Origin of the sequence: Acinetobacter sp. FDAARGOS_558 (genome assembly GCF_003937785.1) — a bacterium.
In the GTDB taxonomy this organism is placed as follows: Bacteria; Pseudomonadota; Gammaproteobacteria; order Pseudomonadales; family Moraxellaceae; genus Acinetobacter; species Acinetobacter baumannii.
This window is the reverse complement of sequence record NZ_RKJH01000001.1, coordinates 2883577-2998919: the sequence shown is the minus strand read 5'-3', so window position 1 is coordinate 2998919 and position 115343 is coordinate 2883577. Positions and strand designations below refer to the sequence as shown.

The window sequence follows — 115343 nt, the reverse complement described above, 5'->3', positions numbered from 1 at the left end:
GTCAGCTCAGGAAGCGAGTTCCATCACCAACAACAGCGTACCTTCTCCCGAAGTTACGGTACCATTTTGCCTAGTTCCTTCAGCAGAGTTCTCTCAAGCGCCTTGGTCTACTCGACCTGACCACCTGTGTCGGTTTCGGGTACGATTCCTGTGTAACTGAAGCTTAGAGACTTTTCCTGGAAGCATGGCATCAACCACTTCGCTGTACAAGTACAGCTTGCTATCAGATCTCAGCATAGAGTACCCCGGATTTGCCTAAGATACATGCCTACATCCTTTCACCTGGACAACCAACGCCAGGCTGATTTAGCCTTCTCCGTCCTCTCATCGCATTACACAGAAGTAATGGAATATTAACCATTTCCCATCGACTACGCCTTTCGGCCTCGCCTTAGGGGTCGACTCACCCAGCCCCGATTAACGTTGGACTGGAACCCTTGGTCTTTCGGCGAACGGGTTTTTCACCCGTTTTGTCGTTACTCACGTCAGCATTCGCACTTCTGATACCTCCAGCATGCTTCTCAACACACCTTCATCGGCTTACAGAACGCTCCCCTACCACGTATACAAAGTATACATCCGCAGCTTCGGCACATAGTTTTAGCCCCGTTACATCTTCCGCGCAGGCCGACTCGACTAGTGAGCTATTACGCTTTCTTTAAAGGGTGGCTGCTTCTAAGCCAACCTCCTAGCTGTCTATGCCTTCCCACATCGTTTCCCACTTAACTATGATTTTGGGGCCTTAGCTGGCGGTCTGGATTGTTTTCCTCTTGACTACGGACGTTAGCACCCGCAGTCTGTCTCCCGGATAGTACTCATAGGTATTCGGAGTTTGCATCGGTTTGGTAAGTCGGGATGACCCCTAGCCGAAACAGTGCTCTACCCCTATGGTATTCGTCCGAGGCGCTACCTAAATAGCTTTCGGGGAGAACCAGCTATCACCAGGCTTGATTAGCCTTTCACCCCTATCCACAAGTCATCCCCTGGCTTTTCAACGACAGTGGGTTCGGTCCTCCAGTTAGTGTTACCCAACCTTCAACCTGCTCATGGATAGATCGCCTGGTTTCGGGTCTATACCCAGCAACTAAACGCCCTATTAAGACTCGATTTCTCTACGGCTCCCCTATACGGTTAACCTCGCTACTGAATATAAGTCGCTGACCCATTATACAAAAGGTACGCAGTCACACCACGAAGGTGCTCCCACTGCTTGTATGCATGCGGTTTCAGGATCTATTTCACTCCCTCACAGGGGTTCTTTTCGCCTTTCCCTCACGGTACTGGTTCACTATCGGTCAGTCAGGAGTATTTAGCCTTGGAGGATGGTCCCCCATATTCAGACAAGGTTTCACGTGCCTCGCCCTACTCGTCATCATTATGTGTGCCCTTTCGTGTACGGGAATATCACCCTCTACGTTCGCACTTCCCAGAGCGTTCCACTAAAACACACATAACTTAATGGGCTGATCCCCGTTCGCTCGCCGCTACTGAGGGAATCTCAATTGATTTCTTTTCCTAAGGGTACTGAGATGTTTCACTTCCCCTCGTTCGCCTTGCAACACTATGTATTCATGTTGCAATACCTACCTTAAAGTAGGTGGGTTCCCCATTCAGACATCTCCGGATCAAAGGATATTTGCCGCCTCCCCGGAGCTTTTCGCAGGCTATCACGTCTTTCATCGCCTCTGACTGCCAAGGCATCCACCACATGCACTTAATTACTTGACTATACAACCCCAAACAGTCGATGTTACCTACAAGTTAGTAACTTCAACATTTCAGTTTAGAGCACTGTGCACTTAAGCACCGTACAGCTTCAATCTAAATTCACATACCAAAACGCTTGATTCAGTTAATTTGCTAGTTCTCAATTCATCTAGATTAATTGCTTAACCTAAACTCTTGAGTGAACAATTTATTTCAGACTCAATTTTGCCAATCTGTTAATGAGTTAATGTGTCTTCGTCAGATCACACTAATTACCGTGATAATGAAATCACAGAAGTTAATAAACCAAGATCTCAATCTTTATTTACTAATTTCTGTAATCCGAACTTATCTTAAGTTCTGGTGGAGACTAGGAGAGTCGAACTCCTGACCTCCTGCGTGCAAAGCAGGCGCTCTACCAACTAAGCTAAGTCCCCAGCTTACATCATCAATCATGTATCTTTTATCTATAACTTCAACCAGTCAAAGTCATGGTGGGTCTGACAAGACTTGAACTTGTGACCCCACGCTTATCAAGCGTGTGCTCTAACCAACTGAGCTACAGACCCTCAGATACATCTATGAAGAACAACTTGTTGTGGATTCTTACCAATCGTCAATCTTTCGTTAAGGAGGTGATCCAGCCGCAGGTTCCCCTACGGCTACCTTGTTACGACTTCACCCCAGTCATCGGCCACACCGTGGTAACCGCCCTCTTTGCAGTTAGGCTAGCTACTTCTGGTGCAACAAACTCCCATGGTGTGACGGGCGGTGTGTACAAGGCCCGGGAACGTATTCACCGCGGCATTCTGATCCGCGATTACTAGCGATTCCGACTTCATGGAGTCGAGTTGCAGACTCCAATCCGGACTACGATCGGCTTTTTGAGATTAGCATCACATCGCTGTGTAGCAACCCTTTGTACCGACCATTGTAGCACGTGTGTAGCCCTGGCCGTAAGGGCCATGATGACTTGACGTCGTCCCCGCCTTCCTCCAGTTTGTCACTGGCAGTATCCTTAAAGTTCCCATCCGAAATGCTGGCAAGTAAGGAAAAGGGTTGCGCTCGTTGCGGGACTTAACCCAACATCTCACGACACGAGCTGACGACAGCCATGCAGCACCTGTATCTAGATTCCCGAAGGCACCAATCCATCTCTGGAAAGTTTCTAGTATGTCAAGGCCAGGTAAGGTTCTTCGCGTTGCATCGAATTAAACCACATGCTCCACCGCTTGTGCGGGCCCCGTCAATTCATTTGAGTTTTAGTCTTGCGACCGTACTCCCCAGGCGGTCTACTTATCGCGTTAGCTGCGCCACTAAAGCCTCAAAGGCCCCAACGGCTAGTAGACATCGTTTACGGCATGGACTACCAGGGTATCTAATCCTGTTTGCTCCCCATGCTTTCGTACCTCAGCGTCAGTATTAGGCCAGATGGCTGCCTTCGCCATCGGTATTCCTCCAGATCTCTACGCATTTCACCGCTACACCTGGAATTCTACCATCCTCTCCCATACTCTAGCTCACCAGTATCGAATGCAATTCCCAAGTTAAGCTCGGGGATTTCACATCCGACTTAATAAGCCGCCTACGCACGCTTTACGCCCAGTAAATCCGATTAACGCTCGCACCCTCTGTATTACCGCGGCTGCTGGCACAGAGTTAGCCGGTGCTTATTCTGCGAGTAACGTCCACTATCTCTAGGTATTAACTAAAGTAGCCTCCTCCTCGCTTAAAGTGCTTTACAACCATAAGGCCTTCTTCACACACGCGGCATGGCTGGATCAGGGTTCCCCCCATTGTCCAATATTCCCCACTGCTGCCTCCCGTAGGAGTCTGGGCCGTGTCTCAGTCCCAGTGTGGCGGATCATCCTCTCAGACCCGCTACAGATCGTCGCCTTGGTAGGCCTTTACCCCACCAACTAGCTAATCCGACTTAGGCTCATCTATTAGCGCAAGGTCCGAAGATCCCCTGCTTTCTCCCGTAGGACGTATGCGGTATTAGCATCCCTTTCGAGATGTTGTCCCCCACTAATAGGCAGATTCCTAAGCATTACTCACCCGTCCGCCGCTAGGTCCAGTAGCAAGCTACCTTCCCCCGCTCGACTTGCATGTGTTAAGCCTGCCGCCAGCGTTCAATCTGAGCCATGATCAAACTCTTCAGTTAAAATCATTTTGCACCTTATTTATAGACAAGGTGCCAATTCTGGCTCATCAATTACTGACTTAAATTTCGCTCAAATAAACTTCGAGTAATTTAAACCAATCAATCAATGAAAATTATTTCGATTAATCAATCAGTAAAAATCCACACAAGTTGTTCTTCAATTCTCTTAATGATCTTCTTACTAGTTCGTCACCAGCAAGCTAGGTCGGCTATATTACTCTTAATCTCTTAAAAGTCAACAGGTAATTTCGATATTTTTAAAACTTATTCTCCAAACCAACTTACCATCAAATTCATCACTTAAAGCAATCAATCTAATCACAAGTAACTGTTTTTCAACAAGTTTCTATCTGCATCACCGCCGATGGATGTGCATTATAGACCATCTCATTCCCTTTGCAACCCCTTTTTCTAGCAATTCATACCAAGCGTACATTTTTTAGGCTTTTTGGCTATATTTCTATATAATTTGATCAATTTTACATTGATAATAGCTTATCGCTTCTGTATTAAAATATATCTCTACCCAACTGCATATTGAATATAGCCTGGCTAGCGGTTAAGGAATTATATGAATTATTCTAATTTACTTTTGTCGAGCTTATTAACTGTAGGTCTTTACACCTCAGCCCATGCTCAAGAAAATCTTACTGAAGAATCTGCCGCTAGTTCGGAAGATGTTACTTCAACCCAGACTCAGCATAGCCGACCTCACTTACAAATTATTAAAGATTTGAAAGGCATAAAAGTTAAAGATTTAAAGATCAACGCAAATGCTGCCCAACCGGATACAGTAAAAGATCCATTACAGTCACTGAACCGTCCAATTTATTCTTTTAACGATATGTTAGACCGCCATGTTTTGCGTCCCGTTGCTGTTGAATATAGAGAAAAGACGCCAGAAGATGTACGTGGTTCTTACCGACAATTTCGTAAAAACCTTGGCGAACCATGGAATGCTGTTAACCAGCTAATTCAAGGACGTCCTGGCCGCGCAGCAAAAACTTTAGGTCGTTTTACTATTAATACGTTAACAACTTTAGGTTTAGCCGATCCAGCGAGCCGCTTAGGCTTACCTCCTGAAGAAGAAAGCTTTGGTGTAACTCTCGGTTACTATGGCGTTCCTTCTGGACCATTTCTTATGCTGCCTTTCTTTGGACCAAGTACTTTACGTGATGGCGTTGGCTTGGCTGTAGATGCTCAGGCCCGTCCACAAAAATACATTATGGATGATCAAGATGGCCTGTATTGGTCGACTAATCTATTACAAGCCGTTGATACACGCGCTCAATATCTAGATTTAGACCAAACTATACAAGGTGATCAATATGCGATGATTCGTGATTTATATCTCCAACGTAAAGCATTCCAGATTGCCGAGAAAAAAGGTGATTCGGCAGATGTGTCTTTTATTGATGATGACGAATCTGAAGATGTACCAGAAGATAACACTGATAAAACCGAAAAATAATTAAAGGACAAATCAAGGTATTGCATTTTTCTTATAGAAAGGCAATACCTTGATTTTGGTCATACATCCTCTATGATGGATAAAGTGATCTTGAAAAAGGACTACCATATCTTCTATGTATTTTATTAAACCGACACGCTCTATCCCTTTCGTAGAGCAAGCTCTGGAAGCATTACCAGACTTACAAGTCATTCACATAGATGATCTCGATTTATACGACCCAACAATTATCGCAATTGCTGATGTACAAGATTTCCTAACTTATAAATGGCGTTTACCTACAATCGTGATTGCTTTTGAGCATGAAGGTAGTGCTTTAGCTCAAGCATGGGAAGCGGGTGCTCTTGCAGGATGGGTATGGAACCAATTACCTAAAGATCTAAATAAAGCTTTAACAAGAATTGATGCACAATATAAACGTAATCAGGATAGCCGTGATTTACCTTCGGCAGCAGAATTACAAAAACGTTTATTGCCAAATCCTATTGATTTATTAAATTATGAGGTTGAAACTTTTTTCCAACCTTCTGCCTATTTATCAGGCGACTGGTACGACTACTGGAAGCTCAATGATAAAGAGGTTTTATTTTATCTCGCCGATGTATCGGGGCATGGTGTAACAAGTAGCTTATTAACTTCTTGGATGGCAGCCTTTCATGGTCGCTCCAAAACACCACGACAGTTAATCAAAAAGTTAAATGGGATGCTGGTTCAAGAGAATATTGAAAAACATATTACAATTGTGGTCGGTATTCTAAATCTTGAAACTCATAGTCTTCGCTGGTCTAGTGCAGGTCATTACCCTCCTCCAATTATTTTTGAACCTAATCAACCTCCAAAAATTTTAACCACCAGCAGCTTTCCCTTAGGGTTAACTGATGAGTTAGAAGTTGAAGAACATGTATGTACATTAAATCGTCATGCACGTTTCATTATTTGCTCAGATGGAGCACTAGAACCATTTGATGGCGGCTTGAATGATCAGTTTCAACAATTAGTCCAACATTTGCAAAATCAATCATTCCAAGCCCCTGATCACGTTGCTGATGACATTGCCATCTTTAGCCTTTGTCGAATGAATTAATTTAAGAATCAATTAATTACATAATATACGACTTAAGGACTCTTGAGTCTGAGATGGCACTATGTGATAATTTTTCTATCCTTCTCTGAAAATGGCATTTATATGTCAACAGGTCATGTTGAATATGCAAGTTTAAATGGAACGCATATTTTCAAGCTTATTGGTGAAGTGCGAGCCCATTCTTGTATAAGTCTAGACAAACTTTTAAACAGAATTGAACAGCAAGAAAATGTTGTTGGTGCAATCGTTGATTTAACCCAAACAACATTTATTGATAGTACTGTATTAGGTATCCTAGCTAAGCTAGGTTTAAAACTGAAACAGACTCATCATATTCAAGCTGTGATGCTATCTACCAATCCAGATATCACAACCTTAGCCAACAGCATGGGGCTAGGGCAGGTTTTTGTCATCCTGAATTATTGTGGCGATCCTAACGTTTGTACTTTAACGTTAACTGACGAGCACATTACTCATAATGCGATGCTAAGAACCGTTCTGGACGCACACAAGACATTGATGAAACTCAATGCAAATAATCAGAACATGTTTGAGCCGCTTGTTAAGCAATTGCAAAAAGAACAAGACACGCTTGAACAAGTATCTGATAAGCAAAATGCCTAAACTTTATTGCTAATCTGGATGTGTATATGACTCTTGTTTCAGTTGTTCAAATGAATTCTCAAGATGACATTGAAAGCAACTTTCAAGTGATTGAGTCATTGATTCAGCAAAGCAAGGCTCAAAATGCCAGCTTAATTGTTTTTCCCGAAAACTTTGTTTGTTTTGCGGCTGGCAAACAGCGTGAAACAGCAGAGCAATTTGAGTCGATTCAACAAAGACTTGAGAAACTTGCGCATCAGTATCAAATCTGGATTGTTGCAGGCACTCTACCGTGCCCATTTCGTCCGGATGGTTCCATCATACAAGATGGTCGAGTGCGTACAGTGAGTTTATGCATCAGTCCTGAACGTACCGAAGCACGTTATGACAAAATACATTTATTTGATGTACAAGTTGGCGATGCTGTGGGTGGATATCAGGAATCTCGTTTCTTTGAACCAGGAACAGACGTTGTAGTCACATCTACCCCTTTTGGCAATATTGGCCTAATGGTATGTTATGACTTGCGTTTTCCTGAGTTAGCTTTAACCCTTAGACAGCAAGGTGCTCATCTATTAACTGCTCCTGCTGCATTTACCTATACAACAGGTCAGATGCATTGGCAGCTTTTGCTGCAAGCACGTGCAATGGATAGCCAATGCTATGTTTTAGGGGCTGCGCAACAAGGTTGGCATGGGGAAAAACGCCAAACTTGGGGGCATGCAGGAGCAACTGATAGTCGTGGTCAAGTTTTAAGTATGATTGGTTATGAAGGGAATGGTTTAATTACGGTACCTTTTGATTTAGCTGCTCAAGAACTTGTGCGTACATCAATGCCTTTAATGATGCATCGTAAATTAATTCACTATTAAAAGCTTAATTATTCATGTGGAAATACTTATTTAGCATTTTTTGCTTAGGGGCAAATATTCACTGTTATGCGACTGATTTCGGGACAACGAATAATTTTGTCTCTCCAAATTTGCAGCTTAAACAAAATGTACTACCTCCTACTCCAAAAAATATTCCTCTGCCTGCTTTTGGCCAGCGGATTATTGGTTGGGGGACAGGTGCAGAAGGTGCCAGACAGCGTTTAGAGAATATTCAGCCTGCCGATGTTTCTATGATTAAAAAACAAGGAACAACTTTAGAAATGATCACGGCCTGGCAAGATTTTTATGAACAAGAGCAACAACGTAATGAAAATAACCCAACTGCAAAATATCGTGCTCGTTTAATGAAAAAAATTGCCGACCTTTGGTAACCATTTTAAATTAGTATTTTTAAGTGATGGAGTAGTGTTTAGATTACTCCATTTTTTTACGTTATCTTATTTTTATCAATAGCTCTAAATTATGAGCATTTAAGAAATTAAACATAAAGCGATATACTAGAAAAGCACCAATTAGTTTTCTGAGGAATATATGGACCAAGACTGTCAAAATCTAAAGCTTGAGAATCAATTATGTTTCCTCATTTACTCAACAAATTTAGCCCTTAATCAACTTTATCGCAAACTTTTAACTCCATTAGGGATTACTTATCCTCAATATTTGGTGATGTTAGTGTTGTGGGAAAAAGATGAGATTACTGTTTCAGAAATTGGCAGTAAGTTATTTTTAGAATCTTCAACTTTAACTCCAATTTTAAAAAAGTTAGAAGCATTGCAGCTTCTTAATCGTACTCGTTCAAAAGAAGATGAAAGACAAGTCATTATCACGCTTAGCGAAAAGGGGAAAAAACTTAAAGAACAGGCCGTAAATATTCCAACGCATATCTTAGAGGCCAGTTCTTGTGATACGGCTACCCTTCTCGGTCTCAAAGATCAATTAACACAACTCCGTACAAATATAGCTAAATAATCACCAATTTTTTACAAAATTGACTTGTTAAAATAATTAAGTCGTGTACGATATATTTGCATTCAATTTAATTTGGGAATAAAAAGATGTCATTAGAAAAAGTTGTGTATCGTGCAAAAGCCAAAGCAACAGGTGGCCGTGATGGTCGTGCAACTTCATCAGACGGTGTATTAGACGTACAACTTGGTGTACCTAAAGAAATGGGTGGCGCTGGTGGTGCTGTAACTAACCCAGAACAATTATTTGCAGCTGGTTATTCAGCATGCTTTTTAGGTGCTTTAAAATTTGTTGCAAATCGCGATAAATTCAATATTAGCAAAGATGCGTATGTTGAAGGTGAAGTCGGTATTGGTCCAATTCCAACAGGTTTTAGTATTGAAGTTACTTTAAATGTTTATTTAATCGGTATGGACCGTGAAGAAGCTGAAAAGTTAGTTGCAGCAGCTCATATCGTTTGTCCATATTCAAATGCAACTCGTAACAATATTGATGTGACGTTTAATATTGTGACTGAATAAGTTTTAATATAAAAAATGCCCGAATCATATCGGGCATTTTTTATATCTTACAAATTATGCTTCACTTGCTTCATTGGTTACACGAAGCACTTCTTCAAGTGTAGTTTTACCTGAGAGCACCTTACGTAAACCATCATCGCGAATAGAACCAGAATACTGACGAGCATGATTTTCTAATTCAAATTCAGCTGCATTACCATGAATGAGACGGCGCATAGGTTCATCAATAGGTACAATTTCATAAATCGCTGTACGGCCATTAAACCCTAAATGAGAACACTGATCACACCCTTGAGCCTCTGGTAACTTTAAACTTGGTTCATGGGAAATATGCTGAAAAACTTGCTTCTCAAAAGTATCGGCTTCACGCCATGTCATACAATGTGGACATAAAGTACGAACCAAACGCTGCGCAACCACCCCAATTAAAGAACTTGATAATAAGAAGGGTTCAATCCCCATATCTTTAAGACGAGTCACTGCACCAATAGCAGTATTGGTATGTAGCGTCGATAAAACCAAATGACCTGTTAAGGATGCCTGCACCGCAATTTCAGCAGTTTCTAGATCACGAATCTCCCCCACCATGACCACATCTGGATCTTGACGTAACATTGCCTTTAAAGCACGAGCAAATGTCATATCCACTTTGGTATTCACTTGAGTTTGGCCAATACCTTCAAGCTGATACTCAATTGGATCTTCGGCAGTTAAGATGTTACGAGTATTGTCATTTAGATCAGATAAGGCAGCATATAAAGTCGTCGTTTTCCCCGAACCAGTAGGCCCTGTGACCAAAATAATACCGTGCGGACGATGTACTAACTGAGTTAAACGTTCATAGTCATTTGCCATTAAACCTAGGTGAGTCATATTAAGGCGACCCGCTTGTTTATCGAGTAAACGCATGACCACCCTTTCACCATGAGAAGAAGGCAAAGTTGAAACACGGACATCGACTTCACGACCAGCAAGACGTAAAGAAATACGCCCATCTTGCGGTACACGCTTTTCGGCAATATCGAGTTTCGCCATAACTTTAATACGCGAAACAAGTAACGGGGCTAGTTCACGGCGCGGTTGTACAATTTCACGTAATTGACCATCTACCCGTAAACGAACTGATAGCTTTTTTTCAAAAGCTTCAATATGGATATCTGAAGCACCAACACGAATTGCCTCAGAGAGAAGAGCATTGATTAGACGAACAATAGGCGCGTCATCCTCTTGATCCATTAAGTCTTCTGTTTCAGGCACTTGATCTGCAAGGCTTAATAAATCCGGATGGTCTTCTAAGCCCGCAGCTACTTGTTGAGACTCACCTGTATCCCCTGCATAACTGGTACTTAATAGGCTATTGAATTCTTGTTCAGTGCATAATTGATAGTGTGCAGGTTTCCCCAAAATTCGTCTTGCTTCCTGCAATGCAATTTTTTCTGTATTTTGACGTCTAACAATAAAAACTTGATCACCGTCATAACGAAATAAAACACCATGACGCTTGGCAAAACTATATGGAACTTGTATTTGTTTCAATATTTGCATCACAATTTATAATGATGAGTAAGATGATTTTGAGTGTACTCTAAGCAGATTACAGCGTGAAGTCTGTTTAACAACTCGGTAGAGGAATTTTACGTCTTGTTTGAAAATAATGAATATCAGCCTCACCCCCAGAATTCTTTAAAATGGTGGGGTGAACAGCACTTTGAAATTAACCAGTCCAAAGCATGGCAATTCGGTTCAATGCTCTTTCGTTTAACACGCGGCATAAAAGAATGGCGTATCGAATATTATCGCCCGACTCTCCAAGATGATAATGAGCAAGATTGGCACATCATAACGGATTCAAATTTTGGTTTTCCACATTCTGTACAAGTCGAACGTTATATGTTTCGGAAAACTAATCCGAAGTTTCTACTCATGCCACGTTTGGCGGACCGATCAGTGGTAATTAAACCAGTTGATCCAATCTACATTCCAGCGGGTCAACGTGGGACACTATATATTAGTACCCCCCTATGGATTGCCGGTTTAGTTGAAAGTCAGCATGAACCTTTATTTGAGATTCCTGTAATTCAACCCAAAGATACATGGTTTGGTCCCAATGCCCAGCAAGGTGAAATTTGTTATGCAACCTCTGTTGATGGTCGTACCGATTTAAATCTATTAACCCCACGTGCTTTTCGTGCAGTTACGCCGATTGATTTCCATAATACCAGTAATCATCAATTACGCTTTGATCGTATGAATGTACCGGTTACCGCCCTACCGCTATTTTATAGTGAAAGTACGGGACGCTTATGGACATCACAAATCAAAGTCTATTATGAAGGCTCTGACCGCCCAGCCCGTATTCGTATTGAAAACCGTACTCCCCCTCTGGCAGGTGAAGTGACTTATGTTCACCCACCACGTTCACCGGGTGGTGCGCTATTTAATATGTTTGATTCATTCTTTTAAGGGGGTTTTATGGCCGATTCAAGTATTCCAAAAGATATCGCTGATAGCCTCAAAAGCATATTTACCAATATCAATACCGAACGAATTAGTGAAATTTTAGTCGGTGTTGTGCTTTGTTTTATTGGTTTTGTCCTTGCCCGTATTATTTCAAATACATTTATTAGAACCGTTGGCTCACGTTTTAATGCTCATCAGCGTCTGGTATGGCGCCGCGGTATTTTCTATTTTATTTTCTTACTCTTCATTATGACGAGTTTAAAAGAAGCCGGGTTCAAACTTAGTGTATTTCTGGGGGCAGCGGGGATCTTAACAGTAGCACTCGGTTTCGCATCACAAACATCTGCCAGTAACTTGATTAGTGGTTTATTTTTGATTGGTGAAGGTTCATTTGAGGTCGGTGATACGATTCAAATTACACTTATTCGCGGGAATACAATCGAAGGTGAAGTTATCTCAATTGATTTGCTTTCGGTAAAGTTACTTACACTCGACAACGTCTATATTCGTTTACCAAACGAACAACTCATTCGTGCTCCTGTACACAACTTATCAAAATATCCAATACGGCGTATTCCAATTACTTTGGCAATTAACTTTCATGAAGACATTATTAAAGTCCGTGAGGTTCTACTTAACGTCGCAGCGAATTATCCACTCGTGTTAGATGATCCAAAACCTGCTGTTACAGTTACTGCTTTTAGGGAGTCATCGATTGAGCTTTTATTTGCAATGTGGTGTCGTCAAGAAAACTCTTTAAAAGTTCGAGATGAAATGCAAGAACGTATCCGAAATGGTTTTTTAGATAACCAAATTGAGATTCCTGTTCCGAAAATGGGCTTAATTGATCGACCAACTACTGCTTTTGCAGAAGATGATATCGATCAATACAGCAATCAAAAAGAGTTAAAACGAGAGCCTAAAGCTTAGGCTCTTGATTCTTCTGTACAGAAGATGACGGTGGTAATGGCGCAAGATAAGCAATAATCAACATTACCCCACCTGCTCCAATAAAAGAAATGACCCGAGTTAATGTCGCGCTTTGTGATAGATCAAGCAAAATTAGTTTTAATACAACAATCCCTAAAAGTGCAGCACCTACGAACCAGAGTTGACGAATCATTTTTCGACTAGAGTATGTAGTCAAAATAAATGCCAATATAACCCAAAGTAACGTCAAACTTAGCTGTACTACACCATTTGTCCAAATTGAAGCACTCCATAGCGGTGTTGCCCAGTAATAGTGCAAGCCTCTGACGACTACACTACTAAATACCAGCAAGGCCACTAAAATTGTTGTAATTTTAAAAGTCCATTCCAGCGATTTATCTTGATCAAAAGCATGCTGATAAATAATAAAGAGTAAGCCAGCAAATACCAAAATTGAAAAGAAGTCAGTTAAGTTAATTAAAGGAACAAAGTAAAGATATTCAGCAGAATGAACATCAACACTCACTACAAGCAACCAAATGAGGCTTAAACACCACACCGGAATTTGGTGCAATAGTGTCGTTTTATGAGTTTTATAAGCCCAAAGCGAATAAATCACAGGAACAAAAGCCAAAGCGACTATTGGCATTTTTGGGAAAATGGCTACGCCAACTATCGCTAACGCTAACCAGCTTAAACCCGCCCATACCTTGACGTAGCCCAAATGACTTGACTGCGGTTGAGCCATAATAAATAAGCCACTAAGAATAATGGTAGAGACTAGGAAAGTAGTTTGTTGTAATGAGTCTACCCATTTAAACAAAGTAAATACTTGACTCGCAAAGGCCTCACCCAAAACTAATAACAGTAACAGGCTAATTAAAATTAACTGCAAACTTTGCCATTGCACACGAAGTTTATAGTGAATAGTCGCACTAAATATTGCTATTAGAGCGATAGCAAACATCAAATATGGACTTAAAGCATGATGATGCCATGCCATTATTTCTACACCTGCTACGGCGCCCGCATACATGCCTAAACATAAGAAAATACCGCTAAACATGCTTGCGCTAAAATAGCGTTGTTCTTTGCTGTTGTATTGCAATAAATAAAAGGCTGAAATGAATTGGGCAATTGCATAAATGCTAGTGCTTAGCGTTGGAAACTCTTCATTTGCCCAAACCTGATAAAACAGTGCAAGTGAGCTGAGTAAAACTAAAATTACACCGATATATCGGCTTAAACGGTAGCGTTCAGTTACTCCCCAAACGATTAAAGCCGTTCCTTGTGCAACCCAGCCAATAGCAGTCCAGTGCGCCCCTTTTGCGAGTGGAAAAATTAAGGCAAAAAAAGCAACCGCGAGAATGAAAAAACTTTTTGCCAGGACTGAAAGCTGGGGATGAGTTTTTTTAATCCAGAACGTTAACACCGCATAAGTGCCTGCTAAAACAACAGCACCAATTGTTAAAGCTTGGGTCGACTCATGAACTAAATAAGCATGAAGGGTAAAGCCCAGTACTGGCACACTAAAAATAAGGCCAACATCTAAGAGCGGAGGTAAACGACTCCCCTCTTGTTTTTCATGTTCTGAAACCCGAGAGATATTTTGGCTATAACGAACACTTAACCAAATAAATAGCGCTATATGGAGCCATAAAATCCAGTCTAATGTGTCAAATTTTGCTGGCTCTGCATAAAATGCGATTGCACTACCGCCAATAAACATTGTGGCAAAGAAAGCGATCTGATTTAGGATTTTCCAAGGCTGAATAAAATTAACCGCAGCGACTGCTAAGTTAATTACTAAGTAGTAGCTAAATAGGAAGGTTACATCAGGGCGATATTGCGGAATAACTAAAGGAGCCGCATAAGCCATACCCAGTGCGAGTATTGCCAAATAAATAGCTTGTTGTTTTAAACTCAGGAATACTGTAATTGCTAATAAAATCGTAAATAGAATACTTGCTGTAGTTAGGCTGGTGATTACACCAAAATGATGTGAGAACACAAGCGTTAGAAAGACAACAGCTAACCCTACACCTTGCAATGCCACAGCAAATAGCTGGTTTTTCTTTTGCAAGGTATATCCAAATGCTGTTAATACACCTCCTGCAATCGCAATAAAACCAAGTTTCACACCTAAGCTCAACTGCCAGTGCTCACTTGCAAAACGCAGTAAGAGCACTACCCCAACCATAAGCACAGCAACAGCAACCCTTAAAATTGGATTACCATGAATCATCCAATCGACTGCTGGTTGCCACCATGCGATAGTCTGTGTACGAACTGTTTGTTTTTCTTGATTTAATGCTATTGTTTCAGGTAAAGCTGGCTCGGTAATATTGTTTGGATCAACTTGCTCTAATACAGGCGTTATCACTTCTGTATGTATAGATTCATTTACATTTACTGTTTGCTTGGCTGTCTCGAGGAACAATAAACGAGTATGAAATGCACTGATGGTTTGAATCAAACATAACAGTAAAACCAATAATGCCCCACCAGCAATCCACATCCAATGATTGATATAAGCAATTAATGCAACCAAAGCGGCGGTATAAATTACCGTTCTTTGCATATGAATAGAATAAAGTGGCGTTTTCTGCTGAGAAAACTGTTGTTCTAAATAAGTTAAACGTTGATGCAGACTTGATAATGACTGAACCAGTATGACAGTGAGTGCAATAGATAAAGCAACAACGGCACTCTGAAATTTAAAACCAATTGAAATGGCTAAAAACAAAGTCAAAGCGATCAAAACGATGACCATTCCCTGTTTGTCTTTTTTATACATGGGCTTAGCAATATGACACCTTCATTACAGGCCATCTTACTTCAAGCCAATACATGCGTATATTTATACATACAAAATACTGCAAAAATCATAAACCTGCATTCATAGCCGTTTTCACGTAAAATACCCATAATTCAGTTTAAGGAATTGTTCAATGCCACCATTTGTCTTGGTTGATGGGTCCTATTTTTTATTTCGTGCATATCATGCATTACCACCATTGACGACCTCTACAGGGTTACATACCAATGCAATACGTGGAGCAATTTCTGCCATTCAAAAATTGATGCGTCGTATGCAACCGACACATATGGCTGTCATTTTTGATACGCCTGAGCCAACGTTCCGTCATAAGCTTTCACCTATTTATAAAGGTGACCGCCCGACTATGCCGGAAGAATTGTCTCAACAGATTCCATATTTACATGCATTGATTAAGGCTCAAGGGATTCCTTTATATAGTCTTCCGGGTGCAGAAGCCGATGACATTATCGGGACTCTCGCTAAACGCGCCGTAAAAGAAGGTCATCATGTGCTTATCTCAACCGGAGATAAAGACATGGCCCAGCTGGTTAATGACTATGTAAAACTTGAAGATAGCTTTAAAGATCGAGTACTAGACACCGACGGCGTATTTGAAAAATTTGGTGTTTGGCCAAACCAGATTATCGATTACTTAACCCTTATGGGTGATGCATCTGACGGCATTATGGGTGTACCTGGCGTAGGCGCAAAGACGGCTGCCAAATTACTGACTGAATATGGGACATTGGATAATATCATTGCCAATGTAGACCAACTTAAAGGCAAACTGAGCCAAAATATTAAAGATAATTTAGACAATATTAAGCTTGATCACCAGTTGGCAAGCATTGTCTGTGATCTTCCTTTAGAACTCGACTGGCATGAATTAAAACTTACTGATCCAAATGTAGATGCCTTACGCAATCTCTATACGGAGCTTGAATTTAGAAACCAGTTACAGTCTCTCGATCATCCAAATAATCCAAATAGCTCAAGCTATAAGCAGCAAGCTTCACAAACTATTGTCCAAAATGAAGTTAAACCTGCTCAAACGATTGAAACAGAAGATCAAGCAAGCTTGACTAGTCAAGATGACCAGCTTGGAACTGCAAACTATCATACTGTTTTAACACAAGAAGCATGGGATCAGCTCTGGCAACGCATGAAGAATGCCGATCATTTTGCTATTGATACAGAGACCACAAGTCTTGATTACCGTATTGCCGAGATGGTTGGTTTTTCAATCGCATTTGATGCGAAAGATGCCTACTATGTTCCTTTAGCACATAATTACGAAAATGCGCCACAACAACTGGACCGTGAACAAGTTTTAGCGCAAATCAAGCCTGTACTTGAAAATGAAGCAATTAAAAAAATCGGTCATCATCTTAAATATGATGCGCACATTTTTGCTAATCACGGTATTGAACTTAAAGGTTGGTATTTCGATAGTATGCTGGCATCTTATGTACTGAATGCAGCAGCTACTCGTCATGGCATGGATGATGTTGCTCGTGTTTACCTAAGCCATTTGACCACTACTTTTGAGCAAATTGCTGGCAAAGGTGCAAAACAGAAGACTTTTAATCAAATTGAGATTGAAGTTGCAGCTCATTATGCAGCAGAAGATGCACATGTGACCTATCGTTTATATGAAGTACTTTCAAATAAACTTAAAGCACATCCTGAATTAGAAAATATTTTATATAACATTGAGATGCCAGTTGCCCGAATTTTATCGGGTATGGAAGAAGATGGAATCCGTTTAGATCATGCTTTCTTAGATAAATTAAGTGTTGAATTTGCGAAAACTATGGAAGACCTTGAAAATCAGGCCATGGAAATTGCAGGTGAAACTTTTAATATTGCTTCGCCTAAACAGGTAGGTGAAATTCTATTTGATAAGTTAGGCATTAAAGGGGGTAAAAAAACTGCAACTGGACAATACAGCACCAGTGAAAGTGTTCTTGAAAAAATTGAGCATCCTTTAACGGAAATTATTTTAGAACACCGTGGATTAGCAAAATTAAAGAGCACCTATACTGACCGTTTAATTGAGCAGTCGCATAATGACACCCATCGTGTACATACCAGCTATCATCAAGCACTAACGGCAACAGGTCGCCTATCCTCTTCTGACCCTAACTTACAAAACATTCCAATTCGTAGACAGATTGGCCGTCAAATCCGTAAAGCATTTATTGCACCGGAAGGACGAGTTTTGTTAGCAGCCGATTACTCGCAAATTGAACTTCGTTTAATGGCTCATTTTTCTCAAGATGATGCCTTAGTTCATGCATTCCAACATGGTCAAGATGTACACCGTAGAACAGCGGCAGAAGTGTTAGGTATTGCAATTGAAGATGTGACCAATGATCAGCGCCGTCAGGCTAAAGCTGTGAATTTCGGTCTACTTTACGGTATGTCCGAGTTTGGTTTAATTCGTCAACTTGGCTTTACTCGTGAAGAATCGCAAAACTATATCAAACAATATTTCCAGCGCTATCCTGGCATTTACGAATACATGCAACGTACTCGCCAAGTAGCATCGGAACAAGGGTTTGTTGAAACTATCTTAGGTCGCCGTCTTTATACACCGGATATTGACGCTCGAAATGTGATGGTACGTAAAGCTGCTGAACGTGCTGCAATTAATGCACCTTTACAAGGTAGTGCTGCTGATATTATTAAGTTAGCAATGATTGAAGTAGATAAAATCCTGCCAAAAGATCAAGCAAAACTATTACTTCAAGTTCACGATGAATTGGTGTTTGAAGTTGATTCAAACATTGCAGATGAACTTTCAAAACAAATTGCGGATGTCATGCAATCTGTTCTGGAAATTTCTGTACCGTTAGTCGTAGAAGTAGGCCAAGGTAAAAACTGGGATGATGCCCATTAATTTATCGATAAACCAATAAAAAAAGGGCTGTAATACAGCCCTTTTTTTAATCTTACAAAATTAAAGTCCAGTTAATAAAACTTTAGCGACTTCATTCATTAAGATCTCGGCAATATAGAGTGCCAAAAATGCTAGAATTGGAGATAAGTCAATCATCCCCATATTAGGTAATAAACGACGGAATGGGGCGAGTAACGGTTCAGCTAAATCTTGAATCACCTCAATATAAGGTGAACGAGATTGAGTAAACATAACGACCCAACTCAAAATGATTGTTGCAAAAATTAAGTAACGGCAGAAACGAATCAAATCCTGAATCATGGTCACAAAAGTCAGAATCACTAAATGAACCGGACTATTTGGCATGGAACCCGAAAGATACATTACACCGAAAATTTTCAGTAAATATAAAATAATTAAAAGAACCAACGCTGCCAGATTGAATCGGCCTTTTGCGACCGTTGGAAAAATTCGGCCAAAAATATCAACAATCTTAGTCGCCTTTACTGTCGATAAAACCACAGGATTATAAGGACTTACTGCCGCCAATTGCATTAAAAAACGGAAAAAGACCAATAAAATCGCGACGTTAATTAAAATTCCAAAAATTAGCGCAGAATTTGCACCCATAGTTGTCTTATCCTATTAAAGCTATTTTGCACTGTCACTCAGTTCTTGAGCCAATTCTTGGCTACGTTTCTGTGCAGCAGCTAATGCAGATTGAATATTTTGAGAGATTTGTGCACGATCAAAAACTTCAAGTGCAGCTTGGGTTGTACCATTCGGTGACGTCACATTTTTACGCAGCTCAGACGGAGTATTTGAACTCGTAATTGCCATTTGAGCTGCACCTAATGCTGTTTGAAGAGTTAAAGCAGTTGCAACTTTTTCATCCAAACCTAAATTTTTACCTGCACGAATCATACTTTCCATGAGGTAGAAGAAATAAGCTGGGCCTGAACCTGAAACTGCCGTTACCGCATCAATTTGAGCTTCGGAGTTTACCCAAATTGTTAAACCAGTTGCTGCTAAAATCTGACTCGTTAATTCACGGTCCGAGGCACCAACCACATCAGTCGCGTAAATACCATGAGCACCAGTTTGAACTAATGCAGGTGTATTTGGCATAACTCGCACAATACGTTCACTATCAATCAAATTTGATATTGTCTTAATTTCCGCACCGGCAATAATCGAAATAACCAATTTATCCGATAATAAACCTTTTAACGGACGTAGAACATTTGCCAGCACTTGTGGTTTTACAGCAAGAACAACTACATCGGCATTCTGGATAGCAGCCGTATTATCTTGAGTTACATGAACTTCTTTTTCTTGCAATAGTTGACGAATTTGTTCGACAGGATCTGAAACGGTAATACGTGTTGGTGGTAATCCTCTTGAAATGAGCCCGCCAATTAATGCTTGGGCCATATTACCACCACCAATAAAACAGATATTACAATTCACTGCTGTTGCCATAACTATATTCGCCATTTACCAGATTACAAGAATGAGAAATTAAATCTGGTTGCCACCCTCCTTCCTCACAATATGGAGACTGAGCCAACCAAAATCCTTTCGGTGTAAAAACCCCAAGCATAACATTATCTAAGACTAATATTTGAATTGTATGACGAAGCCAAGGCAAAATATGTGCTTCTTGAATTGCTTTTTTTAAAGGCCATTGCCCAACACGACCATATAGGTGAATCTTTTCCCCACCTTGACGTCGAATGATTTTTAATTTTTTATTCAATAAAGAATGACTTAAACCAATTTTTTTACACTCAACATGGAATAGTCCAGCTGCGCCCTGCCATCTTTCTTCTAATTTAAATGAATGCTCTAGTTCAGCATCAACCGGATTTAAAGTTTCAGCGAAATAAATCTGTTTACTCAACCTATAGAGTATATTTTGATAACGGACATAGTAAAACTGGTTCCAATGTAAAGCGGCTTGAGCATCTGACTTAGACTCAATAACTTCTGCTCTTAGCCGTTCGACCATTTCAAATGCAGGTCGATATTGCCCTTGGCCTTTCATCCACGCAGAAAGTAACTGGCGCTGCCGCGCAAAAGATAACTCGGATAATTTCGTTAAATCTAAATAGTCAGCTGAACCAGAATATTGCCAATCATCTTTAAGAACTTCTTCTAAAATTTCAGAAGCATCTTGCATCAGATAACTGGTTCGGCTCAAAGCTTGCTGCATTTTTGGAAAACGGCTTGTTAAAAATGGCCACAGTGCTTCACGACACCACACCCTATCGTAATGGTTGTCATAGTTCATTGGATCGTCAATATATTTAACTTCAAGCTGAGCAGTCCATAAGGCGATTTGCTCACGTGTTAAATCCAAAAAGGGGCGCCAAATTGTCATATCTTTACGGTAATCAATAGCCTGCATCGCAGCAAGTCCATCTACTCCCGCACCTGACAATAATCGCAAAATAACTGTTTCTGCCTGATCTTGTTGATGATGAGCAAGCAACAGAATTTCATTTTCTTGTAAATGTTGCTGATATGCTTGATAACGTGCTTGACGTGCTTGAGCTTCCAGATTGCCGTTTGCGATCTGAACTTTTTGAATAATATAAGGAATATTTAATATTGTTGCCTGTGTGGCAACCACTTCCGCCCACTCTGCACTTTGATCTTGCAGTTGATGATCAATATAAATTGCTCGGATCTTTTGAGGGAAAATTTGAGCCATTAAATGTAGCAGTAGCATTGAATCCATGCCACCACTACATCCAATAAGAAAAGAACTTTTTTCAGAGAACTCTTGAGCTTGCTTTAAGACGCCACGCCTAAATTTTCGCTGCCAAACTTCATTAAACGTTGATAACGTGCTTCGCATCGTTCATTTGCATCCATTGGTAGCAATTCATCCAAAGCCTGCTTTAAAACTACTTTTAAGTTTTGCATCACACGCTCAGGATCTAAATGCGCACCTTCACCTTCATCTACTACATATTCAACAATACCTAGCGATTGTAGTTTATCTGCTGTTAAACCTAAAGCTTCACTCGCTTGAGCTGCTTTCTCAGCAGTTTTCCACAAAATAGATGCACAGCCTTCAGGCGAAATCACAGAATAAATACTATGTGACAACATAATTACTCTGTCAGCAACACCAATACCTAAAGCACCACCAGAACCGCCTTCACCAAGTACTGTTGCGATTACAGGCACTTTTAGACTTGAAAGTTGAGCAAGGCTAGTAGCAATTGCTTCTGCCTGACCACGTTCTTCAGCACCAACACCCGGATATGCACCCATAGTATCAATAAAGGTAAAAACTGGTAGATTGAAACGCTCAGCCATATCTAAAAGACGCTGAGATTTACGGTAACCTTCTGGGTTACACATACCAAAGTTGTGCTTTAATTTTTCACGGGTACTACGACCACGGTGTTGTCCAATGACCATCACAGGTTGACCGTCAAAACGAGCAAGACCACCTACCATCGCGCCATCGTCACCAAACAAACGATCACCATGCAATGCATCAAACTCTGTAAAGATTTCACCGACATAATCTAGAAACTGCGGACGTTCAGGATGACGTGCAATTTGAACCGTTGTCCACGCTTTGGACTGAGTAGCTTTTTTCATAGGTCGAATATTATCCCTTTAATCGATAAATTTTTCCGACTGAATATTCAATTCAATGTCCCAATGCTTAAACTGCTCTTGCTCATCATGCAAGTCGGCAACTAACAATGGCCATTGTTTGGCATCACCAGAAACACTAAGTTGCCATTGTTGATCATTTATGATGGTCAATTCAATGGCAGGAAGCATCTGATCACTGCGGCTATGGTTGAGTAAAACTGCTAGGCGAAGTAACAAACTTAAATAAACTAATTTATGACCACCAGCCTTTAAAACTTCATTTTTTACATCATTTCGCAATTTACGGCGGTGATGAGCAACCAAATGTGAAAGATGATTTTGGTCAATTTGTGAGAAACCAGGAATATCGGAATGTTGCAATAAATAAGCACCATGACGATGATAGCCACCATGACTAATCGCTAAACCAATTTCATGCAAATATGCTGCACGACGCAGTAAGTCACTGTCTTCACTCGTTAAATTAAGCGGTTTAGCGACACTGTCAAATAAGTGTTGAGCCGTATTTACAACTCGTTCTGCCTGTTTCGGATCGGCGTTATAACGTCCCATTAACGCTTGTACACTACGGTCGCGGATATCCTCATGCTTAAAACGGCCTAACAGGTCATACATGACTCCTTCACGTAATGCACCATCAGAATATGCCAAACGTTCAATTTCTAAAACTTCAAAAACAGCGTACAAAATTGCCAATCCGGCTGGCAAAACTGCTCGTCGGTCTTCTCGAAGTCCTTCAAAATCAATTTCAGAAATATTTTTGAACTTAAGTAACTTATCTTTAAGTTTATGGAGACCTTCACGTGTGACATTTTCTTGCTCGTCACTTAGCCCCATATTCACCATAATCTGGCGGCAAGCTTTAATGGTCCCACTTGAACCTACAACAGTATCCCACCCTTCCATCTTATAAGTGGTGGCGATTGCTGAAAGCTCTTTACGCGCAGCAACAACTGCTTTATCAAATGCTTTTTGTGTGATTTCACCATCGGCAAAATAGGCTTTTGTATAGGCTACACAACCCATTTGTAATGATTCAGTATAAATTGGCTCAAATTCTTCGCCAATAATAAACTCGGTAGATCCACCACCAATGTCAACCACTAAGCGGCGTCCACCATTGGCCATCGTATGTGATACACCAAGATAAATCAGGCGTGCTTCTTCACGGCCTGCAATAATCTCAATAGGTTTGGGTAAAATTTCAGCAGCTTTTTGAATGAACTCATGACCATTTTTAGCCTGACGCAAAGCGTTCGTCGCCACAATTCTTAAACGGTTAGGCTGAACTGAGCCTAAACGCCCAACAAAACGAGCCAAACAGGCTAAACCACGTTGCTGTGCTGCTTCTGTTAAGTTTTTATTTTCATCAAGACCAGCTGCAAGCTGTACTTTTTCTGACATTGAAGCCACTTTTTTAACTTCGCCGTGATCTACCCGTGCAATGGCAAGGTGAAAACTGTTCGACCCCATATCTATGGCAGCAAGTAATTCTTCATCAATCAGAAAGTCAGACATTATTGAACTAAACCCATAACAATTCACGCCTAGAGTAATTCACAAGAATGCAATTGAAAAGCCATTTTCATCAACAATTAATAGCCTTTGATATTTTTCTATTTGTTAAACGATTGTACAAGCCGATGATGAATATCGTGAGCATCCATTAGACAAATTTACTTAAGCCTTGAATAATAGCATCAAACCCTTACATTGAACTAAGTAGCTATGTAATACTGATAGAGATTATCTCCTCCTATAGTGATAGCACTTTTTTCTAAAAATTGGAGCCGTACCATGTCTGCGACTATTGTAAATACAACTGATGATAACTTCCAAGCAGATGTTCTAGATGCTGAAACACCTGTACTTGTTGACTTTTGGGCAGGTTGGTGTGCACCTTGTAAAGCAATTGCACCTGTTCTTGAAGATTTATCAAGTGAATATGCGGGTAAAGTAAAAATCGTTAAAGTTGACGTGACTTCTTGTGAAGAGACGGCAGTGAAATACAATATCCGTAATATTCCTGCTCTATTACTTTTCAAAAATGGTGAAGTAGTAGCTCAGCAAATCGGCGCTGTGCCTCGTTCTAAACTCGTTAGCTTCATTGACGAAAACGTTTAAGACGTAACGTTACAGATGAAAATACGCTATACCTTTATAGCGTATTTTTTTCGGCTATAAATTGACAAATTAGCTGATCTCACTTATATTGCATGCTCAAGAGGCACTGAAGGGAATCGTCTTCTGTCCGGCTTCTTACAAGACACAAACATAAAGATCGCCACTCGGCAACAGAAATTGTTTTTTCACATTTCTCTTCGAAACAGTTAATCAGACTTCTGAATTGTTATTGTGTAAATACAATTGCGATACTCTTTTTTGTATGCGAGCGATTTTTCTTCTTTTTAAACCACACTCTACTCTTTCCTAATTCTGACCCTTATGAACTTAACTGAACTCAAGAAAAAACCAATCGGCGAACTAATTAAAATTGCTGAATTTATGGGCCTTGAAGGTATGGCTCGTAACCGAAAGCAAGATATTATCTTTGCCATCTTGAAACGCCATGCGATGAATGGCGAAGAAATTTTTGGTGACGGCGTTCTTGAAATTCTCTCTGATGGTTTTGGTTTTTTGCGCTCTGCCGCAGGTTCGTATTTAGCTGGTCCGGATGATATTTATGTGAGTCCTTCACAAATCCGACGCTTTAACTTGCGTACAGGTGACACCATCACAGGTACCATTCGTCCACCAAAAGAAGGTGAGCGTTATTTTGCTTTGCTCAAAGTTAATCAAATTAACTATGACACGCCAGAAAATTCACGTAATAAAATCTTATTTGAAAACTTAACTCCACTTTTCCCGACCGAACAACTGGTTATGGAACTTGGTAATGGTACAACAGAAGACTTGACCGCGCGTGTAGTCGATTTAGTTGCACCAATCGGTAAAGGTCAACGTTCTATTATTGTCGCTCCGCCAAAAGCGGGTAAAACAATGTTACTTCAAAACATTGCTCAATCTATTGTGAGAAACAATCCGGAAGTTTTCCTTATTGTTTTATTAATTGATGAGCGCCCAGAAGAAGTAACTGAGATGGAGCGTACCGTACGCGGTGAAGTCGTTGCTTCAACATTTGATGAAGCACCAGCACGTCACGTACAAGTTGCAGAAATGGTCATTGAAAAAGCAAAACGTCTTGTTGAGCACAAAAAGGACGTCGTGATTTTACTTGACTCTATTACACGTTTAGCCCGTGCATACAACACAGTAATTCCTTCATCAGGTAAAGTATTAACTGGTGGTGTGGATGCACATGCTTTAGAACGTCCAAAACGTTTCTTCGGTGCTGCTCGTAATATCGAAGAAGGCGGTTCTTTAACAATCATCTCTACTGCTCTTATTGAGACTGGCAGTAAAATGGATGATGTCATTTACGAAGAGTTTAAAGGTACAGGTAACCAAGAAATTACACTTGATCGCCGTATTGCTGAAAAACGCGTCTTCCCTGCCATGAATATTAAGAAATCTGGCACACGTCGTGAAGAACGTTTAATGGATGAAGATAAATTACGTAAAGTTTGGATTCTCCGCAAACTTCTTCACCCTATGGATGAGTTGGCAGCTATGGAGTTCTTACTTGATCGTATGAAAGAAACCAAAACAAATGATGATTTCTTTGATCAGATGAAACGTAAAGCTTCAACATAATCATATTATTTATTCTAGAAAGGCCGCTCTATTGAGTGGCCTTTTTTTATTTGGTTGACAAGCTTTACACAAAAATACATTTTGCTGATTTTTATGTAAAATTATTTATAAGTTTTTGAAAACAAATATTTTTAATATAAAAAAACCATGTTTTTTAGTAGCTTACTTATACCTTTTCCAATATATCTCAGCTGATTAATTGTTTTTTTCTGTTAAAAAACAGGCTTTTTTCACTCTTTTCCCGATCTTTTTTGACAGCCAACAGTAGTATTTCAACATTTGCAGTGATAGCATAGCGGCAGACCAGTTAGACTGCTCCATGCGTTGTTACCTAGCTACGTTTTAGGAATAATAAAAGCAAAACAGTCCAACTTAGGTTTTTTTAATCTCAAATCTTTTTTGTGAGAGTGATGCCATGTTATTCAAAAAATTCGCTGTTGCTGCTGCTGTTGCTGCTACTTTAGCTTTCGTTGGTTGTTCTAAGAAAGAAGAAGCACCTGCTGCTGCTGCTGCATCTGAAGCTGTAACTGCTGCTTCTGAAGCTACTGCTGCTGCTTCTGAAGCTGCTGTAGCTGTTGACGCTGCTGCTTCTGAAACTGCTGCTGCTGCTTCTGACGTTGCTGCTGCTGCTTCTGACGTTGCTGCTTCTGCTGCACACTAATCTATACTCTAGATTAGCGAAAAAAGAGGACATTTTGTCCTCTTTTTTGATGCCTAAATTTTATATTTACGCATCAAAATAGATTTGATGTATTAATGGCTAAGTATACTTTTCTAATATTAAGAAAAATTTATTCTAGATTTATTTAAAGTCATAAATAAAAAAGCAGATCAATCGATCTGCTCATTTCCAACGCGTTGTCTAAATTTCTGACCCGCTCTGAAGGTAACTACACGGCGTGCAGAAATCGGAATTTCTTCGCCAGTTTTCGGATTACGTCCTGGACGCTCGCGTTTATCTCTAAGCTCGAAATTACCGAAACCAGAAAGCTTAACCTGCTCGCCCGCAATAAGCGCTTGGCTAATTTCGTCAAAGAACAACTCGACCATTTGTTTTGCTTCACGGCGATTTAAGCTGGTTAACTCACTTAAATGATCAGCCATGTCTGCTTTAGTTAATGCTGTCATGAGGCCCTCAATGTCGCTTGATAAGTGTTTTCCAACACTTGGATTATATTGTCCATACCAGATTTAATTTCAGCATCTTCAAGCGTACGTGAAGGATGTTGCCATAATAACGCAAACGCTAATGAGCGTTTACCTTCTTCGACACCCTGCCCCGTATACACATCGAATAACCAAGTAGAGTCTAAAAGCTCTCCACCAGTTTTTTCGATTAACTGCTGAATATCTCTAACATTTATATTATCAGAGATTAAAAGCGCAATATCACGTCTAACCGAAGGAAAACGTGATAATTCTGTAAAATTAGATACATAAGATTGCAAAACGGCAGCCTGATCAAGCTCGGCAACCCAAGTTGTGCTCAAATCTAGTTCGTTTTCTAAAGATGGATGCAAGCGGCCTAGGTAACCAATTGATTGGCCATCAACTAAGATTTCAGCAGATTGCCCTGGATGCAACCATGGACGCTCTGAACGTACATACTCAACTTTGACACGTCCAGCAGCTAAAATCTCTTCTACTTCACCTTTAAAATCGAAGAAATCCATTGGCTGTGGCTTAGCATGCCATGATTCAGGTTCACGAGAACCTACGGCAACTAAAGCCAATGTAGGAATTTGCTTCAGATCCTGAATAGAATTAGCATTTTGATAATCAAAACGCAAACCTAGTTCAAAGAAACGTACACGGCTTTGCTGACGGTTTAAATTATATTGTACACAAGGGATTAAACTCGAAAGCAATGTGCTGCGCATTGCAGCCAAATCACTAGAGATTGGATTTGCCAACATTAACGGACTTACTTGCGGGTTCAATTGCTTTTCAAGTTTTGCATCAGCAAAGCTAAAGCTAATCGCTTCTTGATACCCTAAAGTGACTACCGTTTGACGTAACTGCGCGATTTCAAAACGATCTTGGTACTTAGCAAGTTGAACATCCATACTTGGTAAGCTGATCTGAATATTGTCATAACCATCAATACGTGCAACTTCTTCAATCAAATCTTGATAAATTGCCATATCGTAGCGATGTGATGGTGGAACTATGCTCCATTCACCATCCGCTTGAACAGTGACTTCACAACCTAATCGAGTTAATGCATCTGTAATGAACTCTGCCGCTACTTTGTAACCCAACAACTGGTCTACTTGAGCTTGCTTAAGTTCAATCGCTTCACGTTTCGGAAGTAAATCAGATTTTTCAGCTACAGTAATTGGGCCGAACTCACCACCCGCCAACTCTTGAATAAGCTGAGAAGCACGGTTCATCGCAATTAACGGCAATTCAAAATCTACACCGCGTTCATAACGTTGTGAAGAATCTGTATGTAAGCCAAAGCAGCGAGCACGTCCAGCAATCGCAAGCGGAGCAAAAAATGCACTTTCCAAGAAGATATCAGTCGTATCATCAGTTACGCTTGATGCTAGACCACCCATGATACCAGCGATTGCTAGTGCTTTCTGGTCATCAGCAATAACCATCACATCTTCTTGCAACTCAACTTCTTGATCATTCAAAAGCTGTAACTTTTCTTTCGGCTTAGCTTGGCGAACATGTACAGTCCCTTCGATTTTAGCTAAATCGAAAGCATGCATTGGCTGACCCAATTCCATGAGGACGTAATTCGTTACATCAACTAAAATACTATGAGTACGAATTCCTGAACGTGCTAAAGCCTGTTCCATCCATTCAGGGGTCGCAGCTTTAACATTTACATTTTTAATGACACGTCCTAAGTAGCGTGGAGCACCATCAGTGCTGATGACTACTTTTTTCTCATCAGTGATTGTAGCATCAACCGATTTAATTTCAGGCTCATTCATTTGCAGTTGGTTAATCACTGCAACTTCACGTGCGATACCACGAATACTAAAGCAGTCACCACGGTTTGGTGTAATACTAATATCGATGACATTATCATCAAGTTTTAAGTATTCACGGATGTTTACCCCTACTGGAGCATCATCAGGTAACTCAAGCAAACCATCGATTTTATCTTCAAGATCAATTTCAGAAGCACCGCACAACATGCCTTGTGACTCGACACCACGAAGCTTACCTTTTTTGATTTTAAAATCACCCGGTAATACTGCACCAATAGTTGCCACAGGGGCTTTCATTCCAGCACGAACGTTAGGAGCACCACATACAATTTGTAAAGGCTCACCTGAACCAATATTCACTGTTGTTACACGCAGACGGTCTGCATCAGGGTGCTGCTCAACTGTTAGGACTTCACCAACTACAACGCCAGTAAATGGCTTAGCAACAGGTGCCAGCTCATCTACTTCAAGACCAAGCATAGTCAACTGATCAGATAATGTATCGCTATCAATTGCTGGGTTAACCCATGTGCGTAACCAATTTTCGCTAATCTTCATCTTTATAAAACCTTATTTAATCCTGAAAAATGTTAGGCAAATTGGCGTAAGAAACGCACATCATTTTGATAGAACATACGCAAGTCATTAATGCCATAACGCAACATTGCAAAACGTTCTACCCCTAAACCAAAAGCGAAGCCTTTGTATTTATCAGGATCAATCCCCGCAGCACGCAATACATTTGGATGTACCATGCCACAGCCTAATACTTCTAACCAACGTCCACGCTCATCCATGATATCCACTTCCGCACTAGGCTCTGTGAATGGGAAATATGATGGACGGAAACGTACTTTTAAATCTTTCTCAAAAAATTCATTCAGTAGGTTAATCAATAAACCTTTTAATTCAGCAAAGCTGGTGTTCTCAGCAACGTACAAACCTTCAATTTGATGGAACATTGGCGAATGCGTTTGGTCTGAGTCGCAGCGGTATACACGGCCCGGACATACAATACGAATTGGCGGCTGGCTTGTTTCCATGGTACGAATTTGCACACCAGAAGTATGCGTACGCAACAAATGGTTTGCATCGAAATAGAAAGTATCATGCATAGCACGTGCAGGATGGTGCCCAGGAATATTTAATGCTTCGAAGTTATGATAGTCATCTTCAACTTCTGGTCCTGTAGCAACCGTAAAGCCAGCTTTAGTAAAGAACTGGCAAATACGTTCTTGCACTTGAGTAACAGGATGAACTGTACCAATGCGCTGTCCACGGCCTGGCAAAGTAATATCAATGGTTTCACTTGCTAATTTTTGCGCCAGTGCAGCTTGTTGTAATGCTGTTTGACGTTCAGTTAAAGCGTTATTAATTGTTTCTCGAACAGCATGAATCGCAGCACCTTGTACTTTACGTTCTTCAGGGTCCATTTTCCCTAATGCTTTCGATTGTTCTGCAAGCTGGCTTTTTTTCCCTGTAAATTGCACACGCACCTGATCAAGTGCAACAAGGTCTTGAGCTGCTGCAATGGCAGCAAGCGCTTCTGTGGTCAGGGCTTCCAGTGACATAGTAACTCTCAAAGCAACAAATTTAAAAATATAATAAAACACTGCATTCTAACAGTTTTTCACCGTATTGATGAAGTTTATCCATCATGAAAAATGTATTAGGCAACAAAAAGATAAAACGTATAAAATAATAGCATCGTCAATGAGATCAATTATTATGGCGCTTAATCAGATTTGGAAACAACAACTTACACTTGTGACCTATGGTAACGAATACCTACGTCAGAATTTAAGTTTTAGCCAATGGCGACAACATCATATTTTTGACCAACATAGTTTTCAATTTCGTGACTTAATTTCACAACATTTACTTGCTCAACATTTCCAAGTTTGGTTAGAAGCACTCAAAAAACAAGGGACGACTCAAATCTCTCTTCATCTATCTACTATTTTAAATGAAGAGCAAAACCCGAATAGTAATGTCGAACTTTTACCTTATGCTCATTTTATTGTAAGTCATCAAAACAATAAGAAAATCGCATGGATTTTTGGACATGAGCTTGCCGAATGGTACAGCAGCGATAACGAGTTTGAGCCGCCTCTGACTCAACGCAGCGATTTACGCTTAGAGACTTTCTGGCGTTTTGAATTGAATGAAAAATTATCTAAAAAAGTTGAAGCTGACTTAAAAGCACCTCAATGGGATGAAATTGCAGACTTTATGGAGACTGAGTTATTTCGAAGTAAGTATGCAGCAGGTTTTGAAGAAGCAGAATTTCAGAAAAAATATTTTGATGGGTCAACACATCAAATTTCGTTAGAGCATCAACCAACTCTTGCTCTTATTCCTGAAAGCTACCCAGCAGATTGTGCACATCAACTCCTCTACCGCACTCAGGCCTTATCAGATTATTTAGAGCAGAAAAAACGCACCGCAAATGATCCTTTAGGGGAAGACTTAGACCAAGAACAAATTATTAACTTAAGAAACTTTACCCACAAAACTGACGACCTATTTGCAAAACTTATTGTGAAAGCAGCAAATCACTATCAAACAGCTCAATTAAAACCTGTTGAGAAACCTTCTCCTTTTGATGCAACGAATGAGTCCGCAGCTCATTTAAAAGCGCCTCATCATAAGGCTGGAGGAACAGGTGTAATCAAGCTTATTGTTCTGACAATAATTATTTGTGCTATAGCCTATTATTTTGGTCTTTAACCATTGGAATATATAAAAATGATATATAAAAGATTAGTACTAATATTTATCGCATTATGTTCCATTGCCACATATGCACAACAAGATATTGCAAACCAAGAAAAAAGTTCCGTTAATTTCCCTGTAATAGAATTTACCCTGAGTCAGATTCAACAAGAATTAAAACAATTACAGTCCATTGAAAATCAAGAGCATCCCAAGTATTCAGCCTTAGCTCAACAATGGTCTGAAACTAACTCCATGATTAACGATTTTATATTTTCACCGCTTAATAATAAAACACAATTAATAAAAGAAAATTTTGAATTATTACAAAAGCAATTGAATAAAACAAAAAAGCTTAAACAAGAACTTAATGAAATGCGAATTAGTTTATTAAAAGAAGATAATATAAATCTAGCGCAGTTAGACATTAAAACAGAACAAGGCCTATCATTAAAGAAACTTTATTTAGAACGCAATCAAATATGTATGCAATATTTTCAGAACGAATTAACAAATACTGCTTTAAATACCACCAATATGGACTTAAAACAACAATGCATACAAGCTAATTCTAGAGTACAAGAGCTGTCTACAACACTATCTGAAAAATATAATATTCCTGATAATAAAAAAGACCGCTAAAAAGCGGTCTTTTTTTGAATCTCTAAGCTTATGCAGCTAATGCGCCTTTAGCTTTTTCAGCTAAAGCAGCAAATGCTACTGCATCATGCATAGCGATGTCAGCTAATACGCGACGGTCGATGATCACTTGAGCTTTTTTCAAGCCATCGATCATACGGCTGTAAGACAAACCGTTTTGACGAGCACCAGCGTTGATACGCGCAATCCATAGAGCACGGAATTGACGTTTCTTCTGACGACGGTCACGGTAAGCGTATTGACCAGCTTTGATTACCGCTTGGAACGCTACGCGGTAAACGCGTGAACGAGCACCGTAGTAACCTTTAGCGCGAGCAAGAATTTTTTTGTGACGGCGATGAGCCACTACACCACGTTTTACACGAGCCATTTATAATCTCCTTAGATGTATGGGCACATACGACGAACTGAAGCAACGTCACTTACGTGAACCATTACACAGCCGCGCAATTGACGGATACGCTTAGCAGATTTTTTGGTCAAAATGTGGCGCTTGAATGCTTGTTTGCGCTTAAAACCGTTTGCAGTCGCTTTGAAGCGTTTAGCTGCACCACGGCGAGTTTTTAACTTAGCCATAGTAACCTCTTTTGGGCACCTGTTCGGCACGATTGCACCATTGCAAAATCGACCTGCAGGTAAGGAAGCGCGTATTTTATAGTATGCTGACTAAAATTAAAACTATTCCTAGAATTTTTTTAAATTAACCTCTTTAGAAATGAGAGAAACCTATCTCTTTTTTAGATGAATATAATCGGCAATAATTTCAGCATCGCTGCTTATTTACCCCTATAATATGGGCAAATTATCAACATACGATATTTCAAATGCAGAAACATGATGCATTCGCTGCCCTGCGCTATAGAGATTTCTCAATTGTCACCATTAATCAATTTTGCTTAACATTAGCAATTTTGATTCAAGAAATTATTGTTGCCTATTCACTTTATCAAATTACCAAAGACCCTCTAACTTTAGGTTTAATTGGACTAGCAGAAGCCATTCCATTTATTGCCCTATCGCTTTGGGGTGGTTATTTTGCTGATAAATTTAATAAACAGGTCATCATGAAAATCTGTTTATTTTTCTCAGTACCTCTTCCTTTAGTTTTATGGTTACTGTTCCATCTGCATGGGTTGGGTCATATCAGTGTAAATTTCCTTTCTTGGGGTATTTATGCGGTTATTTTTGGTTTGGGCACCATACGTGGTTTTTATAACCCTTCTGCTACGTCCCTAAAACCATTTTTAATTCCACGTGAGCTTTATGCAAATGGTGCAACATGGACAACTATTGGTTGGCAGAGTGGTGTAATTATTGGGCCTATGCTCGGTGGGTTCATGCTCGCTTATTTAGGCAGAGAAACCAGTCTTTTTAGTGTTGCCGGTCTACTTAGTATCTGCTTTATTCTCATTAATTTATTACATAAACGTAGCTTTCCTAAAATTGAAACTGCCAATGTTATAGAAAGCTTAGGCGATGGCTTTCGCTTTATTTGGAAAACCAAAATAGTTCTTTGGGCGATTTCTTTAGACCTTGCCTCTGTTTTATTTGGTGGTGTAATCGCTCTACTCCCTATTTTTGCCGAAGATATTTTAAAAGTCGGTCCTGAAGGCTTGGGTTACTTGCGTGCGGCTCCTTCTATTGGTGCGCTCATTACTATGATTGCTTTAACTCGTTTTCCGCCAACTCAGCACGCATGGCGTAATATGCTACTTGCAGTTGCAGGGTTTGGTGTATTTACAATCCTTTTCGCGTTCTCGAACAACATGTGGTTATCACTATTTGCGTTGGCGATGACGGGTGCTTGCGACAGTATTTCGGTGGTAGTTAGACAAACCATTTTGCAAATATTCCCACCAGAAAATATGCGTGGTCGCGTAGCGGCTGTAAATGGAATGTTTGTCTCATCAAGTAATGAGCTGGGTGCATTTGAATCAGGCTTGGCTGCCAAATATTTGGGAACTATTGCAGCGACTATTTTTGGTGGTTGTATGACTCTTGCAGTAGTAACCTTCTGTTGGCTAAAAACCAATGATCTTTTTAAAGTCGATATTACTAAAAGCTCAGAAGATTAGTTAAATCATTTTAATAAAGCATCTTCGGATGCTTTTATTTTAAATAAAACCTGTAATTACCCAATAAATGAAGATATAACGCCCAGCCTTAGCGATAAGGACCATAAATAAAAAGCGCCAAAAATTTTCTTTGAATAAGCCAGCAACCAAAGTAATAGGGTCACCAATCACAGGTGTCCAACTTAAAAGCAGCGAATAAAAGCCATATTTATGATAAAAGCGTTGGGCTTGTTCTAAACGTTTTTCAGAAACGGGGAACCATTTTTTATGTTTAAACTGTTCTATTTTTAAACCTAACCACCAGTTTATACATGAGCCCAATACATTTCCGAAAGTAGCAATCAGAATGAGAAGAAAAGCTGAATGTTGATTTTTTAATAATAAAGCAGCAAGTACAGCTTCTGATTGTAGCGGTAATAAGGTAGCCGCCCCAAAAGCACTCAGAAAAAGTAAAAAGTAACTTAGCATATTAAATTAGACCAAATCACCTTTCACCTTATTCATTATCCTACCAATAAAGTTAGATGACTTTAATAGATAACGCTTTTTGTACTGCAGGACGTGCCGTTAAGCGAACAATGTATTCTTGTACATACGGGTAATCCTCTAATTGAATCCCCTGCCATTCATAGCGCAAGATCCAAGGTAAAATTGCCATATCAGCAATTGAGTATTCCCCTGCAACAAACTTCTGACCTATGAGCTGTTTATTCAACACACCATATAAACGCTTAGTCTCATTTACATAGCGGTCTATAGCATAGGGAATTTTCTCTGGCGCAAAGCGGTTAAAATGATGATTTTGTCCCAACATAGGACCTAAGCCACCCATTTGCCACATAAGCCATTGTTCCACTTCAACTCGGTCTTGCTCGTCTGTTGGGTAGAACAATCCAGTTTTTCGCCCTAAATACTGTAAGATCGCGCCTGATTCAAATACTGAAATTGGCTCACCACGTGGACCATCTTGGTCAACAATGGCAGGAATTTTATTATTCGGAGAAATTTTCAGAAAGTCTGGTTGAAATTGATCATTTTCTAAAATATTAATTGGGTAAAGGGTGTAATCCAGTCCCATTTCTTCTAAGGCAATTGTGATTTTATGTCCATTGGGTGTGCCCCAATAATATAGATCAATCATTCTATTTTCCTATTCATCGTTATCATGACTGCGTCTTGCGTTATATCATGTTTTGGGTAATACAATGATATTTCCAACACCAAAAAACACATAAAATTTGAGAATAACTTTGGATTAAAACGATATTAAACGTCAGTTTAAGAAAATAGGGCTAAAAGATGAGAGGTATAAAAAAGCACTGCTTTTGCAGTGCTTTTTTTTGAGTGTTACTTTTTCTTTTTCGGTCCAAGTAACATACCCATTTGTCGACCTTCCATTTTCGGTGCTTGCTCTACAACCCCTAACTCAGCTACGTCTGCTTCAATTTTTTGCAATTGAGCTAAACCAAGTTGTTGGTGAGCCATTTCACGACCACGGAAACGTAAGGTGATCTTAACTTTGTTGCCTTCTTCAAGGAACTTCAGAATAGCACGAAGCTTAACTTGATAATCACCTACATCAGTTGCTGGGCGTAGTTTGATTTCCTTCACTTGCACTTGATGCTGTTTTTTCTTGGCATCTTTTTGCTTCTGTTTCAGGTCAAACAAGTGCTTGTTGTAATCCATGATTTTACAAACAGGCGGCTCAGCGTTTGCGACAATCTCAACAAGGTCAAGATCTGCATCCTCAGCAGCACGCAGTGCTTCATTTAATGAAACAATTCCTTTTTGCTCACCATCAGCACCGACAAGGCGTACTTCTTTTGCACGGATCTCATCGTTAATTGCTGGACGGTTACTCTTTGCACCTTGTTGTTGGTTACGGTCAGGCTGTTTAATCTTTCTTACTCCACAATATACCGGCCACGTTCGGCGACGGCAGATTTCACTAAGTCAATGAAAGCATCCACTGACATAGTACCTAAATTTTTTCCTGAGCGAGTACGTACATTCACTGTACCTTCTTCAACTTCTCGATCACCAAGAACTAACAGGTAAGGAATGCGCTCTAGAGTACGCTCACGAATCTTAAATCCGATTTTTTCATTTCTCAAGTCAGAAATAGCACGAAGACCATTTTCCTTGAGTTTTGCCACAACTTGCTTACTTGCTTCAGCTTGAGAATCAGTAATATTCATGACACATGCTTGTACAGGTGATAGCCAAGGCGGCATAAAACCAGCGTAGTGTTCAATTAGTATACCAATAAAACGCTCAAAACTACCAAGAATTGCACGGTGCAACATGACAGGTTGATCACGCTCGTTTTCTTCAGTTACATAAGAAGCATCTAAACGAACTGGCAAGTTGAAGTCACACTGAATGGTACCACATTGCCATACACGACCAAGACAGTCTTTTAAAGAGAACTCAATCTTTGGACCATAGAATGCGCCTTCACCCGGCTGCAATTCCCATTCAAGACCAGCTGCATCTAAAGCATCTGCCAAAGATTTTTCAGCTAAATCCCAAAGTGCATCATCCCCTACACGCTTTTCTGGGCGAGTAGATAATTTCATTTGAACTTCTTCAAAGCCAAAGTCTTTATAAACATCTAAAGTGAGTTTAATAAAGTCTGCAACTTCTTTACCGATCTGTTCTTTAGTACAGAAGATATGCGCATCATCTTGAGTAAAACCACGAACACGCATAATACCGTGTAAAGAACCAGACGGCTCATTACGGTGACAAGAACCAAACTCAGCTAAACGAATTGGTAAATCACGGTAAGACTTTAATCCTTGGTTAAACACTTGAACGTGACAAGGACAGTTCATTGGTTTTACAGCATAGTTACGACTTTCAGAATGAGTCGTAAACATGTTTTCTGCATAGTTTGCCGCATGACCAGATTTCTCCCAAAGCGTAAAATCTACGATTTGCGGAGTTTTGATTTCTTGGTAACCATTGTCTTGCTGAACTTTACGCATGTACTGCTCTAGTACTTGATAAATAGTCCAGCCATTTGCATGCCAGAACACCATACCCGGTGCTTCTTCTTGCATATGGAACAAGTCTAATGCTTTACCAATTTTACGGTGATCACGCTTTTCAGCTTCTTCAATACGCTTGATGTAAGCTGCTAACTGTTTTTTATCAGCCCAGGCAGTACCATAGATACGTTGAAGCTGTTCATTCTTCGCATCACCGCGCCAGTAAGCACCAGAGATTTTAGTAAGCTTGAATGATTTTAAGAATTTTGTGTTCGGTACGTGCGGACCACGACACATATCTACATATTCTTGGTGGTAGTACAAGCCCATTGCTTTTTCTTCAGGCATGTCTTCCACAAGACGTAATTTATATTCTTCGCCGCGGTCAGTGAATACTTTAATGACTTCATCACGCGGTGTCATTTTTTTGATAACGTCATAATCTTGATCGATGAGCTTTTTCATACGCTCTTCAATCGCAGCCATATCATCTAGTGTAAAAGGACGTGGCATCCAGATATCGTAATAGAAACCTTCTTCGATGACCGGACCAATCACCATTTTTGCTTCAGGGAAAAGCTGTTTTACTGCGTGCCCTACAAGGTGTGCACAAGAGTGGCGAATGATCTCAAGACCTTCTTCATCTTTTGGAGTGATAATTTGTAAGGTCGAGTCTTCGGTAATTAAGTCACATGCATCAACTAAGCGATCATTTACTCGTCCAGCAACGGTATTTTTTGCTAAACCAGGCCCAATACTTTGAGCGACTTCCATAACAGATACAGGGTGATCAAAACTCTTTTGATCGCCATTTGGCAATGTGATAATTGGCATAAAAAAATCCTTAAGGAGTGATGCCCTATACGAAGGAGCATTTCACCGCGAGATTATGATCGAGGCAAGCCTCAAAATATAAAAACGGTGTAAATCAAAATTAAAAAACCTGAAAGATTTTACACTTGTTCAAGCCAAGTGAAAACCTTTGTACTCATAAAATCATAAATACATTTTGCTTATACGGTAAACAGCAATAAATGACTTTAATAAAGACCTAGCTAAATTTTCAGAAATACATAAATAGGATAATTATTCATCAGAACTGATTTAAGATGTTGAAAATAGCATTTCTGCTCATTTTCTGACTGGGAGGTATTTCTCTTTAAGACTAAAGCATTAATGCTTTGATTACTATTAAGCCATATTTTCAAAGAATGAATTAAAAAATAGAACATGGAGTTGTTTCACATGGTTAGTGCCTATAACGAATTACCACGCACACCCGCAAACTTTGTTGCATTATCCCCTCTGCGCTATTTAGAGCGCGCAGCTTATATCTACCCAGACCAAGCTTCTATTATTCATGGCAACCGTCAGATTTCATGGAAACAAACTTATCAGCGCTGCCGTCAATTTGCATCTCAGCTTCAACAATTAGGCATAGTTAAAAATGATACGGTTTCAGTTTTACTGCCAAATGTACCAGCAATGATTGAAGCACATTTTGCTGTACCAATGGCGGGTGCTGTTCTTAATACCCTAAATACCCGTTTAGACGCTAAAACCATCGCTTTTATGCTAGAGCATGCTGAAACTAAAGTGCTTTTAGTTGACCCCGAGTTTGTTAATTTAGCAAGAGAAGCTTTATCACTCATTCCTAACCAACATATTATTGTGATTGATGTTGCTGATGAAGAGTATGAAGGCGAAAACCAATTCCTTGGTTCTTTCGAATATGAGGAATGGTTAGCTCAAGGCGATGCCAATTTTGAATGGCAATTACCTGAAGATGAGTGGGATGCAATTAGTTTAAATTACACCTCTGGAACCACTGGAAATCCTAAAGGAGTGGTTTATCACCACCGAGGTGCATATTTAAATGCAGCAAGCAATATTTTAGCCTGCGGTATGAAACCTCGAGCCGTTTATTTATGGACACTTCCTCTGTTTCATTGTAATGGTTGGTGCTTTGCATGGAGTATTGCAGCAAGTGGCGGAACCAATATTTGTCTACGTAAAGTTGACCCAGAACTGGTGATGCAGCTTATTGCAAAACATAAGTTTGATTACTTCTGTGGTGCTCCTATTGTCCTATCCATGATTATTAACCTACCGAAAGAAAAACAGCCAAGCATAGAACATCATGTTGAAGTTATGGTGGCAGGTGCTGCACCACCTGTCGCTGTCATTGAAGGTATGCGAAATATTGGGATTAATGTCAACCATGTGTATGGTTTAACCGAAACCTATGGACCATCTGCGCTTTGTGCTTCTCAAGCGGGATGGAGCGACCTCTCCATTACCGAGCAAGCGCAACTACACTCTCGTCAGGGTGTACCTTATCCTTTACAAGATAGTATGCGGGTGTTAGATCCTGAAACGATGCAGCCAGTTCCAAATGACGGTGAAACCATGGGAGAAATCATGTTCCGTGGCAATATTGTCATGAAAGGATATTTAAAAAATCCAAAGGCAACTGAGGAAGCTTTTGCAGGTGGCTGGTTCCACACTGGAGACTTAGCGGTTTGCCACCCAGATGGTTATGCAAAAATTACTGACCGCTCTAAAGATATTATTATTTCAGGTGGAGAAAATATTTCATCTTTAGAAGTCGAAGACGTTTTATATAAACATCCAGCAGTTTTAACAGCCGCTGTTGTGGCAAAACCTGACGAACGTTGGCAAGAAGTACCATGCGCATTTATTGAATTAAAAACTGGGGCTAGTGTCACGCCTGAAGAAATTATTGAGCATTGTCAAAAAGAACTTGCGCGCTTTAAAGTTCCTAAAGATGTGGTGATTACTGAAATTCCAAAAACCTCAACAGGTAAATTGCAAAAATTCATCTTGCGCGAATGGGCAAAAGAACGTGCTTAACCTGAACTCTATAAAATTAAAAAAGCGGCGTATCTAACGCCACTTTTTATTTAAAACTGTATTAACCTTGATCTGACAATAGAGCAACCTGTTGTACATAGTTAATAAATTTCATTTTAGTTGCTTCAAGATCTGCTTCTGCAACTTGCTGGGTTTTATCACGATTAATTCTTAACACATGCTGACGTAAAGTATGTCGCTCGGATGCATTATAGATTTTGCTAAATTCATTGATTGCAGGGTCGCCCTGCTCGATCATACGATCTACCCAACGCATGAGTTGAGCTTGTTTTTTCGCGCCTTGCTGAGGAGTTAAATAAGATAAAATGACTGTCTCATCTTCATTGCGCAAGAGTTTACCAACACGCTGAAACTGACGACGGCGCGCTTCGAATGAACTAATATTCTGAACTTCCAAAAGAGCATCAATTAAACGCTCATCAACAGGAAGTTTTTGAATTTGTTTGATAGAAAGTTGTGCTAACTGCTCACCTAAAGCAGCCATACGTTGAACTGCTTTTTTCTGTTCGGTTTTACTTGCACGTCCTTCTAAAGAATCAAAATCTTCTTCAGTATAACGCTTGGGACGACGTGCCACGATTAATCTGCCTCATAAAATTTTGCGGCGAATAACGCCTGTACTTCATTTAATGCCTGTTCTTCGTCAGTGCCATCAATGACTAAACGTAAAGTAGTCCCTTTACCTGCACCTAACATCAGTAACGACATAATATTCTTTGCATCTACTAAATGATCGCCCTTACCAATTTGAATTGACGAACGAAACTTTGTAGTGACTTCTATCAGTTTTCCTGATGCACGTGCATGTAAACCGAGTTTATTAATTACATCAACAGTTGTGTCTATCATGACCAGTGCTTCATTTCTCTGTGTAAGACCTGAACAGACCATTCTGCCTCAAGTGCTTGTTTTAGTCTATCTACCATATAAACTGAACGATGCTGGCCGCCTGTGCAACCTATTGAAATCGTCATATAGTGACGATGCCCTTCAGCAAATGCCGGCAGCCATTTTTTTAAGAAGTGGAGAATGTCCTCAAACATTTCATTTGCTTGTGGACTTGCTTCTAAAAATTGTTTAACTGGCTCGTCTAAACCAGAAAAGCGGCGTAATTCTAAATCCCAATGCGGATTTGGTAAATGCCGTACGTCAAAAACATAGTCAGCATCTAAAGGAATGCCATGTTTATAACCAAATGACTGCAATATAACAATCAGATTATCTGATTGTCCTAATTTTGATAGCAAGATATGTTTTAAATCGTGAACACTTTTATCTGTGGTATCAATGTGAACAGTGGCACGAAACTGAATTGGAATCAGCAACTGCTTTTCTTCATGAATACACTGTAAAAGGCTTTTGAAACGATTTGCTAACGGATGTGGACGACGTGAAGCACTAAATCGTGCAATCAAATCTTGATCTTGTGTCGTCAGATAAATCACATCAACCGTACCATGTTTTTGTAATTGCTCAAAAACATGGTCGAACTCTTGCATATCTGCCCGAGTACTTCGTACATCCACCCCTAAAGCAAGCTGCTCAAGATTATTTTCATGATCTAGCTTTGCCACAATTTCAGGCAGCAATGCCAAAGGTAAATTATCAATACAGTAGTAGCCCAAATCTTCTAATACTTGAAGAGCTGAAGATTTTCCTGAACCAGACTGTCCTGTCACGATAAGTATACGCTTCATGGCATGGCTGTCCTTTTATATATTATTGAGGTGTAAAGGCAACTTGTAGATTATCAATTAAACGCGTTCCACCTAATTTTGCCGCGACAAACAACACAATATCACGATCAAATTGAGAAGCAGCTAACAAATTAGGTTGACGAGCCTCCACATAATCCACAACAAAACCATTGTCTGTCAACAGTGTTTTCAAATCTGCCAAGACTTGTTGTAAATCTTTACCTTGGTGTAATTGCTCTTCGGCTTGTTTTAAACCTTGATAAATGACTGGTGCAACCTGACGCTGTTCAGGAGTCAAGTAACCATTTCTTGAACTCAGTGCCAAACCGTCTTCTGCACGAACAATTGGTACGCCAATAACTTCTAATGGAATATTCAAATCCTGTACAAATTGGCGAATCACTGCTAATTGCTGGTAGTCTTTTTGACCAAAGAAAGCATAATTCGGTTGCACAATATTAAAGAGTTTGGTGACAACCAGTGCTACGCCATCAAAGTGCCCCGGACGTGAGCTTCCACATAAATCATCAGTAATTTGACTGACGCTAATGTTAGTTAAGCGAGGTTGTGTACCGTACATTTGCTCAACTGATGGTGCAAAAATAATGTCACAGCCAACATCTGCAAGTAGACGGCTATCCTGCTCTAACGTACGCGGATAATTATCAAAATCTTCGCCCGGACCAAACTGTGTTGGGTTCACGAAGATACTCACAACCACAACATCACATAACTTTTTCGCTTCACGAACAAGAGTGAGGTGGCCTTCATGTAGATTTCCCATCGTTGGGACAAAACCAATGATTTTACGTGCAGCTCTAGCAGGATTTAAAGAAGCAGCTAAGCCTTGTATAGTGGTTTCTGTTTTCATGAATTACAGCTCAACTTGGAAAGTGTGTTCTTTAGCTGGGAACGACTGATCTTGTACAGCAGCATGAAAAGCTTTAAAAGCATCTAAAATCGCTGTTTCACCAGATTGCTCTTTCATAAAGTTACGTACAAAACGCGCAACTCGACCAAACGTTAGTCCTAACATGTCTTGTACAACCAATACCTGACCATCAGTCGCATTACCTGCCCCAATACCGATCACAGGAGTATTTGGGAACAATTCGGCAATTTCTTGACCTAATTGTGCCGGAACGCATTCAAGTAATAAAACTGCCGCGCCCGCTTCAACCACCGCCGTACAATCGGCAATAAGCTGATCGGCTGCTTCACGCGTTCTAGCTTGTAACTTGTAGCCACCAAATACATGTACAGACTGAGGAGTTAAACCTAAATGTACACATACAGGCACACCATTACGTGTTAACACTTGGACAGTTTCACTTAGCCATGCACCACCTTCGATTTTGATCATTTGGGCACCAGCTTGCATAACTGTTTTCGCATTCTGCAAAGCATCGTTTAAAGTGGCATAACTCATAAATGGTAAGTCAGTCATAATTAAAGCATGCTGATTACCGCGACGGACTGCCGCTGTATGATAGGCCATGTCTTCAACAGTTACAGGTAAAGTTGAGTCACGCCCCTGAATTGCCATTCCAAGAGAATCACCAATTAAGATCGTATCAATTTCAGCAAGTTCCATTGCTTTTGCCATACTTGCATCGTAACAAGTTAGGCAAGAGAACTTACGTCCTTCGGCTTTAAATTTTCTTAAGTCACTTAGACTAATCATGATGGTATCCTCTACAGGAGTTTGCAGAACGTAATAAGTCCGGCTTTAAGCCCAAGACTCATCAGCAAGTACAGTCAGCGTTGGCTGCTGTATGAGTTCTAAATTTTTAAGTGGCTGATCATTAATATGTAGATCAGCATCTAAATCTAATAAAGGAATCACAACAAAATCTCGTTGTAATATTCCTACATGCGGCACCGTTAAGCGCTCATTTTGTATTTTTTCATTGCCATAAATCAGTAGATCAAGATCTAAAGTTCGCTCCCCCCAATGGCGGAGTCTCACCCGCCCAGCTTCCTGCTCAAAACGCTGTAACTGGTCAAGTAAGTCCAGCGGAAGTAATTCGGTTTTTAGCTGAGCGACTGCATTTAGATAATTCGGCTGATCTTGGGGACCCATAGGGGGACTTTGGTAAAGTTTAGATACTTTCACTTCACCAAGAGATTTAAGTTTGGCTATCGCTTCAGACAGAATCTGGCGTGAGTCACCTAGGTTACTTCCTAAGCCAATATATGTGGTTACTGTCATTGTGTCGGCCCAAAAATAACTTGGCTCAAATCACGTTGTACCCGCTTGCGCTTTAAAATTGGATGATCACTCATCACATTCGTTTGTGCTGCGGAAGATTTTTCAATAAAACGGTCAATAGACTGCTCTTGTCGTGCACGCTCTTTTTTACCACGACGGCTTCGAGGCTCTGGAACATCAACCAAAGGCTCAATTTCCGTATCAACTTTATTGCTTTCAACAGGCTCAGCAGCAACCTTACGACGACTTTTCGCCTTCTGACGATTATATTGGCTAATCGCAGCTTCTTTTTCGTCGTTTGACATTTCTTGGTAAGCTTCCCACCAGCTTCCCATTCCCTGTGTTGTGTCATCACCTGACTTTTCACGAAGTAATAAGAAATCAAATCCAGCGCGGAAACGAGCATGGCTTGCCAATGCTTCAATTTGCTGTGGTTTTGGATTAAGCAAACGGGTTTGCATTTCCCAAACTTCACGAATAAAAGTTTCGGCAAAACGAGGAATAACTGTGCGTGTTGCTTGACGTTTTAAAACATCCAAACCTGCTTGAGCACGTGCTTCGGCCGGAACAACGCCTTTTGATAAATAAAAATCACAACGCTCTAAAAATGGCTGCCACAATAAAACCGCATAGAAAAATGCCGGATTAATCGTTTTACCCACTTGAATACGTTGGTCAGTATTTTTTGCTGCACGTTGAATAAATGGAGTGAGATCCGGACGAATATCAGCAAAAAGCTGTTTCCACACGCCAAAGTCAATCAACATTGGTAATACGCGTGCCAAATGCCCCATTGTGAAAAGCTTTTGAGACTCATCGTATAAACGGTGTGGTGAAACATCACGAAGTAATTGCGTCATCTCAACATCAAAAATGTCGAGAATTGCCGGATCAATTTTAAAGTTGAGCTTAGCTGCAAAACGTAATGTCCGAAGCATACGCACAGGATCTTCTTCAAAACGTTGCACAGGATCGCCCAATAAACGTAAAGTCTTACTTTTGACATCATCAATTGCTTTACAGAAATCGAGCACAATACCCTTACGCGGCTGGTAGTACAGAGTATTGATAGAAAAATCGCGTCGAGCAAAGTCCTGTTCGATGGTTCCCCAGTTGTTGTCACGTAAAATCATGCCCGAAGCACTGGTCACCGCTTTTTTAGGAGGAGCACGGAAAGTGGCAACTTCGATTAGCTCACGTCCTGAATAGACATGTGCCAATTCAAATCGACGGCCAATAATTCGGCATCGACGGCCAAAAACTTCTTTAATTTGAGAAGGTGTTGCATTAGTGACTGCATCGAAATCTTTAGGATTGAGTCCTAGCATTAAATCACGGACACCACCCCCAACAATATAAGCTTCATAGCCTGCTTTAGTCAGACTATCGATCACATCTAAAATCGAAGAAGGAAGTTGGGCTGTGGACAAACCACATTTTGACGCTCGCAAGGTTTGCAAAAGACGCTGTCTCCTACGTCAGGACGTAAATAACAAGTTGTCGCTAATCATAGCTCTAACACACACAAAGGGCAATTTGATTCTCTTAGATTGCGCAGGAAATGATAATTGACGAATAGAACTTTTATAAGGCTAAACGCGATTTATTTTTTTCAAAAATAGCTGGTCCAATTCCTTTAACGTTTTTAATTTCGTCAATATTTTTAAAGCTACCGTTCTTTTGTCTGTATTCTACAATCGCTTGAGCCTTTTTCTCACCTATACCTTTTAACTGCTGAAACTCATTTACATTCGCCTGATTCAAATGAATTTGCCCTGTAGAGTCATTAAAATTTTTAGTTTGAGAAATTTTAGAACCATTAGAATGAGAAGACTTAGTGATGTTTAACTTTTGGTCATACATCTGCTGTTTAGCCTTCCATTCTTGAAAGTTTTGATCAAAAGATTGTGCGTAAACCGAAGGTGAAATTACTCCCAAGCACAAAATTATTAAAACAAAATACTTATTTTTCCAAAATCTCATGCTGTATTGCATGTGGTTTTTCCCCTGATTTTAATTGTCGTTTTGCCTGATTCCACAATTCATCCATTTCGGACAAGGTCATGTCTTCCAATGTTCTTTGCTGTTTTATGGCTTGCTCTTCAATAAAAGCAAAACGACTTCTAAATTTATGTATGGTTGATAAAAGCGAACTTTCACTTGAAATGCCAAGTTTACGTCCTACATTGACTAATGAAAACAGGCAGTCTCCAAATTCATCTTGAATTTCTTCACTATTTTGATTTTCAAGTGCCTGTTTAAACTCATCTAATTCTTCTTCTAATTTTGTATAAGCATCTTCTACCGTTTCAAAATCGAACCCAACTTTTGCAACATTTTTTTGAATTTCCTGCGCCTGAGATAGTGCTGGTCCATGTTTAATTTCATCTAATCTTGATTGTGGTTTTCCTTGCTTTTCTTGTTGTTTAATTTGTTTCCATAACTCACTTACTTGTTCTGGTGTTAAGTTGTTAAATTGGTCTGCTTGAAAAACGTGCGGATGGCGTCGTACTAATTTTTCGCTAATTGCCTCAACCACATCTTGAAAATTGAACGCCCCCTGCTCGCTAAACATTTGCGATTGAAATACCACTTGTAATAACAGATCACCCAATTCATTCCGAATTTCATTAATGTCACCTTGACGAATGGCAGCCTCGACTTCATATGCCTCTTCAATCGCATATTTAGTCAGTGACATTGGAGTTTGCTCTTGGTCCCACGGACATTTTTCACGTAGCTCTTGCATAATTTTAAGCAATTTATCCATGTAACCCTCAAGTTCAAAAAATTGGTCAGTAACTTTAAAATCTTAATTTGCTATGATCAAAATTAAAGCGGCAAATCATTCGTCATATTGTAACGATAAAGAGAAAAAAAGATGAAACATAGCATTCTGATTAGTGGCGCAGCTCAAGGTATTGGAGCAGAAATTGCACGGGTATTTTATCAGCGGGGTTATAAAGTCGGCATTTATGACATTAATGAGTCGCTTGCTCAAAATTTAGCGCAGGAATTAGGACCAAATGCATGCGCAGGCTATCTAGAGGTCAGTGACTACAGTCAGTGGCAACATATATTAAAAGAATTTACCGACTGGGCTGGCGAGCTTAATATTTTGGTGAATAACGCAGGGATTTTATATTCCGGAGCCTTTGAAAATATCGATATCAAGTCACACCAAAGAACAATCAATATTAATGTAAACGGCGTAATCAATGGTTGCCATGCTGCACTCCCTTATTTAAAGCAAGCTTCTTTTGCACGAGTCATTAATCTCTCTTCAGCTTCTGCAATTTACGGGCAAGCTGACCTCATTTCTTATTCGGCCAGTAAATTTGCAGTGAGAGGAATTACCGAAGGTTTAGATGTGGAATGGAAAAAATACGGTATTCGTGTTTTAGATGTGATGCCTTTATTTGTACAAACCGCAATGGTCAACAATATGGATGCAGGTTCTATTCAAAACATGGGAGTCGATTTAACGCCTAATGATATTGCTCAACAGGTGCTTTCACTTGTAGAGAAAAAAGCTCATTTCTGGACACCTACTCACACTCCAGTTGGTATAAAAACCAAATTGCTTTATCAACTCTCAACAATAAGCCCCCAGTTTTTAAATCGTTTAACTAATATTTATCTATCAAGAAAGTAGCTTATAAAAAAGGCCGTCAATTGACGGCCTTTTTCTCAATTTAGTTAAACACCTTGAATCATGCGTCGTGCGCTAATAATTCCAGGTTGTTGCTCTAAACGAGCTAACAAACGTGAAAGCTGAGCCAAGCCTTTCACCTCAATGAGCAACTTCATATTGGCAATACCATCTGCCTCAGAAATTGTATTCACCTGACGGATATTAATCTGGTCAGAGAAAATCACTTGAGTTAAGTCTTTGAGTAAGCCACGACGATCATAAGCTTCAACTACAATTTGAACACTTTGACCACGAGTTGGCTGCATTTCCCAATCGGCTTCAACAGCACGTTCTGGCTCTTGCTTGATCATGCGTTGATAATCAGAACACAAGACTTTATGAATACTTACCCCACGGTTTAACGTGATATAACCGGCAATTGATTCACCATGAACTGGTTGGCAACACTGCGCAATATGTAGCTCAACATTGTCTAAACCATCAATTAAGATGCCATGCGCAGACAGAGTATGACTAGCACGTGGGTTTAATGTTGGTTTAAGTACCAGTTCAGGCTCATCCTGATCCAGATGCATTTGACGATTAATCTGATTAATCAGAGCATGCAAACTAATATCGCCGCTGACCAGACTAACCAAAATATCATCCCCTGTTTTCACATTAAAATGTGACGAGTAATCGTTGAGATCGATACTCTTAGGGTGAATCGCCAATCGAGACAATTCTTTGTTGAGTAACTCACGACCAACTTCAAGATTCTTACTACGGTCTTGCTGTCTGAACCAATGACGTAATTTGTCACGAGCACGAGCTGTCTTGATATAACCTAAAGAGTTCACCAACCAGTCACGGTTAGGCTCACGATCTTTTTTGGTTAAAATCTCAACCTGCTCACCTGTTTTTAGTGTATAGGTTAATGGTACATAGCGCTGGTTAACACGTGCTGCATAACACTTGTTTCCTACCTCTGTATGCACATGGTAAGCAAAGTCTAAAACTGTTGAGCCACGTGGTAGTTCTTTAATATCACCATCACGACTAAAGACATAAATCTTTTCAAAACCTTCAAAGTCTTGAAGTTGATCAAAACCTTCCGTCTCATCTTCATTTTGATGTACTGTTGTTTCATTACGTTCTTGGTAATGTTCCAAAACAGCACGAAGCGAATGCAAACGGTGGTTAAAAGAGTGGTCGGTATTCTTTGAACCTTCTTTATAGTTAAAGTGCGAACATACCCCTAACTCTGCTTCGTCATGCATCTCATGAGTACGGATTTGTACCTCTAAAGATTTATTCTCAGCAATAACAGCAGTATGTAATGAGCGATAACCATTGGCTTTCGGGTTAGTAATATAGTCATCGAACTGATGTGGGATATGACGCCAAATCTGATGAACAATACCTAATGAGTGATAACACTCAGGTACGCTATTCACCAATACACGTAAAGCACGAATATCATAAAGCTGATCGAAACTTAGGTTTTTGCTTTTCATTTTTCGATAAATCGAATAAATGTGTTTTGCTCGACCTGTAATTTCAGCTTCAATACCATGCGCCGCCAATTCACTTTTTAAACGGTCTATCACGAACTGGATATAATGTTCACGCTCAAGACGTTTTTCATTGAGTAATGAAGCAATCTCTTTATAACGGTCTGGCGCCAAATAACGAAACGCTAAGTCTTCGAGTTCCCACTTCAGCTGTGCAATACCAAGGCGATGCGCTAATGGCGAATAAATAGTTAAAATTTCACGCGCCACACGCTCTTGACGTTCACGTGATGAGTTTGCCAACTCACGTAAAGAGTAAGTACGTTCAGCTAACTTAATTAAAACGACACGAACATCTTCGGTCACTGAAATCAGCATTTTATAAATGCCGCTTAAATGTTCCCGTTGGTTGTTATTAAAATGGTCTTCTAGTCGTTTATTTTTTTCAATAAGCTCTGAAAGCTTACCCATTGCCAAAGTACCTTTGACAAGGTTATAAACTTGCTCACCGAACTTTCGCTTTACTTCTTCTATATCAGTAATGTCCTCACGAACACTACGATAAAGCATTGCAGCAGATAAAGTATCTTCATCTACATGTAAATGCGCCAGAATATCAGCCATTCCAACACCAGTAGCAAATGTATTGGAACGATGATTAACCGTTGAATCTAACTCTTTTTGTAGGGTTAAATGCGCAACCTCTTCGAGTTGTTTAAGCTCTGCCCCATCTAATATTTCACGAACCCGATCCAACCATGAGGCTAAACCGACTTGTGTTTCGGCGGCATGCTCTACAGTCGTTTCCTCTGACAACTCAGTTAGTTGTTCAGGTAACTGTTCACGTACTGTGACCATACCATTCTCCTGGATATGTAACTCATGTTTTTAATCGTTTATCTCTTGAATTTTCTCAAATAAAGCAATCGATTCAACATGTTCTGTGTGCGTAAACATGTCCATAACCGCTGCTTTTTTTAACTGGTAACCATGTTGAACCAAAACACCCGCATCCCTTGCTAATGTTGCTGGATTACATGATACATAAACGATTCTTTTTGCTCCAAAGTTCGGTACATACTGCATAATTTCATATGCACCAGCACGAGGAGGATCAATCAATAATGCATCAAATCCTTGATTTGCCCAAGAATGATGCGAAAAATCTTTTGTTAAATCTTGTGAAAAGAAGCTTGCTTGCACCAGATTATTACGCTTTGCATTATCTGTTGCCCGCTGCACCATTTCTTCACTTGCTTCCACACCTACAACCTGACCCTTTGCACCAACACATCGTGCAAGTGGAAGCGAAAAATTACCTAACCCACAAAACAGATCTAGTACTCTTTCACCCTGTTGCAATTGAAGCAATTCACATGCCAATTGCACCATTTGTTCATTTACTGTGGCATTGACCTGCGTAAAATCCAATGGCGAAAAAGCAAAAGTTACATCAAATGCATTTAAAGCATAATGTAATCGCATAGCTCCTTGTTCTTCATCAATACGACGAAGACTTTCGGGTCCTTTAGGTTGCAAATACAACTGCCAGCCTTTGTGTAACGCAAATTGTCTTAATTGGTTGACATCAGCATTGTTTAGTTTTTCGATATGACGAACTAATAAAGATGTTTCATGATCACCTTTTGCTAATTCTACATGACCAATATGCGCTTTGCCTTTTAGACTTTGGAGTAAATTACGCAATTCCGGCAGACTATCTGATAACTTTTTATCCAAAACGCTACAAGTATGGATAGATGTTAAACGATTACTATGATGCTCACGGAAACCTAGAATCAAACGGTCCTGTTTTGGCAAATAGCGCACACCTATTCGAGCACGACGGCGATAATCACTTTGCAAAGAACGAATTGGCTCTAACCATTGTTCAGGCTGAATACCAGCAAAGTGTTGCAAGTGTGATTGGAGGACATTTTGCTTTAAACGGATCTGCTCATCAGGGTGGATGTGCTGCATGCTACACCCCCCGCAAATACCATAATGAGGACAAACTGCCTCTACACGATTTGCTGAAGGTGCCGCTAAAAGCGCTACCATTTCAGCTTCTTCAAGCCGCTTAGCCTCATGCGTAATTTGGGCTTTTACTGTTTCTCCAGGCAACGCATAACGAATAAACACTTTTTTACCATGCTTATCTGCCGGATGGTCTGGATGAGAACCATAATGCGCAATTCCCCGCCCCTCATGAGAAAGAGTTTCAACCTGAAAAATATATTCGGGTTGTTGAGGTTTACGAGATTTGGCTTGCTGTTTCAAAGAATGAACCTAAAAATTTAAAGGATTAAAATAGTGGGACGTAAATTCGGTATGTTTCGATGTACGTTGCCACACCTCAAGAAAATCGGCTTGCTGAGGCATAGTCTGTAAATACTCAATACTCGAACTAATCCAGTGGTTATGCTCATCTACATTCATTTGGCCTTTGAGCAATAGCCAACGCAAATAAATAAACCATGTATTGAGCACATCACCTTCACAATAACTGGTTAACTTTAACCATTGTTCTGTACGTACATATTCAGGCACATGATAACCCGACTCACCACGTTTACCAGGTAAACCTAAAATACAGGCTACATCATCGAGTTTCTGGAAATTACGGCCATTAAACATTGCCATAACATCCATTAAATCAATATGACGGTGGTGATAACGGTTTTGGTAATTATTAAAACGCTTCTGACTATCAAGCTCGCCTTGATCAAATAACCCGGGTGCCGAAAGACCATGATACATGGTACGGAACAAAATGACGGGCAAATCAAATTGCGAGCCATTCCAGCTCACTAAAGTTGGATGGCGCTTATCAAAAATGGATAGAAATTTCTGTAAAATTTCAGCTTCCGAATAGTGTTCCCGACTAAAAGAAAATAATCTGAAACCTGATTCATCAATCCACAAACCAGAAATACAAACGATTTCATGTAAAGGCAAACGCTGAAAATCCATGCCGGATTCTTGGCGGCGGATTTTTGTGAGTGCCTGTTCAACATCTGCCTCTGGCAAATCAAGATGATATAAATGCGCTCCCGCTTTTAAATCAGTTAAAGTTTCAATATCAAAAACTAAAGTAGGAAAACGCATTTTTTCTCTCAATTATGAGTCATCAGTCCTGTACTGAGAACAGGCCTGTAGACAAGTAGCGATCACCACGGTCACAGATAATGCAAACAATCACAGCATCCGGATTTTCTTCTGCAATTTTTACTGAAGCCCATACCGCCCCCCCAGAAGATGTACCTGCACTAATTCCTTCTTCACGTGCTAAACGGCGAGCTGTTTTTTCCGCTTCAATTTGCGGAATATCCATAATTTGATCAACACGCTTTGGTTCGAAAATTGTAGGTAAATATTCTTGTGGCCAACGGCGAATACCGGCAATATTTGAACCTTCAGAAGGTTGTAAACCAATAATTTGAATATCTGGATTTTGTTCTTTTAAATACTTAGAAACACCCATAATGGTACCGGTTGTACCCATTGAACTTACAAAATGGGTAATCTTTCCACCTGTTTGTTTCCAAATTTCAGGGCCAGTCGTAAGGTAATGAGCTTCCACATTATCTGGATTACCAAACTGATTGAGGACTAAACCTAGGCCTTCAGCTTGCATTTGCAAAGCCATATCTCGTGCAGCTTCCATATTCGGCGCTTCAATCAATTCTGCGCCATAAGCACGCATGGCGTCCTTACGCTCCTGACTTGAATTCCCTGGCATAATAAGTTTCATTTTATAGCCGCGCATCGCCGCAACCATAGCTAAAGCAATACCGGTATTACCACTGGTAGCTTCAACCAATGTATCACCTGGTTTAATTTGACCACGCTTTTCAGCCTGCATAATCATGTTATATGCAGGACGATCTTTTACAGAACCTGCTGGATTATTACCTTCCAATTTTGCTAAAACCGTTGCCTGCGTATGACAAGCCAAGCGCTGCAAACGGACCAGAGGTGTTTTACCTACATAGTGATCTAACAAAAATTCGTCGGCTAAAAAATCAGGTTGTGTATTACTCATGATCAACACCTAAATCGGGGTGGCACTATTGTATGAAAAAATGATCGGTACTGCATCCATTTCACTATGCTTTTTAATGAAAGTGATTAAAGCCCAGTCAGTTATAAAATGCCGTCTGTTTTAAAATAAAGCGTGATAATATGCCCTACAGAGAGATCAATCTGATGTAGCTATGTCTAATTTCAATAAAACCTTATCGAAACGCTTACGTCTGAATCATGCATATGGGCAATTAATTGCTCTTATTTTTGTGCCCATTATGATTTTAACGTGTGTTGGGGCTTTTCTGGTTTTAACTGAAACATCACGTTCTGCAAAGCAACAACAATTGCATCATGCCTCAGCGATTTTGGCACGCTACAATCAAATTGCTAAAGATCTATACACATTAGTAGAACTACAACCAGACGAATATGATCATGCTCAACATATTATGCAAAGTATGTTTAGCGAGAAAAATCTAAAGCGTGCTGCTTTAATTGATAGTAATGGCCAGACTTATTTAAGTATCGGTTATCGAGATAATCGTTACTGGCCTAACTTCACACAAAACAATAACTTTTTTGGTCCGATCTCTTATAACCATAATAATATCTATGGAGTCCGTATCATTGATACCGCAGGGAAGCCCCCTGTCTGGCTCTTGATTGAAATGGATAATCAACCACTTGAATTAGCGCGTTATCGCATTTTGATTGCTTTAGTCATTACCGGTCTGATGACTTTATTATTACTTTTGCTCTGTCTTAACTTTTATTCTCGCCGCTGGATTGCACCCATGTATGAAATACGTATGCAATTACAGCGTCTCAATGCAGACACTTTAGACCAACACATCGTGATTAACAGTTCCGGTGAGTTAAGATTACTCCAGCGCGATATCGCAAACGTGGTGAAACGCTTACACTTTAGTTTTTTAGAGTTAAAAGAACATACCGAGCAAACAGAAGAAGACTTACGCAGAACTTTAGATACTTTAGAAGTTCAAAACATTACTTACCGTCAAGCACGTGACCAAGCCATTTCATCTAATCAGGCAAAATCGGTTTTCCTTGCCAATATCAGTCATGAACTTCGTACACCGCTTAATAGTATTGATGGCTTTATTCATTTATTACTTCGCCAACAAAATTTAAGTAACGAACAGAACCTTTATTTACAAACTATTCGCAAGTCCTCCGCCCATTTATTAGCATTAATTAATGATGTATTAGATTTCTCAAAAATTGATGCAGGTAAACTGGAACTTGAAACAGCACCTTTTGACTTAGAAGAAGCTGTATTTGATGTCATGGATATGTTGTCACCTTTGGCTGCACAAAAGCATATTGCCATGGCTTTTTATTATGCAGATAACATTCCTCAACAAGTGATTGGTGATGCTTTACGCTTTAAGCAAATTTTGACCAATTTGATTTCCAATGCCATCAAGTTCACGCCAGACGGTGAAATTATTGTTCGTGTACGTATGGAACATGATGACATCGGTCAGTGCTTGCTTCATTTTAGTGTTCAGGACAGTGGTATTGGTTTAAGTGGTACAGACCGTAAAAAATTATTTGAGTCGTTTTCGCAAGGCGATGCATCTGTTACCCGCCAATTTGGTGGTACAGGCTTAGGTCTGGCAATTTCTAAACAATTGGTTCATCTCATGCATGGCCAAATTGGCTTTGAAGATAACCAAGAACGTGCTCCAACAGAAAAAGGTTCAACATTCTGGTTTACTGCACAGTTTGCTGTAGATGAAGAACATGAGATTGAACATCCTCACTTCGAACATTTACAAGTGGTGTCTTATTTAGCTCACCCTGCAACAGCCAGTGTTTTGCGCTACTATCTTGAAAATTATCAAGTACCACATATCGAAACTCAATCGATTCTGGACTTGTTTAGCCGCTTAAAACATCTCGACCAGAAAGACAATACATGGCTCATTGTTGACCATAGTGGTGATACTGAAGCTCTACTCAAAGAAATTCGTAGCCGCTATCAAGGTAACTTAGCAGTTTACGGCTATCAAATGACGCTTGAGCCAAACATGCTCACCGAATATCGCGCTCGCCCACTTTATCAACCATTAAGCCGCAGTGGCCTCATTCAATTATTAAGTGACCAACCTATCTTTGAAGAGGAACAACAAGACTTTAATGGACAGGGTTTACATATTTTGGCGGTCGATGACCATTTACCTAACTTAATTGTTTTAGAAGCATTATTAGGTGAGTTAAATGTCAAAACTACTAAGGCTTTAAGTGGACAAGAAGCGCTGAATATTATTCAAGAAAGAATTGATCAGAAGCTTAAACCATTTGATTTGGTATTTATGGACATTCAAATGCCGGTTATGTCGGGCATTGATACCACACGTGCGATCCGATCTTTAGAATCCACTTTAGATGGGGAAATGCAACTTCCAATTATCGCTCTAACAGCCCACGCGCTTGCAGATGAAAAGCAAAAGCTTCTTAAAGTTGGTATGAATGACTATGTCACCAAACCAATTCAAATGGAGCAGATCATTCAAATTTTAACGCAATGGACGAAAAACAACTTCACTGCGCAAAATCTAGCTAAAGATCATCATGTGGTTGCAGAAGCGTTAGATCCAGAAATTTTAAATTGGCAGCAAAGTTTACAACTGGCAGCAAACAAAGAAGATTTAGCTCAAGATCTTCTCAAAATGTTGGTAGATAGCTTCCCAACCGAGCTAGAAGAAATGCAACAACTCATTGAGCTTGAAGACTTTCCTCAGCTTGAGCATGTACTACACCGTCTCTATGGCGCAACACGCTATGTAGGCACACCAAAACTTCAACAAGTGACGGGTGACTTTGAACAATTTATTTCTACGCTACGCAAAGAACGCCGTAGAGCTGACGATGGCTTCATTGAAGAAGTCATGAGACGTTTCGATGAATTAGGTCTCGTCATTAAAGAAGTTGAGAGTGCAGCTCATCAAATTTTAGTCATACCAGATTAAATAACAGTTGCTAAATAGGCATGACTGACCTGTCATGTTTCCAATTTCCAGCCATGCTATGCTCCGCTTATCGATAAAAAAATAAGCGGGAATTTCATGGCACTTTTACGTATTGAAAAAAATAATAGCATTGCAACAGTTTATCTAAACCGTCCTGATAAACGTAACGCTATGAGTTTTGCTCTACTCAAAGAACTTGTAACAACGGCTAAAGCTATACAAAAAGACCGAGATATCCGCTGTGTAATTTTGACGGGTGAAGCACAAGTGTTTAGTGCTGGTATTGATTTATCTGACTTAAACAATCCTAAGAACTCTGCATTTGCTATTTGGGAACTTGTTAAACCAGGACAAAGCCTTTTCCAAAAAGCCTTTCTTATTTGGCAAAATTTGCCCGTCCCTGTTATTGCCGCTCTTGAAGGTTATTGTTTTGGGGCAGGTATGCAACTTGCACTAGCTGCCGATATCCGCATTGCCCACCCAGACACTAAAATGTCGATTATGGAAAGCCGCTGGGGCTTAGTACCCGATATGGGACTTACCCGTTCGCTCAAAGGCTTGATTGGAGTTGACCTTGCAAAAGAGCTGACTTTAACTGCCCGTGTTTTTGACGGAAATTATGCAAAAGATATTGGACTTGTGACTCACTTAAGTGGGAACCCATTAGAAAAAGCAAATGCGATCGCTTCGGAAATGTTACAGCGCTCACCTGATGCATTGACTGCTGCAAAACGTGTACTAGATGCAATGGAACATCAACCAGAAAAATCATTGCGCTTAGAAAAAATCTGGCAACTTAAATTATTACTTGGTAAAAATAGCAAACTTGCTCGTAAAAAAGACAAACATCCGGAAGTTAAATTTTTACCACGCCAATATAGATAAGAGCTTTATTATGAATTTTGATCGTAATACTCCTATTGCTTTTTTAGGCATAGGACTTATGGGAAGCCGTATGGCAAGCCGTCTTATACAAGCCGGCTTTCAGGTCGCAGTATGGAATCGAACAGCATCTGCTTGTGAAGAACTTATTGATATTGGCGCACATGCACTCGATCTTTCCAACATCGGACAGTACCCAATCATTTTAACTTGCCTAGCCGACGATAAAGCTGTGCAAGCAGTATTTGATCAAATTCAAACAAACTTAAAAGCGGGTCAGGTCATTGTCGACTTCTCAAGTCTCTCTGTTGCTGCGACAAAAGCACTTGCTCAGGCTGCTGCTTCACAAGATGTGATATGGATTGACTCCCCTGTTTCAGGCGGTACAGCTGGGGCAGAACAAGGCACGCTAGTCATTTTTGCAGGTGGCGATGCTCAAACTATTGAAGCTTTAAGTCCTGTTTATAATGTTCTTTCCCAACGTGTCACAAGAATGGGAGATACAGGCACAGGACAAGCAACTAAAATTTGCAATCAACTCATTGTGGCAGCAAACAGCGCCCTGATTGCCGAAGCAGTTGCACTGGCAGATCGGGCGGGCGTAGATACCACTTTACTCGCTCCTGCCCTAGCTGGCGGATTTGCCGACTCAAAACCTTTTCAAATACTGGCACCACGTATGGCGACTCATACTTTCGAACCTGTTCAGTGGAAAGTTCAAACATTATCGAAAGACCTTAACAACGCAGTAACATTGGCTAACAATGTTAATTTAGACATCCCCGTTGCACAAAAAGCTCTATTACAGCTACAAACTCACCAAAAAAATGGCTTTGCTGAGAAAGATTTAGCTACTATGATTCAAGTAGTAGAGCAATAATAAACGGAGTTTGTGTATGGGTCGTCTTGCCGTTAACTTATCCATGATTTTTACCGAAGTTCCTTTAATTGAACGCTTTGCATTAGCCCATGCAGAGGGCTTTGAACATGTAGAAATTCAATTCCCATACGAGCTTGCCATTTCTGATATTCAAGACCAACTTGAACGTTACAACCTAAATTTATGTTTAATTAACGTTCCTGCTGGTGACCTTATGCAAGGTGGAAATGGCTTAGCAGGTATACCGGGTCAAGAGGCAGCATTTCGTGAGGCATTACAGTTAGCGATTCGCTATGCCACAGCATTAAAAGTACCACGTGTTAACATTTTGGCAGGCAAGCAACCTCAAGACTCTGACTTACTTCCTTGCCTTAAGACACTTGCAAGCAACTTAAAATTAGCCTGTGATTTACTGACAGAACACGATATTGAACCTGTATTTGAAATGATTAATGGCACAGATATGCCACGCTTTTTGGTACAGAACATTGCCCAAGCCCAAGAAATGCTAGAAGCAGTCAATCATCCTGCATTAAAAATGCAATACGACTGTTACCATATGGCAATGATGGGTGAAGATGTACTTGAAGGTTTACAAGAAAATATTCACCAGATTGGCCATATTCAGTTTGCAGATTGCCCGGGACGCCATGAACCCGATACGGCTCAAATACCGTATGAGCAAATTTTTTCATGGATTAAGCAAAGCGCTTATGAGGGCTATATTGCGGCAGAATATAAACCTAAAAATGGCTCAAATCAGTCATTTACATGGAAAAAGAAATATTTTTCCGATGATGTAAATATATAAACTGTTACTAGTTTTGTTTGAAATTCTGAGTGAAAACCACTATATTAGATAGTGAGTAATTGTCAGGAAAATATACCCTATATGAATTTAGAACCATCGCCCAGCGTGTCTAATTCTCACGATTTCGCAATGAACACCTCAAATAAAGACGTACAAGCTTGTCTTAAAGTCGTCCATGACGCTTTAGTTGATGTAAAAGCAAAAGATATTCTACAGTTAGATGTTAGTTCTATTAGCAATGTTGCTGATGCTATTGTCATCGCGAGTGGTACTTCTACTCGTCACGTCAAAGCACTTGCTGACAATGTTGCAGAAGAAGCTCGAAAAGCTGGTTTCCGCCCGATTGGCGTTGAAGGCGAACGAGATGCCGAATGGATCTTAATTGATCTTGGCTTTGTTGTAGTACATGTGATGCTACCAACTGCCCGCAAATTCTATGATTTAGAAAGCTTATGGCGTACTGCTCCAGAGTCGGTCGCATAAAATTTTGCTTTTAAAAAAGCGGCTCTTTTGAGCCGCTTTTTGTTTATATACTTAGTCAAACTTTTATTATTTAAACAGCCACCTTTACCCTCACTTCCTATGAAAAGCTGTTAACTCAACAAAAATTTAGTAACACTAACAAGCAAGTCATCACTCTTATTTAAAATTGACATGACAAATTGTCAGAATTCCAGCACTATAACTACTCTTATAGTCTCATCAATAAATAACATAACTGGAGCACTAAAAAGTGAAGATACTCATTACTGGCGCCAATACAGGTATTGGTTTTGCCACAGCAGAACAACTTGCAAAACAAGGGCAACATGTGATCTTGGCGTGCCGAAATCCTCAAAAAGCACAACAGGCACAAAACAAACTACGCTCACTCGACCAAGGACAAGTCGATGTCGTTTCTCTCGACTTAAACAGCCTTGAATTAACTCGAAAAGCTGCCGAAGAAATTGCAGATAAATATGGCAGCCTTGATGTACTTATTAATAATGCCGGTCTATTTTCAAAAACAAAGCAATTCACCGTAGATGGGTTTGAACAGCAATTTGGCGTTAACTATTTAGGTCACTTTTTATTAACTCAAAAACTACTTCCCGTTTTAAAGCAGTCTCCTCAAGCACGCATTATTCATCTGGCGTCTATTGCTCATTGGGTTGGTTCAATTAAGCCTAATAAATTTCGTGCGAAAGGTTTTTACAATCCCCTGTTCTATTATGGACAATCCAAGCTTGCAAACTTATTGTTCAGCAATGCATTAGCTGAACAACTAGCAGACAGTTCAATTACCAATAATGCATTACACCCTGGTGGTGTTGCTTCCGATATTTATCGTGATTTACCAAAACCCGTTTATGCAGCCATGAAAGTAGGTTTAGTTCCAACATCGGTTCCTGCAAAGCTCATTACAGAAATGGCGACTGGCGACACATGGCAAAACCGCAATGGTGAATATGTCAGTGCGCATATGCCTGACTGGAAATCTCCTCATGCCAAAAACCAGCAATTAGCGCGTGATCTCTACCAACAATCAATGGATCTAGTGGAAAAGTTCCTCTAACCCTAAAAAAAATAAAAAACCACCCGAAGGTGGTTTTTTATATCAAAGCAACTTAGTGGCCTGTACCGTTAATTGCTTTCGTCATATCTTCAACAACTTTCTTAGCATCACCAAAGATCATCATTGTTTTTTCGTTATAGAACAAGTCATTATCAAGACCAGCATAACCTGTCGCCATAGAACGCTTAATCACCATGATTGTACGTGCTTTATGTGCTTCAAGAATCGGCATACCATAAATTGGTGAACCTGGGTCATCTTTTGCAGCAGGGTTCACAACGTCGTTTGCACCAATAACAAGTACTACGTCAGTTGCCGGGAAGTCCGAGTTAATCTCATCCATTTCCAAGATGTCTTCATATGCTACGTCTGCTTCAGCAAGCAATACGTTCATGTGACCAGGCATACGACCTGCAACCGGGTGAATTGCGAAACGGACGCGAACACCTTGCTCTTTTAGAATTTCACATAACTCTTTTACAGCATTTTGTGCACGACCTTGCGCCATACCATAACCCGGTACAATCACAACGCTGTCTGCATTTGACATTAAGAAGCCAGCATCATCAGCAGAACCTGAACGGTAGTTACGCTGAACTTGTTCACCTTTAGCAGCTGTAGAAACTGCTGCACCACCCATTGCACCACCAAACAATACGTTGATGATTGAACGGTTCATTGCTTTACACATGATGTATGACAGAATCGCACCAGATGAACCCACAAGTGAGCCCGCAACGATCAACATGTTGTTTTCAAGGGTAAAACCAATACCTGCTGCTGCCCAACCAGAGAACGAGTTAAGAAGCGATACCACTACAGGCATGTCACCACCACCTACTGGTGCAATCCATACCCAGCCAAATGCAAGTGCAAGTGCGGTCATTGCCCAGAAAGCAGTCATGTTGCCAGTTGTGAAGAAGTAGAAACCACAAGCCAACATTGCAACAAAGATAAGTGCTTGAACAGGTTTAACCCATGCACCAGAGATTGTTTTAGCCCATTTTTTCGCAGCCAATTTACCGTAAGCAAACACAGATGCTGTAAAGGTAATCGCACCAACGAAACAACCAACAAACAATTCAAATAGGTGAACCTTGCTCATGTGTGCATGTTGCACGCCAGCCGCTGTTAATGCTGCCTCATTTTGAGCAAACAATGCTGTAAGCTGGTTGTTATGCAAAATTGCTGCAACTGCAATCAAAACCGCAGCCAAACCTACCAATGAGTGCATAAGTGCAACAGTTTCAGGCATTTGAGTCATTGGTACAGTACGTGCACGTGCAATACCCACAATCGCACCAAGCACCATTGCACCACCAATCATCCAAATAACTGGGTTATTGGCAACAAAGAAAGTTGTTACAACTGCAATCGCCATTGCGATCATACCGTAACGGTTACCTTGAATTGCTGTTTTAGGACCAGATAGGCCGCGAAGCGTCAAGATAAAGAGAATTGCGCCTACAAGGTATAACCAGTTTGCATTTGCTTGAATAAATTCCATGTCAAAGCCCTCTTATTTCTTTTGCTTAGGCTTGAACATTTCCAACATGCGTGCAGTTACTGCGAAGCCGCCGAAAATATTAATGCTTGCTAAAAATACTGCAATCGCACCAAGTACGCTCACAACATTCACACTTTGAAATGCAACATTTGCATCTACACCAAGTACAGGCAGGCCAACTGTTTGTAACATCGCACCAACAACAATAATCGATGACAATGCGTTGGTTACCGCCATAAGTGGCGTGTGCAAAGCTGGTGTAACACCCCAAACCACGTAATAACCTACGAAGATGGCAAGGACGAAAATTGTAATAGTTTCAACCATGAGAAATCTCCTTAACCACGCTTAAGCAGCACTTGACCGCCATGAGTGACCAATAGGGCTTTTTGGATTTCGTCTTCTTGATTAATCGCAAAGTTTTTCTCTTTGTCGAATAAAGTCTCTACGAAATTAAAAACGTTACGTGCATATAATGCAGAAGCTTCTGTCGCAACAGTGGCTGGAATATTTGGAATACCCAAAATTTTTACACCATTTTCAGTGACAACAGTTTCGCCAACTTTAGAACCTTCAACGTTACCGCCTGTTTCAACTGCCATATCTAAAATGACAGAGCCTGGTTTCATTTTGGCAACAGTTTCAGCTTTGATCAGACGCGGTGCATCACGGCCTGGCAACAATGCTGTTGTAATCACGATATCGGCATTCGATACAGCTTTATCTACAATCGCAGCTTGGTCTTTGATGTATTGCTCACCCGGCATCCAGCCATAACCATTTTTTGCTGCATCTGCTGCACGTTGCTGTTCTTCTTCAGACATTGGTACGTCTAACCACTTACCGCCTAAAGACTCAACCTGATCTTTTGCCGTTGGACGCAAGTCAGTTGCTTCAACAATTGCACCCAAACGTTTTGCAGTAGCAATCGCTTGAAGGCCTGCCACCCCAACACCCATAATCACAACACGTGCAGGCTTTACAGTACCAGCAGCAGTCATAAGCATTGGGAACATGCGTTGATATTCAGCAGCTGCAAGCAAAACTGATTTATAACCAGCTAAGTTTGCTTGAGAAGACAACACATCCATGTTTTGTGCACGAGAAAGCGTACGAGGAAGCAATTCCAGAGCAAAAGCAGACACTTGCTGATTCGCAAATTGGTCTAGCTCGGTATTACGATAAGGATCAAACATTGCTACAACAGTTGTATTTGCTGCAAGTTTTTGAATTTCCCCGCCTTGTGGCGCACGAACTTTCAAAATAATTTGACTACCCGTATAGGCATCATCCGTAATGGTTGCACCGACCTGTTCATAAGCACTGTCAATGTACGCAGCCTTTACACCAGCACCACGTTCAATCACAACGCTATGACCAGCGCTAATCAACTTCTTTACTGTCTCTGGCGTAGCAGCTACACGATTTTCACCGACGACAGTTTCGGTTGGGATTCCGATCTGCATGAGCGTTCCTCAAGCTAATTTCTCATTGTCAAAAACATTGCAACCCGCAATGTTTCCCCCATGTGTATTCTTTGTACAGAATTTGGATTCTAATTGAACTTTTTGAAAATACCACCCACTATTTATTTAATAAATACCTATATTTTGAACTGATGATTCACGATATTTAACATGAGGTGTAATATAGGAGGATTTTTCTTTTTTTTGCAGACAATAGTCTCTCTTATACAGTCCTGTATATGAAAATTTCTTTATCTTCGTTTCAAATTGGGTCTTTTTTTGCGCTTTGCTCTGCTTTTCTATTCAGCACAAAAGCGATTTTTATTAAACAAACTTATGCCCTTTCTCCATTAGTAGACGGTACAGTCCTGATGGCTTTACGGATGTTAAGTGCTTTACCGTTTTTTCTATTAATTTGCTGGTTCAATAGGCATCATAATCAGGGCATACAAAAGAAGGATTGGCTAATTTTAATTTTTGCCGGTCTATTAGGCTACTACTTTGCCAGCTGGCTCGATTTTATGGGCCTCATGTTTATTAGCGCTTCTTTAGAGCGAATCATCCTATTTTTATATCCCACACTTACCGTGATCGCTTCAAGTCTGCTCTACAAACAAAAATTAGATGTAAAAAGTTTATTCGCCATTTTTCTTAGTTATGGTGGAACCGTGTTAGTGATGCTGCAAGAGCACAACAATGCACCAATTCAGGGCAACTTTTGGCTCGGAACCAGTTTTGTATTTGCTAGCGCTGTAGCTTTTGCCGGTTATTTACTGCTGACTCCACCATTAATTAAAAAATTTGGTTCTTGGAATTTCACAGGCTTAGCTTTAACAGTTGCCTGTATAGGTACATTAACCCATTACACTTTAAGTACCCCTCACCCGTTTCAACTCCTATTACAACTTCCCTCAAGTGTAATTTGGTACGGGATTGGCTTAGGTTTTTTAGTCACTGTCTTACCTACCGTTATGCTTATGCAAAGCATTGAGCGACTCGGAGCATCCCAATCTGCGATGATTGCTTCGATTGGACCCGTTTTAACTATTTTGCTAGCTGTTGTTTTCCTAAATGAACATCTCAATATGTGGCAATGGGTCGGTTGTTTCCTCAATATAGTCGGTGTAATGATGATTACTTTAAGAAAGAAAAGACTAAAACACTAAATGCTCTTGACCTCAACTTAAGTTGAGGTTGGATACTCATCTAAATTTTATTAAACGGTTGAGTTCCATGAACAAAGAAATTTTTAAAATCATAAATCCTTCTACTTTATATGACCCAACACCTAACGCTTACAGTCATATCGCTGTAGTAAGTAATTTTAACAATATTATTCATATTGCAGGTCAAGGTGGCGAAGACCAACAAGGTCAATTAAGTTCTCATTTCAGTGAACAAGTCCTACAAGCATTTGAAAATATTAACTATGCATTAGTAGCTGCCAATGCAGAACTTACGGATATCGCTGTTTTAAGAATTTTAGTTGTTGACCATTCGGTAGAAAAACATGAGATTTTGATTAAAATTATGAAGGATTTATGGAAAAATCATCCTTTTCCAGCCTGCACACTCATTCCTGTGCCGCGTCTTGCACTAGAACATATGCTCATTGAAGTCGAAGCAACGGCATACACTTAATAAAATCGAGAGAACATCATGTCTACCCCTGAAGATATCAGTCAAAATAAACCTTTACTTTGGTTGATGGCAGCAGCATGTGGCCTATGTGCAGGTGTGAATTACTATTGCCAACCCCTTATTCACTCTATTCAGCAAGATTTTGCTGTAACACAAGCACAAGCTGCTTTAACAGTAACATTTGCTCAGGTGTCTTATGCCCTCGGTTTACTCTTTATTGTTCCGATGGGTGATATTGTCAATAAAGCCAAAGCTATTCCGTTTTTGATGATGCTTTGTGCAATTGGCCTATTTACCTCTGCTTTTGCTGTTAACTTACCTATGCTCTGGATCGGTACAATTTTAGCGGGTTTGTTTTCAGTTGCAGCTCAAGTGCTTATTCCTCTTGCAACAATGACGGTTAAACCTGAAAAAACTGGTGAGATTATTGGCTTCTTAATGAGTGGCTTATTGGTCGGGATTTTACTCTCTACCAGTCTGGCTGGCTTATTTTCCAACCTTTTCCACTGGAAAGTCGTTTATGCCATAAGTGGTATATTAATGCTTTTGTTGGCCTATACCTTAAAAAGCCGCCTACCTTATGTCATGCGTATGAAACTGAACTATGGACAAATTTTTGTTTCCATGGCTCAGCTTTTAAAGCAGGAAAAGCGACTTTTATTAAGAGCGCTTACAGGTGCATTCGCTTTTGCGTCAGTGAGTATTTTGTATTCAACAATCGCGTTACTACTGACCTCGGCACATCATTTACCCGATCTATTTATTGGACTGGTACCTTTAGTCGGTATCTTTGGTGCGTTATCAACACGTTATATTGGCAAATATGCCGACCAAGGCTACACACGTTTACTCACCTGGATGGGTTGCGGGCTATTTTTGGTAAGCTGGATTTGTTTCTATTTCGGACAAATTCTACTTTCAGCTTATGTTATTGGTTTTGCTTTAATTCAATTGGCACTTGCCCTTGTCCACACCAGCAACCAAAGTATTATTTTCCGTTTACGTCCCGATGCTAAATCTCGTATTAATGCTATTTATATGACTACTTATTTTATTGGTGGTGCGGCCGGTTCGGCATTAGGGATTTTTGCATGGAATCGTGGTGGATGGACCATGACTTGCCTTGCAGGTGTAGGGCTCGTTGTATTTTGTATTTTATTTAGCATGATTGATGCTTTCTTACAAAAAAAGCAAATGGCTTAGCTATAAGGTAATTTGTTAAAAATCATCTTTCTATATTTAACATAAGGGCGGTTATAAATTACGCAGTTAAATGCCACTGTCGATTCAGGGCTAAACCCCGTATAATGCTGCCCTTTCATTAATTTAGCGACTTTTGGGTCTATCGGTTATGCAATCACTTCAATCGTTACAACCTCGTATTTCAGTAGCCCCTATGATGGACTGGACTACAAAGGACTACCGATTCTTTGCACGGTTGTTTAACCCAAACGTTGTGCTTTATACAGAAATGGTGACTACGGGCGCGATTCTATTTGGTGATGCGAAACGCCATTTGGACTATAACGCTCAAGAACACCCAATCGTATTGCAGCTTGGCGGCTCAAACCCACAAGAACTTGCCACTTGCACAAAAATGGCTGAAGACTGGGGTTATGACGAAGTCAACTTGAATGTAGGCTGCCCAAGTGACCGTGTACAGAACAATAAAATCGGTGCATGTTTAATGGCAGAGCCAGACTTGGTCGCTGAATGTATTCACAGCATGCAAAAAGCGGTGAATATTCCGGTAACGGTTAAGCACCGTATCGGTATTGATGACATGCAGTCTTACGAAGAAATGCTGCACTTTGTAGATACTGTAGCAGCAACAGGTTGTACTCACTTTGTTGTACATGCCCGTATTGCGATATTGAAAGGTTTGTCTCCGAAAGAAAACCGAGAAGTACCACCGCTACGCTATGAAGATGTTTACCGTTTAAAGCAAGAACGCCCGCATCTGACTATTGAAATTAATGGTGGTATTAAAACTTTTGCCGAAACTCAAGCTCATTTACAGCACGTTGACGGCGTCATGATTGGCCGTGAAGCCTATCACAACCCTTACTTACTTGCTGAGCTCGGCCAACTTTGGAACCTAGAAGCACCGGATCGTTTCGATATTATGGAACAAATGCTACCGTATATTGAACAACGTCTAGCTGAAGGTGCACCACTCTCTATCATTACGCGTCATATTTTAGGTTTATTCCAAAATTTACCGGGCGCTCGCAAATGGCGACAAGCCCTAAGTGGTGGAAATGCAAAAACTTTAACTGATGTCGAGAATGCAATTCATAATATGCAAGCTGCCATTATCCGTACTGAAGAGTATTTAAAGGAACACCAATTTTAAGCCAGCCCATGTTTCTAAAATTGTAAGAAAATGTGGCATTTTAAATCAGAGACTTAGATTTTGAGTATATTCGCAAATGTTGGCTCGAAATATTCAAAATTAAGCTCTGATTAATTATTTATATTCAATAATATCAAAAACTTAATTTGTATGATTTCAAAAGCTCTTTTAATTAGCCCTTTTTTCCATAGCCAGAAATAAAAACTGGTAAAAAGATACATTATTACATAACATAAACAAAACTTTTAAGTTTGGGCCATTAGTATCTCTGAACGCCACAGGTAGGTGGTGATTTTCTAAATACGGATATAGGTAGTACGGGTAGAGATTTCACGATGATTATTTATGACGGACAAGTAGCTGATAACTATATGTATCAGGATTCAAATCAGGCAGCCATTGTTGTATCCCACAGCACACCAAGCCTCCCTTATCCATTCACCATGAAACCCAATAATCACTCCACTGAAACCAACACTCCTCCAGCCATTGATATAGAAAAATTCGTAGCTAAATTAGAAAGTATTACCTCTAGACGCAGTAAAGCGCGTTGTGCACGTAGCATCCGTATTGCGCTTGAGTCTGCTGGTGCCGATGTTGAAAACCATCCGATTGCAGCATCTGATTGGGGCGATACCCTCAAGAAAATTGGCTATAAAGAAATAAATCCAGCCTTTGATGAGCCACAAGAAGGCGACATTTATATCATTCACAGAACCCGCAACCATATTTACGGTCATATCGCTGGTTACACAGGAAGCGAATGGGTGTCGGACTTTAAACAAAGTAGTTATGACGTCTATAAAGATGATAACGTCACCTATACTTACTATAGATTAGGCTAATTCACTTCTAAGATAGAAACATTTGATGAATTTGCTCGGCGCAGTGCTGAATGATTACATCATGGTCCTTTCTATAGACCAGCAAAACTTCCGAAAGAGATAGGGAATCTTCCAAAGGTATTAGTTTTACATTGGCGGGTAAGATTTGTTGAAACTCCGCAGGAACAATAGCTACCCCTAAATTTGCCGCCACGAGCTGTAACTGTGAAATCTTACGCGACTGAATGGAGGCTTTTTGTGGGGTAAATCCTGCGGCTAAACACAGATTTGCGACCAAATAACTTAAGCCTCCTCTTTCAGCATGAGGTGTTGATACAAAACACTCATCTTTTAAGTCTTTTAAATAAACCTTTTCTGATTTAGCAAACTTGGCATGATCAATATGCACAGCCACCATTAAAGGCTCTTCATATAACTTAAGAGTATTTATACCATCTAAAGTATGCCGAACTGGCGGGCGGATCAAACCGATATCAATTTCACCATTTAATAACGCTAAGATTTGCTGCTCGGATGATAAGGTATTAATCTCAAAGCTCAACTGCTGCGTTAAGCTAACTTCTTTTAATATCTGAACCTTTGTATTATCCACGACAATACTGCTGGAATGAGCAATTTTAACCTGTCGATTTTTCCCTTCCGAAACACTTTTAGACAGATCAATAATTTCATTTAAATAAAGCAGGTTATCTTTTATTTTCTTATAGAAGACCTCTCCTGCTGGCGTGAGTCTTGCTCTTTTGTCCGTACGATCAAACAACTGAAAATCAATTTCTTCTTCTAATAGCTTCATTTGTCGACTTAAAGCAGACTGGGCAATAAATAGCTTTTCGGAAGCAGCGGTAAAACTCCCTTCTTCAACAATTTTTATGAAATATTGGAATTGTTTTAATGTGAGCATTATCATCTCAAAATTAGATCATTTGGTCTATTTTCTATATTAGATTAGATAGATTCCCTTCGCTAGAATTTTAATCAAGACCATTCACTTGATTGAATTCTTCATGAAGTATTTAAAAGGTTTCGCAATATGCACCATCGTTATTTTAATTTTATGGTGTTTTAAATTTTATGATCAGCAATTACCCACACAGCCCAAACAAGACAATATAGAGCTATATGATTAAATAGTTTTTCCCAAAAAAAAGCATGCCCCCACCTAAGCGCATGCCTTTTCCATATTTAAATTAGGCTTTCTTTAAATCGAGCTTTTTCAAAACTTCGGCTACAGCAATCATGGCAAAGCTTGAAGTCACCACCACCGCTGAACCATAGCCCCCACAGCGCAACCCAGCCGATGGGCAGACATCTGCGCTTGAAAATGGATTGTCGATTGAGTAAATACAGGTAATGCCAAATTTCTCTTTTGGCTTTTTACAGATGCCGCGAGCGCGAAGCTGACTACGTAGCTTTGCTAACATTGGGTCTTGTTCTGTTTTTGATAGATCGGCCACACGAATTTTAAGTGGATCGAGCTTACCACCAGCTCCACCCGACACAATTAAAGGAATTTTATTAAAACGACAATGGAGCATTAAAGCCAGTTTTGCTTTAACGTCATCAATGCAGTCCAAAACAATATCCGGTACAGGGTTTAAAAGCTCTGCAACATTTTCAGGTGTTAAGAAGTCATCAATAATATTGACTTTAATGCGTGGGTTAATTTGGCGACAACGCTCCGCCATAATTTCAACTTTTTCACAGCCCAGAGTTGAGGTCATTGCAGGTAGCTGACGATTCACATTTGATGCTGCAACTACATCCATATCGACTAATGTAATCTCACCAATACCTGTACGCGCTAAAGCTTCTACTGCCCAACTGCCGACCCCGCCAATACCAATCACCATCACATGACTTTTTTCATAGTGCTGGAACGATGAATCACCATAAATTTTGGCTACACCTGCAAAACGGCGGTCATATTCATCATTTTGTGGTAAATCGGACATGGAAATGGCTTTCTCTAAAAAATCAAACCATATATTTTACTGTTTTTTACGTAGTGCGTCTTGCCGCTCTTACAAATAAAAATACCCAGTAAAATTGAAATAATTGAATTCCACCAACTTACTTTTATTTCAAAGCAAAAATGAAGTTGATTTCAACAGATGCATTTTTTGGAAGTTGGTACACGCTGACCGATGTACGTGTATGCCGTCCCGTATCTAAACCCAAAATTTCATAAAGTATTTCAGATGCTCCATCAGCAACTTCGCTTTGCTGTATAAAAGATGACGTTGAATGAACAAATACATTCATTTGTAAAACTTTTCCAATAACATCTAAAGTCCCATAGTGCTGTTTTAAAATTGCTAAAGCTCTCATGGTGCTAATACTTGCAGCAAGCTGTGCATCTGATAAATCAACATCTAATCCAACTTTTCCACAAATCTGTACCGTATCTCCCACTCTTGGAATTTGACCACTAATAAATACAAGTCCAGCGTGTTCAATTAATGAGGTATATTTACCTCCTATTTTTATATCCCCTGAAAAATCATATCCCAATCGAGATTCAACTTTTAAAAATACTGTATCTCTACCCATAATTGCTTCTTCTTATAACAAAAATTATTTTATTTATATTTAGCTTATCCATTAAATAAAGACAATAAAAAAGCCTCATGAATATAAGGCTTTTTTATATAGCTTTTGAAAAATAGACATTTATGAAGCAATCAAATTCCGAAGTACATAATGCAAAATACCACCTGCCTTAAAGTACTCAACCTCATTTAACGTATCAATTCGACATAACACATTAAAATGACTAGCTACTCCATTTGGCCCTTTCACATCAACCTCAAGAATTTCATGAGGCTGAATACCATCCGATAAACCACGAATCGAAATGACTTCATGACCCGTTAAGTTGAGGGACTGCCTGGTTTGGCCATCAACAAACTGGAGTGGCAACACGCCCATACCCACCAAGTTTGAACGGTGAATACGTTCAAAACTTTCAGCAATGACAGCTTTTACACCTAACAAGTTCGTTCCTTTGGCAGCCCAGTCACGTGAAGAACCTGTTCCGTATTCTTTACCAGCAATAATCACAAGCGGTGTATGTTCTTGTTGGTAACGCATTGCCGCATCATAAATAGCAAGCTTCTCACCACTTGGCACATGTATGGTATTACCGCCTTCTTCGCCGCCGAGCATTTCGTTCTTAATACGAATGTTAGCAAAGGTGCCTCGCATCATGACTTCATGGTTACCACGTCGTGAACCATAAGAGTTGAAGTCTTTTGGCTCAACACCTTGCTCTTGTAAATAGCGGCCAGCTGGACTGTCTTTTTTAATATTACCCGCTGGTGAAATATGGTCAGTGGTTACCGAGTCACCAAGCACTGCCAAAATACGTGCTTGTTCAATATTCTTGATTGGTTTTGGTGGCTCACCAATACCCTCAAAGAACGGCGGATGACGAATATAGGTCGAGTCATCAGCCCATTCGTAAGTTTTACTTTTTGGAATCTGAATCGCTTGCCAGCTTTCATCACCATCAAACACCGCAGCATATTCTTTGTGGAACATGTCGGTATTTACTTTTTGTAAGACGGCATCAATTTCTGCCTGACTTGGCCAGATATCTTTTAAGTAAACAGGTTGCCCATCTTTACCTTGCCCGATTGGTTGAGTCGTTAAGTCTGTACGGATATTCCCAACTAAACCATAGGCCACCACAAGTGGTGGTGAGGCAAGCCAGTTGGTTTTAACTAATGGATGCACACGCCCTTCAAAGTTACGGTTACCCGAAAGTACAGATGCCACGTTTAAATCATGACACTGAATTGCATCTTCAATTGGTTCAGGTAAAGGACCTGAGTTACCAATACACGTTGTACAACCATATCCGACCAAGTTATAGCCCAACTCATCTAAATACGGCGTAAGCCCAGCCGCCAATAAATAGTCGGTCACGACTTTAGAACCGGGCGCAAGTGAACTTTTTACCCACGGTTTACGCTGCAAGCCTTTTTCAATGGCTTTTTTAGCAAGTAAACCGGCTGCCAACATGACACTTGGGTTAGAAGTATTGGTACATGAAGTAATTGCTGAGATGACGACATCACCATGATTCAACGGATATTCTTGCCCTTCAATCACACAAGATGGGCTTTCATGCTGAATATTGGCTTTGGTCGCTTCTACAGCCGTACCGCCACCGCCTTCATTTTCTAAACGTTCTTTCGCTTCTTTGGCTGGCTTAAGGGTTAATTCCATGAGCGCATTAAACGTTTTAGGTACTTCCGATAAAAGCACACGGTCTTGAGGGCGTTTTGGACCTGCCAAACTTGCCTGAACCGTACTCATATCTAAACTTAACGTATCTGTAAATACAGGTTCATCACCCGCATTACGCCATAAACCTTGCGCCTTGCTATATGCTTCCACCAATGCAATACGGTCACTTTGACGACCTGTTAATTTCAAATAACCCAAAGTCACTTCGTCAATTGGGAAGAAACCACAAGTTGCACCATATTCAGGCGCCATATTGGCAATGGTTGCACGGTCAGCAAGTGGTAAATCGGCTAGACCATCGCCATAGAACTCGACAAATTTACCTACCACTCCTTTTTGGCGAAGCATTTGAGTAATGGTGAGCACCAAGTCAGTTGCCGTAATCCCTTCTTGTAATTTGCCGGTTAGTTTAAAACCGATCACCTCAGGAATGAGCATAGAAATAGGTTGGCCTAACATGGCAGCTTCTGCTTCAATACCCCCAACTCCCCAACCTAATACCCCTAGACCATTAATCATGGTGGTATGTGAATCTGTACCCACTAAGGTGTCAGGGAAAGCAAAGGTCTGTCCGTTGTCTTCACCTAACCACACTGCTTGAGCCAAATACTCTAAATTGACCTGATGGCAAATACCAGTACCCGGTGGCACGACACTAAAGTTATTAAATGCAGATTGTCCCCAACGCAAAAATTGATATCGCTCGCCATTTCGCTGCATTTCAATTTGAACGTTTTCTTCAAAAGCCTGATCATCGGCAAAATGGTCTACCATCACAGAGTGGTCAATAACCAGATCTACAGGTGATAACGGATTAATTTTTTCAGGGTCGCCCCCCGCTTCGGCCATTGCAGCACGCATTGCGGCTAAGTCAACGACTGCCGGAACGCCAGTAAAATCTTGCATTAAAACCCGTGCAGGTCGATATTGAATTTCTTGATCTGAGGTACGGGTTTTTAGCCACTCAGCTAAAGCATAAATGTGTTCTGTTTTAACACTGTGCTGATCTTCAAACCGTAATAAGTTTTCCAACAGTACTTTTAATGATTTCGGCAGTTTGGCAATGTCACCTAGCTTTTTCTCGGCTTGGGTTAAGCTAAAAATCTGATAATTGCTGGAACCTACTGTTAGCGTCTGTAAAGCATTAAAACTATTGATATTGCTATACTTAGCCATTGGGTTATCCTCCCATGTCTGGCAATGTTATTTTTCACGTTTTTACATGTTGTTTTCTTACTTTAAGCTTCTTTTTTAATCGCTGTGTTTTGTTTTAGTTACTATTTCTAATCTTTGATTTTTATTACGATAATTTCAAAGCAGATAAAGAGTTTTTCCACAGCAAATCTGCTAATTCTGGCTCTGCCATATTTAAATTTTCAGCCAAACTTTTTAGTACATAAGGTAAATTCACAGGCGTATTTCGAGTACGCTGCTCAGTTGAAGTTTGACAGCAAAGTGGCGTCATATCAGGACAGTCTGTTTCAATCACTAAATGCTCGGCACCTATAGTCTGCACAACCGTATGAAGCTTTTTCGCATTGGGATTCGTGATTTGTCCCGTCACACCAATTTTAAAACCAAGTTTAATCAGGCCTTTTGCCTCCTCTACTCCGCCACTAAAGGCATGAGCAATGCCACCGAGTTTAAACTTATGCGCTTTTAATAGAGCGAGCACATCACCATGTGCTTTTCGTATATGAAGCAACACCGGTTTTTGGTATTGAGTTGCCAGATCTAACTGATCAGCAAAATACTGTTTTTGCTTGGCATATATATCGGGCTGCTTGTGTTCCTTTAAGAAGGTATCTAAGCCGATTTCTCCTACTGCGACGCAGTCTTCTTGCTGCAAAATCTGTTCAAGATGAGAAAGATGCTCTGGTTTGTGCTGCTCAATATAAAACGGATGCAACCCCGGTGCTAAATAAGAAGCAGGTACATTCTCCCACTGCTTGAGCTGATGATGGGTTTGTACCAACTCATCAAAACGTGACTGTAAAAAGCCTATTAACACCAGAGCATCCACACCCACTTTTTTAGCTTCAAGTGCTAATTGCTGCCGATCTTCATCAAAATCGGCAACATCAAAATGGGTGTGAGTATCAAACAGATGCATTAGCTGGTACTTTTTACGGCAGGTGTCGAAGCTGGTTTAGCTTTAGGCTGCGGCAAATATTCTTCTTTCAATACATCTTGTAATTGGTCATATGGAATGACTAAACGAGGTAGTCCGACCACATAAGGTCCAATTTCATATTCGCCATATTGAAGAATCAAACCTTGGTCACCTAACAGGAAATTTTCTGTGAGTTTAAACGGCCAAGCTTGCTCATATTCACTCACACTATTTGCAAGTTTTGAGTCTGTCACCCAAGCTTTAAATGCTTCATGTGATAATTTTTCTAAAGCCGCTTTTTTCTCTGGACGTAATAAGTCTTCAAGCTTGACCTGCTTTTCTTTCTTTAAGTCAAAATTATAATATTGCTGCGCTGCCGAGCCATGTGCCCCGCCTAAATAGCTACTACTATTTACAACAACAGTTACGACTTTACCTTGAGACTGTATGATTTTAGGTTTCACCAACAGATTAATCTGGTGATTACTACTTAGAGCCTTTAACTCATTGTCCAAATCAATAAATGAATTTGCATAGCGCTGAACCTGAGCATCGAAACTATCTTGTTGCTCTGTAGCGGCAGCTGTTGAAGCTTCTGTCTTCTTATCAGCTTGTGCTGCTTTTGCATCTGGTTCTGCAATTTCAAGAATCTGTCCGAGTGCTTTTAAAACTTGTTGATCAATAATCTTATCAATAAAAGGGAAATTACTTTGTAGGCGTTCTACCGTAAATTCGGGACAAGTTTTACCATCACAATCCGGTAAAGTCACTTTACTTGGAACTGTTTCCCCTTTCAAAGTCAGTTCTACAGGCTTTTGTTCAACCACAGCCGGTTTTTGCTGATCTTCCGACTCTTTAGGATCACTTTTAGGCTGACATGCCACCAAAAATATCGCAGAAGCAAGTAGCGTTAAACGTAGCGAAGCCTTAGAAGTTAACATCATATTTTGCCTTTATTCTGAGAAGATTATGCATAACTCATATGAAGTTAGCGCATCTACAAGTAGGTTGCAAATTCTGCTACCAACTTAAAACATTTGTTCATAAACCTGAGGTTGCAATATTTTTTTCGTTTGTTCTGTTGTTAAATAAATATCAAGTTGAGGCGCATCTTTCGTAATCTGATTTGCCTGATAGTGCAAACCTACCCCTTCACCATCAAAGAACCAGTCAGCTTGTCCCCAATATAAAGTTTTTGGGGCTTGTTTTTTGACATCGGCAGTTTGCTTTTTCAACCAGTCCTGATACGCGGTTTGAACAATTTGATGTACTGTCGGTTGCTGGTCTTTTTTAAGCACATCAAGCAACGTTAAGTTTTTATGCAGTTTACGATCCGCCACGAAAAAATAATAACGGTCTTTTATAGTGATCTCTTCTTGTTTACTGTCTAAAGCCAATTGCAATAACACATACTGATTACGCTGCGAGGCAATGCGTGTACGAATGTGTAATTCATAAGCACGATTTTTAGAATACTTATCTTGCCATTCATCCGACTTTTTCACGTAAGCATTAATCGCTTGTTGAAGGCTTAAATCTTTTTTCAAATTAATTTGAGCCTGAATAACTTTCGCCTGATTTTTTTCAATCCAGCTATTTAACCACGCATCTTGGGTTTTTATGGTTTGAATATCGACATCAATACAATTTTTCTTTTCACAAAACGGCACTGCATAATTTGCTTTGGTTTCGGTCAAATTTAAATAAGGTAAAACCTCTGCTTTCTCAACCGGATGGTCTTGAGTAGAAGCTGAATTTTCTTGAGAAGATGATGAAGACTGAGGCTTTTTCCAGACAAATACACAAATAGCCAAAATTAGAGCTATGGCTGCAACCACAAGCGCAATAATTGTCTTTTTACTCAAGTTCATTTCATCATCCTTTCTTATTTTTCAAAACAAAACAGCTTCTATTCGAAGCTGTTTGTCACATTTACATGATTAGTGTTCACGTGTGCTACGGAACTCAATATCAGGCCAACGCTCTTGCATAATCTGCAAGTTCACTCGGCTTGGCGCAAGATACGTTAAGTGTCCGCCACCATCAATAGAAAGTTGGTCATGTGCCTTTTTCTTAAACTCATTAAGAATCTTTTCATCATCACAATGAATCCAGCGCACTGTATTTACACTTACTGGCTCATAAACACAGTCAACTTTATATTCTTCTTTCAAGCGGTAAGCAACAACGTCGAACTGAAGTACACCCACAGCTCCCACGATCAAATCATTGCTAATTTGTGGCATAAATACCTGAGTTGCACCTTCTTCAGACAACTCTTTCAAACCTTTTTGCAACTGTTTTGACTTTAATGGGTCTTTCAAACGTACACGGCGGAACATTTCCGGCGCGAAGTGAGGAATACCTGTGAAGTGCAAGTTTTCACCGCTAGTGAAAGTATCACCAATCTGGATTGTACCGTGGTTGTGTAAACCAATAATATCGCCCGGCCATGCTTCTTCTAAGTGCTCACGCTCGCCTGCAAGGAAAGTCAACGCATCACTAATACGAACTTCTTTACCAATACGTACGTGATTCATTTTCAGGCCTTTCTCGTATTTACCTGAACAAATACGCATGAAGGCAATACGGTCACGGTGTTTAGGGTCCATGTTGGCTTGAATTTTAAATACAAAGCCAGAGAAACCTTCTTCTTTTGCTTCAACCATACGCTCTTGCGTTGGATGTGCTTTAGGTTCAGGTGCCCAGTTCATAAATGCATCGAGAACGTGGTCAACACCAAAGTTACCTAATGCTGTACCAAATAAAACCGGAGTTTGTTTACCTTGTAAGAAAAGTTCACGATCTAATGGCTCATTTGCCATTTGTACAAGCTCAAGTGACTCTTCAAAAGAAGCCCAAGCTAACTCACCAACTTTTTCACGAATATCGGCGTGATTATAGCCATCACGTACTTCAATATCGGTAATGGTTGAACCAAAACCTGCTTTGTAGACATACAATTTATCTTCAAGAATATTGTATACACCAGCAAAGTCACGACCCATACCAAGTGGCCATGTAATTGGTACACAGCGAATGTTTAAGACATTTTCAATTTCATCTAACAACTCAAGTGGCTCACGAATTTCACGGTCCATTTTGTTGACGAATGAAATAATTGGTGTGTCACGCATACGACACACTTCCATCAATTTGATGGTACGTTCTTCGACACCTTTTGCACCGTCAATCACCATCAGTGCAGAGTCAACAGCAGTAAGGGTACGATAAGTATCTTCCGAGAAGTCTTCGTGCCCCGGTGTATCGAGTAAGTTAATCGTGTGACCTTTATATGGGAACTGCATAACAGACGTGGTGATTGAAATACCACGTTCTTTTTCCATTTCCATCCAGTCAGATGTAGCTGCACGATCAGATTTACGGCTTTTTACCATCCCTGCAACCTGAATCGCTTTACCCCATAACAACAGTTTTTCTGTCATGGTGGTTTTACCGGCATCGGGGTGGGAAATAATAGCAAATGTGCGTCGTTGAGCGACCTGTGCCGCTAACTCATCTTTAAAACTCATGAAATACACCTACTGCGGAGATTGCAGTGCCAAAGATCTAAAGTCGATCAAAATAAAAATTGGCGTAATTGTAGCAGATTTATAGGTCCTGTTTAGAGATTGTTGAGTTGTCTATCCGTGTTTTCATATTTGGAATATTTTTAATTGAGCCATTAAAAAAGCCTGTTCAATATAAACAGGCTTTTACGAATGAACTGAACAGCTTATGCCAATTTCTTTTCTTCAATAAATTGGACATCGGCAATTTGTGCATCCCAAAACTCAGTCCACAGTGTACAATAATCAAGACATAGTTGAGTCAAGCTTTCATAATCATCTTTGGTAATGGCTTGAGCCAACGCAAACCAAAGGTCATCTTGATGGTCATCATCAGCAGCTTCAGCTGTTTCATCTGTTGAAACGCCATGTACATGGTAATAACCACCACCCTCAACATCGATATTTACAAACTTGGTTGCTTGTCGCAATGGTGGGCTAAAAAGAATAACTTCTTCTTCTGCCACCGCCAATAATGCCACCACATTAATATAACGATCGTAAGAAGCTTCTAAAAATGTTCTCACCTGATCTGCAATTTTTGAAGGTTTATAATTACGGCGGTCAGCCTCAGTCAAACCATAGTCATTTAGCAAATCTTCATATAATGGATAATGTGCATATTCAGGGTTGCCTAAATAATAATTATCTTTATCTAAACCCGGTCGAAAACCAAATTCATCTAATATATTTAAGCTCAACAACACCCGTGGAAACATTTTAGCGCCCGAGTGAAGCTTTGGCTCCAATTGTTTTGTCAGAAACTGCGCCTTTAATAAAGCATCGGTAAAAATCTGAACAATGGCATGACGATATTCTAAATGAATACGAGTCAGGGTTTGTTTATCAAGATAACCGTTATTTAATATTTCAATTGCAGGGTGTTTACTTACTGGCAATTGCGCAATTTTATTCCTTAATTGTTTGAGAAATTGTAAGTTTTCTTCCCATTGTGAAGCGGGAATACTATCTTTCATCCCCTGCAATGCTTTTTCTCTTGGATTATTAAAGTCTTCAAATTTTTTTGACATAATCATTCTCAATAAAAAGTTTTTCTTATAGTTAAGCTAAAGGCTATCCCTCTATTTCCATTACGTATTCGAACGTAAAAAGGATAAATTCCGTATACCCATACTTAACGAATTGATATTATGTTTATTATCTCAACAAATCAATGGATTAATTAATATTATTTAAAAAAGTAAACTATTGCCAATAAAATATTTATTTCTTTATTTATCAAGGCAAACCAAGCTATTGAATAAATATAATTTTTTAAATATCATTAAATAAGTTTTATTTAAGCTTTCATACTTTACAATAGCAAAGTTAATCAAAAAATATCTATGACGGGGCAACCAATGTCAAAAAGAGAAACGATTATAACAACAGCAATGACCCTTTTTAATCAGAAAAGTTATACCTCTATTGGGGTAGACAAAATTATTGCTGAATCTAAAGTTGCAAAAATGACTTTTTATAAGTACTTCTCTTCTAAAGAAGTTTTAATTGAAGAGTGTCTTCGCCGAAGAATTTTAGAAGTCCAAACTTCTTTATTAGATAAGGTTAATAGTGCAGATGACCCATTAAATAAACTGAAAAGTATTTTTAATTGGTATATCGACTGGATTAACACTGAAGATTTTAGTGGTTGTTTATTTAAAAAAGCAACGATAGAAGTCCTGCAGCTCTATCCTTCTATTAAAAAACAAGTAAATAAATACCGTGAATGGATTTACAGTTTAGTTTTATCTATATTTTTAGAGTTAGAAATTGAAGATCCAAAAGTATTAAGCAGTCTTTTTCTTAACATTATAGATGGGCTTATTATTGACGGGACTATTAACAAACCAGAAATTAACTCTGAAGAAACATGGTCTTATATAAATAAACTCATTGAACTTGAAACAAAACAAAAATATGAAGCCGCTTAAAAAAATTTAATTATTACGGCCCTTTACCATATTATAAGTTTTATTTTGAAGATGAGAGGATCTGTAATACATGCTCTATCAGGTGATCAGATCTGTTTTTTTATCTGGTTCAATATAATGTTCAGGTTGATATGTTTTAAAAGCATAACCACCTGAACTTTATATAAATTTAGTTATCCCTAATATATTAATTAATAAACATATAGATTTTAATAAGTTAATCTTTAAGAAAAATACCCTTTAAAATATAAGCGAATAACAGTTCTCTCGTATCACCCCTAGTTTCATCTAGCAGCTGAATAATCGCACCATCTAACGTAAATAAAAACATATCACTATCGCTTTTCGTGGCATCTTTCTTCACGGTTAAAAGCAGTTTATAAACTTCAGTAGTTAACCAATGCCGATACTGTATAACCACTTGATAGGCTGCGGGATAGAGTTTCTCAATTTCAAAAATAGCCCTAAATAGCAAGTGGTAATAACCATCCAGATTAGTATGTAAAAAGAAAATCTTTTTGAGTTTTTCTCGCAAGATTAAATCTTTTTGTATGTAAATGATTGAGCGTACTTGTTCTTTTAAGACGTCTTTTTGAAAGTTTAGGCACATTTCAATAAGCCGTTCTTTAGAGTGGAAATAGTTATAAAACGAAGCTTTTGGCACCTCTGCTTCTCGCACAATGCGGTCTACTCCTACGTTATGAAAACCATGTTTATTAAAAAGATATCGAGACTTATGGAGCACGCTTAACGCGCGAAATGAGAGATCTGAATATGGCATATAGTTACCGTTATAAAATAATTTCTTGTTGTGTTTAAAAGAGATAAAACGACTGCAACTTTTGCTCTAAGCAAAAAAAGCATGCAAAGGCCCCAAAGACTGCCCTAACGCATCTCAAGTTTTATTGTTGATATGATTTTTAGTCGTGAAGAACTGACGCCTGAAAACCTAAAGGTGATCAAACTGCATTAAAGACTAACTGGGAGGTGTAAAAATAGTATGCACAGCCAACTCCTTATTTTGGGAGTTCTGCCAAAGCATTAATAAAAGATTATGGTGGCAGAACGAGCAAGGGTTCGCAGACTGATAGTAAAGAATCAGCACACCCAAAGGTGTCCCTCACTCGTCCTACCGCAACGAGCGAGGGACGATTGTACACACAAGACTACTCCTCAGAGGGAATAATCTGATGCCTTTACTAATCGGTCTGCGACAACCGGCTGGCAATGTAGGCCAGCAGGCAAAGGATAATCTGAGAGTTTAGAAGTGTCAATGTGGAATTTATGACAAGTTTTAAAAATTCTTATTATTTTTCATTAGATTAACTAAATTATTATTTTAGATATTATATTAAGTGGTATTTTATAAATTTAACCAAATATCTAGGTTAAACAAAATGAGCACCTTGCGACTGAATCAGTTGCCCTACATTTACAGGCATACCCAACAAATAACCTTGGAACTGCTGACAGCCCAAGCGTGTTAAAATCTCAACTTGTTGCTGTGTTTCCACCCCTTCGGCTGTTACGGTTAAACCTAACTTTTTCGCCAAATGAATAATACTTTCTAAAATGACTTCTTCTTTTGAGCCCGGTTTTAAATCGACAATAAATCCACGGTCAATTTTAAGTTCATCAACTGGTAAATCTTTTAAATATAAGAAGCTTGAGTGCCCTGTTCCAAAGTCATCAATTGCCACCCGAATACCCATATCGCGCAGTCGCTCACAAGCACGGATGCTTAAGTCGATATGCCGCATTGCGGTTGATTCGGTAATTTCAATAATGAGGTGATGAGGCTGAATTTGGTATTTTTTTAATAAGCCTTCGAGAGTACTAAAGAGCTTTTTATTTTCGAACTGCAAGGCCGATAAATTGACTGCGATAGGATAAAACTGCGTATTGCTACGTTCCCATTCCTGAATTTGTTGGCAAGCTTGCTCAAGCGCCCAATATCCCATTGGAATAATTAAACCTGTTTTTTCCGCGCCACCAATAAACATATGCGGTGTCAGCATACCTAAAGACGGATGGTTCCAGCGAATGAGTGCTTCTACTCCACAAATCTCAAGATTGGTATTAAATTTTGGCTGGTAATAGAGAACAAATTGTTTTTCTTCGACTGCTTTGTATAAATCATTGATCAGTTTTGACTGACTTCTTGTTTCTTGTTGATGGGTAGAATAACTAAAGACGGTATAAGTATTGCGGCCCTGCTCTTTAGACATCAGCATGGCAGCATCGGCATTCATCAGCAGGTCTTGAACATTTTGCCCATGTTCAGGGAACAGTGCGATACCTAGACTTGCTGAAATATTAATTTCTTTACCGGAAATTTGGTAACTGTCTTGAATAAGATGTAATACTTTTTCAGCAAGTTGCATTGCCTCTTCAGTATCAGTGTTTTCAGCAATTAGTAAAAACTCATCCCCACCAATTCTAAGCAATTTACATTTTTCATTGAGTTGCCAATGTAACCGATTGGCCATTTGTATAAGCAGTTGATCACCAATGTGGTGTCCAAACGCATCATTTACCGATTTAAAACGGTCTAAATCTATATAGAGAAAAGCAATTTTTTGGTCTTTATAACGGTGATCTGACAGGAGAACTTCGGCGTAATCCACTAAATAAAGTCGGTTTGGTAATTTAGTTAAGTTATCTTGAATAGAGAGGTTGGCTAATTCTTTATTGGCTTTGCGCAGTTCTAGATTTCGCTGGTTCAGTCGTTGTTCCAGCACGGCAACAATAAAACTCGCGACCAGCACCAAACAGGTAACCAAAATAATTGTAAATAACAGCAAGTCATGTTCAGCCTGATATTGGCTTACAAACTTATCGGTAATATTTGTCGAAATAAGTGCCGTATAGTGCATCCCCATAATACTTAGGGTCATCATCACTGCAAAGGCTAATTTTAAACTTATACGGTGACGTTCACTTTCTTTTAATTTATAGGCCAGCAAGAAAGCTAGTCCCGACCCGCTCATGGCAATTAAGACAGAAAATAAAATAAGAAAAGAGGTATAGTCTTTCTTATAAATATCAATATTCCAGCCTAACATACTCACATAATAAGAAGCAGAAATTCCAATTCCCATAATGACTGAGCTTAAAATGAGTCTAAATATAGGAAGTGTAAAACGAGAAGTCAGCCAAATTGCGACACTTGAAAGTACAGCACTAATTCCAAAAGCCAGTGTAATTAAAGGGACGTTCGAGGAAGCTGCTTCAAATAAATGGTAAGCATGCATGCCGACAATATGGACAATACTAATCGCTGCTGCGAGTAATAATCCATTGAGTAATAGAATAAACGGCTCAATCTTTTTATAAGTTTGCTTAAATATTAACTGCTCCATGGAAATCACAATATAGCAAATAGCGCCAGCCGCAATAAAAGAGCCGACGATCAATGTGCTATCGTAATCAACATGACCCATATTGGACTTCCATGATTATTCAATACTTTTTTTTATTTTGTTCAACTCATTGCACAAAATACAATTAAACACGTTAAAGAAAAATTAGTAAATTCGACTTTTTTAGTCAGTTATAAACAATAACATTATCTAACATTTGGTCAAGTATTTTTTACTTTAGAAATCAATAAAGTAAACAAAAATTAAGCATCCAATTATATGAAAAATATAGGATTTCTTAAGTCTAGGTCAATTGACCTTAATGATGTTTTTTTAAACTTGTTTTAGGGGCTAATAAAATAAAAAACCCTGCATTTAGCAGGGTTCTTTTAAAAACAATAGAAAAGAGAATTAGTTTTTCTCTTTGTCTACAATCTTGTTCGCTTGAATCCAAGGCATCATCGCACGTAATTTAGCACCAGTTTGTTCAATACCGTGTGCAGCATTTTGACGACGACGAGCTGTCATAGATGGGTAGTTCAACGCACCTTCTTGGATGAACATCTTCGCGTATTCACCAGATTGAATACGTTTTAATGCATTACGCATTGCTTCACGAGACTGTTCATTGATTACTTCAGGACCAGTTACGTATTCACCGTACTCAGCATTGTTAGAAACTGAGTAGTTCATGTCAGCGATACCGCCTTCGAACATCAAGTCAACGATTAACTTAAGTTCGTGTAAGCATTCGAAGTAAGCCATTTCTGGTGCATAACCAGCTTCAACCAAAGTTTCGAAGCCCATTTTCACTAGTTCAACTGCACCACCACAAAGAACTGCTTGCTCACCGAATAAGTCAGTTTCAGTTTCTTCACGGAATGAAGTTTCGATAATACCTGTACGGCCACCACCTACGCCAGAAGCGTAAGAAAGCGCAACGTTACGTGCATTACCAGAAGCGTCTTGGTGAATTGCGATTAGGTCAGGAACACCTGAACCACGTTGGAATTCTGAACGTACAGTGTGACCAGGAGCTTTAGGCGCAACCATGATTACGTCTAAGTCTTTACGTGGAACAACTTGGTTATATAGAACAGAGAAACCATGAGCAAATGCTAAAGTCGCGCCTTCTTTGATGTTTGGCTCAATCACGTCACGGTAAAGTTGTGATTGGAATTCATCTGGAGTCAAAATCATTACGAGGTCAGCTTGCTTAACTGCTGCTGGGACTTCAGCAACTTTAAGACCAGCGTTTTCAGCTTTCTTCCAAGAAGCTGAACCAGCACGTAAACCTACAGTTACGTCTACACCTGAGTCTTTAAGGTTAAGTGCATGAGCATGACCTTGAGAACCGTAACCAATAATCGCAACTTTCTTGCTTTGGATGATTGATAAGTCACAGTCTTTATCGTAAAAAATTTGCATTTGTGTTCTCCGCTAAAATACTTTTTAAAAAATTAAATGGCTAAAACTTTTTCGCCACGGGCGATACCTGATACACCTGAACGAACGACTTCAAGAATGGTGTTTTCTGCAAGCGCATCGATAAAACCATCTAATTTTTCAGTTGTCCCTGCTATTTGAATGGTATAGGTCGTTGGTGTCACGTCTACAATTTGCGCACGGAAAATATCCGCAGTGCGTTTAATTTCAGCACGTGAAGCACCTAATGCTTTTACTTTGATTAGCATGAGTTCACGCTCAATGTGTGAACCTTCTGATAAATCAACTACTTTTACCACCTCAACAAGCTTGTTGAGCTGTTTCGTAATTTGTTCGATCTTATGGTCATCGCCATAAGTCGTTAACGTCAAACGCGATAATGTCGGATCTTCGGTTGGTGCAACATTAAGTGTTTCAATGTTGTAGTTACGTTGACTGAATAAGCCCACCAAACGAGAAAGCGCACCAGCTTCGTTTTCAACGAGTACAGAAATAATGTGTCTCATTAAATGCGCTCCCCTTTAGAAATCCACATATCACGCATAGATTGACCTGCAACCTGCATTGGATAAACGTGTTCGCTACGGTCAACCATAACGTTGATAAATACGCATTTATCATTGATTGCCATTGCTTCTGCAAGCTTAGATTCAAGTTCATCGGCATGATTAATTTGAATGCCTACATGACCATAAGCTTCCATTAACTTGGCAAAGTCAGGTAATGACTCAACATAAGAACTTGAATGACGACCTTCATAGTTCATATCTTGCCATTGTTTCACCATACCTAATGCACGGTTGTTCAAGCACAAGATTTTTACATTCAAGCCATATTGTTTACAGGTTGAAAGTTCCTGAATACACATCTGAATTGAAGCTTCACCCGTAATACAAACAACTTGTTGGTCTGGGAAAGCAAGCTTCGCAGCCATTGCATAAGGTAAACCAACACCCATGGTGCCAAGACCACCTGAGTTGATCCATTGGCGAGGACGTTTGTACTTATAATAAAGTGCACCAAACATCTGATGTTGACCTACGTCAGAAGTAATAATGGCATCGCCATTGGTCACTTTATATAAAGTTTCAACAACCTGCTGTGGCTTCATAGTGCCATCAGATGGATTTTCATATTTCAAACCATGAACTTTGCGCCATTCATTGATTTGAGACCACCAAGCCGCAATTGCTTCAGGATTTGGTTTAGACACATTTAATTGTTTTAACTGTGCCAACATTTCTTGAAGAACTGGCTCTACTGCACCAACGATCGGAATATGCGCCATAATCGTTTTTGAAATGGTTGCAGGGTCGATATCGACATGAATCACTTTTGAGTTCGGGCAGAATTTGGCTGGATTGTTTGTTACGCGGTCATCAAAACGCGCACCAATCGCCAAAATTACGTCTGCATGGTGCATTGCCATATTGGCTTCATATGTACCGTGCATACCCAACATGCCAATAAACTGTGGGTCATCGCCCGGGAATCCGCCTAACCCCATAAGTGTGTTAGTTACCGGATAACCAAGTAAATGCGCAAGTTCGGTTAATAACGCAGAAGCATTCCCTTGTACGACACCACCGCCTGTATAAATAACAGGACGTTTTGCAGTTAGTAATTCATCAATTGCTTTACGAATTTGACCAGAGTGGCCGCGTGAAGGTGGTTGATATGAACGCATCTTCACTTTTTCAGGATATTCGTATGCAAACTTTTCTGCAGGGTTAGTCGCATCTTTAGGAATATCGACTACAACTGGACCAGGGCGCCCACTTGATGCGATATAGAATGCTTTTTTAATAATTGCAGGGATTTCACTTGCGTGGCGGACCTGAAAGCTGTGTTTCACGATAGGACGTGAAATACCAACCATGTCAGTTTCCTGGAAAGCGTCTTCACCAATCAGATGTGATGCAACCTGGCCAGACAAAACCACCATTGGGATTGAGTCCATATAAGCTGTTGCAATTGGAGTTACTGTATTGGTTGCGCCTGGACCAGAAGTGACCAGTACTACGCCTGTCTTACCTGTAGCACGCGAGTAGGCATCTGCCATATGACCAGCAGCTTGCTCATGGCGCACGAGGTAATGATTGATTTTGTCTTGTTGAAATAGCGCATCATAAATATGTAATACTGCGCCGCCTGGATAACCAAAAACATGTTCAACGCCTTCGTCCGCAAGAGCGCGAACGAGCATTTCACCACCAGATAAAAGTTCCAACGTGATTCACCCTAAAATCTTATATCACTATTTTATGGAAGGCATAAATAGTGTTTCATTCATTGAATTGTCTGCACTGTTATAGCACACATATTGTCTAGTTTTCGTTGCAATAGAAAAATTTCTGTTTTTCAGCCGTATAAGCTGTTTTAACATTAATAAAGCATGTCTGGATATACATACTTTAGTAAAATCAATCTCTCGGCTAGAGAGAATGTCTATTACAAAACATGACAGTTATTCGAAGGGTGATCGAGTAAATGCATATAAAACTAGAGAAAGCATTTTTGTTGTTTCTATATACAAAGTCAAGAATAAAGAAAAGGTTTTTCCATAAAAAAATTTAGCTGCTGCTTTTTTAATCTAATATTAAATCGTGAATTTACTCTTCTTAGCTCATTATTTATTAAAAATTCATTATTTTTATATAAAACGATCCATTCTAAATTGCTTATTTATAAAGTTTATTTAAATATAATCAGTTTACATTGGGGAAGAACTGATATGAATTTATCTTATTTAAAAACAAGCCTGTATACAGCCGCTACAACAGCGATTTTACTTTGCTCAAGTCAAAGTCAGGCACAGCAATATTATAAATGGATGGATCAAAGTGGCTCGACACATTACACCACGACGCCACCACCTAAAGGAGCGAAACATTTGAACAAAGTTTCGACTTACGGCAGTCAACCATTGTTGAAAAATCCAACATCAAACTTAGAACAACCATCTCAGGATAAAGTCGTGCAAGAAGTAACTAACGTAGCAGTGGAAAAAGGTGCACCTGCTGTCCCGGCCCCACCTGCCCCGTCTGTATCGGCACCAAGATAATTAAAATGAGAGTGGTGAATATTTTTACCACTCTTCGATTATTTAAAATAAACAAGAATAGATTGGGAAATTTTATAGCGCAGATTAAAAGATAAAATCCTGCTCTAAAAACTGACATTTTCCTCTATTTTGCGCTATGCTGTGCAGCAATCTTTCATTTCAATTTTCGTTGTATAGCTTACGTCTATGACTATTTCTCACATTGACCCAGAATATCAAGCAAACACGATTGAACCATCAGTCCAACAAGATTGGGAAAATCGTAAAGTCTTTAAAGTTGCCGACACTGTCGAAGGTAAACATCGCTACATCCTGTCAATGTTCCCTTACCCAAGTGGCAAACTGCACATGGGTCATGTGCGTAACTATACCATTGGCGATGTAATTAGCCGTTTTTACCGTTTAAAAGGCGAAACCGTATTACAACCTATGGGTTGGGATGCATTTGGTTTACCAGCAGAAAACGCTGCAATTGCCCATAAAGTTGCTCCGGCAAAATGGACATTTGAAAACATCGCTTACATGCGTGACCAATTAAAAAAATTAGGTCTATCTGTAGATTGGGACCGTGAATTTGCAACGTGTACACCAGAGTACTATCACTGGGAACAATGGTTGTTCGTTCAGCTTTATAAAAAAGGTTTAATCTACCGTAAACTTTCAACAGTAAACTGGGACCCGGTTGACCAAACAGTTTTGGCAAACGAACAAGTTGAAAATGGTCGTGGCTGGCGTTCAGGTGCATTGGTTGAAAAACGCGATATTCCAATGTACTACTTCCGTATTACGGACTATGCACAAGAATTATTAGACGACCTAGACACTCTACAAGACGGCTGGCCTCAACAAGTGTTGACCATGCAGCGTAACTGGATTGGTCGTTCTACAGGTATGGAAATTACCTTCCCATCTGCCAATACTGAAATTTATGCTGACGGCTTAACTGTTTATACAACACGTGCCGACACACTTATGGGTGTGACGTACGTTGCCGTTGCAGCAGAACACCCTCTTGCGCTTAAAGCTGCTGAAAATAACCCTGAATTGGCTGCATTTATTGAAGAATGCCGCATGGGTTCAGTTGCAGAAGCTGACTTGGCTACAGCCGAGAAGAAAGGTATGGCAACAGGTTTATTTGTAAAACACCCTGTAACTGGCGAAGAGCTCCCTGTCTGGATTGCGAACTACGTATTAATGTCTTACGGTTCTGGCGCAGTGATGGCTGTACCAGCACATGACGAACGTGACTTCGAATTTGCTAACAAGTTCAACTTGCCAATTAAGCAAGTCATTGATGCCAAAGGTGCTGACGATGCAGACTACTCTGCTACCGAGTGGCAAGAATGGTACGGTTCTAAAGAAGGTAAACTTGTTAACTCTGGCGAGTTTGACGGTCTAGAATTCCAAGCTGCATTTGATGCATTCCTTGCGAAATTAGAACCACAAGGTTTAGCAAATTCTAAAGTTCAATTCCGTTTACGTGACTGGGGTGTTTCTCGTCAACGTTACTGGGGTTGCCCAATTCCAATGATTAACTGTGATACTTGTGGTCAAGTCACAGTTCCTGAAGATCAACTTCCAGTTGTATTACCAACTGACGTTGTTCCAGATGGTTCAGGTAATCCACTAAATAAAATGCCTGAATTCTATGAAACGAAATGTCCTTGCTGTGGTGGCGATGCACGTCGTGAAACAGATACATTGGACACATTTGTAGAATCATCTTGGTACTACGCACGCTATGCATCTCCAGACTTTACTGGCGGTATGGTAAAACCTGAAGCAGCTAAAAACTGGCTTCCTGTAAACCAATATATTGGTGGTGTTGAACACGCGATTCTTCACTTACTTTATGCACGCTTCTTCCACAAATTAATGCGTGATGAAGGTGTTGTACAAGGTAATGAGCCATTTACCAACTTGTTAACTCAAGGCATGGTGCTTGCAGATACTTTCTATCGTGAAGCAGAAAATGGTAAGAAAACTTGGTTTAACCCTGCTGACATCGAATTAGAACGTGATGAGAAAGGCCGCATCATTTCTGCAAAATATTCAGGTGATGGTCAAGAAGTGATTATCGGCGGACAAGAAAAAATGTCTAAGTCGAAAAATAACGGTATTGACCCACAAGCCATTATTGATCAATACGGCGCAGATACAGCTCGTGTATTTATGATGTTTGCTGCACCACCAGATCAATCTTTAGAATGGTCTGATGCAGGTGTTGAAGGTGCAAACCGTTTCTTGAAACGTGTATGGCGTCTGGCAGCAAGCTTCCTTGAAAAAGGAAACTCTGCAACAGCAATTGATAAAGCAAACTTGTCTAAAGATGCTCAAGATTTACGTCGTAAGACACACGAAACCATTCAAAAAGTAAGTGATGATATTGAGCGTCGTCATGCGTTCAATACTGCAATTGCTGCATTGATGGAATTGTTAAATGCAAGCAATAAGTTTGAAGCAAAAGATGACAATGACGTTGCTGTAGAACGTGAAGTAATCACCACATTGTTAACGTTACTTGCTCCATTTGCTCCGCATTTAAGCCAGACTTTATTGGCTCAGTTTGGTACGGACTTAACAGAAGCAACTTTCCCTGAAGTTGATGCTTCTGCATTAACCCGCAATACTCAAACGATTGTTGTACAAGTAAATGGTAAACTTCGCGGTAAACTTGAAGTTTCTGTTGATATTTCTAAAGATGAGTTATTAGCTCAAGCGAAAGCATTACCAGAAGTTCAGCAGTTCTTAACAGGACCAACCAAAAAAGAGATTGTGGTTCCAAACAAATTGGTTAACCTCGTGGTTTAATTACAGGTATTAATGAGAGGATCAAGCATGCACTTAGCCCAACGTTTAGCCGCTGTTGTTTTAACCTTAGGCCTTAGTGCAGGCTTAGTCGGGTGTGGTTTCCATTTAAAAGGAACCAACCCGACTGCGACTCCACTTGTTTATAAAAAATTAAGCCTTGAGTTACCGGCAAAAACCGATGACCTTGAAACACAATTAAAAGTGTATTTAACGGCAAATGGTGTTCAACTCAGCAATGACAACGACGCCTATGTTCTTCGTGTTTTAGAATACACGCCTCGTCGTCAGCTTCTAAATGGTAAACTTACAGAAGTATTATTACGCTTGACTGTAACTTTCCAAATCGAAGACCGTCAAGGTAATAAAATTACAGAGCCGCGTACTTTAACCGCAGCTCGTAGTTATCAATATGATTTGGCAACGGTCAACACTGAGAACCAGCAAGAGAGTTACTTGCAACGTATTGTAATTGATGACCTTGCACAGCAAATTACTCGTCAAATTTCAGCCAATCGCTTACCAAAAGCTCAACCATAGACATATCTTTTCTTAAGTAATGAAACTTGACTATTTACAAGCCCTCAAACGCATTCCGGAAGCTCGGGGTGCGTGGATCCTGCATGGACAGGAACCTTTATTAGAACAAAATTTACTCGACACTTTTCGCAAAAGCTGGCAGCAACAAGACATTGAAAGACAGCGCTACGATATTAGTAGTGTAAGTGACTGGAAAAATGTCTTTAATGCACTGAACAGCCTATCTTTATTTTCTCAGCAACTTGCTATTGAAGTTCACGGCAATATCAAGCCCGATGCCAATGGTTTAAAACAGCTAAAAAGTTATATCCAGCATAATGAAACTAACCTGCTGTTAATTGTTTTACCCAAACAAGACAGTAGCAGCTTAAAATCTGCTTTTTTCCAAGTTGTTGAAGCGAACGGTGTGGTGGTTGCTCTTACTGCTAACTATCCGCAAGATCGTCAACGAATATTAGCCGCTGAGGCTGTGAAGTTAGAAATTCAACTCGACAATGATGCTTGGCAGTGGCTCATGCAGCATCATGAGCATAATCTGCTCGCTGCTAAAAATAGCTTGATGCGGGTAAGAGATACTTTTCCAGACCAGAAACTGATTCAAATTGAACAGTTATATGCGTGTCTACAAGATCAGTCTCGTTACACCACTTACGATTTAAGCGATGCGTTATTAGAAGGTAACCTTGCTCAGTCCATTAAGATCTTTCAATATTTAATCGGTTCCGGTGAACCGGAAAGCTTGATCTTATGGACATTAAGTAAAGAAATGCGTTTATTAATGCAGTTGTTTGAACAACCACATAATGCATTACAACTAGGTATATGGAAAACAAAAGTTAGCTTATATCAACAAGCATTAAGAAGACTCAATCCACAGCAATTTTTGGGATGGTCTGCCCTGCTTTTACAAATTGATGCCGCAATCAAAGGCATGTCAAATGAGAATGCCCAACATTTAATGCAACAAGCCATTGCCGAGCTGTGTGGAAAAACATTATTTATACATTAAGGCAGCCAAATCATTTGCCTGCTTTATTGAAATATCATAAAAATTCACGTTTTATCCTCATTTGACTCTTATACTAAGTTAAATTTTAGACTTTTCGACCTCTCGCCATGCCAAAAATAAAGCCAATTAAACTCGTAATTATTGTCGTCTGTATCGCCATTATTGCTGTCTTAGCTTGGAAATTCTTAAAGCCTAAACAACAGCAGCCTCAATATATTACAGCAGAGGTAACTCGCGGGGATATTGAGAATAATGTACTTGCAACCGGTACGCTTGATGCAACCAAGCTCATTAGTGTGGGTGCTCAGGTATCTGGTCAGGTTAAAAAGATGTATGTGCAGCTTGGTGATCAAGTAAAACAAGGTCAACTTATTGCACAAATTGACTCGACCACCCAAGAAAACAGTTTAAAAACATCTGATGCTAATATTAAAAATCTAGAAGCACAGCGTCTTCAGCAAATCGCTTCTTTAAACGAGAAACAACTCGAATATCGTCGTCAACAACAAATGTATGCTCAAGATGCAACGCCTCGTGCAGATTTAGAGTCGGCTGAAGCTGCTTATAAAACAGCTCAGGCACAAGTTAAAGCATTAGATGCACAAATTGAGTCTGCAAAAATAACGCGTTCAACAGCACAAACCAATATTGGCTATACACGTATTGTTGCGCCAACTGATGGTACGGTTGTTGCGATTGTGACTGAAGAAGGTCAAACGGTAAACGCAAACCAAAGTGCTCCAACTATCGTCAAAATTGCAAAACTTCAAAATATGACGATTAAAGCACAGGTGAGTGAAGCCGATATTATGAAAGTGGAAAAAGGTCAGCAGGTCTATTTCACGACCTTAGGTGATGAAACCAAGCGCTATGCAACCTTACGTCAAATTGAACCTGCTCCAGATTCGATCTCTAGTGAATCAAACAGTACCACAAGTTCAACAACCAGCTCAGCTGTTTACTACAACGCTTTATTTGATGTTCCAAATACGGACGGCAAATTGCGTATTGATATGACTGCACAAGTTTATATCGTATTAAATTCAGCAAAAAATGCCTTACTGGTTCCATCTTCTGCGTTAAGTAGCAAACAATTTTCTGGCCAAAGAAAACAGGGTCAATCAGCAGATAAAGCGAGTTCTACTCCAAGTGCAGAACGCAAGCATCAAGGTAATGGGGTTCGTTTAGAACGCTTAAATTTAACTCCTGAACAAAAACAACTTATTGAACAAGGCAAAGCAACACTAAGTGTAGTTCGCGTTTTACAAGCAGATGGTACGACTAAACCAACACAAATTTTGGTAGGTATTAATAACCGTGTAAATGCGCAAGTACTTGCCGGATTAAAACAAGGTGACCAAGTTGTAATTGCCGATAGTTCAGAAAACTCTGCAGCTTCTGCAAACAGTGGTAATAACCGCCGCCGTGGCCCAATGGGAATGTAAGCATGACAAAACAAGCTTTGCTTGAAGTCAGCAATCTGGTCCGGGAATTCCCTGCTGGCGAAAGCACGATTCAAATTTTAAAAGGCATTGACCTGACCATTTATGAGGGTGAGCTGGTTGCTATTGTCGGCCAGTCCGGCTCTGGTAAATCAACACTCATGAATATTTTGGGCTGTCTGGACCGTCCAACTAGTGGTAGTTATAAGGTTAATGGTCAAGAAACCGGTAAACTTGAGCCAGACCAGTTAGCGCAGTTACGCCGTGAATATTTTGGTTTTATTTTCCAGCGCTATCATTTACTGGGTGACTTATCAGCTGAAGGTAACGTTGAGGTTCCAGCTGTTTATGCTGGTGTTACTCCAGCAGACCGTAAACAGCGAGCTACTGCCCTGCTCACGGAGTTAGGTTTAGGTACTAAAACGCAAAACCGACCAAGCCAGCTTTCAGGTGGTCAACAGCAACGTGTGTCGATTGCACGTGCCTTAATGAATGGCGGCGATGTGATCTTGGCCGACGAACCAACAGGGGCACTCGATTCACATAGCGGCGTTGAAGTGATGCGAATTTTGCGTGAACTCAACGCGGCTGGCCATACGATTATTTTGGTAACGCACGATATGCAAGTTGCAAAGAATGCAACGCGCATTATCGAAATTAGTGACGGGGAAATTATTAGTGACCGTCCTAATATTCCAGACCAGTCATTAGAAGAAGTTAAATCTGATCCAGATGCAGCACCTGCTTTACAAAATAAGCAGAAAAAAGGCAAAAGTATTTCGGCTTGGCGTTCAACCCTAGATCGATTATCCGAAGCCTTTCAAATGGCTTTACTGTCCATGAATGCCCACCGCATGCGTACTTTCTTAACCATGTTGGGGATCATTATTGGTATTGCTTCGGTCGTAACGGTAGTTGCGCTAGGTAATGGCTCTCAACAACAGATTTTGAGCAACATTAGCAGTTTAGGCACCAACACAATTACGGTATTCCAAGGTCGTGGTTTTGGTGATAACTCCAAGACAGCCAATTTTAAAACGCTGGTTCCTGCCGATGCCGATGCATTAATGACACAGCCTTATGTCAGTGCAGTCAGCCCGATGGTCAGTACATCCAAGACCATGCGTTATCAACAAAATGAAGCAAACGCGACTATTAATGGCGTAAGTAACGATTATTTTGATGTAAAAGGTCTAGTCTTTAAAGACGGCCAAACCTTTGATCAACGAAGTGTCCGCGACCGATCACAAGATGTAGTCATTGATACCAATACGCAAAAACAATTCTTTAGCGATGGTACTAACCCAATCGGGCAAGTCGTGTTACTGGGTAGCGTGCCAGCTCGTATTATCGGCATTGTAGAACCTCAGACCAGCGGAATGGGTTCGGATGACACGCTGAATGTATATATGCCTTATACCACAGTCATGAGCCGTATGTTAGGGCAAGCGCATGTCCGTAATATTGTCGTACGTATTAATGATAAATACTCGACCAGTGCTGCTGAAAACGCCATCGTTAACTTATTAACCCAACGCCACGGTGCCCAAGATATTTTCACCATGAACAGTGACAGTATCCGACAAACCATTGAGAAAACCACAAGTACTATGACTCTCTTAGTATCAGCAATTGCTGTAATTTCTCTGGTAGTTGGTGGTATCGGGGTAATGAATATTATGCTGGTTTCGGTGACTGAACGTACGCAAGAAATTGGTGTGCGTATGGCTGTGGGTGCTCGACAAAGTGATATTTTGCAGCAGTTCCTGATTGAAGCAATTTTAGTATGTTTGATTGGTGGTGTACTTGGCGTACTGCTATCACTTGGCTTAGGACAACTGATTAATAAGTTTGCCGGTGGCAACTTTGCTGTCGCCTATTCAACCACATCAATTGTTGCTGCGTTTGTGTGTTCAACATTGATCGGTGTCGTATTCGGCTTCTTACCTGCCAAGAATGCAGCAAAACTTGACCCTGTTGCAGCACTATCACGAGAATAAGGAAAATTGCATGTCTTTTTCTATGACTAAACTTAGCGCAGCACTTCTCCTCACTAGTTCTCTTGTGGGATGTGCCGCTGTAGTAAAAACACCTTACCAAGCACCAGCTGTACAAGTTCCGGGCAGTTTTCAGTACGATAAGGCTAAAGCTAAAACAGCATCGGTTGAGCAATATTCTGACCGTTGGTGGACATTGTTTGGAGATACACAGCTCAACCAACTCGTAACTAATGTTTTAGAGCGCAATAGTGATTTGGCTGTTGCGGGAATCACACTCCAGCAAGCACGCTTGCAAGCTGATTTAACCGCGAATAAACAAGGCTTACGGACCAGCTCTAGTGTTTCTACAGGGCATTCTTTCGACTTAAATTCGGGAGATGACAGTGCGAAAGGTTTATCAATGAGTGCTGGGGTGAGCTATGAACTTGATTTGTTTGGCAAGCTTGCTCGTCAAACTGAAGCAAGTAAATGGGAAGCGTTAGCAACCGAACAAGATCTTCAAGCTACTGGTCAAAGTCTAATTGCCACTACTGCGAAACTCTACTGGCAACTTGGTTATTTAAATGAACGGTATGCAACTGCACAGCAAAGCTTAGCCACTTCACAAAAGCTTTATCAGTTAGTTCAAACTCAGTATAAAGCAGGTGCAGTTTCAGGATTAGACCTTACGCAAGCCGAGCAGTCTGTTCAAAGCCAAAAAGCAAGTTTAAGCCAGATTGAGCAACAGCTTGTTGAAACGCGTACAGCCATTGCTGTGTTATTGCATGAGCCAGTACAGCAACTCAATATTCAAGAGCCACAGCGTTTACCACGTACAGCGCTGCCTGCTATTGGTGCGGGTTTACCAGCGGATATTTTGTCACGTCGCCCAGACTTGCAAGCAGCTGAGCTTCGCTTGAGAAAAGCACTAGCAACTAAAGATGCAACTAAAGCAAGCTACTACCCGTCAATTAGCTTAACCAGTAGTTTAGGTTCAAGCAGTACATCTTTAACGGAGTTATTACGTAACCCTGCCCTTACGCTTGGAGCGAGTTTAAGCTTACCGTTTTTGCAATATAACGATATGAAAAAAGATATCGCGATTAGCAACCTAGATTATGAAAAAGCGATTATTCAATATCGCCAAACGCTTTATCAGGCTTTTGCTGATGTAGAAAACGCGTTGTCGAGTCGTACAGAACTCGACAAACAAGTAGCTTTACAAGAGCGTAATGTCGAACTTGCAGAAAAAACTGAACGTTTAACTGAAGTCCGCTACCGTTATGGCGCTGTTGCGTTAAAAACACTTCTTGATGCACAGCAAACTACACGTACTGCGCGCTTGAGTCTTGTTGAAACCAAACAAAGCCAATACAACGCTTATGTCACCCTTATGCAGGCATTAGGTGGTTCGCCTGTAAAAGAACTGCCGCAATAACTTGCGCCCAGTAAAAAAGCCGTAGTCCTTCAACTACGGCTTTTTTTATGTCTGAATAAATCTTAAGACTTATTCATCATCCATCATAGATTGGCTCATACCTACAGTATTGAAACCAGCATCTACATATAGAATTTCACCAGTAATACCTGAAGCCCAAGGTGAGCATAGGAATAAAGCTGCGTTACCCACTTCTTCAATGGTTACGTTACGCTTTAACGGCGCAACTTTTTCGTTAGCATCTAGCATTTTACGGAAAGATTTAATACCAGAAGCAGCCAAAGTACGGATTGGACCCGCAGAAATCGCGTTTACACGGATACCGTCAACACCCAAACTTGATGCCAAGTAACGAACGCCAGCTTCTAAAGATGCTTTTGCCATACCCATTACGTTGTAGTTAGGCATAACGCGCTCAGAACCTTGGTAAGTCAAAGTTAATAAACAACCTTGGCGAGCTTGTAATAAAGGTTTTGCAGCACGTGCCATTGCAATAAAGCTGTATGCGCTAATGTCATGAGCAATTTTAAAACCGTCACGGTCAGTCACTTCAGTGAAGTCACCATCAAGCGTGTGCGCAGGTGCAAAGCCGATTGAGTGCACAACACCGTCTACGCCGTCCCAATGTTTTGCAAGTTCCGCAAATGCATTATCAATTTCAGCATCAACGGCAACATCACATGGAAACACAAGCTTAGAACCGAATTGCTCAGCAAACTCATCTACACGTTTTTTTAATTTTTCGTTTGGATAAGTAAATGCAAGCTCAGCACCTTCACGGTGTAATGCTTGTGCAATACCATAAGCAATTGATAATTTACTAGCAACGCCTGCAATCAAAAAGCGTTTACCTGCTAAAAGTCCTTGTGTCATGCCGATCTCACTCAAAACAATTTTCAGCATAATGCCAATATTCAACGTTTTTCGAAATTGCATAATGCATCTTTTTTCAAAAATCGCACGAAAAAAAATCGCTCCGATTTAGGAGCGACTTTTTACCAACTCATTTTTAGTCGTCAGACAATAAGCCAAGCAAACGTAAGAACGAGATATACATCCATACTAAAGTTGCAAGTAAGGCAATACCACACAACCATTCCATGAATTTTGGTGCACGATATGCTGCATTGGTTTCGATCAAATCAAAATCTAAAATTAGGTTCAGTGAAGCAATCACTGCAACAAAAGCAGCAAAACCAATACCTAACCAGTTGCTTTCAAAAATATAAGGAATGCTTGAGCCAAACGCTAAACGCATCACCATCTGCACGATAAATACAATAAAGATCGCCAAAGATGCAGAGATTACAACTGATTTGAACTTTTCAGTTGCGCGTATGATTTGAAACTTATATAGACCAAACATCACCAAAGTCGTGACGAAAGTTGCCAATAAAGCTTGAAGAGGAACGCCCGGATATTTCAACTGGAAAGTAAAAGAAATACCACCTAAGAAAGCCCCTTCAAATAAAGCATAAGGAATTGCTAAAGTTGGTGCAGTCGTTGGTTTAAAAGTCGTAATTAAAGCTAAAACCAAGCCGCCAATTGCACCCACAATTGAAGCCGCATAAGCAATACCAACATTTGCAGTAAAGGCTGCATAGAAAAATAAAGCGACACCCACTGCAGCAGCAATGATGGTCAACATCACAGATTTTTGAATCGCACCTTGCACGGTCATCGGTTGACTATAGTCACTGACCGTTTCAACGCGTGTCAGTATCGGGTTATTACTTTGCATAAATGCTCTCTTTTTTATAATAAATAAACTTAAAACATCATTTTAAGCAAAATGAATATGAAAGCCAAATTCCCACTTGGCATTATTGTAACAATGTCCTTTAAACAATAAAAAAGGGAGCTTTCGCTCCCTTTCGTCTTACTTGAATAACTTAATCAATCTTTACCGTCAGTATTCATAATAAAGAAGTATTCACGGTAATACTTAAGCTCAGAAATGGAATCACGAATGTCATCCATCGCCAAATGTGATGCATTTTTTTTCAGACCACTCATAATTTCAGGACGCCAGCGTTTTGAGAGTTCTTTTACTGTAGATACGTCAAGATTACGGTAGTGGAAATACTGCTCTAGTTCAGGCATAAGACGATGTAAGAAACGGCGATCCTGACAAATCGAGTTACCACACATTGGTGAAACTTTTGGATTTACCCATTTTTTTAGAAATTCTAAAGTCTGTAACTCAGCATCACGAGCGGTCAATTTACTACGACGAACTCGTTCAATTAAACCTGACTGGCCGTGCTGACGCGTATTCCACTCATCCATTGCATTTAAAATACGATCAGGTTGATGAATAGCCAAAACCGGGCCTTCGGCAAGTACATTTAAATGATCATCTGTAATAATTGTTGCAATTTCAATAATCTGGTCGTTGTCGGTATCTAAACCTGTCATTTCCAGATCAATCCAAATTAATCGTGTATTTAAAGTACTGCTCATGAATGTACGTTCTAAAGTGCCGTAAAAACATCAATAGTAGCAAATTTCTTGCTTCTGCGCTGTAATTCCATACCAGCTTCGTGCTATTTTTGCGGTCTTCAAACAATGGTTTTTTTGGGATATGAATGGCTCTAATTCGTAAGCGTCGTTTAACTGAGCAACAGCAACGTCGTATTGAAAAACAGCATAAAACTCGCCAAGAAGAAGTCGATACTTCACAAGATCTAGATGGGCTGGTTGTACAGCACTATGGACGTCAACTTGAAGTACAGGCACTTTCTGTACCCGATCATCACCCAGAAAAACCGCAAATCGCTGAAGGCGAACCAGAACCGTTTTGGAAACCCATTGAATTAAATAGCGTTTGGCGCTGTCACACCCGTACAAACCTTGAATTACTGGTCACTGGTGACCGAGTGAAGTGGCAAGCTGACCCTAATACAGGTTTAGGGATTATTACCGCAATTCATCCACGTACATCTTTACTTACACGCCCGGATCGCTATCACAAAGTAAAACCTGTAGCTGCGAATATCAGCTTAATCGTTATTGTTTTTGCCCCACTGCCAGAACCGGCACCTACTTTGATTGACCGCTACTTAGTGGCATGTGCAGATGCGAATATTCCGGCTCTTTTAGTGCTTAATAAATCAGATTTACTCACTGAAAATGACCCGATTCTCGACATGCTCAAAGAGTATGAAAATTTAGGCTATGAAGTCATGATTTGTCATTCTAAAGGTGACATCTCAGCATTGTCCCAGCGTCTTGATGGCGAGACAGTAGCTTTTGTAGGTCAGTCAGGGGTTGGGAAAAGCTCACTTATTAATGTGCTCATTCCAGATGCTGAACAAAAAACCAATATCATTTCTGAAAACTCAGCACTTGGACAGCACACCACGACTTCTACTCGTTTAATCAACTTTGGTAGAAATGGCGCCTTGATTGATTCACCGGGAATTCGCGAGTTTGGGCTTTGGCATCTCGATTTAGATAAAATTCGTATGGGCTTCCCTGAAATCGAAGCACATTTAGGTTCGTGTCAGTTCCGTAATTGCACTCATACTCATGAAAAGAACTGTGGCTTAAAACAAGCTGTTGAAGCAGGTGAAATTTTACCACGCCGCCTAGACAGCTTTTTACGTTTAATCGATGAGATTCAAGAAGCGCAGCAAAAAAACTAATTTTCTACCCCATTTGCCCTTGAAGTGGTGATTTTGATCACCATCTATATACGCTATACTCTAGGTCAATTTTGTTTTTAATTTTTTTAGGTGACTTGTGGAACGCTGGTTAGAGTTTATGGGGAATCACCCCATTTTGTTTGGTACACTCGGAGTCTTGATCGTATTGTTCTTCATTTTTGAAGGTCAACGTAACGGTCGTAAAATTTCTCCACAGTCGCTTGGTATTTTAGTGAAAGCGAAAAATGCTCTTTTGATTGACTTACGCGATAGCAAAGACTTCCGCGAAGGTCACATTAGTGGTAGCCGCAATATTCCTTATAGCCAAATTGCAAGTCATGCTGATGAATTAAAAGCAAGTGACCGTCCATTGGTATTTATCTGTAACCTAGGGCAAGTTGCTGGTAGCGCTTTACAGAAAGTCGCTCACCATGACAGCTATCGCCTTGATGGTGGTATCAGTAACTGGAAAGCTCAAGGCTTACCTCTCGTTAAAAGCAAACCAAAAGCTTAAGGAGAATTGTTATGGCAGCAAATGTCATTGTTTACTCAACTTCTGTATGCCCGTACTGCGTTCGCGCGAAACAATTACTTGAGCGTAAAGGTGTTGCTTACAAAGAAGTAAATCTTTCTGTTGAAGCGCCAGAAGTACGTGCTGAATTAATGCAACGTACAAATCATCGCACTGTTCCACAAATTTTTATTAATGATCAGTTTATCGGTGGTTTTGACCAACTTTATGCTTTAGAGCGTGAAGGTAAACTCGACGAATTATTGGCTTAACATCGCATCCATATTAAGGAAAAAACAATGAGCGAAGAACAACAAGTTCAACCACAATTAGCTTTAGAGCGTATTTATACAAAAGATATTTCTTTTGAGGTTCCAGGGGCACAAGTTTTCACTAAACAATGGCAACCTGAACTTAACATCAATCTTTCTTCAGCTGCTGAAAAGATTGACCCAACTCACTTTGAAGTATCTTTAAAAGTTGTGGTTCAAGCCAATAACGACAATGAAACAGCGTTCATCGTAGATGTAACTCAATCTGGTATTTTCTTAATCGATAATATCGAAGAAGACCGTTTACCTTACATTTTAGGTGCATATTGCCCGAACATTTTGTTCCCGTTCTTACGTGAAGCAGTAAACGACTTAGTAACAAAAGGTAGCTTCCCACAGTTACTTCTTACTCCAATCAACTTTGATGCAGAGTTCGAAGCAAACATGCAACGTGCTCAAGCTGCTGCTGTTGAAGGTCAAGCTTAATTTTATAGCTTACCCTAAACTCAAAAAACCGCGTAATTCGCGGTTTTTTTATGGGAGTAATTTAGATTTAACGGTCAAGTGAATGAATCTGAATAGAAGGAAACTGGAATCCACGGCATGATTGTTCTGAACGCCATGCGACTGTTAAGATCATATTACCGAACACAAAGTTTTGGTAGGCAAATGTCCCAATAAGCTCATGCGAACATAATCCGCCCTGATTTGTAGGATGTGCTTGGGTGTTTAAGGTATTTAAATCTAAACGTATACCCAGACCCGATGCTTTTAAAACAGCTTCTTTAGTCGTCCAGACTTTAAACCAATATTCTCTATCTTGTTCTAGACTTTGCCACGTTGCATATTCATCAGGATGAAAAGCATGTTGTGCCAGACTATCCAGACGTACTTTACGATCAAGCTCTTCAACATCTATACCAATATCTTTAACATTTTCGCTCATGGCTAAAGCGTAGTATTGTTGGCTATGTGAGTGATTAAAATGCAAAGTGTGATTCAATAAATAAGGTTTGCCATGTTCATGCTTGGCAAACTCCAATTCCATTGAAGTGAGTCGTAGTTTCTCTGCAATCAATCTATTTCTGACACTCTTTATTTGTTGTTTTTTATACTCATTAAATGTACGAAAGTCGGGAAAGTCGTGTTGTTTTCGATTTAAAAAATCATTGAGTTTTCCTATATAAATGTCCACATGTTTACTATTCATTTTATTAATCCGAACCATCCATAATTCACTGCTAGCATTAAAACCTTACTGATACCTGATTAGACAATACAATAAAAAGCCCAAAGAAGACTTTGGGCTTTTTCAATTAAAAACAGATTAACGTTTAAATTTCTTTTCTGCTTTTTTGAATTTCTGAATATAACGACGACGACGTGCAGCTGTACGCTCATCGACCTGACTCTTACGGCCTTCAAACGGGTTTTCAGAAGTCTTAAATTCAATTTTAACTGGTGTACCTTCAAGCTTATAAACCTTACGGAACACATTCTCTAAATAACGGCGGTAATCTGCAGGAGTCTTATCCACCTTGTTACCGTGAATCACAATAGTCGGTGGATTTTGTCCACCCATGTGCGCATAACGCATTTTAATACGACGACCTTGAACTGTCGGCGGCTGATGCTGATCAGTTGCATCATTCAAAATCTGCGTCAATTTCGCAGGAGATACCTTTAAGTTTGCAGACTCATAAGCACGGTGAATTGATGGGTATAACTCACCCACCCCAGTACCATGTAGAGCAGAAATAAGGTGAATTCGAGCCCAAGGAATAAAGTCAAAACGGCGCTCAACATCAAGCTTACACTGCTTGCGGTCGTATTCACTCATGTTGTCCCATTTATTGATCGCAATGACCATGGCACGCCCAGCTTCCAGCGCATAGCCAATTAAATGTAAGTCTTGCTCAACAATACCTTCACGGGCGTCAACTACAACCACCACCACATGTGCGTCTTTCATCGCTTGTAAAGTCTTCACAATTGAGAATTTCTCAATCATTTCATCAACTTTACCTTTACGGCGTACACCTGCTGTATCAATTAAAGTGTACTTACGACCTTCACGCTCGAACGGAATATAAATAGAGTCACGAGTTGTACCCGGTTGGTCAAACGCTACCACACGGTCTTCACCAAGTAAGCGATTTACTAACGTTGATTTACCTACGTTCGGACGACCAATAATTGCTAGACGCAATCCGGTATCTTTGTCATGCTCTTCAGGATTTTCATCTTCTGGAATATCTTGAAGTACATCCTCAAGCATTTGTTGTACACCACGGCCATGGCTCGCTGCAACTTGTAATGGTTCACCCATACCAAGCTTGTAGAACTCAACCAAAGCAGCTTCAGCATGAACACCATCAACCTTATTGGCAACAAGATAAATTTTCTTGCCTAAAGTACGTAATTCACGTGCAATTTGCTCATCGGAAGCTAACAATCCAGCACGCGCATCAACTACAAAAATAATAATATCTGCTTCATTGATGGCTGTTTTCGACTGCTCGGCCATGTAGTTATCGATACCGCCTTCACTTTCACCAATACCACCAGTATCAACAACAATGAAAGACTTATTTTGATAAGTCGCATCACCATATTTACGGTCACGAGTCAAACCCGCGAAGTCGGCTACAAGTGCATCACGACTCTTGGTAATCTGGTTAAATAACGTTGATTTTCCGACATTCGGACGACCAATGAGCGCAATAACGGGTTTCATACAATAACCTTAATTCAAGACCAGCCATATCTCATGGCATGAGCATTAGAAACAGTACAGGAGATATATTTTAAGGTCAGATATGACCATAATAAAAGACGGGGCTTTGAACTGATTTAATTCAAACACCCCGATATTTTTAACAGCGTAATTTGTTAAGCGGCTATTTTAGCACAAGCGAACAAAATTAACGATTCTGCCAAATACTTAAATCGCCTTTTCGAGTCGAAACATAGAGCTGATTCTCAATCACACGTAATGTATTGACCTCACCACTTGTTTTAGAACGACCAATCAACTTACCTGTTGTCGGGTCGATTAGGTGTAAAACACCATCCAAATCACCAACAATAAGGTCCGATCCCAAGACGACAGGATTACTTAAATGACGGTTTAAGAGACTATCATTTTGCCAAAGCTGTTCGCCTGTTGTTAAGTCATAAGCAGTAAGCTTGCCATCAGTTGACGAAACAAACACTTTATTATCATAAACTTCTGGACGCTTGGTGCTACTTGAATCTTCACTCCAAACCACACGTTGAGAAGCAAGATCAGTAACAGTTACTTGGCCTTGGAAACTAGTTGTTACCATGAGTTGACCCGCAACAACCGGATCACCATCAATGTCAATTAAACGCTGAATATCAGAACGCCCTTCACTTACTGCAACACGACGTTGGAAGCGCGGAATACCACTAATCGTATCAATTGCATAAACATATGCATTTGCAGAAGCAATTAAAACAGTACGAGGGTCAAGACTCACTGGCGATGGCTGACCACGTAAACTGAACTGAACATTTGGCAATTTGTATGCCCAAACTTGTTGTCCTGATGATACATCGTGTGCAAATACAGTACCGTCATTTGCAATTGTAATCACGCGTCCAGACTGAACTAAAGAAGGACTTAATAAAGCACCAGATAATTGAGCAGTCCATTTTTGTTCACCAGTTGCCTGATCTAAAGCAAATAACTGACCTTTACTGTTACCAACAACAACAATACCTTCAGCTGCTTCAACACCAGAGCTTAAGCCCAATTTACTAACTTTTTTCTCCCAAAGACGTTGTTTACCACGATATGCAGCAACTTCACCTTTAGGATCAAGGGTAAAAACGACACCTTCGCTAGCGTCAAGTTGTAAACGTAATGGATCTGCCTTATTCGTAGAAGAAACACTGCGTGAAAACACGGGCACCAAACTCTTATTTGACTCAGTCAATTTCGGTAGTGGATTTGGTTTTGCTTCTTTTACTTTGTTGCTAGAACATCCGACCAATACAGCCGATGCGATTGCAATTGCCAAAGGCAGTTTGAATTTCTGATTCATTAAGACTCTTCCACCTGTGTTTCCAAAATTGGGCGCTCAATCTGTGGATCTTCAACTAAAACGCCAACACTTTCGAGTTTAATTTGTAAAATTTGTCGCTCTTGTTTACGTTCCAGTAACGAATCCCATGCAGCTTGATATGCTTTTTTAGCAGAATCAATATCTTTCTTAGCAACAAAGATATCACCGCGTAACTCTTCTACTGTTGCTTTAAATGCCGGATCGACATCACCAGACAAGGTTTTTAGAGCTTCATCATATTTGTTTTGCGCCAATTGTGCATCTGCTAAACGCAATTTTACAACCTGAATCAGTCCTTCATCTTTTACTTTTGAATTCTCAACTTTTTTCAAAGCTTTTTCAGCAGCAGCATAATCTTGTTTTTCATATGCAAGTTTTGCCAATACAAATTGAGTTTGTATCGCCTGAACTGAATCAATATCGTCTTTTACAATCTTATCTGCCGAAGCTGTTATTGAAGCTAAAGCATTTGGATTATCGGCTGTTGCATTTGCTTCATCCATTAACTGCTGTACTTTTGCAGTTTCTGTCTGACTCGTTGCAAGGTTTCTTTTTTGCCAATATTCCCACCCGAAAAAGGCAATCAATGCAATGAGAATCCCGCTAATCATGGCAGAACCATATTTTTTGGCGAACGACTTTAAGCTGTCGAATTGTTCTTCATCACTTAAGCTCATGTGATTGTCCTTTTCCAGATGTTTCAGTTTATTTTGTAAATTTTTCAATTAAGAATGGTACGAGTTCAGCCAACGCAACTTGTGATTGCTCAGCTGTTGCCAACTCTTTTACAGCAAGCTGCTGTGCTTCCCACTCACGTTCACCCAAAATTATGGCGTAAACAGCCCCAGCCTGATCAGCTTTTTTCATCTGACTCTTCATGCTGCCTTGTGAACCCGTTTTAATGCGGATGTTACTATTCGCAGCTTCTAATTGGTCACGTAATTGTTCTGCCAAAACTAATGCTTTAGATTGATAAGCAGGCTCTGCAACCAAGAAAGCTTCACAGTCACGTACAATTTCAGCTTGTTCGACTTGCTCAATTAGAAGCAATAAACGCTCCATTCCCATGCCAAAACCAACGGCAGGTACAGACTGATCTGCTTTTCCTTTTAACTGGCCAACCAGACCATCATAACGTCCACCTCCGCACACTGTACCTTGCGAACCAAGTGCAGTTGTTGTCCATTCAAAAACAGTTTTATTGTAATAATCTAGACCACGTACCAATTTTTGGTTAATTACAAATTTAATGCCTGCAGCAGTCAAATAATCTTGCAATTGTTGGAAGTGGCTTAAACTGTCTTCTTTTAAGAAGTCATATAACTTCGGCGCATTTTCCAGAATTTTCTGAGTCGATTCAATTTTAGAATCTAAAATACGTAATGGGTTTGTTGTTAAACGGCGCTGTGAATCTTCATCCAAAGCATCTTTATGTTCATTTAAGAACGCAACCAAAGCATTACGATATTCCGTACGCTCTTCTTTTTCACCTAAAGTATTCAGCTCAAGTTGAACCATATGTGCAACGCCCATACGCTTCCATAACCGAGCTGTCATTAAGATAACTTCAGCTTCAATATCAGGAGTCGCTACACCAAAAGTTTCCACACCAAACTGGTGGAACTGGCGGTAACGGCCTTTTTGTGGTTTTTCATAACGGAACATAGGTCCCATATACCACACACGTGGCGTAGCACCACGCAACAAATTATGTTCAACTAACGCACGAACACAACCCGCTGTTCCTTCCGGACGTAAAGTCAGTGACTCAGGTGGGTTTCCTTTATCGAAGAATGTGTACATTTCTTTTTCTACGATATCGGTTGCATCACCAATAGCACGTTTAAACAGTCCCGTTTGTTCAACGATCGGCAAACGAATTTGTTGGTAACCATAAGCATCCATTAAAGATGCTAAATGCTGCTCGAGACGTCTCCACGCTGCTGTTTGCGTTGGTAAAACGTCGTTAAAACCTTTGATTGCGACAATTGAACTCATGATGAACTACGAATAATTTCTTTAGATTTAGCTTCTTCAAGCTCTTGGACACGTTGACGAACCATAGTTTCGATTTCATCAACCAATTGATTGGTATCAATTAAATGGCTTTTCTCACCATTACGATAAACCAATGAACGAGGCGCAGCCCCAACGACCCCGATATCTGCTTCTTTTGCTTCACCTGGGCCATTTACCTTACAGCCAATAACCGAAACGTCCATTGGTGTACGGATATCTTCTAAACGCTCTTCTAAAGCCTGCATCACCTGAATCACGTTAAATTCTTGGCGAGAACAACTTGGACAAGCAATAAAGTTAATACCGTTAGAACGTAGGCCAAGCGATTTTAAGATATCAAAACCGATCTTGATTTCATCTTCAGGTTCAGCAGCAAGCGAAATACGCATCGTATCGCCAATGCCTTCCATCAATAACCCACCAAGAGCAATCGCTGATTTCACAGTACCTGTACGGTAAATACCAGCTTCAGTCACTCCAAGGTGTAATGGATTATCAATTTGTTGAGAGAGTAAACGATAAGCATCCATGGTTAAAAACACATTCGATGCTTTTACGCTGACTTTAAACTCATGGAAGTCAAGACGGTCTAGAATATCAATATGACGTAAAGCTGACTCAAGAAGTGCCTGCCCTGTAGGCTCGCCATATTTTTTCTGTAAATCTTTTTCTAGAGAACCCGCGTTCACGCCAATACGCATAGAAATACCGTGATGACGTGCCGCAGCCACAACTTCACGAACTTTCTGGTCTGAACCGATATTGCCCGGGTTAATACGCAAGCAGTCCGCGCCATAATCTGCAACTGCCAAAGCAATTCTATGGTCAAAATGGATATCAGCAACTAATGGAACTGAAACACGCTTACGGATTGCGCCAAAGGCTTCAGCAGCTTCCATAGAAGGTACTGAAACACGCATAATATCTGCACCTGCATCAACACAACGCTCAATCTGAGCCACAGTTGCGTCAACATCGCAAGTTTCGGTATTTGTCATACTTTGCACACTAATAGGTGCATCGCCACCGACATAGACCGAACCAACACGGATTTTACGTGTTGGTCGACGTTTAATTGGGTTCTCTATCATTGTATCGCTCAACTCATGGTATTAGCGGGATAAACGGAATTCAGCTTTACCGTTTACCGTATATGGAGACAATGAAATCTGTTCTTGGTTTAGACTTAATGACACAGCCGTTGCATCATCAAGACGAATCTGGAATGGAGACTCACCATTTAAGGTTAAAGTCGATGCCTGACGACCCGTCGCTAAAACCTTCCCTGTTGCATCTACAATATGAACAGAAGTTGGACGGTTAAAGTTTAACACCAATTGGTCACCCACTGTTGCAGAGGTGTTCCCTTTCATAGGTAAAACTTCAACATTAGACTGATTTGCTTTTGGCAGCTCAGCATCTTCTTTGTTTGAGGTCCATTTTTGGACACCCATCACAATTAATGACACAACAGCAATAATCAAAATTGCAAGCAGTGCGCGCTTTAACCATTTTTTGTTACGATCACTATTAGAACCCGGTAATTTACCCATGATTTTAATTGGTGAATTGTTTAAAGCATGATTTGGCAAAAGCCCAGTATCGTTTGCATAAATCTCATCAAAACGCTGGATAATTGCAGTTGCATCAGTATTTAAATACTTCGCATAAGAACGATAATAGCCTTTGATAAAAGTCGCTTCTGGCAAAGATTTATAGTCGTCTTGCTCTAACGCATTGAGCGTTTTCAGCGGCATATTTAAATCTGAAGATACTTGCTCTAATTCTTTTTTCTGAGAAACACGAATTTGACGTAAATACTCACCAGGACGTTGAATATTTCCTAAAGCAGAAGTCGGTAAGCTTGAGCCAGTTGGCTGCTGTGAATTAGGATTTATTTCCATACGGCCTCAGTACTATACTGTAATTGCAAATAACGTTGATATTCTGGACTTTCCGGGAATAAAGCACGTAACTGGTTTACTAAAACTTGCATTCCCATTTTATCCGCATTGGCTCGAGCCACTCTTAAACCAATCCAAAGTGCGCGTGCACCCTGATTTTTCTGCCCCACTGTACGAACATATTGTTCATACATTTGTGTAGCAGCCGGAATCTGCTGCTGCAAATAAAAAATTTCTGCTAACTCTAACATTGAAATGTAAGAGTCACGGTTAGCAAGAAGTGCTTGTTTGAATGTTTTTTCAGCACTCGCAATATCGCCTAGTTTTAAATAAATTCGCCCCAGATTTTCTAAAGCCTGGTAACGTTGATCATAGCCTAATGTTGCACCAGCAATACGAAATTGCTCAATAGCATCATTATAACGCTCCATTTGGTACAAATACGTACCATAATTATTACGTGCCTGAGCATTGTCTGGTTCAGACGAAATTGCACGCTTAAAGTAATGTTCCGCTTTTTCTAAATTAGGTTTACTGCCTTCTTGTTGCAATAAAATACCCATCATCATATTTGCCGTTGCATCACGACTATCGACACTTAACGCTTGGTCAAGAGAACGCTTTGCAGAATCCAAGTCACCAGAACGAATGTATTCGGCAGCAAGCTGCGTACGCACTTTTACTGCTTTTTCCGGGTCCTTTTTAACCGTTTGCGAAGTCTGACAACCACTTGTCAAAAGTGCAACAGCAACCCCCATACATAACATGATCTTCAACTTCGGAGTACTCAAAGTCTGCCCTCAATATTATCCTTGTGTACGTAAAATCTCTTGTCGTTGAGCCACTTTCTTTTGCCACTGCTCAGCACGACGCGTACGGTCAGCAACTTGGCCGACCAATTGTCCACATGCGGCATCAATATCATCGCCACGTGTTTGACGAATCGTACACACAAATCCTGCATCAGACAAAGTTTTTTGGAAAGAGATGATACGATTTCGACTTGAGCGTCCATATGGCGCATGAGGGAACGGATTAAATGGAATCAAGTTAATTTTACTTGGTAAGTTTTTAAGTAATTTAAGCAACTGCTGTGCATGTTCAGGTTGGTCGTTCACACCATCTAACATGACATATTCAATGGTCACATGTTTACGCGCGCTTTCATTACCATCTTTGGCAATATAACGCTGACATGCCGCAATCAACTGAGCTAATGGATATTTTTTATTAATAGGCACAAGTTCATTACGCAATTCATCATTTGGCGCATGTAGGGAAATTGCTAAAGCAACATCAATATCTTTCGCAAGTTGGTCAATTTTTGGCACAACACCTGACGTTGACAAAGTCACACGACGTTTTGACATACCATAAGCAAAGTCATCGAGCATAATGTGCATTGAGCTTAATACGGCATCGTAGTTGAGCAATGGCTCACCCATACCCATCATCACGACATTGGTCACTGAACGCTCGCGCTCAGCAACAGGCACTTCTTCCATATAGGAATAGTTTGCCATCCAAAGTTGCCCAATAATTTCATCTGGCGTTAAATCGCGCTGAAAACCTTGCTTACCTGTTGAACAAAATGAGCAGTCCAATGCGCAGCCCACTTGTGAAGAAATACACAAAGTTTTGCGTGAACCTGTTTTATCTTCGGCAGGAATTAATACAGTTTCTACTAAAGAGCCAGAACCTTCACCTACGCGAAATACCCATTTACGTGTTCCGTCTTTTGAATAATGACGGTGTACCACTTCAGGAGCTTTAATTTCACAAATTTGTTCAAGCTTTGCACGTAACTTACCTGAAATATTGGTCATTTCAGCAAAATCAGTAACAAAGTATTGATGAATCCATTTCATAACCTGACCGGCACGAAACTTTTTCTCACCAATATCTTCAAAGAATTTTTCTAATTCAGCACGTGACATGCCGAGTAAATTCACTTTTTCGGCAGCAGGCGATGCTGGCGTGGACGAAGATTGCTGCTGTCCATCAAGATTTTCAGATGAAACGACCACTGCAGAACTCATGTGTATTTACCTAAACCATGTCAAAAAAAGAATATATTGTTCAAGAATCAAACAATATGCTCTTGAGAGAATAAAAAAACCAGATAAGTAGTATACCACTTATCTGGTTTGAATGCTTTCGATTAACGAGTGCGTGGGCAGATCTCGTTGTCAGCAAAGAAGTAAGCAATTTCACGCTCTGCAGAAGCAACTGAGTCAGAACCGTGAGCAGCATTTTCATCGATGCTTACAGCGAAATCAGCACGGATAGTACCAGGAGCCGCTTCTTTAGGGTTTGTAGCACCTAAGATTTCACGGTGAGCAAGAACTGCGTTTTCACCTTCAAGAACAGATACAACAACTGGACCAGAAGTCATGAATGCAACTAAGTCACCAAAGAAACCACGTTCTTTGTGCTCTGCATAGAAACCTTCAGCGTCAGCTTGAGAAAGGTGTTTCATTTTAGTCGCAACAATTTTTAAACCCGCTTTTTCGAAACGAGCAAAAATTTCACCGATGTGGTTTTTAGACACAGCATCTGGCTTTACGATAGACAAAGTACGTTCAATTGCCATGAGTGGCTCCTTTATTTTAAGATTTAAACTTTAAAAAATTTGCCGCATTATACCGATGTCATAGGCAATAATCAGCTTTGAATGTGTAAAAGTTGCGATTTTTTCTACTGTTTTTAGCGAACTTCATCCAACCAAGCCATCTGGATGGCTTCTAGCAATCCTTCGGTTGATTTATTTGGGTCATCACTAAAGTCTGGTAACGCACAAACCCATGCATGTAAATCGGTAAAACGAATCCATTGCGGATCAACTTCTGGATGTGCTTCTGACAATTCAATGGCAATATCAATCGTATCTGTCCAACGTAAGCCCATAGCGGCTCCTATCTGTTTAATCTGCTAAATCAAGAACTGTGTACTTTAGCAAATCCACAAACCTAATCGATAGCTTAAGCTGATAAAAATTACTGTTCGTTATAAAGCAATGCCCAATAATGGCGCGACAAAAATAATCAGACTTGCTACTGCTGCACCAATAAGTGCGCCCACAATCACATCACTCGGATAGTGAAGTCCAAGTACCATACGAGACAATGCCACAAGTACCATGAACGGCAACATCGCTGCAAGCAGCACAGGTTGGATATACCCCAACACAATTGTCACCATGACAGCATGTAACGTATGACCTGATGGAAAACTAAAGTGATCGAGTGGTCTTTCACCGAGAACAATCACCTGATGTACTTGGTAAGGACGTGGACGCGTGGTTTTATGTTTTAAGAATTTATAAATTGCTGTTCCAACCGAACCACCAAGTAGCAAATAGATAATTTGCAAGCTATAGGTGATGCCCTGCATTCCCCATACAATCGCCAACATAAGGTACCAAAAAGGTCCGTCACCAGCACGGCTAATAATTTTAAAGAATAATGCCACACGCTGTGAATGAGAGAAATTATTGAGATATAAGCAGCCTCGTAAATCGAGATCGAGTATTTTTATTTTTGCATTCTTAAATTTCATGGTTGTTCTCCTATTTTAGGATACTTAGGTGAAGTCCACCGAGGGTTCCTTCACTACCTGATAAAATGCCTGTTCTAATTGCTGTACCGGAAGTTGCCAACCGCTTTGCTGTACTTTATGACAGGCTTGTATGCCCATTTCTCTAAGTTGTTGTATTGAAGGAAGCTGATAAATTTGTTGTATAAAATGGTTCTTATGCCCAAGTGGGCTTAACCAACCGTTTACGCCATGTATTAAATACTGGTGTGCACATGCATAATCATACGCGATAACTGGCAAACCGCTCGCCATTGCTTCCAAAACTACGTTACCAAACGTTTCAACTTGGCTTGCAAATACAAAGACATCGGCACTTGCATATGCGACTGCCAAATCGTGCCCGCGCAAACTACCCGTAAAAATAACATTTTTCGATTCAGGCAGTGCTTTTAATCGAGCAAGATCCGGGCCATCTCCCACCACAACCAGTTTAGTTTTCTGTTGCTGAATGTTTTGCATAGCTGCATAACTCTCAACGATCAGTTGGACTTCTTTTTCCGGTGATAAACGACCTACATACAACATGACACGTGTATCGGATTCAACGCCCCATTGCTGGCGTAAGTTTTCTGAGCGATGTTTTGGTGAAAAACGAGTAGTATCCACTCCTCGCCCAACAACAACTAGAGGACATGTAATGCCAAAACCGCGTAAAGCCTCTTCCGTATCTTTACTTGGAACACAGGTCACTTGAGTATTGTTATGGAACCAGCAAAGGTATTTTTGAATCGGCTTCACCAAAAAGGCCAAATCGAAGAACCTGCTAAAATCTTGAAACGGCGAATGAAAACCACTAGAGACCGGAATATCTTTGGCTTTTGCAGCTTGCATGGCTGTTAAACCTAACGGCCCTTCAGTCACAATATGTACGACATCTGGCACAAATTTTTCAAAAGCTTTTGAAACTTTTAAATATTGGGGCCAGCCAAATTGCAAAGTTGGATATTTTGGAATCGCTTGTGACATGACCAGACATTCTTGTTCTGGCAAAAAATCATGACATTTGGCTTTTTGCTCAGGTCGAACAAGTAGAATTTTATGCCCTTGTTTCTGTAAACCTTGGCATAACTGCAACAAAGAGAGTGCTACACCATTAATTTCAGGCGGCCATGTTTCTGTCACAATCGCAATTTTTAAACGAGGACGAACCAACTCGTGAAGTTGGTGCAATTCCTGAGTATTAGACAAATGCTGTTTTTGTTTAAAATAGAATTGGAAGCTTTCAGGAAGTTGCTGTTGTTTTAATAGTGCTGTCGCGTATGAGCCTTGCATAGCGCCATCCATCAGTATATTTATTTTCATGCTTAAAGATTAAGCAGCTTTCTTGACACTTTGATGATAAATGCATGACAGTTTACTGACATAAAAATTAAAAAAGCACGCTGAGAGCAGCGTGCTTTTGCATAAAACAGACAAGAGAACTTAACGGTTCTGCAATTTCGCATAATCCATCAATACATTCGCAGCTTCATTTACGAACGTTTCTTCTTCTGGCAACGCAGGACGTTGATTAGCTTTCATTTTGGCACGAGATTCAGCTAGAGCATCTAAAGAAGCCTGATAGCTTTCCCAGTTAGGGAAAGGTTTTTGACCTGTTGCTATACGACGTTCATTTTCAGCATCTAAAGTTTGCTTTTCTAAACTCAAAAGCTCTGCACGGCGCTTATCAATATCAAGCACAACTTGTTTCTGGTCACTCGTAACCTTCGCAATTGCTGTACGTTTATTTAAATACTTAAACTGTGGATCAACAGCAACACGTTGTTCCGAAAGTTGAGACAGCTTCGCTACATATGGCTGCACTGAACCTTCACGCTTAAATGGTGCAGTCGGAATCGTATCCCACTTCAACGCATTTTTCGATTTACGCTCACCAAACTCTTCGTTATAGATATCAACAAGCTTAATATCTGGCACTACACCTTTGTTTTGCGTACTACCACCAGTTACACGGTAGAATTTACGCTGAGTTAAGGTTGCTTGACCATATGCCAAAGTATCGAGTTGGACCTGAGCTGTACCTTTACCTGTGGTTGTACTACCAATGATAATGCCACGCTCATAATCTTGAATTGCAGCAGAGTAAATTTCACTTGCAGATGCTGAGGCTAAGTTCACCAATACAGCGAGTGGACCTGTATAGATTTGCTGACCACCA

General features: G+C 40.1%; 106 protein-coding genes, 2 tRNA genes, 2 rRNA genes and 1 pseudogene (2 of these 111 only partly in view). 42 read left to right on the top strand and 69 right to left on the bottom strand.

The genetic code is table 11. The annotated features are described in order from the left end of the window. The 4 genes from EGT34_RS14385 to EGT34_RS14370 all read right to left on the bottom strand — a co-directional run. Positions 1–1728 (bottom strand): 23S ribosomal RNA (locus EGT34_RS14385); it reaches 1158 nt to the left of the window's first position. A gap of 340 nt (positions 1729–2068) precedes the next feature. Then, a tRNA-Ala gene (locus EGT34_RS14380) sits at positions 2069–2144 on the bottom strand. 55 nt (positions 2145–2199) lie between these two features. Continuing rightward, positions 2200–2276 (bottom strand) — tRNA-Ile (locus EGT34_RS14375). Between the two features lie 59 nt (positions 2277–2335). Next, positions 2336–3871, bottom strand: a 16S ribosomal RNA gene (locus tag EGT34_RS14370). Together the 16S and 23S rRNA genes with 2 tRNA genes alongside form the textbook arrangement of a ribosomal RNA operon. Positions 3872–4442: 571 nt before the next feature. Between EGT34_RS14370 and EGT34_RS14365 the strand changes: the two genes are divergently transcribed. From EGT34_RS14365 to EGT34_RS14335, 7 genes are all read left to right on the top strand, one after another. Next, on the top strand, positions 4443–5342 hold the full coding sequence (locus EGT34_RS14365) for a VacJ family lipoprotein (protein ID WP_001109856.1): 900 nt from the start codon (positions 4443–4445) through the stop codon (positions 5340–5342). Positions 5343–5457: 115 nt separating this feature from the next. After that, positions 5458–6426 (top strand): RsbU family protein phosphatase GigA, encoded by a 969-nt coding sequence (gene gigA, locus EGT34_RS14360; protein ID WP_000273589.1) that lies wholly within the window; start codon positions 5458–5460, stop codon positions 6424–6426. A gap of 102 nt (positions 6427–6528) precedes the next feature. Next, positions 6529–7050, top strand: coding sequence for an anti-anti-sigma factor GigB (gene gigB / locus EGT34_RS14355; RefSeq protein WP_000103065.1), 522 nt, complete (start codon positions 6529–6531; stop codon positions 7048–7050). A gap of 26 nt (positions 7051–7076) precedes the next feature. Further along, on the top strand, positions 7077–7901 hold the full coding sequence (locus tag EGT34_RS14350) for a carbon-nitrogen hydrolase family protein (RefSeq protein WP_000177091.1): 825 nt from the start codon (positions 7077–7079) through the stop codon (positions 7899–7901). Between the two features lie 14 nt (positions 7902–7915). After that, positions 7916–8293: a DUF4951 domain-containing protein gene (locus EGT34_RS14345; RefSeq protein WP_000266123.1), complete on the top strand. Its 378-nt coding sequence runs from the start codon at positions 7916–7918 to the stop codon at positions 8291–8293. A gap of 160 nt (positions 8294–8453) precedes the next feature. Beyond that, positions 8454–8891 carry a MarR family winged helix-turn-helix transcriptional regulator gene (locus EGT34_RS14340; protein ID WP_000371731.1) on the top strand — a complete coding sequence of 146 codons (438 nt, stop codon included), beginning with the start codon at positions 8454–8456 and terminating at the stop codon, positions 8889–8891. An 86-nt stretch (positions 8892–8977) separates the two neighbouring features. Beyond that, entirely contained in the window at positions 8978–9409 is a 432-nt protein-coding gene (locus EGT34_RS14335) for an organic hydroperoxide resistance protein (protein ID WP_000051124.1), read from the top strand. A 54-nt stretch (positions 9410–9463) separates the two neighbouring features. Here EGT34_RS14335 and gspE read toward each other — a convergent pair whose 3' ends face one another. After that, positions 9464–10954, bottom strand: a complete 1491-nt coding sequence (gene gspE, locus EGT34_RS14330) for a type II secretion system ATPase GspE (RefSeq protein WP_001166321.1) — start codon at positions 10952–10954, stop codon at positions 9464–9466. A 96-nt stretch (positions 10955–11050) separates the two neighbouring features. On the opposite strand from gspE, the gene EGT34_RS14325 reads away from it, so the two are divergent. Together EGT34_RS14325 and EGT34_RS14320 are read left to right on the top strand one after the other, a co-directional pair. Then, positions 11051–11872 carry a hypothetical protein gene (locus tag EGT34_RS14325; RefSeq protein WP_000462733.1) on the top strand — a complete coding sequence of 274 codons (822 nt, stop codon included), beginning with the start codon at positions 11051–11053 and terminating at the stop codon, positions 11870–11872. Positions 11873–11881: 9 nt separating this feature from the next. After that, positions 11882–12799 (top strand): mechanosensitive ion channel family protein, encoded by a 918-nt coding sequence (locus EGT34_RS14320; RefSeq protein WP_000785638.1) that lies wholly within the window; start codon positions 11882–11884, stop codon positions 12797–12799. On the opposite strand, the gene EGT34_RS14315 is transcribed toward EGT34_RS14320, so the two are convergent. Then, positions 12789–15596, bottom strand: a complete 2808-nt coding sequence (locus EGT34_RS14315) for a DUF2339 domain-containing protein (protein WP_000276881.1) — start codon at positions 15594–15596, stop codon at positions 12789–12791. The genes EGT34_RS14320 and EGT34_RS14315 overlap by 11 nt on opposite strands. Positions 15597–15750: 154 nt before the next feature. On the opposite strand from EGT34_RS14315, the gene polA reads away from it, so the two are divergent. Then, positions 15751–18522: a DNA polymerase I gene (gene polA, locus EGT34_RS14310; protein WP_001134654.1), complete on the top strand. Its 2772-nt coding sequence runs from the start codon at positions 15751–15753 to the stop codon at positions 18520–18522. Positions 18523–18582: 60 nt separating this feature from the next. Here the strand turns inward: polA and EGT34_RS14305 are convergent, their stop codons facing one another. From EGT34_RS14305 to ppx, 5 genes are read right to left on the bottom strand one after another with little or no spacing between them, the layout of a single operon-like run. Further along, positions 18583–19152, bottom strand: a complete 570-nt coding sequence (locus tag EGT34_RS14305; protein ID WP_000501183.1) for a YggT family protein — start codon at positions 19150–19152, stop codon at positions 18583–18585. A gap of 21 nt (positions 19153–19173) precedes the next feature. Continuing rightward, complete coding sequence (gene proC, locus EGT34_RS14300) at positions 19174–20010, bottom strand: pyrroline-5-carboxylate reductase (RefSeq protein WP_085916948.1); 837 nt, start codon at positions 20008–20010, stop codon at positions 19174–19176. After that, complete coding sequence (gene tilS, locus EGT34_RS14295) at positions 19982–21385, bottom strand: tRNA lysidine(34) synthetase TilS (RefSeq protein ID WP_071543111.1); 1404 nt, start codon at positions 21383–21385, stop codon at positions 19982–19984. Before tilS ends, proC begins: the two co-directional genes overlap by 29 nt. Next, positions 21322–22143 (bottom strand): acetyl-CoA carboxylase carboxyltransferase subunit alpha, encoded by an 822-nt coding sequence (locus tag EGT34_RS14290; protein WP_000710404.1) that lies wholly within the window; start codon positions 22141–22143, stop codon positions 21322–21324. Before EGT34_RS14290 ends, tilS begins: the two co-directional genes overlap by 64 nt. Positions 22144–22161: 18 nt before the next feature. Beyond that, positions 22162–23682, bottom strand: coding sequence for an exopolyphosphatase (ppx, locus tag EGT34_RS14285; protein ID WP_001279273.1), 1521 nt, complete (start codon positions 23680–23682; stop codon positions 22162–22164). Positions 23683–23961: 279 nt separating this feature from the next. On the opposite strand from ppx, the gene trxA reads away from it, so the two are divergent. Then, positions 23962–24288 (top strand): thioredoxin, encoded by a 327-nt coding sequence (trxA, locus tag EGT34_RS14280; protein ID WP_001276875.1) that lies wholly within the window; start codon positions 23962–23964, stop codon positions 24286–24288. A 321-nt stretch (positions 24289–24609) separates the two neighbouring features. Next, positions 24610–25878 carry a transcription termination factor Rho gene (gene rho, locus EGT34_RS14275; protein WP_001054522.1) on the top strand — a complete coding sequence of 423 codons (1269 nt, stop codon included), beginning with the start codon at positions 24610–24612 and terminating at the stop codon, positions 25876–25878. Between the two features lie 195 nt (positions 25879–26073). On the opposite strand, the gene EGT34_RS14270 is transcribed toward rho, so the two are convergent. Then, on the bottom strand, positions 26074–26199 hold the full coding sequence (locus tag EGT34_RS14270; protein ID WP_002127429.1) for a hypothetical protein: 126 nt from the start codon (positions 26197–26199) through the stop codon (positions 26074–26076). 94 nt (positions 26200–26293) lie between these two features. On the opposite strand from EGT34_RS14270, the gene EGT34_RS14265 reads away from it, so the two are divergent. Next, positions 26294–26539 carry a hypothetical protein gene (locus tag EGT34_RS14265; RefSeq protein WP_000897679.1) on the top strand — a complete coding sequence of 82 codons (246 nt, stop codon included), beginning with the start codon at positions 26294–26296 and terminating at the stop codon, positions 26537–26539. A gap of 170 nt (positions 26540–26709) precedes the next feature. Here the strand turns inward: EGT34_RS14265 and EGT34_RS14260 are convergent, their stop codons facing one another. Genes EGT34_RS14260 through pheS form a run of 3 tightly spaced genes read right to left on the bottom strand, consistent with a single transcriptional unit; the run spans position 26710 to position 30397 of the window. Then, positions 26710–27006, bottom strand: a complete 297-nt coding sequence (locus tag EGT34_RS14260) for an integration host factor subunit alpha (protein ID WP_000126166.1) — start codon at positions 27004–27006, stop codon at positions 26710–26712. Further along, a complete protein-coding gene (gene pheT / locus EGT34_RS14255; RefSeq protein WP_000703082.1) occupies positions 27003–29384 on the bottom strand; it encodes a phenylalanine--tRNA ligase subunit beta in 2382 nt (793 codons plus the stop codon). Before pheT ends, EGT34_RS14260 begins: the two co-directional genes overlap by 4 nt. Positions 29385–29416: 32 nt before the next feature. Beyond that, on the bottom strand, positions 29417–30397 hold the full coding sequence (gene pheS / locus EGT34_RS14250; RefSeq protein WP_000050952.1) for a phenylalanine--tRNA ligase subunit alpha: 981 nt from the start codon (positions 30395–30397) through the stop codon (positions 29417–29419). A 157-nt stretch (positions 30398–30554) separates the two neighbouring features. Here pheS and EGT34_RS14245 point away from each other — a divergent pair, with 157 nt between their 5' ends. After that, positions 30555–31556 carry a hypothetical protein gene (locus EGT34_RS14245; protein WP_001207247.1) on the top strand — a complete coding sequence of 334 codons (1002 nt, stop codon included), beginning with the start codon at positions 30555–30557 and terminating at the stop codon, positions 31554–31556. An 18-nt stretch (positions 31557–31574) separates the two neighbouring features. Beyond that, entirely contained in the window at positions 31575–32183 is a 609-nt protein-coding gene (locus EGT34_RS14240; protein ID WP_000639560.1) for a hypothetical protein, read from the top strand. A 28-nt stretch (positions 32184–32211) separates the two neighbouring features. Here EGT34_RS14240 and rplT read toward each other — a convergent pair whose 3' ends face one another. The 3 genes and pseudogenes from rplT to EGT34_RS21285 form a co-directional block, all read right to left on the bottom strand. Continuing rightward, positions 32212–32571, bottom strand: coding sequence for a 50S ribosomal protein L20 (gene rplT, locus EGT34_RS14235; RefSeq protein ID WP_000124858.1), 360 nt, complete (start codon positions 32569–32571; stop codon positions 32212–32214). An 11-nt stretch (positions 32572–32582) separates the two neighbouring features. Further along, positions 32583–32777 carry a 50S ribosomal protein L35 gene (gene rpmI, locus EGT34_RS14230; protein WP_001096359.1) on the bottom strand — a complete coding sequence of 65 codons (195 nt, stop codon included), beginning with the start codon at positions 32775–32777 and terminating at the stop codon, positions 32583–32585. After that, positions 32765–32896: pseudogene (locus tag EGT34_RS21285) on the bottom strand (hypothetical protein); the annotation flags it as partial. The pseudogene EGT34_RS21285 and the gene rpmI, both read right to left, overlap by 13 nt. Before the next feature lie 129 nt (positions 32897–33025). On the opposite strand from EGT34_RS21285, the gene nreB reads away from it, so the two are divergent. Then, positions 33026–34276 carry a nickel resistance MFS transporter NreB gene (nreB, locus tag EGT34_RS14225; RefSeq protein WP_001169059.1) on the top strand — a complete coding sequence of 417 codons (1251 nt, stop codon included), beginning with the start codon at positions 33026–33028 and terminating at the stop codon, positions 34274–34276. 39 nt (positions 34277–34315) lie between these two features. Here nreB and EGT34_RS14220 read toward each other — a convergent pair whose 3' ends face one another. The 4 genes from EGT34_RS14220 to thrS all read right to left on the bottom strand — a co-directional run bounded on the left by EGT34_RS14220 (position 34316) and on the right by thrS (position 38103). Continuing rightward, positions 34316–34744, bottom strand: a complete 429-nt coding sequence (locus tag EGT34_RS14220) for a YqaA family protein (RefSeq protein ID WP_000954155.1) — start codon at positions 34742–34744, stop codon at positions 34316–34318. A 52-nt stretch (positions 34745–34796) separates the two neighbouring features. Beyond that, complete coding sequence (locus EGT34_RS14215) at positions 34797–35417, bottom strand: glutathione S-transferase N-terminal domain-containing protein (RefSeq protein WP_000566574.1); 621 nt, start codon at positions 35415–35417, stop codon at positions 34797–34799. Between the two features lie 206 nt (positions 35418–35623). Continuing rightward, positions 35624–36175, bottom strand: coding sequence for a translation initiation factor IF-3 (gene infC, locus EGT34_RS14205; protein WP_012297364.1), 552 nt, complete (start codon positions 36173–36175; stop codon positions 35624–35626). A 5-nt stretch (positions 36176–36180) separates the two neighbouring features. After that, a complete protein-coding gene (thrS, locus tag EGT34_RS14200) occupies positions 36181–38103 on the bottom strand; it encodes a threonine--tRNA ligase (RefSeq protein ID WP_001121793.1) in 1923 nt (640 codons plus the stop codon). Positions 38104–38514: 411 nt separating this feature from the next. Between thrS and EGT34_RS14195 the strand changes: the two genes are divergently transcribed. Continuing rightward, positions 38515–40143, top strand: a complete 1629-nt coding sequence (locus tag EGT34_RS14195; RefSeq protein ID WP_000253048.1) for an acyl-CoA synthetase — start codon at positions 38515–38517, stop codon at positions 40141–40143. A gap of 61 nt (positions 40144–40204) precedes the next feature. Here EGT34_RS14195 and yjgA read toward each other — a convergent pair whose 3' ends face one another. The 9 genes from yjgA to mazG all read right to left on the bottom strand — a co-directional run bounded on the left by yjgA (position 40205) and on the right by mazG (position 46843). After that, positions 40205–40741, bottom strand: coding sequence for a ribosome biogenesis factor YjgA (gene yjgA / locus EGT34_RS14190; protein WP_000124014.1), 537 nt, complete (start codon positions 40739–40741; stop codon positions 40205–40207). Between the two features lie 2 nt (positions 40742–40743). After that, positions 40744–41013, bottom strand: coding sequence for an HPr family phosphocarrier protein (locus EGT34_RS14185; protein ID WP_000567533.1), 270 nt, complete (start codon positions 41011–41013; stop codon positions 40744–40746). Continuing rightward, on the bottom strand, positions 41010–41861 hold the full coding sequence (gene rapZ / locus EGT34_RS14180; RefSeq protein WP_000821671.1) for an RNase adapter RapZ: 852 nt from the start codon (positions 41859–41861) through the stop codon (positions 41010–41012). Before rapZ ends, EGT34_RS14185 begins: the two co-directional genes overlap by 4 nt. 22 nt (positions 41862–41883) lie before the next feature. Beyond that, complete coding sequence (gene panC / locus EGT34_RS14175; RefSeq protein ID WP_000846362.1) at positions 41884–42732, bottom strand: pantoate--beta-alanine ligase; 849 nt, start codon at positions 42730–42732, stop codon at positions 41884–41886. A gap of 3 nt (positions 42733–42735) precedes the next feature. Beyond that, positions 42736–43545, bottom strand: a complete 810-nt coding sequence (gene panB / locus EGT34_RS14170; protein ID WP_000624763.1) for a 3-methyl-2-oxobutanoate hydroxymethyltransferase — start codon at positions 43543–43545, stop codon at positions 42736–42738. 45 nt (positions 43546–43590) lie between these two features. After that, positions 43591–44073, bottom strand: a complete 483-nt coding sequence (gene folK / locus EGT34_RS14165) for a 2-amino-4-hydroxy-6-hydroxymethyldihydropteridine diphosphokinase (protein ID WP_000219213.1) — start codon at positions 44071–44073, stop codon at positions 43591–43593. Further along, positions 44070–45533, bottom strand: a complete 1464-nt coding sequence (pcnB, locus tag EGT34_RS14160) for a polynucleotide adenylyltransferase PcnB (RefSeq protein ID WP_001194201.1) — start codon at positions 45531–45533, stop codon at positions 44070–44072. Before pcnB ends, folK begins: the two co-directional genes overlap by 4 nt. Before the next feature lie 124 nt (positions 45534–45657). Continuing rightward, a complete protein-coding gene (locus EGT34_RS14155; protein WP_002041921.1) occupies positions 45658–46068 on the bottom strand; it encodes a ComEA family DNA-binding protein in 411 nt (136 codons plus the stop codon). After that, positions 46037–46843, bottom strand: a complete 807-nt coding sequence (gene mazG / locus EGT34_RS14150) for a nucleoside triphosphate pyrophosphohydrolase (protein ID WP_000359487.1) — start codon at positions 46841–46843, stop codon at positions 46037–46039. The genes EGT34_RS14155 and mazG overlap by 32 nt, the downstream gene beginning before the upstream one ends. 111 nt (positions 46844–46954) lie before the next feature. Between mazG and EGT34_RS14145 the strand changes: the two genes are divergently transcribed. Next, positions 46955–47728 (top strand): SDR family oxidoreductase, encoded by a 774-nt coding sequence (locus tag EGT34_RS14145; RefSeq protein ID WP_000682843.1) that lies wholly within the window; start codon positions 46955–46957, stop codon positions 47726–47728. A 44-nt stretch (positions 47729–47772) separates the two neighbouring features. Here EGT34_RS14145 and EGT34_RS14140 read toward each other — a convergent pair whose 3' ends face one another. From EGT34_RS14140 to cysM, 4 genes are read right to left on the bottom strand one after another with little or no spacing between them, the layout of a single operon-like run. Next, entirely contained in the window at positions 47773–50079 is a 2307-nt protein-coding gene (locus EGT34_RS14140) for a RelA/SpoT family protein (RefSeq protein WP_000259109.1), read from the bottom strand. Positions 50080–50109: 30 nt separating this feature from the next. Further along, the gene (gene rlmD, locus EGT34_RS14135; RefSeq protein WP_000813059.1) at positions 50110–51501 is read right to left on the bottom strand and encodes a 23S rRNA (uracil(1939)-C(5))-methyltransferase RlmD; all 1392 of its coding nucleotides are present in this window, start codon (positions 51499–51501) and stop codon (positions 50110–50112) included. 9 nt (positions 51502–51510) lie between these two features. After that, positions 51511–52329: a 3'-5' exonuclease gene (locus EGT34_RS14130; RefSeq protein WP_001212167.1), complete on the bottom strand. Its 819-nt coding sequence runs from the start codon at positions 52327–52329 to the stop codon at positions 51511–51513. Positions 52330–52351: 22 nt separating this feature from the next. Beyond that, on the bottom strand, positions 52352–53266 hold the full coding sequence (gene cysM, locus EGT34_RS14125; protein ID WP_000072604.1) for a cysteine synthase CysM: 915 nt from the start codon (positions 53264–53266) through the stop codon (positions 52352–52354). A 172-nt stretch (positions 53267–53438) separates the two neighbouring features. Between cysM and EGT34_RS14120 the strand changes: the two genes are divergently transcribed. From EGT34_RS14120 to EGT34_RS14095, 6 genes are all read left to right on the top strand, one after another. Beyond that, positions 53439–56246 (top strand): ATP-binding protein, encoded by a 2808-nt coding sequence (locus EGT34_RS14120; RefSeq protein ID WP_000064534.1) that lies wholly within the window; start codon positions 53439–53441, stop codon positions 56244–56246. A gap of 96 nt (positions 56247–56342) precedes the next feature. After that, positions 56343–57131 carry a crotonase/enoyl-CoA hydratase family protein gene (locus tag EGT34_RS14115; protein WP_001196730.1) on the top strand — a complete coding sequence of 263 codons (789 nt, stop codon included), beginning with the start codon at positions 56343–56345 and terminating at the stop codon, positions 57129–57131. A gap of 10 nt (positions 57132–57141) precedes the next feature. Next, positions 57142–58008, top strand: coding sequence for an NAD(P)-dependent oxidoreductase (locus EGT34_RS14110; RefSeq protein ID WP_001008357.1), 867 nt, complete (start codon positions 57142–57144; stop codon positions 58006–58008). A 16-nt stretch (positions 58009–58024) separates the two neighbouring features. Continuing rightward, positions 58025–58819 carry a hydroxypyruvate isomerase family protein gene (locus tag EGT34_RS14105; RefSeq protein ID WP_000532984.1) on the top strand — a complete coding sequence of 265 codons (795 nt, stop codon included), beginning with the start codon at positions 58025–58027 and terminating at the stop codon, positions 58817–58819. An 81-nt stretch (positions 58820–58900) separates the two neighbouring features. Continuing rightward, positions 58901–59302: a ribosome silencing factor gene (rsfS, locus tag EGT34_RS14100; RefSeq protein WP_001047580.1), complete on the top strand. Its 402-nt coding sequence runs from the start codon at positions 58901–58903 to the stop codon at positions 59300–59302. 250 nt (positions 59303–59552) lie between these two features. Then, the gene (locus EGT34_RS14095; RefSeq protein ID WP_000697813.1) at positions 59553–60374 is read left to right on the top strand and encodes an SDR family NAD(P)-dependent oxidoreductase; all 822 of its coding nucleotides are present in this window, start codon (positions 59553–59555) and stop codon (positions 60372–60374) included. A gap of 52 nt (positions 60375–60426) precedes the next feature. On the opposite strand, the gene EGT34_RS14090 is transcribed toward EGT34_RS14095, so the two are convergent. Genes EGT34_RS14090 through EGT34_RS14080 form a run of 3 tightly spaced genes read right to left on the bottom strand, consistent with a single transcriptional unit; the run spans position 60427 to position 63347 of the window. Further along, positions 60427–61881: an NAD(P)(+) transhydrogenase (Re/Si-specific) subunit beta gene (locus tag EGT34_RS14090; RefSeq protein WP_000394402.1), complete on the bottom strand. Its 1455-nt coding sequence runs from the start codon at positions 61879–61881 to the stop codon at positions 60427–60429. Positions 61882–61893: 12 nt separating this feature from the next. Then, positions 61894–62208 (bottom strand): proton-translocating transhydrogenase family protein, encoded by a 315-nt coding sequence (locus tag EGT34_RS14085; protein ID WP_000230434.1) that lies wholly within the window; start codon positions 62206–62208, stop codon positions 61894–61896. 11 nt (positions 62209–62219) lie between these two features. Then, positions 62220–63347, bottom strand: a complete 1128-nt coding sequence (locus tag EGT34_RS14080; RefSeq protein ID WP_001165468.1) for a Re/Si-specific NAD(P)(+) transhydrogenase subunit alpha — start codon at positions 63345–63347, stop codon at positions 62220–62222. A 239-nt stretch (positions 63348–63586) separates the two neighbouring features. Here EGT34_RS14080 and EGT34_RS14075 point away from each other — a divergent pair, with 239 nt between their 5' ends. From EGT34_RS14075 to EGT34_RS14055, 5 genes are all read left to right on the top strand, one after another. Beyond that, the gene (locus tag EGT34_RS14075; RefSeq protein ID WP_000703597.1) at positions 63587–64513 is read left to right on the top strand and encodes a DMT family transporter; all 927 of its coding nucleotides are present in this window, start codon (positions 63587–63589) and stop codon (positions 64511–64513) included. Positions 64514–64580: 67 nt separating this feature from the next. Beyond that, complete coding sequence (locus EGT34_RS14070) at positions 64581–64988, top strand: RidA family protein (RefSeq protein WP_001031014.1); 408 nt, start codon at positions 64581–64583, stop codon at positions 64986–64988. A gap of 18 nt (positions 64989–65006) precedes the next feature. Next, positions 65007–66191, top strand: a complete 1185-nt coding sequence (locus EGT34_RS14065; protein ID WP_000106681.1) for an MFS transporter — start codon at positions 65007–65009, stop codon at positions 66189–66191. 148 nt (positions 66192–66339) lie between these two features. Next, the gene (gene dusA, locus EGT34_RS14060) at positions 66340–67344 is read left to right on the top strand and encodes a tRNA dihydrouridine(20/20a) synthase DusA (protein ID WP_001191165.1); all 1005 of its coding nucleotides are present in this window, start codon (positions 66340–66342) and stop codon (positions 67342–67344) included. A 335-nt stretch (positions 67345–67679) separates the two neighbouring features. After that, complete coding sequence (locus EGT34_RS14055) at positions 67680–68189, top strand: hypothetical protein (protein ID WP_000587861.1); 510 nt, start codon at positions 67680–67682, stop codon at positions 68187–68189. A 7-nt stretch (positions 68190–68196) separates the two neighbouring features. On the opposite strand, the gene EGT34_RS14050 is transcribed toward EGT34_RS14055, so the two are convergent. Continuing rightward, a complete protein-coding gene (locus tag EGT34_RS14050) occupies positions 68197–69090 on the bottom strand; it encodes a LysR family transcriptional regulator (protein WP_000956777.1) in 894 nt (297 codons plus the stop codon). A gap of 103 nt (positions 69091–69193) precedes the next feature. Here EGT34_RS14050 and EGT34_RS14045 point away from each other — a divergent pair, with 103 nt between their 5' ends. Beyond that, positions 69194–69316 (top strand): hypothetical protein, encoded by a 123-nt coding sequence (locus EGT34_RS14045; RefSeq protein ID WP_001984446.1) that lies wholly within the window; start codon positions 69194–69196, stop codon positions 69314–69316. Positions 69317–69376: 60 nt separating this feature from the next. Here the strand turns inward: EGT34_RS14045 and EGT34_RS14040 are convergent, their stop codons facing one another. From EGT34_RS14040 to EGT34_RS14005, 8 genes are all read right to left on the bottom strand, one after another. Beyond that, on the bottom strand, positions 69377–70141 hold the full coding sequence (locus EGT34_RS14040; RefSeq protein ID WP_001281713.1) for a ThiF family adenylyltransferase: 765 nt from the start codon (positions 70139–70141) through the stop codon (positions 69377–69379). Positions 70142–70265: 124 nt separating this feature from the next. Then, positions 70266–70739 (bottom strand): RidA family protein, encoded by a 474-nt coding sequence (locus EGT34_RS14035; RefSeq protein ID WP_000532213.1) that lies wholly within the window; start codon positions 70737–70739, stop codon positions 70266–70268. A 120-nt stretch (positions 70740–70859) separates the two neighbouring features. Beyond that, positions 70860–73616, bottom strand: a complete 2757-nt coding sequence (gene acnA / locus EGT34_RS14030; protein WP_001151963.1) for an aconitate hydratase AcnA — start codon at positions 73614–73616, stop codon at positions 70860–70862. A 124-nt stretch (positions 73617–73740) separates the two neighbouring features. Next, positions 73741–74553: a TatD family hydrolase gene (locus EGT34_RS14025; protein ID WP_000550011.1), complete on the bottom strand. Its 813-nt coding sequence runs from the start codon at positions 74551–74553 to the stop codon at positions 73741–73743. After that, entirely contained in the window at positions 74553–75494 is a 942-nt protein-coding gene (locus EGT34_RS14020; protein WP_000958105.1) for an RsiV family protein, read from the bottom strand. The genes EGT34_RS14025 and EGT34_RS14020 overlap by 1 nt, the downstream gene beginning before the upstream one ends. Before the next feature lie 87 nt (positions 75495–75581). Further along, positions 75582–76424 (bottom strand): hypothetical protein, encoded by an 843-nt coding sequence (locus tag EGT34_RS14015; protein ID WP_001054078.1) that lies wholly within the window; start codon positions 76422–76424, stop codon positions 75582–75584. Between the two features lie 69 nt (positions 76425–76493). After that, the gene (locus tag EGT34_RS14010; protein WP_000008538.1) at positions 76494–78086 is read right to left on the bottom strand and encodes a peptide chain release factor 3; all 1593 of its coding nucleotides are present in this window, start codon (positions 78084–78086) and stop codon (positions 76494–76496) included. A 203-nt stretch (positions 78087–78289) separates the two neighbouring features. Beyond that, a complete protein-coding gene (locus EGT34_RS14005) occupies positions 78290–79153 on the bottom strand; it encodes a hypothetical protein (protein ID WP_000037375.1) in 864 nt (287 codons plus the stop codon). A 330-nt stretch (positions 79154–79483) separates the two neighbouring features. Between EGT34_RS14005 and EGT34_RS14000 the strand changes: the two genes are divergently transcribed. Continuing rightward, positions 79484–80056, top strand: a complete 573-nt coding sequence (locus tag EGT34_RS14000) for a TetR/AcrR family transcriptional regulator (RefSeq protein WP_000043984.1) — start codon at positions 79484–79486, stop codon at positions 80054–80056. A 217-nt stretch (positions 80057–80273) separates the two neighbouring features. On the opposite strand, the gene EGT34_RS13995 is transcribed toward EGT34_RS14000, so the two are convergent. From EGT34_RS13995 to EGT34_RS13970, 5 genes are all read right to left on the bottom strand, one after another. Continuing rightward, a complete protein-coding gene (locus EGT34_RS13995) occupies positions 80274–80837 on the bottom strand; it encodes a TetR/AcrR family transcriptional regulator (protein WP_024437438.1) in 564 nt (187 codons plus the stop codon). A 607-nt stretch (positions 80838–81444) separates the two neighbouring features. Further along, on the bottom strand, positions 81445–83499 hold the full coding sequence (locus EGT34_RS13985) for a GGDEF domain-containing phosphodiesterase (protein ID WP_000510211.1): 2055 nt from the start codon (positions 83497–83499) through the stop codon (positions 81445–81447). 330 nt (positions 83500–83829) lie between these two features. Further along, positions 83830–84846: a ketol-acid reductoisomerase gene (gene ilvC, locus EGT34_RS13980; RefSeq protein WP_001165443.1), complete on the bottom strand. Its 1017-nt coding sequence runs from the start codon at positions 84844–84846 to the stop codon at positions 83830–83832. A gap of 32 nt (positions 84847–84878) precedes the next feature. Next, positions 84879–85370, bottom strand: coding sequence for an acetolactate synthase small subunit (ilvN, locus tag EGT34_RS13975; protein WP_001215920.1), 492 nt, complete (start codon positions 85368–85370; stop codon positions 84879–84881). After that, the gene (locus tag EGT34_RS13970; RefSeq protein ID WP_000422094.1) at positions 85370–87094 is read right to left on the bottom strand and encodes an acetolactate synthase 3 large subunit; all 1725 of its coding nucleotides are present in this window, start codon (positions 87092–87094) and stop codon (positions 85370–85372) included. Before EGT34_RS13970 ends, ilvN begins: the two co-directional genes overlap by 1 nt. A gap of 504 nt (positions 87095–87598) precedes the next feature. On the opposite strand from EGT34_RS13970, the gene EGT34_RS13965 reads away from it, so the two are divergent. From EGT34_RS13965 to EGT34_RS13930, 7 genes are all read left to right on the top strand, one after another. Beyond that, positions 87599–87928, top strand: a complete 330-nt coding sequence (locus tag EGT34_RS13965) for a DUF4124 domain-containing protein (protein ID WP_001054469.1) — start codon at positions 87599–87601, stop codon at positions 87926–87928. 186 nt (positions 87929–88114) lie between these two features. Further along, positions 88115–90739, top strand: a complete 2625-nt coding sequence (gene leuS, locus EGT34_RS13955; protein ID WP_024437439.1) for a leucine--tRNA ligase — start codon at positions 88115–88117, stop codon at positions 90737–90739. Between the two features lie 27 nt (positions 90740–90766). Beyond that, on the top strand, positions 90767–91276 hold the full coding sequence (gene lptE / locus EGT34_RS13950) for an LPS assembly lipoprotein LptE (RefSeq protein WP_000549819.1): 510 nt from the start codon (positions 90767–90769) through the stop codon (positions 91274–91276). Between the two features lie 19 nt (positions 91277–91295). Then, positions 91296–92285: a DNA polymerase III subunit delta gene (holA, locus tag EGT34_RS13945; RefSeq protein WP_000762833.1), complete on the top strand. Its 990-nt coding sequence runs from the start codon at positions 91296–91298 to the stop codon at positions 92283–92285. Between the two features lie 107 nt (positions 92286–92392). Beyond that, positions 92393–93730, top strand: coding sequence for a MacA family efflux pump subunit (locus EGT34_RS13940; RefSeq protein ID WP_001124213.1), 1338 nt, complete (start codon positions 92393–92395; stop codon positions 93728–93730). Positions 93731–93732: 2 nt separating this feature from the next. Next, positions 93733–95727, top strand: coding sequence for a MacB family efflux pump subunit (locus tag EGT34_RS13935; RefSeq protein ID WP_000165901.1), 1995 nt, complete (start codon positions 93733–93735; stop codon positions 95725–95727). 22 nt (positions 95728–95749) lie between these two features. Further along, a complete protein-coding gene (locus tag EGT34_RS13930; protein WP_161401662.1) occupies positions 95750–97144 on the top strand; it encodes an efflux transporter outer membrane subunit in 1395 nt (464 codons plus the stop codon). 69 nt (positions 97145–97213) lie between these two features. On the opposite strand, the gene EGT34_RS13925 is transcribed toward EGT34_RS13930, so the two are convergent. The 3 genes from EGT34_RS13925 to orn all read right to left on the bottom strand — a co-directional run bounded on the left by EGT34_RS13925 (position 97214) and on the right by orn (position 99607). After that, positions 97214–98017 carry an enoyl-ACP reductase FabI gene (locus EGT34_RS13925; protein WP_031972035.1) on the bottom strand — a complete coding sequence of 268 codons (804 nt, stop codon included), beginning with the start codon at positions 98015–98017 and terminating at the stop codon, positions 97214–97216. Between the two features lie 136 nt (positions 98018–98153). Beyond that, complete coding sequence (locus EGT34_RS13920) at positions 98154–98885, bottom strand: Bax inhibitor-1/YccA family membrane protein (RefSeq protein ID WP_001191562.1); 732 nt, start codon at positions 98883–98885, stop codon at positions 98154–98156. Between the two features lie 155 nt (positions 98886–99040). Beyond that, entirely contained in the window at positions 99041–99607 is a 567-nt protein-coding gene (gene orn / locus EGT34_RS13915) for an oligoribonuclease (RefSeq protein WP_000099436.1), read from the bottom strand. 125 nt (positions 99608–99732) lie between these two features. On the opposite strand from orn, the gene rsgA reads away from it, so the two are divergent. From rsgA to secB, 4 genes are all read left to right on the top strand, one after another. Continuing rightward, positions 99733–100791, top strand: a complete 1059-nt coding sequence (gene rsgA / locus EGT34_RS13910) for a ribosome small subunit-dependent GTPase A (RefSeq protein WP_001173996.1) — start codon at positions 99733–99735, stop codon at positions 100789–100791. Positions 100792–100888: 97 nt separating this feature from the next. After that, a complete protein-coding gene (locus EGT34_RS13905; RefSeq protein WP_000443006.1) occupies positions 100889–101305 on the top strand; it encodes a rhodanese-like domain-containing protein in 417 nt (138 codons plus the stop codon). 11 nt (positions 101306–101316) lie between these two features. Then, positions 101317–101574, top strand: a complete 258-nt coding sequence (grxC, locus tag EGT34_RS13900) for a glutaredoxin 3 (RefSeq protein WP_000729828.1) — start codon at positions 101317–101319, stop codon at positions 101572–101574. A 27-nt stretch (positions 101575–101601) separates the two neighbouring features. Continuing rightward, positions 101602–102060: a protein-export chaperone SecB gene (gene secB, locus EGT34_RS13895; protein WP_001288260.1), complete on the top strand. Its 459-nt coding sequence runs from the start codon at positions 101602–101604 to the stop codon at positions 102058–102060. A gap of 67 nt (positions 102061–102127) precedes the next feature. Here the strand turns inward: secB and EGT34_RS13890 are convergent, their stop codons facing one another. From EGT34_RS13890 to EGT34_RS13825, 14 genes are all read right to left on the bottom strand, one after another. Next, the gene (locus EGT34_RS13890; protein WP_001085076.1) at positions 102128–102784 is read right to left on the bottom strand and encodes a 4'-phosphopantetheinyl transferase family protein; all 657 of its coding nucleotides are present in this window, start codon (positions 102782–102784) and stop codon (positions 102128–102130) included. Between the two features lie 117 nt (positions 102785–102901). Further along, positions 102902–104311 (bottom strand): ribosome biogenesis GTPase Der, encoded by a 1410-nt coding sequence (gene der / locus EGT34_RS13885; protein WP_000805592.1) that lies wholly within the window; start codon positions 104309–104311, stop codon positions 102902–102904. A 187-nt stretch (positions 104312–104498) separates the two neighbouring features. After that, positions 104499–105644: an outer membrane protein assembly factor BamB gene (gene bamB / locus EGT34_RS13880; protein WP_001072119.1), complete on the bottom strand. Its 1146-nt coding sequence runs from the start codon at positions 105642–105644 to the stop codon at positions 104499–104501. Continuing rightward, complete coding sequence (locus EGT34_RS13875; protein ID WP_000058788.1) at positions 105644–106342, bottom strand: YfgM family protein; 699 nt, start codon at positions 106340–106342, stop codon at positions 105644–105646. Before EGT34_RS13875 ends, bamB begins: the two co-directional genes overlap by 1 nt. A gap of 28 nt (positions 106343–106370) precedes the next feature. Next, positions 106371–107663, bottom strand: coding sequence for a histidine--tRNA ligase (gene hisS, locus EGT34_RS13870; protein WP_000095264.1), 1293 nt, complete (start codon positions 107661–107663; stop codon positions 106371–106373). Further along, on the bottom strand, positions 107660–108775 hold the full coding sequence (gene ispG, locus EGT34_RS13865; protein ID WP_000572095.1) for a flavodoxin-dependent (E)-4-hydroxy-3-methylbut-2-enyl-diphosphate synthase: 1116 nt from the start codon (positions 108773–108775) through the stop codon (positions 107660–107662). The genes hisS and ispG overlap by 4 nt, the downstream gene beginning before the upstream one ends. A gap of 21 nt (positions 108776–108796) precedes the next feature. Then, complete coding sequence (locus EGT34_RS13860) at positions 108797–109588, bottom strand: helix-turn-helix domain-containing protein (RefSeq protein ID WP_000405163.1); 792 nt, start codon at positions 109586–109588, stop codon at positions 108797–108799. Further along, entirely contained in the window at positions 109579–110379 is an 801-nt protein-coding gene (pilW, locus tag EGT34_RS13855; protein WP_002027454.1) for a type IV pilus biogenesis/stability protein PilW, read from the bottom strand. The genes EGT34_RS13860 and pilW overlap by 10 nt, the downstream gene beginning before the upstream one ends. A gap of 15 nt (positions 110380–110394) precedes the next feature. Then, complete coding sequence (rlmN, locus tag EGT34_RS13850) at positions 110395–111627, bottom strand: 23S rRNA (adenine(2503)-C(2))-methyltransferase RlmN (RefSeq protein ID WP_000093083.1); 1233 nt, start codon at positions 111625–111627, stop codon at positions 110395–110397. 122 nt (positions 111628–111749) lie between these two features. Continuing rightward, entirely contained in the window at positions 111750–112181 is a 432-nt protein-coding gene (gene ndk, locus EGT34_RS13845) for a nucleoside-diphosphate kinase (protein WP_000963851.1), read from the bottom strand. A 113-nt stretch (positions 112182–112294) separates the two neighbouring features. Beyond that, entirely contained in the window at positions 112295–112495 is a 201-nt protein-coding gene (iscX, locus tag EGT34_RS13840) for a Fe-S cluster assembly protein IscX (RefSeq protein ID WP_000524329.1), read from the bottom strand. Between the two features lie 99 nt (positions 112496–112594). Then, positions 112595–113146: a phosphatase PAP2 family protein gene (locus tag EGT34_RS13835; protein WP_000669565.1), complete on the bottom strand. Its 552-nt coding sequence runs from the start codon at positions 113144–113146 to the stop codon at positions 112595–112597. 24 nt (positions 113147–113170) lie between these two features. Then, positions 113171–114469, bottom strand: a complete 1299-nt coding sequence (locus EGT34_RS13830) for a glycosyltransferase family 4 protein (protein WP_086242039.1) — start codon at positions 114467–114469, stop codon at positions 113171–113173. Between the two features lie 138 nt (positions 114470–114607). After that, positions 114608–115343, bottom strand: partial view of a carboxy terminal-processing peptidase gene (locus EGT34_RS13825; RefSeq protein ID WP_000776302.1) — the 3' end only. The gene runs 1448 nt beyond the window's last position; only the last 736 of its 2184 coding nucleotides appear in the window; its start codon lies beyond the right edge, outside the window; it ends in the stop codon at positions 114608–114610.

What these genes read in the sequence shown, in the direction of transcription:
- EGT34_RS14075 (WP_000703597.1), top strand. Translation starts at nt 63,587, where the DNA reads ATGAAAATTTCTTTATCTTCGTTTCAAATTGGGTCTTTTTTTGCGCTT.
- nreB (WP_001169059.1), top strand. Translation starts at nt 33,026, where the DNA reads ATGCAGAAACATGATGCATTCGCTGCCCTGCGCTATAGAGATTTCTCA.
- tilS (WP_071543111.1), bottom strand. Translation starts at nt 21,385, where the DNA reads ATGCGAAGCACGTTATCAACGTTTAATGAAGTTTGGCAGCGAAAATTT.
- EGT34_RS14185 (WP_000567533.1), bottom strand. Translation starts at nt 41,013, where the DNA reads ATGATAGACACAACTGTTGATGTAATTAATAAACTCGGTTTACATGCA.
- EGT34_RS14270 (WP_002127429.1), bottom strand. Translation starts at nt 26,199, where the DNA reads ATGGAGCAGTCTAACTGGTCTGCCGCTATGCTATCACTGCAAATGTTG.
- rapZ (WP_000821671.1), bottom strand. Translation starts at nt 41,861, where the DNA reads ATGAAGCGTATACTTATCGTGACAGGACAGTCTGGTTCAGGAAAATCT.
- EGT34_RS14115 (WP_001196730.1), top strand. Translation starts at nt 56,343, where the DNA reads ATGGCACTTTTACGTATTGAAAAAAATAATAGCATTGCAACAGTTTAT.
- EGT34_RS14315 (WP_000276881.1), bottom strand. Translation starts at nt 15,596, where the DNA reads ATGTATAAAAAAGACAAACAGGGAATGGTCATCGTTTTGATCGCTTTG.
- EGT34_RS13935 (WP_000165901.1), top strand. Translation starts at nt 93,733, where the DNA reads ATGACAAAACAAGCTTTGCTTGAAGTCAGCAATCTGGTCCGGGAATTC.
- panB (WP_000624763.1), bottom strand. Translation starts at nt 43,545, where the DNA reads ATGATTAGTCTAAGTGACTTAAGAAAATTTAAAGCCGAAGGACGTAAG.
- EGT34_RS14005 (WP_000037375.1), bottom strand. Translation starts at nt 79,153, where the DNA reads ATGTCAAAAAAATTTGAAGACTTTAATAATCCAAGAGAAAAAGCATTG.
- EGT34_RS14015 (WP_001054078.1), bottom strand. Translation starts at nt 76,424, where the DNA reads ATGAACTTGAGTAAAAAGACAATTATTGCGCTTGTGGTTGCAGCCATA.
- pheS (WP_000050952.1), bottom strand. Translation starts at nt 30,397, where the DNA reads ATGTCACTGGAAGCCCTGACCACAGAAGCGCTTGCTGCCATTGCAGCA.
- EGT34_RS14080 (WP_001165468.1), bottom strand. Translation starts at nt 63,347, where the DNA reads ATGCAGATCGGAATCCCAACCGAAACTGTCGTCGGTGAAAATCGTGTA.
- EGT34_RS14320 (WP_000785638.1), top strand. Translation starts at nt 11,882, where the DNA reads ATGGCCGATTCAAGTATTCCAAAAGATATCGCTGATAGCCTCAAAAGC.
- EGT34_RS13890 (WP_001085076.1), bottom strand. Translation starts at nt 102,784, where the DNA reads ATGAATAGTAAACATGTGGACATTTATATAGGAAAACTCAATGATTTT.
- mazG (WP_000359487.1), bottom strand. Translation starts at nt 46,843, where the DNA reads ATGGATAAATTGCTTAAAATTATGCAAGAGCTACGTGAAAAATGTCCG.
- acnA (WP_001151963.1), bottom strand. Translation starts at nt 73,616, where the DNA reads ATGGCTAAGTATAGCAATATCAATAGTTTTAATGCTTTACAGACGCTA.
- EGT34_RS14240 (WP_000639560.1), top strand. Translation starts at nt 31,575, where the DNA reads ATGATATATAAAAGATTAGTACTAATATTTATCGCATTATGTTCCATT.
- EGT34_RS14305 (WP_000501183.1), bottom strand. Translation starts at nt 19,152, where the DNA reads ATGGGTGCAAATTCTGCGCTAATTTTTGGAATTTTAATTAACGTCGCG.
- ispG (WP_000572095.1), bottom strand. Translation starts at nt 108,775, where the DNA reads ATGATAGAGAACCCAATTAAACGTCGACCAACACGTAAAATCCGTGTT.
- holA (WP_000762833.1), top strand. Translation starts at nt 91,296, where the DNA reads ATGAAACTTGACTATTTACAAGCCCTCAAACGCATTCCGGAAGCTCGG.
- EGT34_RS13940 (WP_001124213.1), top strand. Translation starts at nt 92,393, where the DNA reads ATGCCAAAAATAAAGCCAATTAAACTCGTAATTATTGTCGTCTGTATC.
- EGT34_RS14195 (WP_000253048.1), top strand. Translation starts at nt 38,515, where the DNA reads ATGGTTAGTGCCTATAACGAATTACCACGCACACCCGCAAACTTTGTT.
- EGT34_RS14020 (WP_000958105.1), bottom strand. Translation starts at nt 75,494, where the DNA reads ATGTTAACTTCTAAGGCTTCGCTACGTTTAACGCTACTTGCTTCTGCG.
- EGT34_RS13965 (WP_001054469.1), top strand. Translation starts at nt 87,599, where the DNA reads ATGAATTTATCTTATTTAAAAACAAGCCTGTATACAGCCGCTACAACA.
- orn (WP_000099436.1), bottom strand. Translation starts at nt 99,607, where the DNA reads ATGAGCAGTACTTTAAATACACGATTAATTTGGATTGATCTGGAAATG.
- thrS (WP_001121793.1), bottom strand. Translation starts at nt 38,103, where the DNA reads ATGCCAATTATCACATTGCCAAATGGCGATCAAAAGAGTTTTGATCAC.
- EGT34_RS14130 (WP_001212167.1), bottom strand. Translation starts at nt 52,329, where the DNA reads ATGCGTTTTCCTACTTTAGTTTTTGATATTGAAACTTTAACTGATTTA.
- lptE (WP_000549819.1), top strand. Translation starts at nt 90,767, where the DNA reads ATGCACTTAGCCCAACGTTTAGCCGCTGTTGTTTTAACCTTAGGCCTT.
- bamB (WP_001072119.1), bottom strand. Translation starts at nt 105,644, where the DNA reads ATGAATCAGAAATTCAAACTGCCTTTGGCAATTGCAATCGCATCGGCT.
- EGT34_RS14105 (WP_000532984.1), top strand. Translation starts at nt 58,025, where the DNA reads ATGGGTCGTCTTGCCGTTAACTTATCCATGATTTTTACCGAAGTTCCT.
- EGT34_RS14345 (WP_000266123.1), top strand. Translation starts at nt 7,916, where the DNA reads ATGTGGAAATACTTATTTAGCATTTTTTGCTTAGGGGCAAATATTCAC.
- dusA (WP_001191165.1), top strand. Translation starts at nt 66,340, where the DNA reads ATGCAATCACTTCAATCGTTACAACCTCGTATTTCAGTAGCCCCTATG.
- ndk (WP_000963851.1), bottom strand. Translation starts at nt 112,181, where the DNA reads ATGGCAATTGAACGTACTTTGTCTATCGTAAAGCCAGATGCTGTGTCT.
- cysM (WP_000072604.1), bottom strand. Translation starts at nt 53,266, where the DNA reads ATGAGTAATACACAACCTGATTTTTTAGCCGACGAATTTTTGTTAGAT.
- EGT34_RS14335 (WP_000051124.1), top strand. Translation starts at nt 8,978, where the DNA reads ATGTCATTAGAAAAAGTTGTGTATCGTGCAAAAGCCAAAGCAACAGGT.
- rlmN (WP_000093083.1), bottom strand. Translation starts at nt 111,627, where the DNA reads ATGAGTTCTGCAGTGGTCGTTTCATCTGAAAATCTTGATGGACAGCAG.
- iscX (WP_000524329.1), bottom strand. Translation starts at nt 112,495, where the DNA reads ATGGGCTTACGTTGGACAGATACGATTGATATTGCCATTGAATTGTCA.
- EGT34_RS13985 (WP_000510211.1), bottom strand. Translation starts at nt 83,499, where the DNA reads ATGGGTCATGTTGATTACGATAGCACATTGATCGTCGGCTCTTTTATT.
- EGT34_RS13925 (WP_031972035.1), bottom strand. Translation starts at nt 98,017, where the DNA reads ATGACACAAGGACTTTTAGCAGGTAAACGCTTTTTGATTGCAGGCGTT.
- EGT34_RS14110 (WP_001008357.1), top strand. Translation starts at nt 57,142, where the DNA reads ATGAATTTTGATCGTAATACTCCTATTGCTTTTTTAGGCATAGGACTT.
- ilvC (WP_001165443.1), bottom strand. Translation starts at nt 84,846, where the DNA reads ATGCAAATTTTTTACGATAAAGACTGTGACTTATCAATCATCCAAAGC.
- EGT34_RS14220 (WP_000954155.1), bottom strand. Translation starts at nt 34,744, where the DNA reads ATGCTAAGTTACTTTTTACTTTTTCTGAGTGCTTTTGGGGCGGCTACC.
- EGT34_RS13860 (WP_000405163.1), bottom strand. Translation starts at nt 109,588, where the DNA reads ATGGAAATAAATCCTAATTCACAGCAGCCAACTGGCTCAAGCTTACCG.
- rsfS (WP_001047580.1), top strand. Translation starts at nt 58,901, where the DNA reads ATGAATTTAGAACCATCGCCCAGCGTGTCTAATTCTCACGATTTCGCA.
- EGT34_RS13920 (WP_001191562.1), bottom strand. Translation starts at nt 98,885, where the DNA reads ATGCAAAGTAATAACCCGATACTGACACGCGTTGAAACGGTCAGTGAC.
- folK (WP_000219213.1), bottom strand. Translation starts at nt 44,073, where the DNA reads ATGACAGTAACCACATATATTGGCTTAGGAAGTAACCTAGGTGACTCA.
- pheT (WP_000703082.1), bottom strand. Translation starts at nt 29,384, where the DNA reads ATGAAGATTAGCGAAAATTGGTTACGCACATGGGTTAACCCAGCAATT.
- EGT34_RS14035 (WP_000532213.1), bottom strand. Translation starts at nt 70,739, where the DNA reads ATGGGTAGAGATACAGTATTTTTAAAAGTTGAATCTCGATTGGGATAT.
- EGT34_RS13830 (WP_086242039.1), bottom strand. Translation starts at nt 114,469, where the DNA reads ATGGATGGCGCTATGCAAGGCTCATACGCGACAGCACTATTAAAACAA.
- EGT34_RS13995 (WP_024437438.1), bottom strand. Translation starts at nt 80,837, where the DNA reads ATGCCATATTCAGATCTCTCATTTCGCGCGTTAAGCGTGCTCCATAAG.
- trxA (WP_001276875.1), top strand. Translation starts at nt 23,962, where the DNA reads ATGTCTGCGACTATTGTAAATACAACTGATGATAACTTCCAAGCAGAT.
- EGT34_RS13835 (WP_000669565.1), bottom strand. Translation starts at nt 113,146, where the DNA reads ATGAAATTTAAGAATGCAAAAATAAAAATACTCGATCTCGATTTACGA.
- gspE (WP_001166321.1), bottom strand. Translation starts at nt 10,954, where the DNA reads ATGCAAATATTGAAACAAATACAAGTTCCATATAGTTTTGCCAAGCGT.
- ilvN (WP_001215920.1), bottom strand. Translation starts at nt 85,370, where the DNA reads ATGAGACACATTATTTCTGTACTCGTTGAAAACGAAGCTGGTGCGCTT.
- panC (WP_000846362.1), bottom strand. Translation starts at nt 42,732, where the DNA reads ATGAAAACAGAAACCACTATACAAGGCTTAGCTGCTTCTTTAAATCCT.
- EGT34_RS14055 (WP_000587861.1), top strand. Translation starts at nt 67,680, where the DNA reads ATGATTATTTATGACGGACAAGTAGCTGATAACTATATGTATCAGGAT.
- EGT34_RS14090 (WP_000394402.1), bottom strand. Translation starts at nt 61,881, where the DNA reads ATGGAATTTATTCAAGCAAATGCAAACTGGTTATACCTTGTAGGCGCA.
- EGT34_RS14145 (WP_000682843.1), top strand. Translation starts at nt 46,955, where the DNA reads ATGAAACATAGCATTCTGATTAGTGGCGCAGCTCAAGGTATTGGAGCA.
- rplT (WP_000124858.1), bottom strand. Translation starts at nt 32,571, where the DNA reads ATGGCTCGTGTAAAACGTGGTGTAGTGGCTCATCGCCGTCACAAAAAA.
- EGT34_RS14340 (WP_000371731.1), top strand. Translation starts at nt 8,454, where the DNA reads ATGGACCAAGACTGTCAAAATCTAAAGCTTGAGAATCAATTATGTTTC.
- hisS (WP_000095264.1), bottom strand. Translation starts at nt 107,663, where the DNA reads ATGAGTTCAATTGTCGCAATCAAAGGTTTTAACGACGTTTTACCAACG.
- EGT34_RS14045 (WP_001984446.1), top strand. Translation starts at nt 69,194, where the DNA reads ATGAAGTATTTAAAAGGTTTCGCAATATGCACCATCGTTATTTTAATT.
- EGT34_RS14065 (WP_000106681.1), top strand. Translation starts at nt 65,007, where the DNA reads ATGTCTACCCCTGAAGATATCAGTCAAAATAAACCTTTACTTTGGTTG.
- EGT34_RS14050 (WP_000956777.1), bottom strand. Translation starts at nt 69,090, where the DNA reads ATGCTCACATTAAAACAATTCCAATATTTCATAAAAATTGTTGAAGAA.
- EGT34_RS14350 (WP_000177091.1), top strand. Translation starts at nt 7,077, where the DNA reads ATGACTCTTGTTTCAGTTGTTCAAATGAATTCTCAAGATGACATTGAA.
- EGT34_RS14155 (WP_002041921.1), bottom strand. Translation starts at nt 46,068, where the DNA reads ATGCAATACAGCATGAGATTTTGGAAAAATAAGTATTTTGTTTTAATA.
- leuS (WP_024437439.1), top strand. Translation starts at nt 88,115, where the DNA reads ATGACTATTTCTCACATTGACCCAGAATATCAAGCAAACACGATTGAA.
- EGT34_RS14010 (WP_000008538.1), bottom strand. Translation starts at nt 78,086, where the DNA reads ATGAGTTTTAAAGATGAGTTAGCGGCACAGGTCGCTCAACGACGCACA.
- EGT34_RS14070 (WP_001031014.1), top strand. Translation starts at nt 64,581, where the DNA reads ATGAACAAAGAAATTTTTAAAATCATAAATCCTTCTACTTTATATGAC.
- ppx (WP_001279273.1), bottom strand. Translation starts at nt 23,682, where the DNA reads ATGTCTGACTTTCTGATTGATGAAGAATTACTTGCTGCCATAGATATG.
- EGT34_RS14265 (WP_000897679.1), top strand. Translation starts at nt 26,294, where the DNA reads ATGTTATTCAAAAAATTCGCTGTTGCTGCTGCTGTTGCTGCTACTTTA.
- EGT34_RS14040 (WP_001281713.1), bottom strand. Translation starts at nt 70,141, where the DNA reads ATGTCCGATTTACCACAAAATGATGAATATGACCGCCGTTTTGCAGGT.
- EGT34_RS14085 (WP_000230434.1), bottom strand. Translation starts at nt 62,208, where the DNA reads ATGGTTGAAACTATTACAATTTTCGTCCTTGCCATCTTCGTAGGTTAT.
- secB (WP_001288260.1), top strand. Translation starts at nt 101,602, where the DNA reads ATGAGCGAAGAACAACAAGTTCAACCACAATTAGCTTTAGAGCGTATT.
- EGT34_RS14025 (WP_000550011.1), bottom strand. Translation starts at nt 74,553, where the DNA reads ATGCATCTGTTTGATACTCACACCCATTTTGATGTTGCCGATTTTGAT.
- EGT34_RS14000 (WP_000043984.1), top strand. Translation starts at nt 79,484, where the DNA reads ATGTCAAAAAGAGAAACGATTATAACAACAGCAATGACCCTTTTTAAT.
- EGT34_RS14245 (WP_001207247.1), top strand. Translation starts at nt 30,555, where the DNA reads ATGGCGCTTAATCAGATTTGGAAACAACAACTTACACTTGTGACCTAT.
- polA (WP_001134654.1), top strand. Translation starts at nt 15,751, where the DNA reads ATGCCACCATTTGTCTTGGTTGATGGGTCCTATTTTTTATTTCGTGCA.
- rpmI (WP_001096359.1), bottom strand. Translation starts at nt 32,777, where the DNA reads ATGGCTAAGTTAAAAACTCGCCGTGGTGCAGCTAAACGCTTCAAAGCG.
- EGT34_RS13930 (WP_161401662.1), top strand. Translation starts at nt 95,750, where the DNA reads ATGACTAAACTTAGCGCAGCACTTCTCCTCACTAGTTCTCTTGTGGGA.
- EGT34_RS14290 (WP_000710404.1), bottom strand. Translation starts at nt 22,143, where the DNA reads ATGAAAAAAGCTACTCAGTCCAAAGCGTGGACAACGGTTCAAATTGCA.
- rsgA (WP_001173996.1), top strand. Translation starts at nt 99,733, where the DNA reads ATGGCTCTAATTCGTAAGCGTCGTTTAACTGAGCAACAGCAACGTCGT.
- EGT34_RS14140 (WP_000259109.1), bottom strand. Translation starts at nt 50,079, where the DNA reads ATGGTCACAGTACGTGAACAGTTACCTGAACAACTAACTGAGTTGTCA.
- EGT34_RS14260 (WP_000126166.1), bottom strand. Translation starts at nt 27,006, where the DNA reads ATGACAGCATTAACTAAAGCAGACATGGCTGATCATTTAAGTGAGTTA.
- der (WP_000805592.1), bottom strand. Translation starts at nt 104,311, where the DNA reads ATGAAACCCGTTATTGCGCTCATTGGTCGTCCGAATGTCGGAAAATCA.
- EGT34_RS14215 (WP_000566574.1), bottom strand. Translation starts at nt 35,417, where the DNA reads ATGATTGATCTATATTATTGGGGCACACCCAATGGACATAAAATCACA.
- EGT34_RS13875 (WP_000058788.1), bottom strand. Translation starts at nt 106,342, where the DNA reads ATGAGCTTAAGTGATGAAGAACAATTCGACAGCTTAAAGTCGTTCGCC.
- gigB (WP_000103065.1), top strand. Translation starts at nt 6,529, where the DNA reads ATGTCAACAGGTCATGTTGAATATGCAAGTTTAAATGGAACGCATATT.
- gigA (WP_000273589.1), top strand. Translation starts at nt 5,458, where the DNA reads ATGTATTTTATTAAACCGACACGCTCTATCCCTTTCGTAGAGCAAGCT.
- rho (WP_001054522.1), top strand. Translation starts at nt 24,610, where the DNA reads ATGAACTTAACTGAACTCAAGAAAAAACCAATCGGCGAACTAATTAAA.
- grxC (WP_000729828.1), top strand. Translation starts at nt 101,317, where the DNA reads ATGGCAGCAAATGTCATTGTTTACTCAACTTCTGTATGCCCGTACTGC.
- EGT34_RS14365 (WP_001109856.1), top strand. Translation starts at nt 4,443, where the DNA reads ATGAATTATTCTAATTTACTTTTGTCGAGCTTATTAACTGTAGGTCTT.
- EGT34_RS14120 (WP_000064534.1), top strand. Translation starts at nt 53,439, where the DNA reads ATGTCTAATTTCAATAAAACCTTATCGAAACGCTTACGTCTGAATCAT.